This window comes from Streptomyces sp. NPDC047043 (assembly GCF_040644055.1).
GTDB lineage: Bacteria > Actinomycetota > Actinomycetes > Streptomycetales > Streptomycetaceae > Streptomyces.
The window spans coordinates 1-113,424 of sequence record NZ_JBEYVO010000037.1; the positions used below are offsets into that span (position 1 = coordinate 1).

Here is a 113,424-nt window from a genome sequence, read left to right on the forward strand (position 1 = left end):
GTGCTCGTGACCGTCGCGGGCGCGTAGCGGGTGTCGCCGGTGAACTTGGCGGTGAGCTTGGTGTCCCGGGTGAGGTAGAGGGTGGCGGAGAGGTTTCCGGAGGAGTCGACCGTGCCGGACTTGACCAGCTTGTTGGGCTTGTCGGAGCCGTACGGGTCGGCGTAGATCTCGACGGTGCGGTTCTTGTACGTCGTCCCCAGGTGCGCCGTGAACTTCACCGGGGTGTTGTACGCGTACACCTTGCCGTTGTTGGAGAGGGTCAGCGCCGTCGCGGTGCGGGTGACGTTCACCGTTGCCGTCGCGGTGGCGGCCGCGTGGTACTCGTCGCCCGCGTAGCCGACCGTGTACGTGACCTTGTCACCGGCCGGCGGGGTGTCGGCGAAGGAGTACGAGCCGTCGGCGCCGACCGTCGCCGTGCCGAGCGCCTTGCCCGAGGGGGACTCGGCGTCGGTGCGGCGGACGGAGACCGTCGTGCCGGACGGGAAGGCCGCGTCCGAGGTCAGCTTGCCCGTGACCGTGAGGGCCTTGGCGCGGGGCGCGGTGGACGGAGCCGTCGCCGTGAGCGTGGTGTCCGTCTTCGTCGGGTTGTCGAGGACCCGGAGGGAGTAGACGTTCGAGTCGTTGTACGACACCGCGAACAGCTTGCTGGTGTCCGGCGCCCAGGCCAGGCCCGAGGCCGCGAGGGTGTCGGCGCCGCTGCTGCCACCGGTGTTCGGGAAGTCGTACTGGCGGACAGGGGTGGAGATGCCCGGCTCGAAGATGTGGACGTCCGGGTCGTACCAGGAGAAGGTGCCCCCGGCGACCGCGCCGTTCGGGGCGATGTCGACCGCGTTCGGATAGGCGTTGGAGGTGTAGCTGCCGTCCTCGGACAGGTCGGAGAGCTTGAAGACCTGCTGCTTGTACGGGGCGCCGCTGGCCGTGACGACGTCCTTGCCGTCCGGGGTGACGGCGAGGTCGCTGAGGTCACTGCTGCTGCCCGGGTCCCAGGCGTACGCGGTACGGGTCGCCGAGCCCGAGGACACGTCGAAGACGGCGAATTCGTTCGGGCTCTGCCCGGAGGCGCCCGCGACGACGGTGTCCGGGGCGCCCGGCGAGGAGGCCAGGATCGGGGCGTCGTTCCAGGTCTTGGTGGTGTCCTGGTGGAGCGTCACGACCGGGTCGGTGCCGCTGAGGTCGAGCGAGCCGATGTTGCCGGTGCCGGATCCGCGGTAGCCGAACCAGAGCTTGCCGCCGGCCAGGGCCGGGTATTCGGGCTGGGTGCCGTCGCCCGTCGGGTAGCGATGGGACTCGGTGGCCGTCGCCGTGTCGACGGCGACGATCGCGTCGGCGTCCTCGACGGCCGCGTACAGGGTGCCGGAGTCTGCGGAGAGCTCGAGGCCGCGGACGCCGGGCAGCGAGTCGATCGTGCCGACGACGGTTCCGCTGTAGTCGGTTGCGACGATCTTTCCGCCGCTCGGGTCGCTGATGAAGACCCGCTGGTGGACGCCGTCGACGACGACGTCGCCGGTCGAGGTGACCGGCAGGACGGTGCTCGAGTCGGCCAGCGCGGGCGCGGCCGACGCGACCGCGAGCGCGGCCGAGCAGAACAGGACCGCGAGCGCCGTCGCGGCCGGAAGAGTGCGTGTGCGCACGGTGGTTTCGAACCCCCCGGAACGAAAAAGAGCCCCTGCTGAACTGGGGAAGTGAGCGGAGCGTAGGTCACGCGGGTGACAGCAGTTGCAAAGGAGGGTCAATGGTGATCAAAAAGTCCACCGCGATGATCAAGGCGATCGGAAAGCATTCCGCGCCGTTCGGCTCCGGTCCCTCCCCTCGTGGGGACCGGCGCCGAACGGCGCGGATCTCGCGGGCTCAGGCGATGTGTCCGACGCCGCCGTCCCGTGGCTCCTGCGGAAACCGGCCGAGAACGTTCGGCGTCCCGGGATGTCTCCCCGGGCGCTGAGCCGATGGCCTGCGCGGACAGCGCGTGACGGGCTCGCTACTGCGTCGTGATCCTGCCAGCTGCGCCTCCCGGTGGGGAGGTTCCGGTTCCGGTCCGGACGCTTAAGTCGCAGGTCAGCCGTATAAAGTGAGTTTTCCGGTCCGGATGTCCAAACGCGGGGGGAGTAAGGGGTGGAGGCCTTGAGTTCCGACTCAGGGGCACGTACTGCCTTCGCGGAACGGCTCGCACTGCTCTACAAGGAGGCCGGCAACCCTCCCCTCACGCGCGTGGCCGAGGCGGTCGTACAGCTTCAGCGCGTGGACGAGCGGGGGCGGGCCGTACGGGTGTCCGCGCAGCGGATCAGCGACTGGCGGCGGGCCAAGAACGTGCCCGCGCAGTTCGCCGCACTCGCCGCGGTGCTCCATGTCCTGATACCTCAGGCCCGGCGCGCGCGACCCACGCCCGTTTCGCCCGGTTTGTACGACATGGTGCAGTGGCAGCGGCTCTGGGAACGTGCCGTGGCCGATCCGGCCGGGGAGCGGGCCGCGGCGTCCGCGGAGGTGGAGGAGGGGGCCCCGGCCGAGGCGTCGGCCGTCCCCGGTGTGTGTCCGTACCGGGGACTGGCGTCCTATCGGCAGGAGGACGCCCGGTGGTTCTTCGGGCGGGAGCGGAGCACGAACGCGCTCGTCGATCAGCTGCGGGCGGCGGAGAAGACCGGCGGCCTGGTCATGCTCGTCGGCGCCTCGGGGGCCGGGAAGTCCTCGCTGCTGAACGCCGGTCTGGTGACCGCGCTGCGGGACGGCGCGCTCGGCGACGAGCACGGCCGGGCGGCGGCTGCAGGTGTCGTACAACTCGTGCCCGGCAGTGATCCGCTCGCGGAGCTGACGCGGCGGATCCCGGAGCTCGCACCCGTGGTGTCGGCGGCGGAGGAGGCCGGTACGCCGCGGTTCACGGCCGCGGTCCATGGCGCCGTCACGGCGTGGATGGGGCGCGAGGGGGGCGACGGTGACCGTCCGGTGGTCATCGTGGACCAGTTCGAGGAGGCCTTCACCCTCTGCCCCGACGAGGCGAGCCGGCGGACGTTCGTGCAGGTCCTGCATGCCGCGTGCACGCCCGCCGGGCCGGACGACCCGGCGCCCGTACTGGTGGTCCTCGGTATCCGTGCCGACTTCTACGACCAGTGCCTCAGGTATCCCGAGCTGGCCGACGCGCTGCAGCACCGGCACATGGTGCTCGGGCCGCTGACGACGGCGGAGCTGCGCGAGGCGGTGACCGGGCCGGCCAAGGCAGTGGGGCTGGAGCTCGAACCGGGGCTCGCGGAGCTGATCGTCCGGGAGGTGAGCGCCGACGGGCCCCGCGGGGCGCACGACGCGGGCGTGCTGCCGCTGCTGTCCCACGCCCTGCTCGCCACCTGGCAGCGGCGGAAGGCGGGGAGGCTGACGCTGGCCGGTTACCGGGCGGCGGGCGGAATCCAGGGCGCGGTGGCCGCGACGGCCGAGCGGGCCTGGTCCGGGCTCGATCCGGCGGCTCGTACGGCGGCGCGGCTGCTGCTTCTGCGGCTGGTCCGGCTCGGCGAGGACACCCAGGCCACCCGGCGGCGCGGGACGCGGCGGCAGCTGGCGGAGGAGTCGACGGACCCCGGCAAGACGGAGGAGTCGCTCGAGGCGCTGGTCCGCGCCCGGCTGGTGACGCTGGACGCGGAGACCGTGGAGATCACCCACGAGGCGCTGCTGCACGCCTGGCCGCGGCTGCGCGACTGGATCGACGAGGGCCGCAACGACCACCTGGTCCGCCAGCGTCTGGAGGAGGACGGCCGCGCCTGGGAGGGCTCCGACCGCGACTCCTCGCTGCTGTACCGGGGTTCGCGGCTGGAGCAGGCCCGCAACTGGGCGAAGTCCGCGGGCGACACCCTGCTGACCCGCAGCGCGGTGGAGTTCCTGGCGGCTTCGGTACGGCTGCGCAGGCGCACCCTCGTGATGCGGCGCGGTGGGGTGGCGGCACTGGTCGTGATGTCGATCCTGGCCGTGGGCGCGGCGGTGCTCGCCTGGCAGCAGCGCAACGACGCGGTGTTCGAGCAGGTGGTCGCCGAGGCCGACCGCGTGCAGTACACCGACCCCTCGCTCTCCGCCCAGCTGGACCTGGTGGCCCATGACCTGCGGCCGGACGACGCGGGCACCAACAACCGGCTGATCTCGATCGTGAACGCGCCGCTGGCCACACCGCTGCTCGGCCACACCGGTGCCGTGTACCTCACCTCGTTCAGCCCGGACGGCAAGGTCCTGGCCACCGCCAGCTACGACCGGACGGTCCGGCTGTGGGACGTCAGCGACCGCTCGCACCCGAAGCCGCTGGGCAAACCGCTCACCGGACACACCAGTTGGGTGAGCACCGCGGTCTTCAGCCCCGACGGTCGCACCCTCGCCAGCACCGGCGACGACGGCACCGTACGGCTGTGGGACGTACGCGATCCCGCGCACCCCAAGCCGCTCGGCACTCCCCTGACCGGCCACACCGGCACGATCTACCTGCTCGCCTTCAGCCCGGACGGACACACGCTGGCCTCCGCCGGCGAGGACCACACCGTACGGCTGTGGGACATGACCGATCCGGGCAGGCCGAAGGCGCTCGAGCCGCTGACCGGCCACAGCGCCGCCGTGCGTTCCGTGGCCTTCAGCCCTGACGGGCGCCTGCTGGCGGCCGGTGGCGACGACAACACGATCATGCTGTGGAACATGGCCGACCCGCACCACCCGAAGGCGATCGACCGGGTGCTGAAGGGCCACACGGACACGGTGCACTCCTTGGCCTTCAGCCCCGACGGGCACACCCTCGCCAGCGGCAGCGCCGACGACACCATCCGGCTGTGGGACGTCACCGACCCGGGCCGGGCCGCCCAGCTCGGCTCGCCGCTGACCGGCCACACCGGTCCCATCTGGTCGGTGGCCTTCAGCCCCAAGGGCGGCATGCTCGCGGCCGGCAGCGCCGACAGCACGGCGAGTCTGTGGAACGTCAGCGACCCGGCCTTCCCGTCGCAGGTCGGCGAGCCGCTCGCGGGCAGCAGCGGCGAGATGTACGCCATCGGTTTCAGCCCCGACGGCCGCACCCTGGCCACCGGCAGCGGCGACAGCAAGGTCCGGCTGTGGTCGGTGCCGACGTCGGACATGGTCGGCGCCTTCGGAGCATTCCGCCCGGACGGGCAGGTGCTCGCCATGGCCGCGCGCGACGGGCGGATCCGGCTGTGGAACGTGACGGTTCCCGGCCGGCCCGTGGCGATGGGCGAACCGTTCATGCCCGCGGACGGCGGCCAGCGCCAGCTGGCCTTCTCCCCCGACGGCCACACGCTCGCCGTGATGAACGGACGCCGGAAGCTGTACCTGTGGAACGTCACCGACCCGGCCCGGCCGGTCTCCTACGGGACGCCCCTCACCCTGCGGACCCGCTTCACGGGCTCCGACGCGCTGACCTTCAGCCCGGACGGACGCACGCTGGCGACCCCCTACGACGACCGCACCATCCAGCTGTGGAACGTCGCCGACCCGTCCCGTGCCGTCAAGTTCGGCGCACCGCTGACCGGCCACAAGGGCTATATCAACAGCCTCGTCTTCAGTCCGGACGGCCGTACCCTCGCCAGCGGCAGCGCGGACGCCACCATCCGGTTCTGGAACGTCGCCGACCCCCGCCGTGTCACCCCTGTCGGCGCACCGCTCAAGGGTCACGGCGGCCCCGTCAACGTCCTCGTCTACAGTCCGGACGGCCGCACGCTGGCCAGCGGCAGCGATGACGACACGGTCCGGCTGTGGAACGTCACCGACCCGCGCGACGCGACCGAGGAGGGCAAGCCCCTGACCGGTCACACCGAAGCGGTCGTCTCGCTCACCCTCAGCCAGGACGGCCGCACGCTGGCGAGCGGCGGCAACGACAACACCGTCCGCCTGTGGAACGTGGCCGACCCCTCCGAGGCCGCCCCGATCGGGCAGTCGATGAGCCCCAACGCCAAGACCGGCAACTTCCTTTCGTTCAGCCCCAGGAGCCACATGCTCGGGGTGTCGAGCGGCGCCGACACCGTCCGGCTCTGGAACCTCGACACCGACGACGCCATCCGGCACATCTGCTCGACCACGCAGGGCGTCCTGACGGCGGACAAGTGGCACGAGTACCTGCCGCGGCTCTCCTACGAGCCTCCGTGCGGCACGTAGCGGGCGGGTGACGGGCGTAGATCCGGTGATCCAGATCACAACTCGCCGTGATAGCCGAGCAGGCGACTCCCGCTGCACCTTTCGTCTTGTTAGTCTTGGCCATAGCCCGATCGCTGGTGCATCCCCCGTCGCTAGCGGTCGGGCCCTTGTATGTCCGGCTCAGACCGTCGGTGAGCCCGGGACTTCCCCCTGCACGATGGCGGCCCAGGCGCGAAGGGCGTCGGCGTGCTCCTGGATCAACGACATCCGGGCCCCCCATTCCTCCCCGGCCTGGTGATTCGGGTGCGTGGTGATCTGCCCGGGGTGCTTGCGGTACATGAGGCCGGTGTCGCCGATGAACCATCCGTCCGTCAGGGCGTCGAGTCCGAGCAGCAGGCCCGTGTCACCGGAGGCCGGCAGGGCCATCCACCCGCCGAGCAGCGCCAGCAGATGGCGCCGCACGCACAGCGTGGCGGGGTGAATCCGAGGCCGGCGGTGCTCGGCCCAGAATCCGTACGCGCTCCCGCGCGGGAGCCGGCCGGGCTCCGGATCGCCGTCGAAGGAGACGGTGCTGCCGTCGTCGAGGAGGTCGAGCACTCGGGACGTGGTCCAGCCCACCGCGGGGTGCTCCTCCAACGCGGCGATGTCGCGCGCGAGAGCCCCGGCGGTGAGCTGGTCGTCGGCGTCCAGGTTCTTCACGTAGACACCGGTCGACCGGGCGAACGCCAGGGTCCGCGCCACGTGCGGGCCGCCACGTCGGGACGCCGAGATCCGGATGCGCGGATCGTCCGCGGGAAGATGCGCGGAGCTTCGAACGTCGCTTCCGTCCTCCTGCACACACCACTCCCATGACCAGCCGTCAGGAAGGTCCTGGGAGCGAAGGGACGCGTACGCCTCCGAGAGGAACCGCGCACCCTCTCCGTGCACAGGCGTGACAACCGAGATGATCTCGTTCATACGGGCCAGCTTACGAAGCGATCGCGAACGACTTCCGCGGCCCGTGGACGCCGGGTGGCGCAGGCCCTAGCGGTCGCCGCCGGAGGTCGCGAGCCAGTGCGCGAGCCTGCGTACGGTGGTCTCGTCGAGCCGGTCGACGATTTCCCGTACGGCGGCCAGGTCGTCCGGCGCCAGGTCGTAGACGCCGGCCTTGGCCAGGCCGGACATGAGGACCTGGCGGCGGCGGCTGTCCATGCGTTCGGCGAGCCTGGTCGGCTCCTCGGGGGCGGTGGACGGTTGCTGCGCTGCCGGCGCCGGCGCGGGAGCCGAGACGTCGTAGCGCTGCCAGCTGTCGCCCTTCGGGCCCCAGAGGCTCACCGCGAGGCTCTCCCCGCGGGCCCGGACGGTGTGGGCCATCTCGCCGAGCGCGTACTGCACGGGGGCGCGGTGCGGGGACTCGGCGCACACCTGCCAGGCCGTCGAGTCGGGTCGGTGGAACATCGCGACCCAGCGTGGGGGGCCTGACGGTTGCGGGCTCTGGGGACGGGTCTCCACTGCGTTCACCCCTTCATGCACCTCTTCGGAAGCCGCTCGGCGGCACGGGGACCATAACTGACGACCCGTCAGTTATCCAGACCCGCACGCTTCTGTCCTCTTCACGGCCGACGTGGCACCCTGCCTCCGCCCGCGAGCCGAAAAGACCTCCAGCCGAGGAGACCTCCAGCCGAGGAGACAGAGATGAGCGCGCCCGAAGACGGCCATGGCGCTCGCGCCCGGAGCGCCTACGACCGCGCCCTCGCCGCATGCCGGTACGCCGGAGTGGACGCCGCCGCGGCCGAGCCGGTGCCGAAGAGCCCCACCGAGCGGGCGGCCAACGCCCTGCGGCTGACCGCCCGGTTGCTCGACGGGCTCGCGGCGGGCGCCCCCGACCCGGCCGCGGACGCCCGCTGCGCGCGCAATGCCGCGGCCGCGGCCGCGCTCGCCGCTCAGGTGGCCCGGTCGCACGACGGGAACGAGGCCGCCGCCCACGCACTGCGCGCCGCCCTCGCCGCCTCGCAGGCCGCCGCGACCGCGGCCGGCGGCACGGCGGCAGGACGTGACGCCGCCCTGAACTCCGCCGCCGACGACGCCGAGGAACGCGCGGTCGCCGCCGCCCGGGACGCGGGCTGGATCACTGGTTCCAGCTCTCGTCGTACGGGTCCTTCGGCGTCGGCACCGGTTTCGCCGACGTCACCTCGAGGTACGGGATCGGGCCGTTGTTGACGGGATCCTTGGTCTGCCTGGCGGTGTAGGTGCCGGTCACCTCCAGCCACTTGTCCGGCTCCAGGACCGGGGGGATCCTGCCCGTCAGGGCGATCTTCACCGGCTGGGCGTCGGCGGCGCAGCAGTTGAGGGCCATGCGGACCAGGTAGGGGGCACCAGTGCGGTCCAGGGCGACGAAGCCCGTGATCTTGATCTGGCGGCCGGTTATGGAGCGGCCGTGGTCGTAGACCGCGCGGCCCGCGTAGTCGACCACGCCGAGGCGGAGCGGCCCGGCGGCGGGCAGGGAGTTGTAGCCGTACGGCTGCTGCAGTGCCGTACCGGTGCGCATGGCGCTGTACGAGCCGAGGGCCGGCGGGGCGACCAGGATGAGGGCGAGGAGGGGGAGGACCAGGAGCCACGAGACGCGGGGCTCGCGGTGGACATGGCCGTCGCCGTGATCGTGGCCGTCGCCGTGGTCCTGGGTGTGCCCGTCGCTGCCCTTCCCCTTCCCTCCCCGCCACTCGTACCAGACCGTCGCCAGCGCCGCGGCGATCAGTACCGCGCCCGACAGCAGCAACAGCGGTTGCAGGCCTGCCTTGACGTAGCGCAGGTAGAGGTCGGTGAAGCCCGCGTGCAGCAGGGCCGCGCCGGTGAGGAACAGGACCGCCGCCTGTGCCTGGCGGTTCACAGGAGCACCGCCCCGGTCAGGACCGCGCCCGCGATGGCGAGGGCGAAGGTGGCGGGGGCGAAGCGCAGGGCGAAGCCGCGGCCGAAGGTGCCCGCCTGCATGGCGAAGAGCTTGAGGTCGATCATTGGGCCGACCACCAGGAACGCCAGCTTGGCCGTGAGCGAGAACTGGGTCAGCGAAGCCGCTACGAACGCGTCCGCCTCCGAGCAGATGGACAGCAGTACGGCGAGGATCGCGAGCGCGAGGATCGCGACGACCGGATTCTCGGCCGCCGTGCGCAGCCAGCTCGCCGGGGCCACCGCCTTCAGCGTCGCCGCGGCCATCGCGCCGATGACCAGGAAGCCGCCCGCGTGCATCACGTCGTGCCGGACCGAGCCCCAGAAGGCCGCGCCCTTGCTCTGGCCGTCGAAGTGCGGGCGCTCCGGCAGGCGCAACCAGTCGGTCCGGCCCAGGCGTTGCCACAGCCAGCCCATCACACAGGCCACGAGCAGACTGCCGACGAAACGGGCCAGGACCATTTCGGGGTTGCGGGGGAAGGCGACCGCGGTCGCCGTCAGCACGATCGGGTTGATGGCGGGGGCGGAGAGGAGGAAGGCGAGCGCCGCGGCCGGGGTCACGCCGCGGCGGACCAGCGCCCCGGCCACGGGTACGGACGCGCACTCGCAGCCCGGCAGCACCGCGCCCGCCATCCCCGCGACGGGGACCGCCAGCGCGGGCCGCTTCGGCAGGGCGCGGGCGAAGAACGACGCCGGTACGAACACGGCGATCGCCGCCGAGAGCAGCACGCCGAGGACGAGAAAGGGCAGCGCCTGGACCAGCACGGCCACGAACACCGTCATCCAGCTCTGCATCACCGGTGCGGAGAGTGCGCCGCGGATGGGTCCCTGCAGCAGCACCAGCAGGAGCAGCACCATGGTGAGGATCAGCGGGGACTTCGACTCGCGCTGTCCGCCGCCGGCCGTCTTCCCGTGCGGCTCCGGATGATGTTCCGCAGGCCGGTGGCCTGCCGGATCGTGGCCTACCGGCTCATCGCTGTCCGCCCCCGTGGGGGCTGCTTTGGTGATGGCCACGGGCGAGGTACCTCCGGTGGTGCGCTGCGGAAGGGCGCTGGTCTTCCTCCCCTTCAGTACGGCGGGGAGGCGGTGGATGTTCAGTGACCGTGCACGATCGTTGCTGGAACCACCCGTCTCGTTGAGGCAGTCTTTCCCCTCGTGGGGAGCGTTCCGAATCAAGGGCAGCCGAGTGGTGATACGTCCGCGCACATGGTGGTGTGCGGTGACGACGGCCTGGCGCACCGGCTGGCCGCCGAACTGCGGGGTGTCTACGGCGAGCAGGTCACCCTCGTCGTCCCGCCGTCCGAGCGCGGTGTCCTGCCGCCGGTGGTCGGGCGGGCCCGGGCCACGACCGCGGCCCTGATCGACCGGGTGAGCGCGGCCGTCAACCGGGGGAACGGCGCGGCCGCCGCCGAACCCGTCGGCAACGGCCATGTCGTGGAGGCCGCCGAGCCGGTCGAGTCCGTGCTCGCGGACGCGGGCGTGGAGCGGGCCGCCGCGCTGGCGCTGGTGTACGACGACGACGAGACCAACATCCGCGCCGCCCTCACCGCCCGCCGCCTCAACCCCCGGCTGCGGCTGGTCCTCAGGCTCTACAACCGGCGGCTCGGGCAGCACATCGAGGAACTCCTCGACCAGGCGGCCGCGTTGGCCGCGGGCGACGGGGACGGATCCGGCTTCGACGCCTCCACCACCGTGCTGTCCGACGCCGATACGGCCGCGCCCGCGCTGGCCGCCACCGCCGTCGCCGGCACCAGCAAGGTCGTACAGACCGACGGGCTGCTGCTGCGCGCGGTGGAGCGGACGCCGCGGCCCGGGCAGGTGGCCCGGCCCGGGCTGGCCACCTTGGCGTTGCTGTCCCCGGACGGTGCCGAGACCGGCGGGGAGCATGGGCCGGAGCTGCTGCCCGACGCGGCGGCGGTCCGGGCCGCGACCGGCCGCGGCAGCGTCGTACTGGAGCAGGTCTCGTACGCCGGGCCCGAACTGCCGCCCGCCCGCGGGGCCGTGGCGTTCGCGTCGCTGTTCTCGCGGCGGCTGCGGTGGTCGATGGCGGGCATGGTCGGATGCGTGGTCGCGCTCGCGGTGGCCTTGTGGCTGGTGACGGGGATGCATCCGCTGAGCGCGTTCTATCTGACGCTGCTCGATCTCTTCGCCATCGACGACCCCGCGATCGGCGCTTCCGTCGGGCGTCAGGTCCTTCAACTCCTCTCCGGTCTGGTCGGGTTGCTGCTGCTGCCGGTGCTGCTGGCCGCGGTGCTCGAGGCGCTCGGGACCTTCAGGACCGCGTCCGCACTGCGCAAGCCGCCACGGGGGCTGGGCGGTCATGTGGTCCTCCTCGGGCTCGGCAAGATCGGTACGCGGGTGCTGACGCGGCTGCGGGAACTGCACATCCCCGTGGTGTGCGTCGAGTCCGACCCCGACGCGCGCGGGCTGGCGACGGCGCGGCGGTTGCGGGTGCCGGTGGTGCTCGGGGACGTCACGCAGGAGGGTGTGCTGGAGGCCGCCAAGATCCACCGTGCGCATGCGCTGCTCGCGGTGACCAGCGCGGACACGACGAATCTCGAGGCCGCGCTGTACGCCCGAAGTGTGCGGCCGGATCTACGGGTTGTGCTGCGGCTGTACGACGACGACTTCGCGACCGCCGTGTACCGGACGCTGCGGGCCGCGCATCCGCGGGCGTCCACCCGGAGTCGGAGTGTTTCTCATCTGGCTGCTCCTGCGTTTGCCGGGGCGATGATGGGGCGGCAGATTCTGGGGGCGATTCCGGTGGAGCGGCGGGTGTTGCTGTTCGCCGCGGTGGATGTGGGCGGGCATGCACAGCTGGAGGGGAAGACGGTCGCGGAGGCGTTTCGGGCGGGGGCGTGGCGGGTGCTGGCCCTCGATACGGCGGCAGTCGGTGACCGCCGCCGCCAGGAAGAACCCGCGGCGGAGGAGGCGTACGAGGACGCACGGCGGTCGGGGCTGGTGTGGGATCTGCCGGACAACTACGTGCTGCGGGGGTCGGATCGGGTGGTGCTGGCGGCTACGCGGCGGGGGTTGGCGGAGTTGCTGGGGCGGCGGCCGCGGGAGCGGGCCGGGGCCTGAGAGGCACCCGGAGCTGGGGCGGTGGGTGGCTTTCGCGCCCGCGCCCGCGGGGTGCCGCCTGCGCCCACGCGCGCCGCCCCAGCGGCACGACTGCCCGCAGGCTAGGACAGTGTGCGACCTCCCAAGTGCCGCTCCGCGAAGTCCAGTTCGAGCCGTACCTGCTTGATCCGCTCGTCCACCACCAGCGAACCGTGCCCCGCGTCGTAGCGGTACACCTCGTGGGTGGCGCCCTTCGCCTCCAGCCGCTTGACGTAGTTCTCGATCTGGCGGATCGGGCAGCGGGGGTCGTTGACGCCGGCCGAGATGTAGACCGGGGCCTTGACCTCGTCGACGTAGGTCAAGGGGGACGAGGCCTCGAAGCGTTCGGGGACCTCCTCCGGGGTGCCGCCCAGCAGGGTGCGGTCCATGGCCTTCAGGGCTTCCATCTCGTCGTGGTACGCCGTGACGTAGTCGGCGACCGGGACCGCCGCGATGCCCAGCGCCCAGGCGTGCGGCTGGACGCCGAGGCCGAGGAGGGTGAGGTAGCCGCCCCAGGAACCGCCGGTGAGGATCAGGCGGTCGGGGTCTGCCAGGCCCGAGCTCACCGCCCAGGCGCGGACCGCCTCGATGTCCTCGAGCTCGATCAGGCCCACGCGGTGCTTCAGGGCGTCCGTCCAGGCGCGGCCGTAGCCCGTGGAACCGCGGTAGTTGACCCGCACCACCGCGTACCCGTGGTCGACCCAGGCCGCCGGGCCCGCCGCGAACGCGTCGCTGTCGTGCCAGGTCGGGCCGCCGTGGATGTCGAAGACCGTGGGCAGCGGGCCCGTCACGCCGGCCGGCTTCTGGACCAGGGCGTGGATGCGGCCGCCGGGGCCGTCCACCCAGACGTCCTCCACCGGCACCGAGCCCGGGGACTTCATGCCCGGCGGGTCGAGGACGACCTCGCCCGTCGTCGAGCGGACCGCCGACGGCTCGGCGGCCGAGGACCAGAGGTACTCCACGCTGCCGTCGGGGCGGGCGGTGGCGCCGGAGACCGAGCCGGGCGGGGTGAGCATCCGCTCCAGGGCGCCGCCCGCGAGGTCGTAACGGAACAGCTCGCTGCGGGCCTCGAAGCTGTGCACGATGAGCAGGCCCGTGCCGTCCGGATACCACTCGGCACCGACGTCGCCCGGCAGGTCCAGGGCCAGGTCGGTCTCCTCGCCCGTCGCCACATCCCACACCAGGGGCTCCCAGCGGCCGCGGCGCTGGTGGCCGATGAGCAGACGGGTGTCGCCGTCGACCGGCGCGAAGCCCAGGACCTCCAGGCCCAGCTCCTGCGTGCCGCCCTTGGTGTCGTCGAGCTCGGCGACCGCCGTGCCGTCGGGGCGCAGCACACGCAGCGCGGAGTGCATCGCGTCGCCGTGCTCCGTGTGCTCGATCGCGATCAGCGAGCCGTCGTGAGAGAGGTCGCCGACGCCCGCCGACTCGCGGTGGCGGTAGACCTCCGCGGGGTCCTCGCCGGTGCGCACGAGATGGATCGTCGTACCGTCCTCGTCCGTGGAACGCCCGACGATCGCCGTGCGGCCGTCGCGGCCGAGGGCCAGGCCTGCCGGGTAGGAGGCCTCCAGGCCCGGGGCGGCGAGCTCGTCCGGCCCGCCCTCGAAGGGCTGTCTGCGCCAGACGCCGAACTCGTCGCCGTCCTTGTCGTCGAACCACCAGATCCAGGCGCCGTCCGGGGAGAGCACACCGTCCGTCGTGCCGTTCGGCCGGTCCGTGACCTGGCGTTGCTCGTCCGTCGCCCGGTCCCAGGCGTACAGCTCGTAGGTGCCGGTGGCGTTCGACACGAACAGCGACCGGTCGGGGGCGTCCTCCGCCCAGTCGGGCAGCGAAACCCTCGGCGCCCTGAAGCGCTTCTCCCAGTCCGGCATCTGTTCGTCCCGCTCCGGCGCGGCGGGCCCGTTGCTCTCAGTCATGGCCCCATACTGCCTGCTCGCTGTGACAATGCGCCGACGGGATCCCCAGCCTGTGGACAACTTCTACCGGTCGCTTACCAATCCCCTCCTGAGCAGGACGGACGGCGTCGGCCCGGACCGATTGTCAGTGGCGGGGTGCAGACTCTTTCGACATGACCGATCTGCGCAAGACAGTCGAGAGGTTCTGGGCCGCAGCCGAGGCCCGGGACTGGGACGCATTCGCCGACACCCTGGCCGAGGATGTCGTCTACACGCTGCCGCAGACCCGCGAGCGGATCAGCGGCCGGGAGCGGTACGTGCAGTTCAACCGGGAGTATCCCGGTGACTGGCACCTGCGGATCGAGCGGATCGTCGCCGAGCCGGAACAGGTCGTCAGCTGGCTGCGGTTCACGGTCGGGCTGGAGGAGATGTACGGCATCTCCTTCTTCACGGCGGACGCGTCCGGCCGAATAGCCGCCGTCACCGACTTCTGGCCGGAGCCCTACGAGCCCCCGGCGGGCCGGGACCACCTGGCCGAGCGGTACTGAACCCCGCGGCCCGGCCCCGCGAAGCGGCCCCGTACCTTTGAAGGCGTGTACCGGTTTCTGCTGACGCCCCGATGGTGGGGGATCAACGTCTTCGTGCTGCTCGCCATCCCCTTCTGCATCTTCATGGGGTCCTGGCAGCTGAGCCGGTTCGAGGACCGCGTCCAGGACCACCGCGACGCGACCGAGCAGGTCACGACGGACCGGCACGAGGCGGCCCGGCCGCTGAAAGAGCTGCTGCCCGTGGACAAGGCCACCTCCGGCAGGCAGGCCACCGAGACCGGGCGGTACGGCAGGCAGCTGCTCGTTCCGGACCGCCGACTGGACGGCAAGCGCGGCTTCTACGTGCTGACGCTGCTGCGCACCGACGACGGCAAGGCGCTGCCCGTGGTGCGCGGCTGGCTGCCGGGTTCCGCGGACGCCTCGAAGGCGCCCGCCGTACCGAAGGGTGAGGTCACCGTCACGGGTGCCCTGCAGGCGTCCGAGACGCCGGGGGACAACGGGGTGAGCGCGCAGGGCGGGCTGCCGGACGGGCAGACCGCGGCGATCAGTTCGGCCTCGCTGGTGAACCTCGTGCCGTACGACGTGTACGACGCATGGGTCACGCTGGACAAGGCGGACGCCGGGATGACAGCCGTGCCGGCGACTGCGCCGGCGGACTCCGGGCTGGACCTGAAGGCGTTCCAGAACCTCGGCTACACCGGCGAGTGGTTCGTCTTCGCCGGGTTCGTGGTGTTCATGTGGTTCCGGCTGCTGCGGCGCGAGATCGAGTTCGCGCGGGATGCGGAGATGGGGTTGGTGGCGGAGGAGGCGAAGGTCACCGTCTGACGCCGGGGGCCGCAGCCCCCAGCAACGGCGGGGAAGTCACGCCCCGGCCAGCACCCCGGTGTAGATGACCGTCCCCGCGCACGCGTTGGACACCGACGCCGAACCCGACGCCGAGCCCGCCGCCGGCGTGTACGACACCGTGACGCTGCCGTCCGCCGTGCCGTCCTCCGTGAGCATCTGCGTCGTCACACCGCTGTCCGTGCCGCTGGACGTGGAGCCCGAGCTGCTGCCCGCGTCCGGCGTTGGCGTCGGGCTGGCGGTGGAACCGCCGTCCGTGGTGCCGCCCGAATTGCCGCCGGTGGTGGGACAGGTGTCCGACGGGACCCAGGCGAACTGGATCGCGTAGGTCGCGCCGGGCTGCAGGACGAGCGAGGCGACCTCGCTGGAGGGGTCGGGCAGGCTTGCCGCCGCGTCTCCGGCGGCATGGCGGGCGACGCCGATCTTCGAGGAGTCCGCGGCGCCCTGCGCGAGCGGGGTCACCGAGCCGGGAGCGTCGACGCTGCAGGCGGTGGTGGAGGTGTTGGCGACGACGAAGCTGCCGTAGACCGCACCGGAGGAGTCCGGGGAGCCGACCGTCGGGCTGGGCGCACCGAGCTGGGCGGCCGTGCACACCGGGGCCGTGGCGCTGGTGGTCGAGGGGTCGCCGCTCGAGCTGCCGCTCGTGCCCGTGCCGGTGCCCTTGCCCTTGCCGTCGCCCTTGGTGTCGCCCTTGCCCTTGTTCTCGACCTTGCCGGAGTTGCCGCCGGCAGTGCTCTCACCGCCGCCGGCGTTTTTTCCCTGGCTCGCCCCGCCCTGGGCCTGCGAGGCCTGACCGACGGCCGACGGGTTGACGTCGGAGCCGGTCGCGTTGGACACGTGCAGCAGGGCGGGGACGGCGGTGCCGATGAACAGCGCGGCGGCCGCCATGCCGACCATCGCCTGCCGCTTGCGGGCGCGCCGGGCGGGCACGGCCCGCCGCAGGTGGTCCAGCGTGCCGTTGCGCGGCTCGACCGTCTGCACCGCCTGGTGCAGCATCCTGCGCAGGGCCAGCTCGTCCGAGTCGAGCCCCTCGGGGTTCTGGTCGTCGGGGCCGTGGTTCACAGTTCCGTTCCCAGCGTGCGATTGCCTGTGGTCTTGCAGTCGTGTCGGCTCATGCCAAGCGAAGGGCTCATGTCTGTCATGGGAGTCACGTCCCTCACGGTCCCTGTTCATGCCGGCGCCTCCATCGCAATACGGAGGGCCGCGATGCCGCGGGAGCCGTACGCCTTGACCGAGCCCAGCGATATGCCGAGCGTCTCGGCGACCTGGGCCTCGGTCATGTCCGCGAAGTAGCGCAGCACCAGGACCTCGCGCTGGCGGCGCTGCAGCCCCTTCATCGCCTTGATGAGGGAGTCGCGCTCCAGCTGGTCGTACGCACCCTCTTCGGCGCTCGCCATGTCGGGCATCGGCTTCGACAGGAGCTTGAGGCCCAGGATGCGGCGGCGCAAGGCGGAGCGGGAAAGATTGACGACCGTCTGACGCAGATAGGCGAGCGTCTTCTCGGGGTCGCGGACGCGTTTGCGTGCGGAGTGCACGCGGATGAAGGCCTCCTGGACGACGTCCTCGCAGGAGGCGGTGTCGTCCAGCAGGAGGGCGGCGAGACCGAGCAGCGAGCGGTAGTGCGCGCGGTAGGTCTCGGTGAGGTGGTCGACGGTCGTCCCGGCCGCCGCGATGTCCTCGGCGCCGTCGCGCTGGTTCGGGATGCGGGTGGGCCGCGCTGCGGGCATGGGCGCGATCACCGGCATGCCGCCGGGCGTACCGGGCATGCGGGGTCGGAGGGACGGGCGGGGCGGCCGTAGGGCCGTGCCGCGCGTCGCCGCAGAGAAGTCGAGTACCTCAGCCACGCCAGTTGGACACGTTTCCCCCCGTCAGGGTTGTACGTGCCGGGCATCACTTTTGCGTCAGCCACTCCCCCATCGCATGCACCCCGTGCCGCAACCGGCTGTCTCGTGTCAGGCAGCACTACTGACCGTGCGTCAAACGCCCTCATGCCTACCCGCTCTTCCCCTATGTCCTGAATGATCGAGGTGTCCCCACACCTCATAGCGCATCCCCGCACCCCCGAAGGGCGTTCGCAAAGACGCTCCCCGCCCTTCGCGCGGTTGCGGAGAGCGGGGAGGAAAATCTTCGGATGCCTTGGGGGCCCGGGGCAAGTGGTACGGACCATTAGCCGGGCCACATGTCGCCCACAGATCCTACAAACCAACCGGCCCACGGCCAGGGGTTTTCCTGCAGTAACCCCTTACTTGTACATGTGTTGCACGCAACACGGCACGTCATGGGAGCGCGACCACCGTCACAGCCCGTCACCTGAACTCGGTCGCCACCAGCTCCGCGATCTGTGCGGTGTTGAGGGCCGCACCCTTGCGCAGGTTGTCGCCGCAAACGAAGAGTTCGAGCGCCGTGGGGTCGTCGAGCGCGCGCCGCACCCGGCCCACCCAGGTCGGGTCGGTGCCCACGACGTCGGCGGGCGTCGGGAACTCCCCGGCGGCCGGGTCGTCGAAGAGGACGACCCCGGGGGCGGTGGCGAGGATCTCGCGGGCCCCGTCGACGGTGACCTCGCCCTGGAAGCGGGCGTGGACGGTGAGGGAGTGCGTGGTGACCACCGGCACCCGTACGCAGGTCACGGCGACGGGCAGGTGGGGCAGGCCGAGGATCTTGCGGGACTCGTCCCGCACCTTCATCTCCTCCGAGGACCAGCCGTCCTCGCGCAGGGAGCCGGCCCACGGCACCACGTTCAGCGCGACCGGCTCCGGGAACGGCCCGGTGTTGTCGCCGACGGCCCGCCGTACGTCACCGGGGCTGGTCCCCAGTTCCGTACCGGCGACGAGGGACAGCTGCTGCCGCAGGGTGTCCACACCTGCGCGCCCGGCGCCGCTCACGGCCTGGTACGAGGAGACGACCAGCTCGCGCAGCCCGAACTCGGCGTGCAGCGCGCCCAGGGCCACGATCATGGACAGCGTCGTGCAGTTGGGGTTGGCGATGATCCCGCGCGGCCGGCGACGGGCGCAGTGCGGATTGACCTCCGGGACGACCAGCGGCACGTCCGGGTCCATCCGGAAGGCGCCCGAGTTGTCCACGACCACCGCGCCCTTGGCGGCGGCGACCGGCGCCCAGCGCTCGGACACCTCGTCGGGTACGTCGAACATGGCGACGTCGACCCCGTCGAAGGCCGCCTCCGTCAGGGCCACCACCTCGACCTCCTCGCCGCGCACGGCCAGCTTGCGGCCGGCCGAGCGCGGCGAGGCGATCAGACGGATCTCGCCCCAGATGTCCGCGTGCTGGGACAGGATCTGGAGCATGACCGTGCCGACGGCCCCGGTCGCTCCCACGACCGCGAGCGTCGGTCCAGCGCCTGCTGTCACCTTTCCGCCTGCCCCACGATGCCTGGCACGCACGCTCGCCGCGTTGCCGGAGTGCCCACGTGACTCCGCCACGCGGACACTCCGGCGCCTTGCGATCGCACGCACCAGACGCCGCGCGGCCCGCCCTCCGGGCGAACGACGGGAAGGTGACGGCAGGCGCTGGTCATCGCCCGGTGCCTCCGTAGACAACGGCCTCGTCGCTGTCGGAGTCGAGCCCGAAGGCGGAGTGGACCGCGCGCACGGCGTCCGGGACGTCGTCGCCACGCGTGACGACCGAGATGCGGATCTCGGAGGTCGAGATCAGCTCGATGTTCACGCCCGCGTCGGAGAGCGCCTCGAAGAAGGACGCCGTGACCCCGGGGTTGGTCTTCATGCCCGCGCCGACCAGGGAGATCTTGCCGATCTGGTCGTCGTAGCGCAGCGAGTCGAAGCCGATCGCGGTCTTCGCCTTCTCCAGGGCGTCGATGGCCTTGCGGCCCTCGGTCTTGGGGAGGGTGAAGGAGATGTCCGTCAGACCGGTCGACGCGGCCGACACGTTCTGCACGACCATGTCGATGTTGATCTCGGCATCGGCGATGCTGCGGAAGATGACGGCGGCCTCGCCCGGCTTGTCCGGCACGCCGACGACCGTGATCTTGGCCTCGGAGGTGTCATGCGCGACACCGGAGATGATGGCCTGCTCCACCTTCTGGTCCCCAATCGGCTCACTGCTGACCCAGGTGCCCTGCAGTCCGCTGAAGCTGGACCGGACGTGGATCGGGATGTTGTAGCGGCGGGCGTACTCCACACAGCGGTGGAGCAGCACCTTCGAGCCGGACGAGGCCAGCTCGAGCATGTCCTCGAAGGAGATCCAGTCGATCTTCTTCGCCTTCTTCACCACACGCGGGTCGGCGGTGAACACGCCGTCGACGTCGGTGTAGATCTCGCACACCTCGGCGTCGAGGGCGGCCGCCAGCGCCACCGCGGTGGTGTCGGACCCACCGCGACCGAGCGTGGTGATGTCCTTCTTGTCCTGGCTGACGCCCTGGAAGCCGGCGACGATGGCGATGTTGCCCTCGTCCAGCGCCGTACGGATACGACCGGGCGTCACGTCGATGATCCGGGCTTTGTTGTGGACCGAGTCGGTGATGACACCTGCCTGGCTGCCGGTGAAGCTCTGGGCCTCGTGGCCCAGGTTTTTGATCGCCATGGCCAGCAGTGCCATGGAGATACGCTCTCCGGCGGTCAGCAGCATGTCGAACTCACGCCCGGCCGGCATCGGAGACACCTGCTCGGCGAGATCGATCAGCTCGTCCGTCGTGTCGCCCATCGCGGAAACGACGACAACCACCTGGTTGCCGTTCTTCTTCGCTTCCACGATTCGCTTGGCGACGCGCTTGATGCCTTCGGCATCGGCTACGGAGGAGCCTCCGTACTTCTGCACGACAAGGCCCACTTGCGCTCCTCGCTCGTCCCGTATCTTTCCGCAGATACGCATCCGTACTGCGGTCGGCTCAGTTTATCGAGCGCCCGAAATCCACCCACGTGGAACCACATGGTGAGACCGGCCGCTCCAGCACGGACCCTGCCCCGGCCCGACGTGAACACTCCGCAAAGTGGGCCAGGTCACCCGTTGACGCTCTGAGTAGCCGCCCGATAACTTCGCGTCGTCGTCGCCACACCAGGAGCACACGGCTCCATCGGGACTAGCGACGCGAAGGATTCTCCTTCCTTGACGACTGCGACCGTTTCCGAGATCCAGCACGTCACACCCGCCGACCTCTTCGAGGTCCGGCCCTTCACTCCCCACTGCGAGGTCATCCTCACCGCCGCCGACCACGCCGTGATCGGCGTCTCCCCCGGCAACAGCTACTTCTCCGCGAGCCGGATACAGGACCTGGCCCGCTGGGGTCTCGCCCTCTTCGAGCGCGTGGACTTCGTCTACACGGACCTGCACGTGGCCGAGATGTACGAGGCGTCCGGCTATACGGCCGACGACGCGCGCCGCAAGGCGGTGAAGAACCTGCGCGGCGTGCGGGCCAAGGTGCTCGGCGCCGTCCGGGCCGCCGACCCCGGCGGCACCCGGCTCAGGGCGCACGCCATGTCGGACTTCCGCGACAACACGGCGTACCGCGAGATCCACGAGGACCTGCGCACCCGCCTGACCTCCGACGACGAGTTCCGCACGACCTGCGAACAGCTCGTCGAGGCCTTCCTCGCGACCAAGGACCGGCAGGTGACCGTCCGGCAGCGCGAGGTCTGCATGGAGTACGTCACCGCGGAGGCGCCCCTCTTCCTGGACACCCCCGCCATCCTGGGCGTCCCCTCCTCCCTCAACTGCTACCACCAGCTCCTGCCGATGGCCGGGCTGCTCTACTCGCCCGGCGCGGGGCTGCGCGCCTCCCGCAACCAGGGCCACGCCATCGTCACGCCTGCCGAGGGGGACACCGATGTCCGCTGACCTGCTCATCGACTTCCCGTTCTCCTGGCGCGGCGACCAACTCCCCGCCGAGGTCGAGGAGTTGCGGTCCACGACCCCCGTACGGCGCGTGCGCACCATCGCGGGCGACGAGGCGTGGCTGGTGTCGTCGTACGAACTGTGCAAGCAGGTCCTGGAGGACCCGCGGTTCAGCCTGAAGGACACCTCGGCCCCGGGTGTGCCCCGGCAGTACGCGCTGACGATCCCGCCCGAGGTCGTCAACAACATGGGGAACATCACCGGCGCCGGACTGCGCAAGGCCGTGCTCAGGGCGCTCAATCCGAAGAGCCCGGGGCTGGCGGAGTGGCTTCGGTCCTACGCCGGTGAGCTCGTCGACGGGCTGGTGCGCGAGGGCGCTCCCGTGGACCTGCGGGGCGGTTTCGCCGATCCGTACTCGTCCGGCATGCACTGCCGCATCCTCGGCATTCCGCAGGCGGACGCGCCGCGGCTGATGCGCAGCCTGGACATCGCGTTCATGAACTCGGCCTGCCCGGTCACCGGGGCCCGGCTCAACTGGGACCGCGACATCGCGTACATGACCGAGCGGCTGGACGACCCGTCGACCACGGGTCTGATGGCCGAGATCGCCGCCCTGCGCGACGATCCCGACTACGCCCATCTCACCGACGAGATGCTCGCGACGGTCGGCGTGACGATGTTCGGCGCGGGCGTCATCTCGACCTCCGGCTTCCTGACCATGGCGCTGGTGTCGCTGATCCAGCACCCGGAGCTGCAGGAGGAGCTGGTCGCGGACCCCGGGAAGATCCCCGCGGCCGTCGACGAGCTGCTCCGTATCAACCTCTCCATCGGCGACGGACTGCCGCGGCTCGCGACCGAGGACGTATTCCTCGGAGACGTGAAGGTCGCGGCCGGCGAGCTGGTGCTGGTCCTGGTCGAGGGCGCGAACTTCGACCCGGCCGCCTTCCCCGACCCGCACACCGTCGACCTGACCCGTGCCAACAGCACGGCCCACCTCTCCTTCGGCGGCGGCCGCCACTACTGCCCCGCCACCGCCCTCGGCCGCAGGCACGCCGAGATCGCCCTGGAGACCCTGCTCGAGCGGATGCCGCGGCTGCGGCTGGCGGTGCCGGTCGAGCAGCTGGTGTGGCGGACGGGATTCATGAAGCGGATTCCGGAGCGGCTGCCGGTGCTGTGGTGACCGTCTGAGCAGCGGACTCGGCGATCGGCCGCCGCCGATCACTTTCGGTCGTCCTTAAATTTCAAGCACTAGGGTTCGCCTGTGCGCGTACTTCTGGTGGAAGACGATGAGCCGGTCGCCGAGTCCCTGCGCCGTGGGCTGATCCGCTACGGCTTCGAGGTCGAGTGGGTCACGACGGGCGGCGCGGCGCTGAGCCACAAGGATCCGTACGACGTCGTACTCCTCGATCTCGGGCTGCCCGACACCGACGGCCTCGACGTGTGCAAGGCGCTGCGCGAGCGCGGTGACGTGCCGATCATCGTGATCAGCGCACGCAGCGACGAGACGGACCGGGTGGTGGGCCTGGAGCTCGGCGCGGACGACTACGTCTCCAAGCCGTTCGGGGTCCGGGAGGTCATCGCGCGGATACGAGCGGTGATGCGGCGCGTGCAGCCCCGTACGCCGGAGGAGGCCGCGGCAGGTCCTGACCGGTACGGGTCCCGGCTGACGATCGACCGCAAGGCGGCCCGGGTGCACGTGGACGGCGAGGAGGTCGCCCTCGCGCCCAAGGAGTACGACCTGTTGTCCTTCCTCACCGAGGAGCCGGGCGCGCTGATGTCCCGGGAGCAGATCATGGAAGCGGTCTGGGACGCGAACTGGTTCGGGCCGACCAAGACGCTCGATGTGCATGTGGCGGCGCTGCGGCGGAAGTTCATGGGGATCATCACCGTCGAGGCGGTGCGCGGGGTCGGCTTCCGGCTGGAGATCGTCAAGGACGCCGAGGCGTCATGAACCGCCAGCTCATCCGCAGTTACATCCTGCTCGTCGCCGTCGCCATCCTGCTGTTCACGGTGCCGGTGGCGTTCACGCTCACCAAGCAGCTGCGCGACGACACCGAGCTGTCGGTCAAGCGCGAGGCGACCACCATGGCGCTGCTGCTGGCCAGTAGCGACAAGTCCTCGTGCGGGGCGCTGACGAGGATGGCAGAGGCGTACGCCTTCGAGACCAAGGACAAGGTCCAGGTCACGACCACGGACCGGTGCGCGGCGGACGTGCCCCGTCCCGCGGGGGACGCGGCGCTGACGAAGGCCCTGGAGAAGGGCGAGCCGACCACCGACTGGGGCTCGGACTTCATCTGGGGCAGGGACCTGGTGATCACGGTGCCCGCCAAGCAGGGCGACCAGGTCGTGGGCGCCGTACGGATCGTGTACTCCACGTCCCATCTCACCCACAGGCTGTGGACGATCTGGGGCTTCCGGGCGGGGCTCGCGGTGGCGGTGCTCGGGGTGGCGGCGCTGATCGGCGCGGTTGCCGCCCGCCGGATCACCGCGCCGCTGCGCGAACTCAACGGCATGGCGAGCAAGTTCAGCGACGGCGACCTGACCGCGCGCTCCCCGGTGACGGGACCGCCGGAGACCCAGACGCTGGCCCGCACCCTCAACCAGGGCGCGGAACGCCTCGACACGCTGGTGGCGTCGCAGCGCATCTTCGTCGCCGACGCCTCGCACCAACTCCGCACCCCGCTGACGGCGTTGCGCCTGTCGCTGGACAACATCGCGGACGGCGTGGACGACGAGTTCGTACGGGAGGACGTGGAGCAGGCGACCGCGGAGGTCGTTCGGATGAGCCGCCTGGTCAACGGCCTGCTGGTGCTGGCGCGGGCGGAGGCGAAGGTGACGGCGGCGGAACCGCTGTCGCTGCCGGACATCGTGCAGGAACGTCTGTCGGTGTGGAGACCGGCCGCCGACGAGCGTGGAGTCACCATCACGCTCAGGGGGAGTGCCGACGGCCGGCCGTCTGTGCTGGCCAGCCCCGGTCATCTGGACCAGGTGCTGGACAACGTGCTTTCGAATGCCCTGGAGGTCTCGCCGGACTCGGGCACCATCACCGTCCGCGTCGAGACCGCGGGCGACGAGGTGGTCCTCTCCGTCCTGGACGAGGGCCCGGGCATGTCCGACGCGGAGAAGTCCCGCGCCTTCGACCGCTTCTGGCGCGGCCAGGGCCTGACCGGGCGCTCCGGCTCCGGCCTCGGTCTCGCCGTCGTCAAGCAGTTGGTGACCGACGACGGCGGAACCGTGGCCCTGCGGGACGCGCCCGGGGGCGGGCTGTGCGTCGTCATCACCCTTCGGGCATCTTCGAAGAGTGGTGGTTGACGATCTTCCACGTGCCGTCGATCTTCTCGTACGTGTACGAGTAGCGGGCCTCGACGGTGCTCTTCTGTCCGGTCCTGGGGTCGGTGAGCGTGAACTCGTAGAGACCGGTGTCGATGGCCGAGTTCCTGTCCAGGACGTCGACGATCGTCTCGATCTTCTTGCCCACCGGCTTGTTCTGCAGGAAGTGCTCGAAGTAGTCGACTATCTCCGCGTGATCGGTTCTGACCTTGTTGGAGACGGTGGGCAGCAGGACCGCGTTCTTGGCGTACAGGTCCGCGACCTTCTCCGGGTCACCCGTCTGCAGGGCCTTGTTCCAGGTGTCGAACAGCCCGGCGATCTGCCGCTCGGTGGGCTTGGCCGCGGGCCTGGGTCCGGCGGTGGCGGCGACGGTGCCGATGGTGCCGAGGGCCACGACGGCGGTGGCGGTGACGATGGCTGCGCGCTTGGCCAGGGAAGGACGGGTCATCACTGTCTCCGGTTCTTGTTCCTGCTGGGGAAGTGACTCCAGACTCGCTTTCCGCCGGTTAGCGCCCGTGCAGCCGTCGTACAGCGCAGATCCAACACACGCCCAATTCACGTGGAGTGACCACTTGGCCACAACGGACCTACTGCTCGCGGGCATCGTGCTGCTCGGCTCCTGCGTGCAGTGGCTGACCGGCATGGGGTTCGCGCTGGTCGCCGTACCCGCGCTGGTGCTGTTGCTGGGACCGGCCGAGGGGGTGGTCCTCGCCAACTGCGCCGCCGGGGCCATCAGCGTCGTGGGCCTGGCCGGCGGCTGGCGTCACATACGCCCGGCCGCGATGGTGCCGCTGTGCGTCGCGGCGGCGTGCACGGTACCGGCGGGGGCGTGGCTGACCCGCCAACTCCCGGAGCCCGCCCTGCTGTTGGTGATGGGCGGGCTGGTGACGGTCGCCGTGCTGCTGGTGCTGCGGGGCGCGCGGGTACCCGCGTTGCGCGGAACGAAGGGGGCGGTGGCCGCCGGCGCGGTGGGCGGCTTCATGAACTCGGCGGCGGGGGTGGGCGGGCCGCCGGTGTCCCTGTACGCGGTCAACGCGGGTTGGACGGTACGGGAGTTCGTGCCGAACGCGCAGTTCTACGGGGTGGTGGTGAACGCGTTCTCGGTGGCGGCGAACGGGGTGCCGGACCTGAGCGGCATCCGCTGGACATGGATCGTCGGCGCGATGACGGTGGGCGCGCTGATCGGCCGGGTCCTCGCCGAGCGAATACCGGAACACCGAGCCCGCCTGCTGGTGCTGTCGCTGGCGCTGACGGGCGGGGTCACGGCCGTGGGCAAGGGGCTTTGGGGGCTGTGACGCCTGGCTGCACGGGTGAACGACGCGACGGAACTGATCCGCGCACCGACCGGACGGTGCGGCAGTTCACGGACAAGGTCGCGCAAACCACCGCGGAACTCCAGCAGCAGCTCACCGCACAGGCCGGTCAGGGCCAGGCCGGGCAACAGCCGCAGCCGGAGCCCGAGCAGGTGATCCGCAGGGTTCTGTGGGTCGACGTGCCGTCCAACAATGCCGGCTACTTGACCGGCCCCATCCCCAGCGGTCCCCCGATCTCCTCCTGCATCACCTTGCCCGCCTCGAACTCCAGTGTCTCGTCGCCCATCGCCGGCTGGTCGGTGTCCAGGCCGTCCAGCTCCTCCAGCGGCTGGTTCAGGCGGACATGTGCGACCACGGACTGGAGCGCCCGCAGGGTCGCCGACGCCGTCGAGCCCCAGTTGGAGAAGTAGGAGAACTGCCACCACCACAGGGCCTCCGTGGTGCGGCCCGCGCGGTAGTGGGCCATGCCGTGGCGGAGGTCGGTGATGACGTCGGTCAGGTCGTCGGAGATCCGGGCCGGGACCGGGGCCTTGCGGGGCTCGTAGGGGTCGAAGACCTCGGAGTAGATGTCGACCGGGTCCAGCAGACGGGCCAGGTTCTCGCGGAGTTCGTCCACGTCGGCGTCCGGGCCCGTGTCGGGCTCGTAGCGCTCGTCGGGGACGATGTCCTCGTGCGCGCCGAGGCGGCCGCCGGCCAGCAGGAGCTGGGAGACCTCCAGGAGGAGGAAGGGGACGGCCGAGTCGGGTTCGTCGCCCTTCGCCACCTCCGTGACGGCCACCAGGAAGCTCTCCACCTGGTCGGCGATCTGGACCGCGAAGTCGTCCGGGTCCTGCGTCGTGGCATGCAGCGTGGCGTCAGACATCTAGGAGTCGTCTCCCCTCGAAGGCGCGGCCGAGAGTGACCTCGTCCGCGTATTCCAGGTCGCCACCCACCGGGAGGCCGCTGGCCAGGCGGGTGACCTTGAGGCCCATGGGCTTGATCATGCGGGCGAGGTAGGTGGCTGTGGCCTCGCCCTCCAGGTTCGGGTCCGTGGCCAGGATCAGCTCCGTGACCGTCCCGTCGGCCAACCGCGCGAGAAGTTCTCGTATACGCAGGTCGTCGGGGCCCACGCCCTCGATCGGGCTGATGGCCCCGCCCAGGACGTGGTAGCGGCCCCTGAACTCGCGGGTCCGCTCGATCGCCACCACGTCCTTCGGCTCCTCCACCACACAGATGACGGAGGGGTCGCGGCGGGCGTCGCGGCAGATGTTGCACAGCTCCTCCTGCGCGACGTTGCCGCACGTCGCGCAGAAGCGGACCTTCGCCTTGACCTCCATCAGGGCCTGCGCGAGCCGCCGTACGTCCGTCGGTTCCGCCTGCAGGATGTGGAAGGCGATCCGCTGGGCGCTCTTGGGACCGACGCCGGGCAGCCGCCCCAGCTCGTCGATGAGGTCCTGCACCACGCCTTCGTACACGGACTGCCGTCCTTCCCGGGGTTCCTTACACGTACGTACGGTAGTTGGCGGACGCCTCTCTTAGAAAGGCAGGTCCGGTTACCTAAAAGGGCAGGCCCGGGATGCCGCTGCCGCCGCCCAGGCCCTGGGCCAGCGGGCCGAGCTTCTGCTGCTGCAGGTTCTGGGCGTTCTCGTTGGCCGCCTGGACCGCCGCGACGATCAGGTCCGCGAGGGTCTCGGTGTCCTCGGGGTCGACCGCCTTCGGGTCGATCTTCAGCGCGCGCAGCTCGCCGGAGCCGGTGACGGTGGCCTTCACCAGGCCGCCGCCCGCCTGTCCGTCCACCTCGGTCTGCGCCAGTTCCTCCTGCGCCCGCTGCAGGTCCTGCTGCATCTTCTGGGCCTGCTGGAGCAGCTGCTGCATATTGGGCTGGCCACCACCGGGAATCACGATCAGCTCCTGGTTTCGTACGGCTTTGCGGGCGGGCCCTTCCCGCCTGGCACGAGCCTACGTGGTCGCGGCAGCCATCGCCCCAGCACTCTTTCGAGTGAGTTGTCGCCGAGTCCTATACCTGATCAAGACCCACTTCCGGGCGGAATAGAGGTGAAACCCGGGGCTTCGCCACCCATTGGGCGGTAGGAAGGGTCCGGCACATCGGCAGCGGGTGTCACGCAACGTGTTCGGTCGCGGGCAGAGTCGTGATCAGGGCCGTGGTCAGGGTCGTGATCAGTAGGGAGTGCGGGTGGGTCAGCCGGAGATGCAGCCCGAGGGTCCGCCCCAGGACGGGCGCGACGAGGGTTCGGCCGGGTTGCGGCCGGGCGATCTGGTCGGGCGGTCGTTCCCGCTCGGCGACTGGGGCGAGCCGGCGGAGCGGCTGCACGAGCTGTATCTGTGGGTGGAGCGAGGGGCGCTGGACACGGCCGCCTGGTATCTCGCGGACCGGGTGTGGAAGCGGCGCGGGGCGCGGGTGCTGCGCGGCGGAGCCGCGTTGGGGGCCGCAGCCGGGGCCGCGCTGCCGCTGTTGGACCTGACCGGTGTCGTCGGCGGGGTGGCCCCGTGGGGGTATCTGGCACTGCTGCTCGCGGTGGCGTGCATGGCGGTGGATCGGTTCTTCGGCGTGACGTCCGGCTGGATAAGGGACGTGGCCACCGCGCAGGCCGTGCAGCGGCGGCTGCAGGTGCTGCAGTTCGACTGGGCCTCGGAGAGTGTGCGGGAGGTACTGGGGCCGGCGGAGGGCACGGCGAGCGAGGCCACCGAGCGGTGCCTCGGGGTGCTGCGGAAGTTCTCGGAGGACGTGACGGAGCTGGTGCGTACGGAGACCGCCGACTGGATGGTGGAGTTCCGGACGGGGTCGGCGCCGATGGGGATCCAGTCGGCGGTGGCCGCGGGCGGCCGGCAGGAGAACGGCGGCCTCAACGGGCGCTTCCCACTGCATCCGGGGACGGGCGCCCGCCCGAACATGCCCCGGCAGCGGCCGCCCGAGCCGAGGTGAGGGCGACCACCGGTGACGGCGGCTAGGGCTCTTCTGATGGATCTCCGTGGGAGAAGGAGCGGCGTTCGATGCGTGCTCCCGGCACGCCGAGAGGGCGTGCCGGGCGTCGCGACGCCGCGCAGATCCATCAGAAGAGCCCTAGCTGAGAAACAGCAGCTCCAGGCCGACCACCGCGTCCACCACGGCGCACCACTCCGCGAAGCTCGGGGCCACGATGCCCCTCAGCCGTTCCAGCCGCACGTGGGCGAAGTCCCACACGCCGTGGAAGAACCAGCCCGCCGCCACCGCGTACCGGCCGATGTCCGGATCCACCACGAGCCCCGACACCGCGAGCGTCCCGAAGACGACTGCCCCCGCGGCCTGCATCCCGAGCACGGTCCGCCCGTGCGGGGCTCCGCGCACCGTGCCCCACAGCAGCACGGCCATCGCGACGGCGAGCAGCACACCGCCCGGCGAGACCGCGTCCTGCGCCTGCACGGCGAACAGCGCCACCACGCCCGCGCCGAGCACGGGCCAGGTCACCCGGGGACTCCCGGCCTGGTTGATGACGACGTACAGCAGCGGCAGCAGCGGCAGGGTCTCCGCATAACCGGTGACGGCGTCCTCGCTCCCGTCGGCCCCCGAGCCGCTCGCGATCAGGGCGCCGGTGAGCGCGAGGGCGAGGACGGTCGGCCAGCGGCGGGCCAGGGCCCGGGCGGTCAGGGTCCGGTGGCTCGTGCTCGGCGTGGTCACGCGGCTCTCATCGGGCATGGCGGGTCTCCGGGTCATATACGGGGGTGGGGTATCTCGACGCCCTTCAGCCTGCGCTCGCGGGGCCGGCCCCAGTAGTGCCGGATGCGCACGTCCCCGTATGACATCTGTCATTCGGGCCGGGCCGCCCGCGACAATGGCTGTGTGGAGGAGGGGGCGAGGGGCCGCGGGGCGGGGCTGGCGAGCTTTCGGCGCTACACCTGGTGGGCGGTGCCCGGCACCGTCGTGTGCGTGATGGTGGTGTCGTACGGGAGTTGGGCGCTGGACGCCGACGTGCCGGGCTGGGCCCGGGTGCCGGTCGTGCCGGCCGTTGTCGTCGCGGCCGTGGCGAGTGCCGTGCTGCTCGGCGGGCTGCTGCACGACGGGGATCCGGTACGTCTTCCGGTGGGGTGGCTGCTGGTCGCGGGGGCCGCCGCGGTCGTGCTCGCCGTGTTCCCGCTGGCCCGCCACAACTACGGGCTGTGGGCGGTCGCGCCCGCGGTGACCGTGGCGATCGGCGCGAGCTACGTTCCGGCGCGCGCGAGATGGGTACTGATCGGCGGAGCCGTCGTCCTCGCGCTCGTGCCCGGCGGGGCCGTCAGCCTGGCCGCCGGGGACGGGGAGTTGGCGTACGCCGCGGCGTTCCCGGCGGGGCTGGTCGCGTTCACCGTGTGGACGGTGCTCGGGCCCCTGTGGGCGTGGCACGTCGCGGGGCAGCTGGACCGGGCGCGGCAGCTGGAGGCGGAGCTCGCGGTCAAGGACGAGCGGCTGCGGTTCGCCTCCGACCTGCACGACATCCAGGGACATCATCTTCAAGTCATCGCGCTCAAGGCGGAGTTGGCTTCCCGACTCACCGAGGCCGACCCCGCCCGCGCCGCCGCCGAGATGCAGGAGGTACGGCAGCTGTGCGCGGACGCCCTGCGGGACACCCGGGCCGTGGTGCAGGGGATCCGCCGTACGACACTGGACGACGAGATCGCCAACGCGACCCGGGTGCTGGCCGCGGCCGGCATCGACGCCCGGATGGACCTCGAACCGGCCGCCGTGGCAGCCGAGTTGGACGAATCCGTGCGCGGGCTGCTGGGGCTGGTCATGCGCGAGGCCACCACCAACGTCCTGCGGCACAGCCACGCCCGCGTCGCCGAGGTCGACTACCGGCTCAGCTGCGGGCAGGCCCGGCTGCGGATCGGCAACGACGGTGCCGACATCCCGCCGGGCGCCGCGGACGGCACCGGACTGCGCGCGCTCGCCGAGCGACTGCGGGCGGCGGGCGGGGAGTTGACCTGGGAGCGGCGGGACGGCGACCGCTTCGAGGTGACGGCCGCACTGCCCGTACAGGGGGCGCCCAGGTGATCCGGCTGCTTCTCGCCGACGACGAGGACCTCCTGCGCGGCGCCCTCGCCGCGCTGCTCGGGCTGGAGGCGGACCTGACCGTGGTCGCCGAGGCCGCCACGACCACCGACGCCGTACGGCTCGCCCTCGAACACCGGCCGGACATCGCCGTACTCGACCTGGAGATGCCGCCCGCCGACGGTCTGCGTGCCGCCGAGGAGATCCGGGCCGCCGGGCTCCCCACGCGGAACGTCCTGGTGACCCGGCACGCCCGGCCCGCGGTGCTGCGCCGCGCGCTGGCCGCCGGGGTCCGCGGGTTCGTACCGAAGACCACGCCCGCCGCCCGGCTCGCGGAGATCATCCGCGACATCGCCGCCGGCCGTCGCTATGTCGATCCCGACATCGCCGCGTCCGCGCTGACCGAGGACGACTGCCCGCTCAGCGACCGCGAGCTGCAGGTCCTGCGTGCGGCCCGGACCGGGGCGTCGATCGCGGAGATCGCCGCCGAGGTGCATCTGGCGCAGGGCACGGTGCGCAACTATCTGTCCGCCGCGATGTCCAAGCTGGGGGCGACCACCCGGCATGCGGCCGCCCATCGCGCGTGGCAGCAGGGCTGGATCTGAGCAACTCCCCTGCTAGGACTGCGGGTTCGGGAAGGCGACCGGGCTGCGCAGGCCCTTCGTGTTCACCGCCCGCACGCCGAAGAAGACGTTGTCCTTCGACAGGTCCACCTCGTACGTCGTGACGTCCCCGGCCGGGATCACGTGCGTCCACTCCGGCGCCGTCGTCTCGCGCCAGACGATCTCGTAGCCCGCGAGATCCGGTTCCGTGCCCCGACTCCACACCAGCTGCGTGGAGTTGGTCAGGGCGGACGTCAGGATCTTGGCTCCCCGGGGTGTGCCCGGCGCCTGGGCCAGGGTCCACAGGGCCGCCGCGTCGACCCTGGCGACCCGCTCGACGAAGTCGAAGTCGCAGAACTCCGGCAGGTCGCCGTACTGCTTGCCGCTGTCGTCGACGCGTACGTCCTGGTGCTGGTGGGCGAAGTCCTCGGCGGGCTCGGTGAAGCGGGCGGCCGGGTAGCCGCGCTCCAGGAAGGGGATGTGGTCCCCGCCGCGGAGGTAGCGGTCGCGGCGGTGGATGACGCGGACGTGCATGCCGGTGGCGTCGTTGTCCGCCACGTCCCGTACGAAACGGGCGAGTTGGCGGGACGGGGAGTCGTTCTCGCCGCCGACCGCCTTGCGGGTCGCCGCCTGCTCCGGGGTCTCCGAGGACGGGACGCCCTCCGCGAACAGACGGATCGTGTGCGGGTCCTTCGTGCCGTCGTCCGCCGTGGAACTGCCGACGATGTCGTTGGTGAACATCGCCTGGACATCCGTGCCGGCCGCCTTCAACTGCTGGGCCAGATACGTCGATCCGTACAGCCCCTGCTCCTCCCCCGCCACCGCCGCGAACACGATCGTCGAGGCCGGCCGCCGCTTCGCCATCACCCGCGCCAGCTCCAGTACGACGGCCACGCCGGAGGCGTCGTCGTCCGCGCCCGGCGCGTCCGACGTGGCGTTCATGACGTCGGTGACCCGGGAGTCGTAGTGCCCGGAGACGACGTACACCCGCTCGGGCGTGACCGAGCCGCGCAGGGTCGCGAGCACGTTGGTGATCTTCGTGGCGGTGGGGATGCGGGACGCCGGTTCCTGGACGTACGACTGGAGTTCGGCCGTCATCCGGCCGCCGGAGGCGGCGGCGTACGAGCGCAGTTCGGCAAGGAGCCAGTCGCGGGCGGCGCCGATGCCGCGGTCCGGGTCGTCCTGCACGGAGAGGGTGTGGCGGGTACCGAAGGAGACGAGCCTGCGGACCGTCGCTTCGATGCGATCTGCGTCCAACTCCCTTAACAATGCACGCAGTTCACGGGACGGCGACTGCGCTGTGGCCGGTGGGCCGCCGCCCTGTCCGGCGGCCTGAGCGGTGCCACCCACCCCCAGTGCGGCCGCGCTCGCCGCCGTCGCGGTCAGGACCGTTCTCCTCGTGGGACGCATGAGTCCTCCTGTGGCTGCCGACGCCTCCCCTCATCGTCATGGACACGCCACCTCGCCACAAGAGGCGCTCTCACTCCCCCGCGCACAGCCCCGAGGCCGCCGTCGACGAGCACGGCAGATGACCGCCCGCCCGGATGACGTTCTCGCTGACGCCCTCGCCGAGGTAGGCCAGGAAGGCGGAGGCCAGGGAGCCGGAGGGGGCGCGGTCGTAGGTGTAGGCGAACTCCACTCCGCGGTACGGGTAGTCGCTCCGGCCGTACTCGATGTCCGCCACGGAGGGTGCCGCGCCGTCGAGGGGGACCGAGCGCAGGCCGCGGTGGCCGGAGGCGAGGGTGAGTTCGGAGTAGCCGATGGCGCCCGGGACCTCGGCCACCTTGTTCAGTACGTCGTCCGTGGAGTCGAGTTCGCAGCGCATGACGGGCGCGGAGATGTCGTCCTTGTGGACGCAGTCCAGCGAGGTGCTGGGCACCCGCTCCCAGCTCTCCAGGACCCGGCGCTGGAAGATCTGCCGGGTCCCGGAGTCGGCGTTGCGGCTGACCAGCACGATCGGGATGTCGGGGAGGGAGGCGTCGACCTGCTTCCAGCGGGTCGCCTCGCCGCGGTAGATGCGGCGTACGTCGTCCAGGGAGAGGCCCTTGGCGGGCAGTCGGATGCCGTCGTTGACGACCAGCGTGAACACGGACAGCGCGACGCGTTGGCCGAGCAGTCTGCTGGTGGCGCCGATCGCGGGGCCGTCCGAGAAGGCGATCACATTGCGGGCGTCCTTCTTCGACTCGGCGCCGAGGGAGGCGAGTTCGTTGACGCCGGCCGAGCTGCCGCGCGCGTCCACGGTGATGTCGGCCTCCGGGCACTTCTTCTCGTACTGCCTCGCCAGCTCCTCCACCACAGGCTTGAAGGCCGTGGAGCCGATGACCCGCAGGGCGCCCTTCTCGCAGCCGATCGGCGGCGGGTTGTCGTCGCGCAGCACGACGATCGCCGCGAGGGCGAGGACGCTGAGCGTGAGCGTGATGGTGATCAGACGGGCGGCGCGGCTGAACAGGGGCGGTTTCTCGTCGGGCGTCGCGCTGCGGTTGGGGTGCACCTCGCCCTCGCGGATGCCGCCGATCAGCTGTATCGGATCGCCCACCCGGCCGCCGGACAGCAGCACCAGCAGCTTGAAGTGGTCGCCGTGGTTGAGCGGGACGCGCGGGATGCGCAGGCTGTTGCCGTCGTAGCCGAAGCCGCGGGCGGCGGTGAAGTGGTCCATCAGATGGTCGGTGTCGTCCGGCTGGGTGACCGAGACGCCGCGGATGGTGCGGTCGGAGAACACCGCGGTCAGGCCGTGGACCTCGGGGCTGGTGTAGTCGTCGCGGTCGATGCCCTGGGAGCCGTCGTTCTCGACGCGGAGCAGGACGAGGGTGGCGTCCGACATGCCGGGGGCCTCGTCGAACAGCCCCATGCGCACGTTGGCTCTGCCCAGGCGTACGTTGTCGCCGATCGGGTTGTCCATCTGCACGCGGTAGCCGACGCGCTTGCGGCGCGGCACCCGGCGCTCGTACCAGACCATGATCCCGGACGCGATGATGCCCAGGACCGCGGTGCCGACGGCCACGACGTTCTCTGCGCTCAGCCACTGCATCGCCGCACCGTACGGGTGTTGCGTGTGCAACGGCCTTACGCCAGTGGGGACTTGGGGTTACTGCCTGGTGTACGTCAGCTTCTCGCCGTTGCTGGTGTTCGTGCGCTGGAGGCTGCCGTCGGACAGCAGGCTGATCTCGGTGGCGTCGCCGGGCTTGCAGTAGCCCGAGTCGCCGGACGTCACGGTGGACGGGCCGATGTCCAGCGCACCGTCGCTGCCCGGGGCCGAGGTCAGCTGGGCCTGGAACACGCAGTGGTAGCTGCCGTTGCTGGTTGGGCCGTCGGCGACGAGGGACATGACCGTGTCGCCCACCTCGCCCTGCTGGATGGTGAGTTCGCGGGTGTTCTCGCCGTCGGCGTTGGTGATCGTCGTCGTCCAGGTGCCGAGGTAGCCGGCCGGGATCGCACCGTCCGAAGGCTTCGGCGAGGTCGGGTCCGCGGACGTCGGGGACGGCTCCGGTGTGCTCGGTCCGGGCGTCGGGGACGCGCTCGCGCTCGGGGCCGGGCTGGGCTTGTCGTCGGCCTTGTCGTCGCCGCCGTTCATGAGGGCGTAGACCGAGCCGCCGGCGCCGAGCGCGACGATCAGGGCGACGGCGACCAGCGCGACCGTGGAGCGACCGCTTCTCCGGGGCGGCTCCTCCGGGGTGACCGGCGGCCCGCCGAAGGGCGGGGTCGGGCCGTTGTAGGACGGGCCGTAGGGCGGGGTGGAACCGAGGCCGCCGTAGGGGCCGGGTTGCTGGGGGTAGCCGTAGGCGCCGGGCTGTTGCGGGTAGCCGTAGGCGCCGGGCGGTTGCTGCGGGTGCTGCTGCGGATAGCCGTACGCGGGGTGGGCGGGCGCCGCGGCGGCCGGCGGCGGCGTCTGGGTGCCCTGGCCCGCGACCATCGTGGGGAGGTGGTCGAGCGGGCCCGTGCCCGGCTGTCCGGGTGGCGGCGGGCCGGCGGGCGGGGCCGGTGCCGGTGCGGAGTCGTCGGCGGCGGGGGCGTGCTCGGGCGAGGCCTCGGGGGCCGACTGCTGCGGCGTCTCCGGCTTCTCCAGGGAGGGACCGGGCGTGCCCTCCTCCGGGTCCTCCGCGTCCAGCAACTGCACGGCGTGGCGGCCGAGTTGGGCCACCAGGGCGCTCGGCAGCCAGGGGTCGCGCGAGCGGCCGCCGGACACCGTGTCCTCGGCGCCGGTGCGCTCCAGGATCCGGTCGAGCGTCGGCCGGGCCGCCGGGTCCTTCTTCAGACAGTCCCGTACGAGTTCGGCGATGCCCTCGGGCACGCCCTCCAGGTCGGGCTCCTCCTGGGCGATGCGGAACATCAGGGCGTGCACACCGCTGTTGGCGGTGCCGAAGGGGAGGCTGCCGGTGGCGGCGTAGGCCAGCACGGAGCCCAGGCAGAACACGTCGCACGCGGGTGTGATGCGGTCGCCGCGCACCTGCTCGGGCGCCATGAAACCCGGCGATCCGACGAGCGCGCCGGTCCGGGTGAGGCCCCCGTCGGTGACCGTCTCCAGTGCTCGTGCGATGCCGAAGTCGATGACGCGCGGGCCGTCGATGGTGACGAGCACGTTGGACGGCTTGAGGTCCCGGTGGATGATCCCGGCGGCGTGGATGTCCTGGAGCGCGTGCGCGAGACCGGCCGCGAGGATGCGTACGGATCTCTCCGGCAGCGCCCCGTGGTCGTGCCCGACGACCTGCTGCAGGCTCGGCCCGGCGACATATCCGGTGGCGACCCACGGCACGGCGGCCTCGGTGTCGGCGTCCAGCACGGGTGCCGTCCAGTACCCGCCGACCTGCCGGGCTGACTGCACTTCCTGCCGGAACCGCGCCCGGAACTCCTCCTGCGCGGCCAGCTCCTCCCGGACCAGCTTGACGGCGACGGTACGGCCGCGGTCCGACCGGGCGAGGTACACATGCCCCATGCCGCCGGCACCCAGCCGAGCCAGCAGCCGATAGGCCCCGATCCGCTGCGGATCCCCGGCCCCGAGCTTCTCCATCGCAGGCCCCCCGAAAAGTCCCCCGATACGCCCCTGTGCAACAGATCCACGATAGTGCGGGCGTACAGGGCGGTGGACGGAGCGGTGTCTACGGTTCCGTAACAGCCGGAGTCACCTGTTCCAGCACCTTGGACAGACGTTCCAGGACGTGTACGGCTTCGGCGAGTTCGTCCTGACCGAACTCCTCGGCGAGCCGGTCGGCGAACGCCGCGTGCCCGGGGTTGATCCGGGCGATCGCCGCACGGCCCTCCTCGGTCGGCGTGAGGAGCTTGGCGCGGCGGTGGGCGGGGTTGGGCCGGTACTCGGCGAGACCGCGCCCGACGAGCAGATCGGCGATGCGCTGCACGCTCTGCCGGGTGATGCCCATGGCGCGGGCGATCCCGGCGACGGACAGCGGCTCGCCGAGCACCGCCCCGAGCACCTGCCACCAGGCCGCGGTGAGCCCGGCGGGCTTCGCCAGCTCCTCGGCGACACCGAGGAACTGGCCGTTGAGCCGGAACACCCCGAGCGCGCTGCGGCTGAGCAGCTCCTGGCGCTCCCGGCTCACGACGCGGCGGCCTTCTGCAGCACGGCGTACGCCTCGGCGTCCGAGTCGTGGAACAGCCGGTACCAGGCGTCGAGCACCTCGCCCTCGTACACCCCGAGCAGCCGGAACACCTCCCGCGCGAACGCGACGGGCTCGGTGGGCCCGGCGGTGATCAGCTTCCCGTCGGTGACGGCGTCGGTGTCGACGTAGCGCTCGCCACCCCGGTATCCGGTCGCGGCCAGGTAGAAGGAGACGGCGCCGGTGTGGTCCCGGTCGTCGAGCAGGCCCTCGCGCGCGAGCCCGGCGGTGGCTCCGCAGATCGCGGCGACGGGCGTACCGGCATCGAGGAATTCCCGCGCCTTCCGGGCGAAGGGTGCGAGGTCGTCGCTCGTGTCCCACAGGTCGGCGCCCGGGAGGATCAGCAGGGAGCTGTCGCCGGGGCTCAGCTCTTCGAGTGCGAGGTCGGGCAGGACCTGCAGACCCCCGATGGACCGCACGGCCTCGCGGCCGGGTCCGACGGTCCGGATCTCGTACCCGGCACGGGCCAGATACGCGGTCGTGTGGCCGGTCTCCCAGTCGGCGAGGGTGTCGTAGACGGCGAGGTGCACGGGCTTGCGGGTGCTGCTCATGACTCCTCCAACCAAGATGACAGGATACTGTCTTTTCGACAGCATACTGTCGTACGAAGATGTCGACAACCTGTCGCGGAAACCCCCGGACCGCAGACATGACGCCGATGTCCTCCGGCCGCAGCGGACTCCTACGCTCGCCCGCATGACCCCTCAGCCAAATCCCGAGGTCGGCGCCGCCGTGAAGGCCGCGGACCGTGCGCATGTGTTTCACTCCTGGTCCGCGCAGGAGCTCATCGACCCGCTCGCCGTCGCCGGCGCGGAGGGGTCGTACTTCTGGGACTACGACGGCAAGCGGTACCTCGACTTCAGCAGCGGGCTCGTCTACACCAACATCGGCTACCAGCACCCGAAGGTCGTCGCCGCGATACAGGAGCAGGCCGCACACCTGACGACGTTCGCGCCCGCCTTCGCCGTCGAGGCCCGCTCCGAGGCGGCGCGGCTGATCGCCGAGCGGACGCCCGGCGACCTGGACAAGATCTTCTTCACCAACGGCGGCGCGGACGCCGTGGAGCACGCCGTGCGGATGGCGCGGCTGCACACCGGGCGGACGAAGGTGCTGTCCGCCTACCGCTCGTACCACGGCGGCACCCAGCAGGCGATCAACATCACCGGGGATCCGCGCCGTTGGGCCTCCGACGGCGCGGCCGCCGGTGTCGTGCACTTCTGGGCGCCGTTCCTGTACCGCTCCCGCTTCTACGCCGAGACCGAGGAGCAGGAGTGCGCGCGGGCGCTGGAGCACCTCGAGACGACGATCGCCTTCGAGGGGCCGGGCACCATCGCCGCGATCATCCTGGAGACCATTCCGGGGACCGCGGGGATCATGGTGCCGCCGCCGGGCTATCTCGCCGGGGTGCGTGAGATGTGCGACAAGTACGGCATCGTCTTCATCCTGGACGAGGTCATGGCCGGGTTCGGGCGCACCGGTGAGTGGTTCGCCGCCGACCTGTTCGGTGTCGTACCGGATCTGATGGTCTTCGCCAAGGGCGTGAACAGCGGATATGTGCCGCTCGGCGGTGTCGCGATCTCCGGTGCGATCGCGGAGACCTTCGCCAGGCGGCCCTACCCCGGCGGTCTGACGTACTCCGGGCATCCGCTGGCCTGTGCCGCCGCCGTGGCGACGATCAACGTCATGGCCGAGGAGGGCGTCGTGGAGAACGCGAGGAACCTGGGCGAGACCGTCGTCGGCCCGGCGCTGCGCGAGCTCGCCGAGCGGCACCCGAGCGTCGGAGAGGTGCGCGGTGTCGGCATGTTCTGGGCGCTGGACCTGGTGAAGGACAGGGAGACCCGCGAGCCGCTGGTGCCGTACAACGCGGCCGGTGAGGCGAACGCCCCGATGGCCGCCCTCGGTGCCGCCGCGAAGCAGCACGGCATCTGGCCCTTCGTGAACATGAACCGCACCCATGTCGTGCCGCCGTGCAACGTGAGCGAGGCCGAGCTGAAGGAAGGCCTCGCAGCGCTCGACGCAGCGCTCTCGGTCGCGGACGAGTACACCGGGTAACCGCTCAGGCACCGCATCGGCCGGCCACGGAAACGTGTGAGCTACGCGGGTAAACAGCGGGAAGTCGAACGCGTAAGGTGGCGTGCTCGTAGATAGGTACGTGCACGCCACCCGATCGCGACGAGGAGACGCCCGACCCATGCCCGGCAGCAGCGGCGGCAACGGCGCCGTGACGCGCAGCACCCTGCGGCAGCAGATCGCCGACGCGCTTCGTGACGAGGTGCTGGCGGGGCGGCTGCAACCGGGTCAGGAGTTCACGGTCAAGGAGATCGCCGAGCAGTACGGCGTCTCCGCCACGCCCGTGCGCGAGGCGCTCGTCGACCTGTCCGCGCAGGGGCTGCTCGACGCCGACCAGCACCGCGGCTTCCACGTCCACGAGTACTCCTTCGCCGACTACCGCGGCATCGTCGAGGCCCGCAGCCTGGTCACCGACGGCATGTTCCACGCCCTCGACAACGGCCACGACTGGATGGGGCGGGCCGACGAGGCCCGGGCGATCGCCGCCCTGTCGGGGGTGCGCCGGCGCGGCGAGGAGGCACGGCGGGCCGCGGCCGCCGGGGACCTCACCGTGCTGATCGGCTACGACCTGCGCTTCTGGCGCGAGCTCGGCGCCCTCTTCGGCAACCCCTACCTCGCCGACTTCCTGAACCGGCTGCGCGTGCAGTCCTGGGTGTGCGCGGTGCAGCATCTGCGCCGGCTGACGGAGCTGCGCGGGGCGCTGTGGTCCGGCCACACCGATCTGGTCGACGCCCTGGCGAAGCGCGACACCGCCACGGCCCGTTCGATCGTCACCGCGTACAACAAGCACGCACTGGCCCTCATCGAGCGCCTGGCCGACGGATGACCGCCGCCCCCGCCGGGGACGTCGACCTCTCGGTCGTCGTCCCCGCCTTCAACGAGGAACAACGGCTCGGCCCCACCCTCGACGCCGTCACCCGCTACCTGGAGGAGGACGAGGGCCGCTGGGGCCGCTGGGAGGTCGTGGTCGCCGACGACGGCTCCACCGACTCCACCCGTGACCTCGTCACAGCCCGCGAGGACCCCCGCGTCCGGCTCGTCACCGGCCCCCGCCGCGGCAAGGGCGGCGCCCTGCGCCTCGGTGTCGCCGCCTCCCGCGGCCGCCGGGTGCTGGTCACCGACGCCGATCTCGCGGCGCCGATCGAGGAGCTGGAGCAGCTCGACAAGGCGCTCAGCGAGGGGAACTCGGCGGCGATCGGCTCCCGCCGCGTGCCCGGCGCGACGATCGGGGAGCGTCAGCACCGGTTGCGCGAACTGCTGGGCCGCGCCGGGAACTTACTCATACGCCGCATGTTCCTGCCGGGCGTGCGCGACACCCAGTGCGGCTTCAAGCTCTTCGACGGCGACCAGGCGCGCGAGGCCTTCGCCGCCTCCCGGCTCGGCGGCTGGGGCATAGACGTCGAGGTGCTGCGGCACTTGCGGCGCGCCGACCGGCAGATCGCCGAGGTCCCCGTCCACTGGTCGCACCAGCCCGGCTCGAAGGTGGGGCCCCTCGACTACGTCCGCTTCCTCGCCGAACTCGCCCGGCTGCGCGTCCGCACCCTGCGCCCGGCCGACCTCCTGGTCACGCTGCTGTTCCTGCTGATGGCGATGGCCCTGTACTCGGGCCGCCTGTTCGACCCGGACCACCGCTATCTCCCCGACTCCCTCCAGGACCAGAACCAGTGGGAGTGGTTCTTCGGCGTCACGGCCCACAACCTCGCCCACCTCCACAACCCGTTCTTCTCCGATCTGCAGGGCTTCCCCGACGGCGTGAACCTCATGGCCAACACGGTCATGCTGGGCCTGACGGTCCCCTTCGCACCCCTGACCCTGCTCGCCGGACCCGCGGTCGCCCTCAGCACGGTCATGACGCTGGGCCTGGCCGCCACCGCGGGCGCCTGGTACCGGCTCATCGTGAAGCGTGTCGTACGGCAGCGGGCCGCGGCCTTCGTCGGCGCCTCGCTGGCCGCGTTCGCGCCGCCCATGGTCAGCCACGCCAACGCGCACCCGAACTTCGTGGTCCTGTTCATGATCCCGCTGATCATCGACCGCGCCCTGCGCCTGTGCTCGGGCACCCGCGTGGTCCGCGATGGGATCGTGCTCGGCCTGATGGCCGCGTACCAGATCTTCCTCGGCGAGGAACCCCTCCTCCTCGCGGCGATCGGCATGGTCCTGTTCGCGGGCGCCTACGCCGTCGTACGCAGGGATGTCGCGAGGGAGGCCTGGCGGCCCCTGCTGAAGGGCCTGCTGATCGCGGCCGCGGTCTGCCTCCCGATCATCGTCTACCCACTGGCCTGGCAGTTCGCCGGTCCGCAGAGCTACGGCCACATGCCGCACGGCGACAATTCGGCCAACAGCCCCCTCGCCCTGCTCTCCTTCGCCGAGCGCTCCCTGGTCGCGGGCAACGCCGAGCGGGCGGGCGCCCTCTCCCCCAACCCGACCGAGCAGAACGCCTTCTACGGCTGGCCGCTGGTCCTGCTCGCCTTCGCGATCGTCGTACGGCTGTGGGAGAGCGCCCTGGTCAAGGCGCTGGCGTTCACCGCGGCCGGCGCGGCGGTGCTCTCGCTCGGCCCGACGTTCCGCATCCCCGGGACGGAGAAGGAGTACCCCGGCCCCTGGGCGCTGCTCGCCGACAAGCCGCTCTTCGAGTCGGTCATCGAGGGCCGGGTCGCGATGGTCTGCGCCCCCGCCCTCGGCATGCTCCTCGCGCTCGCGCTGGAACGGCTGTTGGCCACGCCCGGCCGGGGCACGCAGTACGTCGGCCTGCTGGGCGTCAGCCTCGCCCTGCTCCCGCTGGTCCCCGCCCCGCTGAAGACGGTGGAGCGCCCGCAGACGCCGGCCTTCTTCACCGACGGCTCCTGGAAGCCGTACGTCCGCAGCGGCGAGTCGCTCGTCACGGTGCCGCTGCCCGACGCCGGCGACGCATCGCCCCTGCACTGGCAGATCGAGGCGGATTTCGGCTTCAAACTGCCGGGCGGCTACTTCAACGGCCCCTGGGCCGACGGGCGCACCGGTATCTACGGCGCCACTCCCCGCTACACCTCGGGCATGCTGAGTGACATTCGCGACACGGGTGCGGTCCCGGTGCTCGGCAAGGAGTGGCGGGCGCAGGCGCAGCGGGACTTCGCGTACTGGAGGGCGGGAGCGCTGGTCGTGGCCCCGCAACCGCATGCGGACGCCCTGCGCAAGGCCGTTACCGAACTGGTGGGCCGTCCCGGTAAGTGGGTGGACGGCGTGTGGGTATGGGACCTGCACCAGAGCAGCTGACCCGAACGGGACGGGTCCGCGGCGAGCCGCACCGACTACCCTGCCTTGACCGTGTTTCTTGCTGTCCGAGGAGCCTTCTTTGGCCTGTGACCTGTGGCTGGTACCGCTCGTCGACGTGTTGTGCCACACCCCCGACAATCCGTTCGCCGAGGAACTCGCGCAGTACAACACCGTGCTCGCCGATGCCGGGCTGCCGCCGGTGCCGGTGTACCAGTACATGCCGGGCCTGTCCGGCGAGGTCGCCCCGGTGGCCGGCTTCGACTACGACGCGCTGCACTTCCTGCGCCGCGTGTATCTGCTCCAGGTGTGCGGGCTGCCGGTGACGCCGGTCGACGAACTGGGCGGTGACTACGAGCAGTTGCTGGAGATGTTCGAGGCCACGGCCCAGCAGTCGCACCTCGTCTGGCACTACGACCACGCCGGCGCGTACGTGCCCGTGGACTTCGCCCAGCCGCTGTCGAACGAAGAGCTCCTCGCGGGCGGCGGCCCGCTGGGCTCCGCCCAGGCCCTGCTGCGCGAACTGGAGTACGTCGCCCCGTCGATCGGCATCGATCCGGCCAACCCGCCGGCGGCACCCGAACCGCCGCGCTCCCCGACCCAGTTGGAGGAACCGGCGGTCCCGGCGCCGTACGATCCCAGCCCCTTCGCCCGTGAGCGGCACGTGTGGCTCGGCCTGCACGCGGCGGCGACGCGGAGTCTGGCGCAGGGGTCGATGATCGTCTTCAGCTGAGGGTCAGCCGCCGACCGCGGCGAGGCCCTTCTTCAGGTCGTCGAGGTTCATGACCGGGGTGTACGTGATCTCGGCACCCATGTCGAGGAAGAACGGCTCGGCTATCACCGGCATCTGGGAGCTGTCCTGCATGTCGAAGACCAGGTATGCGGTGCGCTTGCCGTGGTCGGTGGTGAAGTAGGCCGCCTCGGGCTTGATCTGTTCCAACGACTCCTGGACGAGTTTTCCCAGGGTGCCGTTCCGGATGGCCTCGTTCGCCTTCTCCGTGTCCATGGACGCCTTGAGCAGTACGCGCATCGCACTCACCTTCTCCTGATCGACGCGCACAAGTGCACAACACCACGGTATGCCCGGTATGCATTGATTGCCCTGTTGTGGGGTCCCGCCTACTCTCCCGGGAGCAGAGCCGGTGCCTCCGCGCGTGCGACGCGCGGGAGAGCGGGTGCGCGCAGTCTGACGTCATCGGATTCGACGAGAGGGGACGGCGATGATCCTGGTGACGGGCGCGACGGGGCATGTGGGCGGCGAGCTGGTACGGCAGTTGGCGGCCGCCGGGCACCCGGTGCGCGCGATGACGCGGCGGCCCGCCGAGGCCCGGCTGCCGGAGGGCGTGCAGGCGGTGTACGGCGACGCGGACGACCCGGAGAGCCTGGCGGCGGCGTTCGCGGGCACCGAGGCCGCCTTCCTGATGTCGGCGCAGGGCGTCGGCACGGCTCCCGGGCCGACCCACGACCTCGCCCTGGCCCGGGCGGCCGCGAAGGCGGGCTTGCGGCGCGTGGCGAAGCTGTCGGTCCTGGACGGCGGCGCGGGCACGGACGTGATCGCCCGCTGGCACGCGGAGGCGGAGGCGGCGGTGAGGGACGGGGGCTTCGCATGGACGCTGCTGCGCCCCGGCCGCTTCATGTCCAACGCCCTGCAGTGGGCGGGCCGGCTTCGCGCCGGTGACGAGGTGTCGATCCCCTTCGCGGACCGCCCTGCGGCGAGCATCGACCCGGCGGACGTGGCGGAGATCGCGGCCCTGGCCCTCACCACCGGCGAACACGGGGGCGCGACCTACGAGTTGAGCGGCCCCCAGTCCCTGACCCCGACGGAGGAACTGTCGATCCTGGGCAGCACCCTGGGCCGCGACCTCCACGCCCGCCCGGTCCCCGACGAGGCGGCCCGCACCGGCATGGAGCGCTACGGCTTCCCCCCGGAGGTCATCGACGCGATCATGCACCGCACCCTGGAGAGCGACCGGGGCGCGGAGGTCCTCCCGACCGTGGAGAAGGTGCTGGGGCGCCGGCCGCGGACGTTCGCGGAGTGGGCCGGCGCCCATGTGGCGGCGTTCGGGGGCTGACCTAGAAGACCGCCGTCCCGTCCTGCGTCAGCTTCCAGTTCGTCGCCGCGAACGTCGACGGGTCGATGGTGCCCTTCGCCGTGGCGTAGGCGATCATCAGGTCGCGGACCTGGTTGGTGGAGCTGTACGCGGTCTCCGCGTCGGCGATGTGCGGGTAGCCGCTGCCGCCGTTGGCACGGTAGTTGTTGACCGCGACGACGAAGACTTGGTCGTCCGGGACCGCCGCGCCGTTGTAGGTCAGGTTCTTGATGCGCGAGCCCTCGGCCGCCGCGATGTCGATGTCGTACGAGACTCCGGCCGCGGTGTCGTACATGTAGTCCCAGAAGCTGTTGGCGTTGGTGAGGGTCGAGGTGTCGACCTTCGTGCCGGACGGCACCTGGTGGTAGTACTTCGCCGCGAACTCCAGATAGTCCTTGAGCTGGGCGCCGGTGAGCTTCTTGCCGTACAGCGTGTTCTCGTAGATGTAGAGGCCCGCGACGTCGCGGATGGTCACGTCGCCCTTCGGGATGTGGGCGGTGCGACTGAAGCACGCGGCCACCGAGATCAGCGGGAGCGCGGCGTCCGAGGTCGACAGGCCCGACTTCACCGCCTCCATCTGGACCTGGTGGATGAAGTCGATGGCGGGCACGTCCTTCCAGCAGGCCTCCGCCGTCGACATGTCCTCGGTACACGTGCCGATCGCCGTGTTGACGTACTTCACGACCAAGTCGTGGTCGGCCTCGAGGAGTTCGGTGATCCTCGCGTCCTCCGCGACAGTGTTGCTGTTGAGCGTGGTCGCCGTCTTGCTGGTGACCTTCCAGCAGCCGTGGTGGAGTTCGAGCTCGAAGTCGAAGACGGAGAGGCGGTAGCCGTAGCAGTAGGGCTCGGACAGCAGGACGTCCTCGCCGGTCTCCTCGTTCTTCACCGTGTACGTCGGAACGTCGACGTGCGTGTGGCCGACGAGGATCGCGTCGATGCCGGGGACCTGCTCGGCGACCAGGTTCGAGGCGTTCTCCACGTACGGGAGTTCGTCGCCCCACGAGGTCGAGCCGTCCAGACCGGAGTGGTCGGTGAGGAAGACGACGTCACAGCCGAGCGCACGCAGCCTCGGCACGTACTTCTTCGCCTGCTCGACCAGGCCCGGGAAGACCATCTTGCCGCTGACGTTGTCCTTGTCCCACAGGGCGACGCCCGGGTTGGTCAGGCCGAGGATGCCGACCTTGATGTCCGGGGCGCCGGGCACCTTGATGCACTTGACGGTGTAGGGCGGGAAGGCGGGCCTGAGCGTCTTGGCGTCCAGGGCGTTGGCGCCCAGCAGCGGGAAGTGGCACTGCCGCTCGAAGGCGCGCAGGACGTCGATGCCGTAGTTGAACTCGTGGTTGCCGAGCGCGGCGGCGTCGTAGCGCATCTCGTTCATGGCGACGGCCATGGGGTGCTTCGGTCCGGGCTTGCCGTCCTTGCCAGTGATGGGGTCGACGTTCGCGTAGTAGTACGCGAGAGACGTGCCCTGGATGATGTCGCCCGCGTCGACGAGCAGCACCCGCTCCTCGCCCTTCTGGGCGCGCAGCTGCTTGACGAGGGTGGCGATGCGCGCGATGCCGTACGTGTTGCCCTTGCTGTCCGAGTACGCCTTGTTGGCGTAGTAGTCCCAGTTGAAGACGTGGCTGTGCAGGTCGGTGGTGCCCAGGATGGAGAACGACCAGGTCTTGGGGGCCTTTGCGGGCGTACGGTCGGCGGCCTGCGCGGTACCGGCACCGACCGCTGCCGCGGCGGCGACGGCGGCACCGGTGACGGCCGACTTCTGCACGAACTCCCGGCGGTTCATCGGACTGACGGGCATACGGGACTCCTGGTACTGGAGAGGAGCGGAGAGGGAGGCGGGACGGCGGCTACCCGCGTAGATAGTTGCGCCCCACCGCTTCCGCACGGAACCAGGAGCAAGCCATGGGCCGGTCAAGGAAATCCATGACCGGCCCAACAGCTTGAGAACAAACGGGACTTACAGGAACGAGTTGATCTCGATCGTCTCGTCCCGGCCGGGACCGACACCGATCGCGGAGATCGGTGCGCCCGACATCTCCTCGAGCGCCTTCACGTAGTTCTGGGCGTTCTTGGGGAGGTCGGAGAAGGACTTCGCCTTGGTGATGTCCTCGGACCAGCCCGGCAGGGTCTCGTAGACCGGCTTCGCGTGGTGGAAGTCGCTCTGCGAGTACGGAAGTTCCTCGACGCGCTTGCCGTCGATCTCGTAGGCCGCACAGACCGGGATCTGCTCCCAGCCGGTGAGGACGTCGAGCTTGGTGAGGAAGAAGTCGGTCAGACCGTTGACGCGGGTCGCGTAGCGGGCGATCACGGCGTCGAACCAGCCGCAGCGGCGGTCACGGCCGGTGGTCACGCCCCGCTCGCCGCCGATGCGGCGCAGCGCCTCGCCGTCCTCGTCGAACAGCTCGGTCGGGAAGGGGCCGGAGCCGACCCGGGTCGTGTAGGCCTTGAGGATGCCGATGACCCGGCTGATCTTGGTCGGGCCGACGCCGGCACCGGTGCACGCGCCGCCCGCGGTGGGGTTGGAGGACGTGACGAAGGGATACGTCCCGTGGTCGATGTCCAGCAGCGTGCCCTGGCCGCCCTCGAAGAGGACCACCTTGTCCTCGTCGAGCGCCTGGTTGAGCACCAGGACGGTGTCGGCGACATACGGCGCGAGCTTGTCGGCGTAGCCCAGCAGCTCCTCGACCACCTGGTCGATGGCGATCGCGCGGCGGTTGTAGAGCTTGGTGAGGACCTGGTTCTTGATGTCGAGGGCCGCCTCGACCTTCTGGGTCAGGATCGACTCGTCGTAGAGGTCCTGGACCCGGATGCCGACGCGGTTGATCTTGTCCGCGTAGGTCGGCCCGATACCGCGGCCGGTCGTCCCGATCTTCCGCTTCCCGAGGAAGCGTTCCGTCACCTTGTCCACCGTCACGTTGTACGGCGTGATGATGTGAGCGTTACCGCTGATCAGGAGCTTGGACGTGTCGACGCCACGCTCGTTCAGCCCGTTCAGCTCGGAGAACAGGACCGACGGGTCGACGACGACACCGTTGCCGATGACCGGGGTGCACCCCGGGGACAGGATTCCGGAAGGGAGCAGGTGAAGGGCGTACTTCTGATCGCCCACGACTACCGTGTGGCCGGCGTTGTTGCCGCCCTGGTAGCGCACCACGTAGTCGACGGATCCGCCTAGCAGGTCCGTCGCCTTTCCCTTGCCTTCGTCACCCCACTGAGCACCGAGCAGCACAAGTGCGGGCACGCGCGTACACCCCTTCCGGGCGGGGCATGTCCAAGGTCAGGGGCGTACGCGTAAGGTTCACCGCCGCGTGCACCGCGGCCGTCGTTGGCCGCAAACCGTCGGACCGGATGCCCCGGAATAGACGAAGCCCCTGGCGCAATAGCGCAAGGGGCTCTTGCACAAAGATGCTACCCGAGGAAGTGAGGCAGGACCGAGGTGGCGACTTCCGCGACTTCCGACCAGCTGCTGGTGGTCATCGATCCGGTGGCCCGAAGGACGGACGGGGAGTCGGTACGCATCGCAAAAGACGTGCTCAGCGCGGGTGCGCAGGCGAAGGTCTGCCTGCCGGAGGGTCCGGAGGAGTTCGCCCGGGCACTGGCGAGACGGGGCTCGCGGCGGCCGGTGGTGGTCGGCGACGACCGCGCTCTGGTCCGTGCGGTGTCCCTCCTGCACCGGCAGCGCGAGCTGGCCGGATGTGCACTGTCGGTGGTGCCGGTGGGCAGTGTCCTGGCGGTGGCGCGATCCCTGGGGGTACCCACGGGGGCGGTGGCGGCGGCGCGGGCGGTCCTCGACGGGGTGGAGCGGCGCCTCGATCTGCTGGTGGACGACAGCGACGGAGTGGTGCTCGGCACGCTCCACATCCCGCCGGTGACTCCGCAGGCGCAGACGCCGGATCCGGCGCTGGAGGTGGGACGCCCCTGGCTCCGTACGGCGCAGTCCCTCGTACGGACCCTGGTGCCGGCCCGGGAGGCCCAGGGCCCCGCACCCCGCCCCGCGCGGCTGCGGGTGGAGGTCGACGGCGTGACGCTGGTGGACCTGGACCAGCCGGTGGAGGCGGTGTCGGTGACACCGGGTGACTGCGGGCTGGCCGCGGTGGAGGTACGGCCGATGTCGGTGGGCGCAGAGGCCTCGCCCCTACGGGCGGAGGGGCGCACCGTCAGCGTCTCCGGGGCGGATTTCCGGTACCGGGCGGATGCGGGGGTGTGGGGGCCGGTGCGGAGGCGGACCTGGACGGTCTGGGAGGGGGCCTGGGGGCTTACGGTGCCGGGTTCTTCTTAGCGGGGCCTTCGGGGGCCCGGAAGCCGGTGGTGTCAAGCGTGCAGTCGAAGGGCTTGGGGATGTGGAGTGCCTCGCCGAACGGCTGGGTGCAGTGTGACTCGTAGCCCGCGACCGAAGGTGTCCAGAACACGGTCGACTGCTGCTCCTGCATGTCGAGGAGCAGGTAGATCGGCACGCCGGCCCTCCCATAGACCGCAACCTTGTCGGTCAAGTCGTCGGTGCGAATCGCCCGAGAGGTCAGTTCGGCGACGAACACCAGGGCTTCGCCGTCCAGGTGATTGCTCACCGTCTCGAACGCCTGCTGGTGTGCTGCGTGGATATCCGGCCCGTACGCACTCTCGTCGCCGGGGAAGACGTACAGGAACGGGCCGATGCTGAGGCGATGGTCCTGAGGAAGGCAGGGCTTCAGCTGGTCGCAGACCTGCTCGTCGGTCGCTCAGTCATCAACGTCATGATGCGCCCTCCCGCGGATGCAGACCAGCCGCAACTCAGCGTAGCTGATCGCTCACGCGCTCCTGATCGGATTCATCTTTCAGCGCCACCCCCGTGACCCCCAACTCCCGCCCCCTCCCCACCAACCCCGCCAACTTCCCCGCCGCCACCTCGTACGCCATCCCCAACGGCGGCCTGATGTTGCTCAGGCAGTTCCTGTCGGCGTCCGTCGTCACGCCCGGCACCGGCCGGTACGTGAGGTACGCGCCCAGGGAGTCCGCCGCCGACATGCCGGGCCGTTCCCCGACCAGGACGACCACCATCGCCGCACCCATCGTGTGCGCGATGTCGTCGCCGAGCGCCACTCGGGCCTGTTCGGCGAGCACCACCGGCGCGATGTTCCAGCCCGCAAGCCGCGCCGCCGTCTCCCGCACCATCGCCGCCGCATGCTCGTGCACCGCCCGGCTGGACAGCCCGTCGGCGACCACGAATACCAAGTCCCAGTCCCCGGTGGGGAGATGGGCGCGGTCCATGGGGTTCAGGCGGCGGCCCAGATCGGGGCGCTGCAGGTACGCCAACCGGTCGGGCGCCGCGCTGCGGACCCGCACCGTCGCCATCCCGGTCAGCCCCGCCGCCACCACGTCCGGCTCGAACGGCGAGTGCACCGCGTCCCGCGCCGCCGCGTGGGCGGACTGGAGTTCCAGCCGGTGCCGGGTCGGGAGGGCCGAGCCCGCGCGGCCGAGCCCGATACGGGCCTGGGTGTGCCGGCGCATCGCGGCCCACAGGGCCAAGTCGGCCGTAGTGTCGATGACTTGACTGCCCGTCATGCCGCCAGTTCCCTTCCGATCGCCGTCAGGGGATGCGCCCCTGACACGTCCCTGATCGCACCCCGTTCGTCCAGCAGCCCGATCGACGCGAGCCATGCCTCGAACTCCGGTGCCGGGCGCAGCCCGAGCACCTCGCGCAGGTACAACGCGTCGTGGTACGAGGCGGATTGGTAGTTGAGCATGATGTCGTCGCCGCCCGGCGTGCAGATCACGAAGGACGCGCCCGCAACGCCGAGCATGGTCAGCATGGTCGCCACGTCGTCGTCATCGGCGTCCGCGTGGTTCGTGTAGCAGATGTCCAGGCCCATCGGCAGGCCGAGCAACTTGCCGCAGAAGTGGTCCTCGAGCGCGGCCCGCAGGATCTGGCGGCCGTCGTAGAGGTACTCCGGGCCGATGAAGCCCACCACCGTGTTCACCAGCAGCGGGTCGTAGCGGCGCGCCACCGCGTACGCCCGCGCCTCCACCGTCTGCTGGTCCACCCCGTGGTGCGCGTCCGCCGAGAGCGCGCTGCCCTGGCCGGTCTCGAAGTACATGACGTTCCGGCCGACCGTCCCCCGGTCCAGTGCCCGCGCCGCCTCGTACGCCTCGTCCAGCCGCCCCAGCGTCACGCCGAAGGAGGCGTTCGCGGCCTGCGTGCCCGCGATGGACTGGAAGACCAGGTCGACGGGGGCGCCGCGCTCCATCAGGTCCACGCTCGTCGTGACATGGCAGAGGACGCAGGACTGGGTGGGGATGGAGTAGCGGTCGATCACCCCGTCCAGCAGTTCCAGCAGGTCCCGTACCGCCTTCGGGCTGTCCGTCGCCGGGTTGATGCCGATCACCGCGTCGCCGGAGCCCAGCAACAACCCGTCGAGCAGGGCCGCCGCGACTCCCGCCGGGTCGTCCGTCGGATGGTTGGGCTGCAGGCGCGTGGCCAGGCGGCCCGGGAGGCCGATCGTCGAGCGGAAGGCGGTGACCACCTGCACCTTGCGGGCGACGGCCACCAGATCGGCGTTGCCCATCAGCTTCGAGACCGCCGCGACCATCTCCGGCGTCAGCCCGGGCGCCACCGCCGCCAGCGACCCGGTGTCCGCCGACAGCAGCCACTCCCGCAGCTCCCCGACCGTCATCCCGGCCAGCGGTGCAAAGGCCGCCGCGTCGTGCGTGTCGAGGATCAGCCGGGTCACGTCGTCGGTCTCGTACGGGATCACCGGCTCGGTCAGGAAGGTCGCGAGCGGCACCTCCGCCAGCGCCCAGCGCGCCGCGACGCGCTCCTGGGAGCTGCCGGCGGCGAGGCCCGCCAGCCGGTCGCCGGAGCGTTCGGGGCTCGCCGCGGCCAGCAGGCGCGCGAGGGAGTCGAAGCGGAAGCGTTCGCCGCCGAGGGTGGACGTGTAGACGGTCATGGCGGCGAACGTACGAGCCGTGTGTTGCCGACAGATTGCGTCAGATTTCTAAAGGTCTGGTTGACAAACATTTAACGCCCCGAGACCCTTGCTCGACTCATTCGGCCTACAGAGTTCCGGTTCAGCACACCAGCCGATCACCAGGAGAGGGGCCAGCCCGATGGCAGTGGACGAGGGAGTCGCCCCGGCGACCGACACAGGCGGCGAAGGCACGGTTCACCGGCTGAAGCCCAACGCCGTGGGCCTGCTCGGCGTGGTCTTCATGGCCGTCGCGACCGCCGCGCCGATCACCGCGATGACGGGCAACGTGCCCTTCATGGTCTCAGCCGGCAACGGCATCGGCGCCCCCGCGAGCTATCTCGTCGCAATGGTCGTCCTGGCAATCTTTTCCGTCGGCTTCACCTCGATGGCGAAGCACATCACGTCGACGGGCGCCTTCTACGGCTTCATCTCCTACGGCCTCGGACGCACCGCGGGCCTGGCCTCGGGCCTCCTCGCGACGTTCGCGTACGCCGTCTTCGAACCGGCACTGATCGGCATCTTCTCGGTCTTCGCCAACACAACCCTGAAGGACCAGACGGGACTTGACGTCCCATGGTGGGCCTTCGCGATCCTGATGCTCGCCGTCAACGCGATGGGCACCTGGTTCGGCGTCAGCGTCGCCGAGAAGCTCCTCGTCGTCCTGCTCGCCACGGAGGTCACCGTCCTCGCCGCGATGGCGATCTCGGTCGCCCTGCACGGCGGCGGCCCGCACGGCTTCACCTTCGGCCCGGTCAACCCGGTCAACGCCTTCAAGGGGACCAGCGCAGGCCTCGGTCTCTTCTTCGCCTTCTGGTCGTGGGTCGGCTTCGAGTCGACGGCGATGTACGGCGAGGAGTCCCGCGACCCGAAGAAGATCATCCCCAAGGCGACGATGATCTCGGTCCTCGGCGTCGGTGTCTTCTACGTCTTCGTCTCCTGGATGGCCATCATCGGCAACGGCGAGGCGGAGGCCGTCAAGGCCGCCTCCTCCGCGAACCCGCTCGCGCTCTTCTTCAACCCGACCGAGCGCTACGTCGGCCACTGGGCCGTCGACGTCATGCAGTGGCTGATGATCACCGGCTCGCTCGCCTGCGGCATGGCCTTCCACAACTGCGCCGCCCGCTACATGTACGCGCTGGGCCGCGAGGGCGTCCTGCCGTCCCTGAAGAACACGGTCGGCCGCACCCACCACAGGCACGGCTCCCCGCACATCGCGGGCCTGGTCCAGACGGTGGTCTCCGCGGTCCTGATCGGCGCGTTCTGGGTCGCGGGCAAGGACCCGTACAACGCCCTCTACGTGCTGCTCGCGATCCTCGGCACGATGGCGATCCTGATCGTGCAGGCGGTGTGCTCGTTCGCCGTGCTGGTCTACTTCCGCAAGAACCACCCCGAGAGCCGGCACTGGTTCAAGACCTTCGCCGCCCCGCTCATCGGCGGCATCGCGATGCTCGCCGTGGTCGTCCTGCTGGTGTCCAACATGGGCGTCGCGGCCGGCACCGAGTCCGGCTCACTGCTCCTGAAGGCGACCCCGTGGCTGGTGGCCCTGGTCGCGGCACTGGGCATCGGCTACGCCCAGTACCTGAAGCGACGCTCGCCCGAGCGGTACCTGCTGCTGGGCCGGACGGTGCTGGAGGAGACCAAGGAGCGGTAACTCCCGACCCCGACTCCTAGTTGCCGAACAGCTCCCGGCGGTGCACCCGCCACCGCTCCATCATGGCCGCGACCTCGCCCTCGACGAACTCGAAGAAGGCGAGCGTCTCGGCCATGCGGCGTCCTGCGGGGGTGTCGGCGCCGAGGCTGCTGACGCCTTCCCGCAGGGCGACCTCCCAGCGCTTGATGATGGCCTCGCGGTTGGTGAGGGCCTCGTACCACTGGTCGCCGTGCACCCGGTAGCGCTCGCGGCGCGAGCCGGGCTCCCGCTCCCGCGAGACCATGTGCGTCATGGTCAGGTAGCGCACCGCCCCGGACACCGCAGCCGGGCTGATCTGCAGCTGCTCTCCCAGCTCGGCCGAGGTCATCGAGGCCTCGTCGGAGGAGAGGAGCGCCGCGAAGACACGGGCGGGCATGCGCTGCATCCCGGCCTCGACGAGCTGCGCCGCGAAACTCTCCACGAACTTCGAGACCGCCTCCGGGTCACGCCCCGCCTCATCAGCCATGGTCACCACCCTATCCGGGCTTTATACGCTTCCTTAACTTCACAAATTTCTGAAAGAAGCGTACGTTCTGAACCATGACGAAGGCAATCAGCGTCTCCGGGCTCCACAAGTCGTTCGGGAAGACGCATGCGCTCGACGGCCTCGACCTGGACGTGGAGACCGGCGAGGTGCACGGCTTCCTCGGCCCGAACGGCGCCGGCAAGTCCACCACCATCCGCGTCCTGCTCGGCCTGCTGCGCGCGGACTCCGGCGCCGCGCAGGTGCTGGGCCGCGACCCGTGGCAGGACGCGGTGGAGGTGCACCGCCGGATCGCGTACGTCCCCGGCGACGTGACCCTGTGGCGCAACCTCTCCGGCGGCGAGGTCATCGACCTCTACGGCCGCCTCCGCGGAGGCCTGGACGCGCGGCGCCGCGCCGACCTGATCGAACGCTTCGAGCTGGAGCCCACCAAGAAGGGCCGCACGTACTCCAAGGGCAACCGCCAGAAGGTCGCCCTGGTCGCCGCGTTCGCCTCGGACGTGGACCTGCTGATCCTGGACGAGCCGACGTCGGGCCTGGACCCGCTGATGGAGGAGGTCTTCCAGCGCTGCGTGGAGGAGGAGCGGGACCGGGGCCGGACGATCCTGCTGTCCTCGCACATCCTCAGCGAGGTCGAGGAGCTCTGCGACCGCGTGAGCATCATCCGCAAGGGCCGCACGGTCGAGTCCGGCTCGCTGGCCGACCTGCGCCACCTGACGCGGACGAGCGTGACCGCCGAACTGGCGGGCCCGCCCAACGGGTTGGCGCACCTGCCCGGCGTCCACGACCTCGACGTACAGGGAAAGCGGGTCAGGCTGCAGGTCGACACGGACAAACTCGACGCCGTGCTGCGGCAGTTGAGCGAGTCGGGCGTGCGGTCGCTGACCTCGACGCCGCCGACGCTGGAGGAGCTGTTCCTGCGGCACTACCAGGACGAGGTGTCACGATGACGAGCCTCGCCGTACGCATGACCGGCGGTTCCCGCCAACTCGCGGGCACCGCGACCCTGTTGCGCTTCGCCCTGCGCCGCGACCGGGTGATGATCCCGGTCTGGGTCGGCGTGAACGCGCTCATGGTCCTCTCCATGCCGAACACCCTGAAGAACCTCTACGGCACCCCTGCCGAACGCACGGACCTGATCCACCAGGTGGCGACCAACGCCTCCTTCCGCGCGCTGATCGGCCCCGTCTACGACACCTCGATCGGCGCGCTGACGGCTTGGCGCGTCGGCGTCTACGCGGGCCTGCTCGCCGCCGCGATGAGCCTGATGATCGTCGTACGGCACACCCGGGACGAGGAGGAGAGCGGGCGCCAGGAACTGGTGGCGTCCGGGATGGTGGGCCGCCGGGCCTCACTGACAGCGGCGCTGCTGGCTGCAGCGGTCGCAAATGCCGTACTGGCACTGCTGGTTGCGGCCGGCCTGGCCGGCCATGGCGCCACCGGGGCCCTGACCTTCGGGCTCGGACTCGCGGCGGTCGGCATGGTCTTCGCCACGATGGCGGCGATCGTCGCGCAGCTGACGGAGAGCGCGAGGCTGGCGCGCGGTCTGACGGCGGGGGTCCTGGGCGCGGCGTTCGTTCTGCGCGCGGCCGGCGACTCCGCGACGGACGACGGCTCGTCCGTCCTGACCTGGCTGTCGCCGCTGGGCTGGCTGGAGAACCTGCGCCCGTACGCCGACGAACGCTGGTGGGTGCTGGTGCTGTTCGCGGCGGCGGTGCTGCTCCAGGCCGCGGTGGCCTACGAGTTGGCGGGCCGCCGGGACATCGGCATGAGCTTCCTGCCCACCCGCCCCGGACCGGCCGCCGGACGGCTCGGCACGGCGGGCGCGCTGGCGTGGCGGCTGCAGCGGGGCAGCGTGTTCGGCTGGAGCCTCGCCTTCTTCGTCGTCGGAGTCGTCTACGGCGGACTCACGGACGGCGTGACCGACCTGGTCGGCGACAACGAGAACGCCCGGAAGATCTTCGAGCGGATGGGCGGCCAGAGCGGCCTCACGGACGCGTTTCTGGCCTCGATGGTCGGGATGATGGGCCTGATCGCAGCGCTGTACGTCGTCGGTTCGGTGCTGCGCCTGAACGGCGAGGAGACCTCGGGCCGCGCGGAACCGTTGCTGGCGAACGCGGTGGGACGACTGCGGTGGGCCGCCGGACACCTGACGATCGCCTTCGGCGGCTCGGCCCTGATCATGCTGCTGGCGGGGGCGGGCTTCACCGTCGGCTACGGCAAGGAGATCGGACCGATCCTGGGGGCGTGCCTGGTGCAGGTCGCCGCGGTGTGGGTGATCGGCGGGGTGACGGTGCTGCTGTACGGGGTGCTGCCGCGGGGGGCGGTGGCGGCGTGGGGAGTCGCCGGGGCGGTGCTGCTGATCGGCTGGGTCGGTCCCGCACTGGACGTACCGCAACCGGTGCTGGACCTGTCCCCCTTCGGCCATCTGCCGAAGCTGCCGGGCGGGGGGATGGAGTGGGCGCCGGTGCTGATCCTGCTGGGGCTGGCGGTGGTTCTGGTGGCCGGCGGGCTGGCCGGACTGCGGCGGCGGGACATGACGACCTGAACGGCGGGAACCCCAAGGCGGCCTGCGCACGTCACTCCCGGACATGGGGCAACGTACGGAGGCCGCCGCGGGGTGTGTGACCGCGGCGCTCGGCGCGGGCGCGGGACTCGCGGTGTGGTCCGTCGACGTCAGGGACCGGCTGTGGCGTTTCGAGGCGGCCCCCGACTGGAGCGTCCTCTACGCCGAACTGCCGCTGGCGATCCTCGGCGGAACCGCCGCCGCGCTGGGTGTCTGGGCTCTGCTCCGACGTCTCAGACCGCGACGCTGAGCCCCTCCAACCCGCGGATCACGAAGTTCGGCTTCCGCGCCGGTTCCTGGGCGAGGCTCAGGGCCGGGGCCTTCTCGAGCAGGGCGGTCATGGAGGCCGCCAGCTCGATACGGGCCAACGGCGCCCCGATGCAGTAGTGGATACCGGCGCTGAAGGAGATGTGCGGGTTCTCCTTGCGGGTGAGGTCCAGCTTCTCGGGCTCGGAGAAGACGTCCGGGTCATGGTTGGCGGAACCGAAGAGCATGGCGATCTCCGCGCCCTGCGGAATGGTCGTCCCGTCGATCTCGATGTCGTCCAGCACCCACCGCTCGAAGAGCTGGAGCGGGGTGTCGTAGCGCATGAGCTCTTCGACGGCGGAGGGCACGAGGGAGTGGTCGGCGCGCAGGGCGGCCAGCTGCTCCGGATTGCGGAACAGGGCGTACCAGCCGTTGACGGTGGCGTTGACGGTCGCCTCGTGGCCGGCGTTGAGGAGCAGGACCGCCGTGGAGATCATCTCCTGCTCGGTGAGCCGGTCGCCCTCGTCGTGGGCGGCGATGAGCCCCGAGATGAGATCCTCGCCGGGCTCCTTTCGCCGCTCGGCGATCAGCTCCCGCAGGTACTCCGAGAACTCGACGGAGGCCTGGACGGCCTTGCGCGCGGTGTCCTCGGACGGGTTCAGCTCGTACATCCCGCAGATGTCGGCCGACCAGGGCCGCAGCGGGGCGCGGTCGCCCTCCGGGATCCCCAGCATCTCGGCGATGACGGCGACGGGGAGCGGCTCGGCGACATCACCGAGCAGGTCGCCGCCACCCGCCTCGACCAGCCGGTCCACGAGCTCGCCGGCCAGCTTGGTCACATACGGCTTGAGCTGCTCCACCGTGCGCGGCGTGAACGCCTTCGAGACCAGCCGGCGGATCCGGGTGTGGTCCGGTGGCTCCAGGTCGAGCATGCCGTGGTCGTTGAGGTCGTGGAACGGCTCGTGCGCGGCGGGCGGCGCGGTCCGTCCGAAGTCCTCGTGCGTGAACCGGTGCAGATACGTCCGCCCGAGCCGCCGCTCCCTGAGCAGCGCCGAGACGTCCGCGTGGCGCGGGACGAGCCACTGGTTCGTGGCCTCGAAGTGGTGCACCCGGCCTTTGGCACGCAGCTCGGCGTAGGCGGGGTACGGGTCGGCGAGGAACTCGGGGTCCCAGGGGTCGAAGGCTGCCATGCGGGGACGCTAACCCGGGGTCTGCCCCTCTGACCAGGGGTGTTCCTTCAGGACCAGGAACGCCAGCCGCGGCAAGTACGTGTGCGAACTGGCCGCGGCGTGACGGCGAGGCGGTCAGACGGACCAGGCGAACGGCGCGGAGTGCCCGTTGTGACCCGCCAGGTCGAGGTCGAGACCGAACGCCCGTATGCGGGCGACATTGGACTTCGCGATCGTCACGACCGAATTGGGCGTGAGGGTCATGCCATGCAGGGTCGCGCCTTCACTCGCGCCGTCCAGGAAGAAGTCCTCGACCTCGATGTCGACCGAGTCCCCGATGGTGACGCGGTGGGTCCGGTCCGTTGAGTCGAACGTGATCGGAGCGGTTTCCACGCCGGCGATCTCGCCCACCAGAGGAGTGAGCAGCTCCGGCGGCCCACCCATCGCTCCGCTGAACACCCCCTGCAGCTTCTCGGCCTGCTCGGCCGAGGCCGCCTCGTCGAGGAACAGTCCGACACGCCAGCCGCCCAGGGACATCTGCCCCGGCGCGTCCGCCAGCAGCGCGACGGTGAGCCCACCGACGTCGACACCCTCGATGTCCCCCCGGTCGACGTGGAACACCAGCGTCACCTGACACCGCTCGGTGTCCGCCGGCATCGCCAAGGCCGAGACGGTGCACGGACACACCACGTCACACGGACATGCTTCGAAATACCGGCCTTCCAGACTCCATCCCATCGCCCGCTCCGCTTCACTACTAGTCGGTTCTCAGACGGGATCCGTTCTCCGGATATACCCCCAGCATATGTCTGGACCAAGCGACTCGACAGCTCGGGCTGCAGCATGAGTCACGCACGAGCGGGCCATAGGAACTCCCTATAGCTCGTACTGATATTTCGTCTTTGCCTCTCGCTCTTTTCCATACATACCGTGAAACAGCTCGACGACGCATTCACCAGCTTTTCTCCGTCGAGCGGCAAATTACGCGATCGAGAGGACCGGTGGCATGACCACGATCGAGAACGGATCGGGAACGCGAGAACTCGCGGGAAAGCGAGCCCTGGTCACGGGTGGTACGCGCGGAATAGGAGCAGCCGTCGTACGCCGGCTCCTGGACGCGGGCGCCGAGGTGCTCACCACCGCCAGGTCGGCGGCGGGCACGGTGCCGGAGGGCGCTGCCTTCGTGACGGCAGACGTGCGGACCCGGGATGGAGCGCAGGCGCTCGCCGCGGCCGCGCAGGAGGTGCTCGGCGGGGTGGACGTCCTGGTCCACAACGCGGGTGGTGCGGGACCGCACGCGGATGCCGTGGCCATCCCCGACGAGGAGTGGCAGAACGCGCTGGACCTGAACTTCCTGGCGTCGGTGCGGCTGGACTCGCTGCTGGCACCGGGGATGCGGGAACGGCGTTCGGGGGTGATCCTGCATGTCTCCTCGGCCGCGGTCCCCGCCGCACTGCCGCCGTTCCTGCACTACACGGCGGCGAAGGCGGCACTGGAGAACTACAGCCGCGGGCTGGCCTCGCAGCTGGCCCCGTCCGGAATCCGGGTCAACACCGTGACTCCGGGCAGAACCGCCACCCCCGGCGGCGAGGCGACGCGGAAGCAGTGGGCGCTCCTGGACGCGGGGCCGGGCCAGGACAACACCACGCCCCCGCTGGGGCGCGACGGCCAACCCGACGACATCGCCCACGCGGTGCTGTTCCTCGTGTCCGACCGGGCGAGCTGGCTGACCGGTAGCAATCTCGTCGTGGACGGCGGCGAATTCACCAGGGGCTGACCCGGACAGAATTCCGAAACGCCACGTTCGACACAATGAATTCAGTGGCGCCCGCCTCTTTCTCGGCCGGTCAGGACACCGGCGAGAAGAAGGCTGATTTGTGCCACGTCTCCTGACGCAGGAATTCGAGCAGGGCCCTCTCCGCCGGGCCCGCGCCATTCCGGAGCGCGGCGACGACGGGCTGGGACACGACCGGGAACACCGGGCGCGCGAGGTGCTCGTACCCCTGGGGCACCGCCGAGGCCGGCACGAGCGTCACTCCCAGCCCGCCGGCGGCCCAGCGCACGGCCGTCGCCGTCTGGGACACGCGGGCGATCGTGGTCGGGGCCAGTTCGTTGTCCCGCAGCACGTCGCGCAGCACGCAGTCGAGCGTGCTGTCGCGGTCGAACCTCACCCACGGCTCACCCGCCAGCTCGCGCAGCTCGACCCGGTCCGCGGCAAGCCGCGGGTGCCCGACGCCCATCACCACGACGAACTCCTCGTCGCCGAGGTGATGGGCGTCGGCAGGGCCCCCGCACGGCTCGGCCACCAGGGCGAGGTCCAGCACGCCCCGGCGCCCCAGCCGCTCCAGTTCGGCGGGGTTCGGCTCCTCGAAGACGGTGACCTCCAGCCGCGGGAAGCGGCGGCGCAACGCACCCAGCGCGCCCGGCAGCTGTCGCGTGCCCAGGCCCATCTGCACCGCGACCAGCAGCTCGCCCACCAGTTCGTCGGCACCGGCCCGCGCCGTCGCCCTCGCCCGCCGCGCGGCCGTCACCGCGGCCTCCGCCTCCCGCAGGAACGCGCGACCGACCACGGTGGGCACCAGTCCGGTCGGCGTGCGGTCGAACAGTGTCACGCCGAGTTCCCGCTCCAGGCTGCGGATCTGCTGGGACACCGACGGTTGAGCGACGTGCAGCAGCTCCGCCGCCGCCGTCACCGAGCCCTCCTCGGCAACGGCCAGGGCGTACTCGAACTGACGAAGGCTCATCGGCTTCCGTCCCCTCCCCGGGGGTGGACCGCGGCCCAGCCCGTTGTCATGGTCGTCGTATTAGTAAGAGATCGTGTTCTCCCGATATTTCGTCCCGGGACATGCGCGGACAGCGACCTAGCCCGGCGTCACCAGCCGCGCCTCGTACGCGAACACCGCCGCCTGCGTCCGGTCCCTCAGGCCCAGCTTCACCAGGATTCGGCTCACATGGGTCTTGATCGTCGACTCCGCGACCACCAGCCGCTCGGCTATCTCCGCGTTCGACAGGCCCTGGGCGATGAGGACCAGGACCTCCGTCTCGCGGTCGGTCAGGTCGCCGTAGGCCGCCATGGCGGCCTGCATGGGGCGCGGGGTTCCCGAGAGTTTGGAGAACTCCGTGATCAGTCGCTTCGTCACCGTGGGGGCCAGGAGTGCCTCGCCGGAGGCCACCACCCTTACGCCGTCGGCCAGTTGGCGGGCGGAGGCGTCCTTGAGGAGGAAGCCGGACGCTCCTGCGCGCAGTGCCTGGTAGACGTACTCGTCGAGGTCGAAGGTCGTCAGGACGAGGACCTTCGACGTGCTGTCGGCGGCCACGATCTCGCGGGTCGCCTCGATGCCGTTCAGCTCCGGCATGCGGATGTCCATCAGGACCACGTCGGGGGCGAGTTCACGGACGCGGTCCACCGCCTCGCGGCCGTTGACCGCCTCGCCGACCACCTCGATGTCCGGCATCGCGTTCAACAGGACCGAGAAGCCCTCGCGCACCATCATCTGGTCGTCCGCGATCAGGACGCGGATCGTCATGCCTCTCCTTCGGTTCCGGCGGCCACCGGCAGGAACACCGTCACCTCGTAGCCGCCCTCGTCCGTCCGGCCCGCCGTCATCTCGCCGTTCAGCATCGAGACGCGCTCCCGCATGCCTGTGATGCCGTGACCGGCGCCGGGTGAGGGCTTCAGCAGTGAGGGGTTCGGTGGCGGGTCGTTGACTATGCGCACGCCCAGGCCGCCGAGCACATAGCCGATCTCCACGCGGGCGCTCGCGCCCGGCGCGTGGCGCAGGCTGTTGCTCAGCGCCTCCTGAACCATGCGGTACGCCGACAGCTCGACGCCCTGCGGGAGTTCACGTATCGCTCCGGTCACCGTCTTGTCGACGCTCAGGCCCGCCTCCCGCACATTGGCGAGCAGGGCGTCCAGGTCGGCGAGGGTCGGCTGCGGGGCGTCCGGGGCCTCGTAGTCCTCGGCGCGAACCACGCCCAGCACACGGCGCAGCTCGGCGAGCGCCGCGACCGCGTTCTCCCGGATCGTCGCGAACGCCTTCTCCAGTTCCGGCGGCGGGTTCTCCACCCGGTAGGGCGCGGCCTCCGCCTGGATGGCGACGACCGACATGTGGTGCGCGACCACGTCGTGCAGCTCACGGGCGATCGTCGTGCGCTCCTCCAGCAGGGTGCGGCGCGAACGCTCGTGCGCGGTCACCGACTGCTGGGCGGTCACCTCCTGGCGGGCCTCGCGGCGTATGTGCCAGACGCTGACGGCGAGGAGGACCAGGGCGGAGAAGGACAGCAGCTGGGCGGTGTTGGCGTCGAAGCCGGAGTGTGGCCCCCAGCTGAAGAACGTGGTGACCACCACGCCGTAGACCCCGGTGAGCGCCCACATCCACGCCGCCGTGCGCGGCCGGGTCCGTATCGCCACGATTGTGAGCACGAACAGGTGGCAGGCGAAGGCACCGGGCAGCCACGGCCACTCGCTGTCCCAGCTGGAGCCGATCACCGCGACGACCGGGGTCGCGGCCATCGACGCCCAGAACGCGCCGACCGGCCGGACCATCGTCAGCAGGACCGGGATCAGGGCCAGCAGCCCGAGGACGAAGTTGTCGCCGGCGCCGAGCATGGCGCTGTTCGCGGCGATGAGCATGGCAAGAACGCCGAACGCGGTGATCACGGCGTGCGGAGTCCAGGTCGCGTACTCCCGCATCCGGCCGCGCAGACGGCGGACGAGCGGAGCGTGGACGCTCGCGCGCGGCAGCGGACGGTACGCGAAGGCCTCGTGGAACAGGTCCTGACGCATTCCGCGCAGGGCGTCCATGGCCGCCCGGAACTCCGGGCTGCTCGGCTTGTACGGCTCGTACGCGCCCTCCGGCTGCTCCGGCGGGCCCTTGGGCGTCTGGGTCGTCTCGGTCACATCAGAACCGTAGGCGGAGGCGGGGGTCGCGGTCGTCACCAGTGAGAAGGGTTCTCCGGGCTCCCTCTCAGGTACTACGGGTACGGCCACGAGGCCCCCGGAGACGACCGCCGGTCAGTATCCCGACGGCCGTACCAGCCCCGACTCGTATGCGAACACCGCCGCCTGCGTCCGGTCCCTCAGGCCCAGCTTCACCAGGATGCGGCCCACATGGGTCTTCACGGTCTGCTCCGCCACGACCAGCCGCTCGGCGATCTCCGCGTTCGACAGACCCTGCGCGATCAGGGCGAGGACCTCCGTCTCGCGCTCGGTCAGGTCGCCGACGCGTGTCTTGAGCGGGGCGCGGGGCTTGCCGTCCAGGCGGGAGAACTCGGCGATCAGCCGCCGGGTGATGCCCGGTGCGAGCAGCGCGTCGCCGGCCGCGACCACCCGGACCGCCTCGGCGAGCTTGTCCGCGGACGCGTCCTTGAGCATGAACCCGGAGGCGCCGGCGCGCAGCGCCTCGTACACGTACTCGTCGAGGTCGAAGGTGGTGAGCACCAGCACCTTTATGTCGGGACGCTCGGTGGTGATTCGACGGGTGGCCTCGATGCCGCCGAGCTCGGGCATGCGGATGTCCATCAGGACGACGTCCGGGACGAGTTCGGCGACCTTGGCCACTGCGTCCAGGCCGTCCACCGCCTGCCCGATGACGTCGATGTCGGGCTGGGTGTTGAGCAGCACGGTGAAGCCCTGCCGGACCATCTGCTGGTCGTCGGCGATGATGACGCGAATGGGGCTGCTCGTCATGCGGTGTCGTCCTTCGGGTCGGTGACGGGGTCCGGGGCGTCGGGGAGGTCCGGGCCGTCGGCGCGCGGGGCGACCGGCAGGAACGCGGAGACCTGGTAGCCGCCGTCCGGCTGGGAGTGTGCGGACAGATCGCCGCCGAGCATCGCGGCCCGCTCCCGCATGCCCAGCAGACCGTGCCCCGCGCCCGGCGAGGACGGCGCCTCGTGCAGCGGCCGCGAGTTGACGACCTCCACACGCAGTCCGAAGGGGACGTAGGCGACTTCGACGCTCGCGCTCGCGCCGGGTGCGTGGCGCAGTACGTTGCTCAGCGCCTCCTGCACGATCCGGTACGCCGACAGCTCCACGCCGGACGGCATGGGGCGCCGCTCTCCGACGGTCCGCGTGGTCACGGTCAGGCCGGCCGCCCGGGTGTTCTCGACGAGCGCGTCGAGCCGGTCCAGGGTGGGCTGCGGACTGTGCACGTCGCTGCCGGCGCCGTCGAGCATGTCCGTGCCGGGATCCTCCGAGCGCAGGACGCCCAGCACGCGGCGCAGCTCGGTCAGTGCCTCCAGCGCATTGCTCCGTATGCCCTCGAGGTTCTCCTTGAGCTCCTCGGGCGGGTCCTTGACCAGGTGGGGGGCGACCTGGGCCTGGATGGAGATGACGGACATGTGGTGGGCGACCACGTCGTGCAGCTCGCGGGCGATGCGGTTGCGCTCCTCCAGCAGGGTGCGCCGCGCCCGCTCCTCGGCGGTGAGAGTGGTCTGCCGGCCCAGTTCCGCGCGCGCCTCGCGGCGGCCGCGCAGCGCAATGCCGAGCACGACGACGACCGTGGACAGGGCGATGGTGACGACGCCGGTGTGCTGATAGTGCGCCGCGCCCCACACGTCCTCGAGGACGAAGGTGAGCAGTGCGGTCAGGACCAGCACCTCGACGGACACCCGGGTGCGGACCCGCAGTGCGAGCAGCAGCAGTACGAGCAGGTGGGCGATGATCCCGGCCGCGGTCCAGGGCCAGGTGAACTCGGTCCCCCCGTCCATGCCCAGCTTGCCGTGCACCGCGAGGGCGCCCAGCAGGCCGGCCCCCGTCGACAGCCACCACGCCGGGATCGGCCGCCACATCGCGAGGACCACGGCACCGCCCTGCGCGAGTGCGATCAGGAAGCCGTTCACGCCCAGATGCCCTGTGTCCTGGAGCTGCGCCGTGCCGCCGAGCACGATGCCGAACGCCGCCAGGCACAGCACGCCGTGCGGCAGCCACCGCAGCCACTTGGACGGGGGCAGCGGGTTCGCATCGGTGTCGGCCAGGTCGTCGCGCACCACCCGCAGCCCGCGCACCACCCGCTGCATCCCCGTTCCCGTCACGCGCACCACCCTAGACATGACGCCTCTCCAGCGCCGCCGCCCCGGACGACGGGCGGTGGGCGCGGACGACCCGTGACCGCCGGCGGCCCGTCCGTCCCGCGGGGCGGGCGTGCTCGTAGGTCCGAAAGGCGGCCCAGCAGACGGTGAGGGCCAGGGCGAAGACCGGGAGCCACATCAGGCGGGACGCCACCCAGCCGAGGCCGTCGGGGGAGGTGTGCAGGCCGGGGAGGCGGCCCGCGAGGAGGCCGGTGGCCGTGGTCGCCATCATCGCCGTCTGGTGCCAGAGGAAGATCGTCATCGCGGAGAGGTTGACGAAGGCCACCACCGCCCAGGCCAGGGGGCGCCGCATCGTACGGCGCAGCCGGTCGCGCAGGAGCAGCGCGAGGCCGCACTGGGCCAGGCCGAAGGCGACCGCGGCCAGGGTCGGCGGGTTGAGGTTCGATATCGCCGAGCCCGGGATGCCGACCATCGATGCCGGGTAGTGCGCCCAGATCACCAGCGCGGCCGTCGCCGCGGTGCCGCCGATGAGCAGGATCCAGCCCGCGCGCGGGCGGTCCAGCTCGCCGCGGGTCCAGGCCGCGCCGAGGGTGTACGGCACCAGCCAGCCCGCCGCCAGGTTCACCCAGCCGAGGCTCTGCGGAGCGCCGAGTCCGAAGCGGAGCAGGTCCACATGGAGGACGACGGCCAGCGGCCAGAGGGGGTTGAGCCGGGTGAGCAGCGGGGTCGCCGCCGTGAGGGCCGCGAAGACGAGAAGGAACCAGAGGGGTGACAGGGCCAGCTTGACGAGCGTGCGGACCGTGTCGAGGTCGGCTCCCGAGAGGAGCAGGGACGTCGCGGTCACGGTCCACAGGACCAGTACGGCCGCCACCGGCTTGAACAGCCGCGACAGACGGGCGACCAGCCATCGGACGTACGGCGTCCCCCTGGCGCGGGCCGAGCTGTAACTCCGGGTCGCCACATGGCCGCCCACCAGGAAGAACACGGCGAGGGTCTGGAAGGCCCAGGAGATGGGGGCCAGCCATGGCATGTGCTGGAGGGGGCTGGTGGTGTGCAGGGTGCCGCCGTCCGCCACCAGGGCCGTGACCAGCCAGTGGCCGAGGACCACGCCGAGGATCGCGAAGGCGCGCAGGGCGTCCACGGCCCGGTCCCGGTCCCCGGGGGTGGCCGTGTCGATCCGTTCGGCGCTCTGCCGTATACCGTCCCACGCGCGGCGCACGCTCAACTCACGCACGGGTCACCTCCTTCGACTCGCCGAGCACGATCCGGGCGAGGTTGGCCAGGGAGACCGAGCCCGGCCTGAAGTAGTCGCTGTGGCCGCCGGAGCCCGCCGCGAAGACATGGGCGCCGAAGGCCGGGGACACGGGGTCGGTGCCGAAGCCGACGGTGGTGCCGAACAGGTCGGTGCTGACGTGCGGGACCTCGGCGATCCAGTCGTCACCGCCGCGCGCCGCCCAGACGCGGGCCCGTGTGTGCAGGGCCGCCGCCGAGTCCGCGCCCGTGCCGGGGCTGCCGACGAGGGCGATGTCGGCGACGTCCAGACCGGCGGCCGCGCGGCCGCACACCACCGAGCCGTAGGAGTGGCAGAGCAGGGAGATGCGTGCCTCGGCCCCGGCTGTTCCGCGCAGTTCGGCGATGAACTCGCGCAGGTGCGGGGCCGCCTGCTCGGCACGGCCCGTCGTGAGGACCGTGGCGCTGATCGTGGCCGGCGTCCGGTAGCCCAGCCAGGCCACGACCGCGGTGCGGGTGCCCTTGGGGGCCTCCCTCGTCAGGCGGTCGTGCAGGGCGACGGCGCCCGCGCGGAAGCGGTCGTAGGTGTCGAGGGAGGTGTCGGAGCCCGGGACGAGAACCGCGATGCGGTCTGCGTGGGCGAGGTCGCCGAAGACCTCCGTCGCCCGGCCGGGGCCGCGGCCGTCGAAGGAGAGGAAGTGACGGGTCGGGGTGGCCATGGAGCGGTCGGCGGCGGCGCGTTTGTCGTCGCCGTGGGTGGCGGCCATGCGGGACGCCGCCGCGGCGTTGGCGCGGTTGGCTGCGTAGGCGCTGTCGAGGGTGGTTGCCGTGAGGGGGGCGAGAGTTGCGGGGGGCGGGGCGGGGATCTCGGGGCGGGTTGCCGCGGAGAGCGGCAGGACCACGGCGGCGGTGATGAGCGATGCGAGGGTGGCTCGGCGCCATCTGCCGGCTCGGCGGCGCCCGGTCCCATGCCCTGCGGTTGCCCGCGGCGCGACTTGATCCTGCGCCGCCTCCCGAGCTGCAAGCGCCCCCGTCTCGAGCCCCATGGTCGTCTCCCCTCCCAGTTCGCCCGGCCATCGGGCTTGTCTGGATGGGAAGTTACGGAGACGGGCTCGTCGTCCGCGTCACGCCAGGGAGCTGTCCTGGCACGTAGCTCTCAGGTACTACGGGTATGAAGGGGACGGCTCACCAGGCCAGCTGCGCGATCTCCTCCGCCACCACCGCGCACGCGTCCGCCGCCGGGTCGATCAGCGGGAAGTGACCGACGTCCTCCAGGAGCGTGAGGCCCACCACCTCGCCGGCCTTCGCCGCCGCGTCCGCGTAGGACTCGGCGACCGCCTGCGGGACGTCGAGGTCCGTGCGGCCCTGGACCAGCGTGGTCGCGATGCCGGTGGGCAGCAACAGCGACGGGTCCGCGTGCGGGCGCCGCTCGGTGAACTTCTCGTCCCCGCCCAGGAGTTGGCGCGCGGCCCCGCCGCAGACGTCCAGCTTGTCGGCGACCTCGAAGTCGGCGATCGGGGCGAGGGCGACGACACCGCGCAGGGGCGCGGGACGGTCCGTGCGCCACGGGGAACCGGCGGGCAGCACATGCCGTGCCGCCGCCCACAGCGCGAGGTGGCCGCCCGCCGAGTGGCCGGTGACCACCATGCGCCGCGGGTCGGCCTGCGGAAGGGCGTCCCGCAGGAGCGCAGGCAGGGCGTCCAGCGCGGCTACGACGTCGTCGAAGGTCTCCGGCCACCGCCCCGCGACCGGACCACCGGTCCCGCCCTGGGCGGGGATCACACCGCCCCGCCGGTACTCCACGCTGGCCACGGCGAAGCCCCGCCGGGCCAGGAAGTCGGCGAACGGGGAGATGTGCCGCCGGTCGTAAGGCGCCCGCCAGGCACCGCCGTGCAGCACCACGACCAGCGGGGCGAGGGTGCCGGCGGGCAGCTCGTGGCGCGGGGCGTAGAAGTCGATCAGCTGGTCGGGGTGGTCGCCGTACGCGACGGTGGAGTCGGGGTCGACCGGCGGGTGCGAGAACGCCGACTCCTCCTCGGCGGCGGCCCGGGCTGCGGCGTCGTCCGGCATGCTCCAACCTCTCAGCGGGGATGGGGGTACCTCCCAGGCTTTCGGCACTGGGGGCGGATTTCGGGCCGAGCGGACCAGCTGCGACATCGGCCGTTGGCGGGGACGGTACCAGGCCGGTGACGTGCGCGGACACGGGGATGTCACGCTCGGTGAGGACAAAACGGTTCTGTGACGCGCGAGGGCCGGGCGGCACCACGACCGCCCGGCCCGCACCCGTATGCCAAAAGCACGCAAGCTACCCGCCCAGCGTCTCCCCCAGCACCCGGGCCGCCCGCTCCACATCCCCGAAGCCGACGTACAGCGGTGTGAACCCGAACCGCAGCACGTCCGGGTGCCGGAAGTCCCCGACCACGCCCTGCTCGATCAGCCGCTTCATCACGTCACCGGCGTCCGCACAGCGCAGCGCCACCTGGCTGCCGCGCTCCTGGTGGGCCACCGGAGTCAGCGACTCCACCCGCCCCGCCGGGACGTACTCCTCCACGCACTTCAGGAAGAGGTCCGTCAGCGCGAGCGACTTGGCGCGCACCGCCTCGACCGACACGCCCTCCCAGACCTCCAGCGCCGCCTCCAGGGCGAGCATGGAGAGGATGTCCGGGGTGCCGACGCGGCCGCGGAGCGCGCCCGCGGCCGGTTCGTAGCCGGGGCGCATGCCGAAGGGCTCCACGTGGGAGTTCCAGCCGGGCAGCGGGGAGTCGAAGCGTTCCTGCAGGTCACGGCGTACATAGAGGTACGCCGGTGAACCCGGGCCACCGTTCAGGTACTTGTAGGTGCAGCCGACCGCCAGGTCCACGCCGTGCTCGTCGAGGCCGACCGGCAGCGCGCCCGCGCTGTGGCACAGGTCCCAGACGGCGACCGCGCCCGCCGCGTGCAATTCCGCCGTGAGACCGGGCAGGTCGTGCAGTCGGCCGGTGCGGTAGTCGACGTGGTTCAGCAGGACGGCGGCCGTACGGTCGGACAGCACGCCCGGCACGTCCCCCGGAACCACGGGACGCAGCGTGCACCCCGTCATCCGGGCGGCCGACTCCGCGATGTACCCGTCCGTGGGAAAGGTCGTCGCGTCGACGACGATCTCGTCCCGGCCCGCTCCCGCCATCCGCACGGCGGCGACAAGTGCCTTGAAGACATTGACGCTTGTCGAGTCGCCGACGACGATCTGCCCGGCCGCCGCCCCGACCAGCGGTGCGATACGGTCGCCGATCCGCTCCGGCGCCGTCCACCAGCCGCTCTCGTCCCAGGACCGTATGCGCAGCTCGCCCCACTGGCGCCGTACGACGTCGTCGACCCGTCCCGGGACCGCCGAAGGCAGCGCGCCGAGCGAGTTCCCGTCCAGGTAGACCACCTCGTCCAGCACGAACTGCTTGCGCAGCCCGGCCAGTTCGTCGGCGGCATCCAACTCCCCTGCCCGCACCGTGAGTTCAGACATGGGACCGCGCCGTCCACAGCTCGGGGAAGACGTTCTTCTGCGCGCGCTTCTCCAGCCAGGCCACCCCGGCCGAGCCGCCCGTGCCGGGCTTGGCGCCCATGGCGCGGCGGGTGGCGACCAGGTGGTCGTTGCGCCATCGCCACACCAGCTCGGCCACGTCGGTCAACGCCTCGCCGAGCCTGGCGAGTTCGGCGTTCTCGTCGCCCGCGTAGACCGCGGTCCAGGCGGCCTCGACGGCCTCGTTCGGCTCGTAGCGCCGCGAGACGTCGCGCCGCAGGACGGACCCCGGGATCGCGCACCCGCGCCGCGCCATCAGCCGCAGCACCTCGTCGTACAGGCTCGGCTCGGCGAGCGCCTTCTCCAGTTCGGCGTGGACCCGGGGCGCGCCGCGGTGCGGAACCAGCATCGACGCGGACTTCTCGCCGAGCAGGAACTCCATCCGGCGGTACATCGCCGACTGGAAGCCGGAGCCCTCGCCGAGGGCCGAGCGGTAGGAGTTGAACTGGGCCGGGGTCAGCTGGCCGAGCGGCTTCCAGGAGGCGTTCAGCGCCTCCAGCTCCCGCACGGAGCGCTTCAGCGCGGCGACGGCGGTCGGGACGTCGTCCGAGCGGAGCGCGTGGGCCGCGGTCTCCCATTCGTGGACGATGACGGTGAACCACAGCTCCATAACCTGGGTCGTGACCAGGAAGACCATCTCTCCGGGGTCCTCGGAGAGGGTGTGCTGGAGGTGGGTGAGGACGTCGGCCTTGACGTAGTCCTCGTACGGGGTCGTTCCCTGGAAGTCGAGATGCGGGGTCTCGGGCTCCTGAGCCTCTGCGGGCTGGGCCAAGTGGGACATCGCGGTCTCCTGCAATGTGCTCCGGGTAGCGGTCCGCCCCTGCCGTTATCGACACGGGGGCCCCGGTCCCCACCGGGCATCCTCCACAATCGTGCCCCGAAACCGCAAGGTCCGCCCGGTCACACCGGGCGGACCTGCACCGATACGCGTCGGCTAGCCGAGGGTCTGGGCCGCCGTCGGCGAGGAGTCCTTCAGGAACTGGCTGCAGCGCTCGTACTCCTCCTGCTCGCCGATCGAACCCGCGGCGCGGGCGAGGGCGTGCAGGGCGCGCAGGAAGCCGCGGTTCGGCTCGTGCTCCCAGGGGACCGGGCCGTGGCCCTTCCAGCCGTTGCGGCGCAGGGAGTCCAGGCCGCGGTGGTAGCCCGTACGGGCGTAGGCGTACGACTCCACGACGCTGCCCCGCTCGAACGCCTCGTCGGCCAGCTGGGCCCAGGCCAGCGAGGACGTCGGGTACTTGGCGGCGACATCCGCCGGCGCGGTGCCGTTCGCCAGCAGCTCGCGCGGCTCGGGGTCGTCGGGGAGGTGGGTCGGGGGCGGGCCCCCGAGAAGGTTTTCGTGAATGGCCATGCTTTCAGTTTGCGTCATGCGCATTCGTGAGTGCGGAGCAGCGGCCCCTAAGCGATACGGCCCCGCGCCCGCTCCCCCTCCAGCGGCGGAGCCGCGACCCCTCCGTGCGTACGGCACTCCGGGCGCCGGCACCCGGGCGGCAGTGGCCGTACCGTCGCGAAGGCGACCGCCGAGCCCACCACCAGCGCTCCGGCGCAGATGAGCATCGCCCGGTGGAAGGCGTCGTCGAAGGCGGTCGGGGAGCGGTAGGCCTCCGGGCCCATGCCCGCGAGCAGCGGCAGTGCGGCCACCGCGATCAGGCCGGCCGCGCGGGCCGCCGCGTTGTTGATACCGCTGGCCAGGCCCGCCCGCGCGGTGTCCACGGAGGCGAGGACGGTGGCGGTCAGGGGTGCCACCAGGGTGACCAGGCCGACGCCGAGGACCAGCACGGCGGGCAGTACGTCGGTCACGTACGAGGCGCCCGGCCCGACCCGCAGCATCAGCAGCATTCCGGCCGCGGCCACCAGCGGGCCGACGGTGAGCGGGATGCGCGGGCCGATGCGGTCGGCGAGGGCGCCCGAGCGGGCCGAGAACAGCAGCATCATGAGGGTCGTCGGCAGCAGCGCCGTACCGGCGGCGAGGGCCGACCAGCCGACGGCGACCTGGAGCTGGACGGCGGCCAGGAAGAAGAAGCCGCCGAGGGCCGCGTACACGCACAGGGTGACCAGGTTGACCGCCGTGAACTGCCGGGACGCGAAGATGTCGAGCGGCATCATCGGGTCCGGGCGGCGCTTCTCTACGTAGACGAAGGCCACGCCCGCGGCGAGCCCTGCGAGCGCCGTGAACACGACGGCCGGGGAACCCGAGCGGGCCTCGATCAGCGCGTACGTCACCAGGGCGAGCGCAAGGGCGCCCAGCACCGCGCCGAGGACGTCGAAGCGGCCGTGGCTGCGGCCGTCGGCGGATTCGGGGACGTGCCGTACGGCGATGGGCGCGCACAGCAGCGCCAGCGGGACGTTGAGCAGGAACACCCAGCGCCAGCCGGGGCCGTCCACCAGCCAGCCGCCCAGGAACGGGCCGACCGCCGCCCCGATCCCGCCGAAGCCGGACCACAGGCCGACGGCTCTGCCCCGGTCGTCGGGATGGAAGGACGCCTGGATCAGCGCGAGCGAGCCGGGGGTGAGGAGCGCCCCTCCGACGCCCTGCAGTGCGCGGGCCGCGATGAGCACACCGGCATTGGGCGCCAGACCGCACAGCAGGGAGGCCGACGCGAACCACACCACCCCGATCACGAAGATCTTGCGGCGGCCGTAGTGGTCGCCCAGGGAGCCGCCCAGCAGGATCAGCCCGGCCAGCGTCAGCATGTACGCGTTGACCGTCCACTGCAGCGCGGCCAGGTCGGCGTCCAGGTCGCGGCCGATGCGCGGGAGGGCGACGTTGACGACGGTCGAGTCCAGCATCGCCATGCTGGAGCCGAGGACGGTGGTCAGCAGGATCCACTTGCCCTGCGGGGAGGCGATCCGGACGTCGGGCATGACCACAGGTATACAGCGAGCCCGGCGCCAAGGGCAGGCACCGGGCTCACGTGAGATCCCGCGAGGGATTACTTGATCTTGTTGCCCGCCGAGCGCAGGTTCTGCGTGGCCTCGACGACACGGGCCGCCATGGACGCCTCGGCCAGCTTGCCCCAGGTGCGCGGGTCGTAGGTCTTCTTGGAGCCGACCTCGCCGTCGACCTTCAGGACGCCGTCGTAGTTGCGGAACATGTGGTCCGCGACCGGACGGGTGAAGGCGTACTGGGTGTCCGTGTCGATGTTCATCTTCACGACGCCGTTCTCCAGCGCGGTGCGGATCTCCTCCTCGGTGGAGCCGGAGCCGCCGTGGAAGACGAAGTCGAACGGGGACTGCTTGCCGAACTTGGCGGCGACGCCCTCGTTCAGCTCCTTCAGCAACTCGGGACGGAGCACGACGTTGCCCGGCTTGTACACGCCGTGCACGTTGCCGAAGGACGCGGCGAGCAGGTAGCGGCCCTTCTCACCGAGGCCCAGGGCCTCGGCCGTACGGATCGCGTCCTCGACCGTGGTGTAGAGGGAGTCGTTGATCTCGTGCGAGACGCCGTCCTCCTCGCCACCGGTCGGGGTGATCTCCACCTCGAGGATGATGTTGGCGCGACGGGCCTGCTCGAGCAGCTCCTGGGCGATGGAGAGGTTGTCGGCCAGGGTCTCGGCGGAGCCGTCCCACATGTGCGACTGGAAGAGCGGGTTGCCGCCCGCCTTCACGCGCTCCTCGGAGATCGCCAGCAGCGGACGTACGTACCCGTCGAGCTTGTCCTTCGGGCAGTGGTCCGTGTGCAGCGCGACGTTGACCGGGTACTTCTCGGCGACGATGTGCGCGAACTCGGCGAGCGCGACCGAGCCGGTCACCATCTCCTTGCTGAACTGGCCGCCCAGGAACTCGGCACCACCGGTCGAGATCTGGACGATGCCGTCGCTCTCCGCCTCCGCGAAACCGCGCAGGGCCGCGTGCAGGGTCTGGGTCGAGGTCACGTTGATGGCCGGATAGGCGAACTTGCCTGCCTTCGCCCGGTCCAGCATCTCGTTGTAGACCTCGGGAGTTGCGATGGGCATCTGTCCGCTCCTTGGTATGTGCGGGTTGACGATCTACTACTACGGCCCTGACCTAGACCTTGGGGGTGACGTCATCGTCGGGCCACATCTTTCCAGACTTGGCCGGATGCTTTGCCCGCCCTGTCCGGCTTGTGGACAACTCAGTCGACACCCAGGTCGTCCTTGGAGTAGGCGAAGAGGTACGGCACTCCGGCGCCCTCCTGGATCTTCTCGGCGGCACCGGTCTCGCGGTCGACGATCGTGGCGACGGCGACGACCTCCGCTCCCGCCTCGCGCACCGCCTCGACGGCGGTCAGCGGGGAGCCGCCGGTGGTGGAGGTGTCCTCGACGACCAGGACCCGGCGGCCCGCGATGTCCGGCCCCTCGACCCGGCGCTGCAGGCCGTGCGCCTTCGCTGCCTTCCGTACGACGAACGCGTCGACGCGCTTTCCGCGCGCTGCGGCCGCGTGCAGGATGGCGCCCGCGACCGGGTCGGCGCCCATGGTCAGGCCGCCCACCGCGTCGTAGTCGAGGTCGGCGGTCAGGTCGAGGAGCACCTGCCCGACCAGCGGGGCGGCCTCGCCGTCGAGGGTGATGCGGCGCAGGTCGACGTAGTAGTCGGCCTCCAGACCCGAGGAGAGGGTCACCTTGCCGTGCACCACGGCCTTGTCCTTGATCTGCTGCAGCAGCTCGCCACGTACGTCCGTCATGCCTGTCAGCTTAAAGGCGGTGCCAAGTCCAGACGGTCGTGGCCTCCAGCGGCTCCAGCGGGGTGACCTGGCGGGGCAGGGTGTTCAGGCCGTCGGGCGGGCCGGTCTGCGGTTCCACGCAGACGGCGGCCTCCTGCTCGTCGTAGACGACGACCCACTCCTCGCGGCTGGCCACCTTCAGCTCCAGCTGCCCGGGCCAGGTGAGCGTGACGTCGACGCCGCCGGGCATGCCGAAGCAGTCGTCCCAGGGGCCGGGGCGCGGGTCGAGGCGGTTGCCGGTGGGGAGGTGGTCAGCGCCTCGCTCCTCCTGCCAGGCGGGGGTGAAGTCCAGGCGGACGTCCTCGCCGACTGTTCCGTCCTCGCCCGCGAGGGTTCGGTTGAACCAGGGGTGCCAGCCGATCTGGGCCGGGAAGGAGGAGTCGATCGTCTCCACGGCCATCGTCAGGGTCAGGGAGTCCGGGGTGAGGACGAACTGCTGCGTGACGCGGCCGGCGTAGGGCCAGGGCTCCACCAGGTCGTACGTGATGACGGCCTCGTCGGTGTTCACGCGCGCGGTGCGCCAGGCGCCGTCGCGGACGGTGCCGTGGATGGCGTGCGGCGGGGAGTTGAGCGGCATCTGGTGGACGGTCGCGCCGTCCCGGAAGCGGCCGTCCCGGATCCGCCCGCACCAGGGGACCATCGGGAAGCACCCGAACCGCTCGCCCTGGCGGAGCAGTTCGATACCACCGACGCGCAGTCCTCCGACCCGGCCGCCGTTGCCCGGCTGCACGGTCACCTCCGCGTCGCCCGCGGTCAGCGTGATGTCTTCGTTACTCACGGGACGACCCTACTGGGGCGATCAAGACCCCGGTGCACCACGCTCAGCGGCGCCTGCGCAGCACCCGGCTCACCACGATCGCCGACGCCAGGACGAGTGCCGCCGCCGGGGCCGCCCAGCGCAGGGGCGAGCCCGGCGCGATCGTCTGCGGGGCGGGCACGGGGGCGTAGCGGCCGCGCGGCGGGGCGTGGTCGACCTCCTCCGCGCTGCGTCCGATCATCGTGCGCCGGGCGTGCGCCGCTTCGGCTGGGGGTTCGGGGGCCTCGGTGAAGTCGTCGGAGGCGGGGGTGGGGGCGGAGGTCGCGGCTGCTTCTGCCGGTTCCTCGTGCTCCTCCTCGGCCTGCGGGTCGAGGGACGGCGGGGGAACCTCGGTGTCGAAGACGGAGGTGTGCTCGGCGGGCTCGGGCGCGGGGGCCGGTGCGTCGTCGGCGTCCGGGGTCGTGTCGAAGTCGCTGGTCGCCTTGGGCTCGAACTCCTGGGTGACCAGGGGCTCGGGGGACTCCGCCTCCTCCGCCGGCTCCTCGCCCGACTGTGTGCCCAGGCTCTCCGCGAAACGGTTCAGCAGCCGGGCCACGGCGGAGGCGACCTGCTCGGCCGGGAGTTCGGTGACGCGGCCGTCCGCGGAGGCGGTGCCCTCGAAGGACAGCGTGGAGCCGCCGTCGGCGTCGGTGACGCGGAGGGTGAGGGCGAGCTTGACCGAGCCGGTGCCGCGGGTCTCGGTGGCGTCGCCCTCGGCGGCGTAGGAGCCGTCGTCCTGCGCGGTGACGCGTACGGTGCCGCGGTAGGTGACGGAGTGGCTGCCGACGCGCACTTTCAGCCGCCCGGTGACGGGCTCGGCGCCGGCGTCCTGCTGGAGCCCGGGAACCGCCCGGGCCACCTGCGCGGGATCGGCGAGGGTCTCCCTCAGCCGCTGGGCCGGAACCGGAACGAACACCTCATGCTCCATGGCACGCGAGCCTACCCAGGTGGCCGGGTCCTGCACCCCCGTTGGTCGAAAGTGACCGCGCGTCGGCACCGGGTCAAGGGGCACCCCCTGGCGTCACCAGCCCCGTCTCATAGGCGACCACCACCACCTGCGCCCGGCTCGCCAGGCCCAGCTCTGTCATCGTGCGGTCGTCAGCGCCGCCGCGATCAGGCCGTCGGCGGCGAGTGGGTGGATCCGCATCGCCGCAGCGTAACGCCGGTGTGCGGACGGGGGCGTCTACGTCCGGCAGTACCGCGGAAGTTGCAGGAACCGTCCGGTTACCGCACGGGTTGGGTAAGGGATCCAACCGTTGCGGGATTCGGTGCCGGGTGGGGCGCCCGTACGTTCTCGGTGCGGGCCGAAACCGGGGGGTGCGTACGGTGGTCCGTCCCGGCTCCGGGGGGCGGGACGGGCCGCTGTGCGGGTTCGTCGCGGTCAGTAGCGGGGGTGCACCAGCGTCGACGCCGGCAGCCCGTCGATGCGGGCCAGCGCGGCCGCGTTCCCGTCCGCCGTCAGGGCCGGCTGGGTGAGGGTGCGCAGGGGCGGCTCGCGCGGATCGAGGCGCAGGCGGGGGCGGGTGTCCGCGCAGGCCAGGACGAAGCCCCAGTCGCGGGGGGTGCGGGCCCCGTCCGTCATGCGGTCGGGGCCCGCGGTGAAGCCGGAGTCGCGGCCGCCGACGCGGTAGGGGGCGGTGTGCAGACCGGCGGCGCGCAGGGTCGCGTCGACCGTCCAGAACACGCGCGGACGGTCGGCGAACGGGCCGGCGTGCACCACCAGACGGCCGCCGGGGGCGAGCACGCGGCGGGCGAGGCCGTAGAACTCCTGGGAGTACAGCTTGGTGCTGGCGGTGATGCCCGGGTCGGGCAGGTCCGAGACCACCACGTCGTACGCCGCCGTGGGCGCCGTGCGCAGCCAGCGGAAGGCGTCGTCCGTCGTCACGCGCACGCGTGGGTCGTCGTAGACATGGCCGTTGAGCTTCGAGAGGGCGGGGTCCCGGCGGGCCAACCGCACGACGCCGGCGTCGAGTTCGACGATGTCGACCTGTCGCACGCCCTCGTGGCGCAGCACCTCGCGGGCGGCCAGCCCGTCGCCGCCGCCGAGGATGAGCACGCGCGCGTGCGGGCCGTTCATCGCGGGGTGGACCAGGGCTTCGTGGTAGAGGTGTTCGTCGCGGCCGCTGACGCGCAGCCGGCCGTCGAGGAAGAGGTCGAGGGGGCGGCCGTCGGTGCCGCCGGTGAGGACGACCTCCTGGCTGCCGGTCTGCTGTGCCACGCGTACGTCGCGGCCGTAGACGGCGTGCCGGGCGGCCCGTTCGAAGTCGTCGACCAGGACGGCGGCGGAGGCGAGGACACCCAGCACGGTGACGTTGGCGATCAGCAGCAGCCAGCGGGCGCGGCGAGTGAGGTCGCGGCGGAACAGGCCGAGGACGAGGGCGCCGCCCGCGATCGCGTTGACGGCGCCGGTGATCAGGGCGCCCGTCAACTGGCCCAGCAGGGGCAGGAGAAGGAAGGGGAAGGCGAGGCCGCCGACCAGCGCGCCCACGTAGTCCGCGGCGAAGAGGTCGGCCACGGCGCCGCCCGCGTCCTGCCGCCGGATGCGCTGGATCAGCTCCATCAGCAGGGGCACTTCGGCGCCGATCAGCAGGCCGATGGTGAGCGAGAAGGCGACCAGCAGCCAGCGCGGGCCGCACGCCCACAGGCCGCCCCAGTCGCCGGTCCACGCGAACACGGCGTACAGGGCCATCGCACTGCAGCCGCCGACGAGCGCGAGCGTCGCCTCGATCGCGCCGAAGCCGGCCGCGGCACGCCAGCGCAGCCGCTTGGCGGCGAGCGAGCCGATGCCCATCGCGAACACCATCACGGACAGCACGACCGAGGCCTGGGTGACCGAGTCGCCGATCAAGTACGAGGCCAGGGCGACGAGTTCGAGTTCGTACACGAGTCCGCATGCGGCGCAGACGAAGACGCATGCGAGGACGAGGAAGCGTCCGGTGCTCGGCCGCACCGGCAGCCGCGGCGGGCCCGGCCACGGGGGCGGGCTGCCGGGTGGTGCTGGCGCGTGCGGTTCGATCACGACTGCGACGTTACGTCACAGCAGAGTCACGCTTCGTCACCCACACGTGTGGAACTGTGTTTGGGATCGGCACGGGGCGTTTGCGGGGCGTTCGAAGGCCATCAAACGCCGGAGGGGCTGAGTTTGCCCGAACTCACGGGCACCCGCACACCCACCCGCGTCCGCGTCGCCACCAACTGCCCGTCCTGCGGGTACGCGTGCCAGGTCCGCCAGTGGACCTGGCCCTCGTACCACTGGGCAAGCAGCGCGGTGAAGGCGTGCGGGCTGCCGGGGAAGACGCCGGCGAGGCCGTTCGGATGGTCGGAGACCAGGGCCAGCAACTCCTGGGCGCGGCCCGCGAAGGAGCCCGGTGAGAGGACCTCGACCCGCGCCGCGAACTCGTACTCCCAGTTCCCGACCCGCTTGGCCACGCCCAGCGGCAGCGGTGTGCTGCTGCCCGCAATGCATGCCACCGTCTCCGAACAACTGCCCCGCTCCTCCTCCAGGAGCACCTGGTGGGATGCGCCGAGGAGTCTCAACTGCAGCTTGGCCCCGGCCAGTTCGAGGTCGAGTGTGGCCAGTGCGGGAAGCGGCTCGCGCCCCAGGGCCCAGGCGAGGTCGGCCGCACGCGTGTCGCTGTAAGAGGTGTTCAGGGTCGTGAGCATGGGTCGGCTCCGCTAGCAAGCAATGAAAGGGAGTGTGGGGGTCCGGCACACCCGGGCGACAGTGGGGGGATCGGCCCGGTCAGCCCAGTCGGGAGGTCAGGAAGGTGTCGCAGGACGCCGTCCGAGGGGCTGGGTTGGTGATTTAGAGGGAATCATGAACTGTGGCGCCGCCACAGCGTTTTTACCCAAGTTCGTGCGGTTTCCATCCCTCAGAGGGCTCCACAGCTCAACTGTTCAACCACGGCGTACGCCACGGCGGCCACGGCGCACGCCGGTACGTGCGAGCGCCCGCCGGGGCGTGGGCTCCGGCGGGCGCTCGACGGGAGTGACGGGAGTGGTTGCGGTTCCCCCGCGGTGAGTTCGGCTGCCCCGTGTCAGCTGCCTCCGCCACCGCATCCGCCGCCGCCACCGCAGGAGGACCCGCCGCCGCAGGACGAGTGGCCGCCGCCGCAGGAGTGGTGTCCCCCGTGGTGCCCGCCCGACGAGCCGCCGTCTCCCCCGCCGGCCCACCAGCTGCTGCTCCCGCCACTGCCCGAGCCGCCGCGGCTTCCCCCGCCGTACGACTTCGACCCGCCCCTGCTCACTGCCGAAATGGCGATCGCCACGAACGCGATCACGACCGCCGCCACGATGAAGCCGGTGAACATGGCGTCACCGTCCTTTCGAGATTCCCTCGAAGCAGCCCCCCGTGGGCGCCCCGGTCCTTGCGTGAACGGGGGATGCCCGGCCGTCTCACCGGCCAAAGCAGAGTTGAGGAACTCCAGAGCTTCGGCGCAGGATGACCGGCATGACCTCCAGCAACCGCCCCTTCCTCAACCGCCGGCTCGCCGAGTTCGGGACGACGATCTTCGCCGAGATGTCGGCCCTGGCCGTGCAGACGGGTTCGATCAACCTGGGCCAGGGCTTTCCCGACACGGACGGCCCCGAGGAGGTGCGGGAGGCGGCGGTTCGGGCGCTGCGGGACGGCCGCGGCAACCAGTACCCGCCGGGCCCCGGCATCCCCGAGCTGCGCACCGCGATCGCCGCGCACCAGGAGCGGCGGTACGGGCTCTCGTTCGACCCCGACACCGAGGTGCTGGTCACCGCAGGCGCCACAGAGGCCATCGCCGCGTCCCTGCTGGCCCTGGTGGAGCCCGGTGACGAGGTCATCGCCTTCGAGCCGTACTACGACTCGTACGCGGCCTGCATCGCGATGGCGGGCGGCAAGCGGGTCCCGGTGACCCTGCGCCCGCACGAGGGCAGCTTCCGTCTCGACCTCGACGAGCTGCGCTCGGCCGTCACCGACCGCACCCGCTTGCTTCTCATCAACACCCCCCACAACCCCACCGGCACGGTCCTCACCCGCGAGGAGCTGACGGCCGTCGCCGAGCTGGCGGTGGAGCGCGACCTGCTCGTCGTCACGGACGAGGTCTACGAGCACCTGGTCTTCGACGATGCCGAGCACCTCCCCCTGGCCACCTTCCCGGGCATGCGGGAGCGGACGGTCACCATCGGCTCGGCCGGCAAGACCTTCTCGTTCACCGGCTGGAAGGTGGGCTGGGTGACGGCGTCCCCGGGCCTGGTCTCGGCGGTCCGCTCGGCGAAGCAGTTCCTGACGTATGTGTCGTCGGGCCCGTTCCAGTACGCGGTCGCGGAGGCCCTGTCCCTCCCCGACACGTACTTCACGGCCTTCCGCGAGGACATGCGCGCCAAGCGGGACCTGCTGGCGACGGGCCTCGCGGACGCGGGCTTCGAGGTCTTCAACACGGCCGGCACGTACTTCATCACCACCGACATCCGCCCCCTCGGCGCCGAGCTGTCCAAGGACGGCGACGGCTTCGCCTTCTGCCGGGCCCTCCCGGAGCGCGCCGGCGTGGTCGCCATCCCGAACGCCGTGTTCTACGACCACCGGGACGCGGGGGCGCCTTTCGTGCGGTTCGCGTTCTGCAAGCAGACGGGGGTGCTGGAGGAGGCGGCCAAGCGGCTGAAGGCCTTGGCGGGCTGATCCGGCGGGCTGTTTTCGGGCGCGCGTCACGTCGCCACGCCGGACGGAGCAAATCCGTACCCGCCCGGATGCGCAACACTCGCGCTCGTCCGGTTCACCCTGCAATGTGCCGGTGTGACCCACGCCAGTACCCTCGCACCAGCCTCCGTCACCGGACCCCGCCCCGGCGCCGGTACCGAGGAGCGCGCTCAGCCGTCGGCGGTGGCGGCCATGGGTGGGGCCCTCGGGCTGTTCGTCCTCGCCCGGCTGCTCGGCGGTGTCGTGGTGGCCCTGCTCTCCTGGGAGGCCGGACGGAACCCGTTCGCGCTGCTCGGGCGCTCCTGGGACTCGCTGTGGTACCTGGGCATCGCCGCGCACGGATACGGGCACACGCAGCGCTTCCGGCTCGACGTCGTCCACAGTGACCTGGCGTTCTTCCCGCTCTACCCGGCGCTCGTACGGGGCGTGACGACCCTGACTCCGCTGGCCGGGGGCACCGCCGGGCTGGTCGTGTCGTGGCTCGCGGCCGCGGCCGCCGCCTGCGGGGTCTACGCCGTCGGCGCCCGGCTGCACGGGCGGGCCGTGGGCACCGCGCTGGTGCTGCTGTGGGGTCTGCTGCCGCACTCGGTCGTGCTGTCCATGGCGTACACCGAACCGGTGCTCACCGCCTTCGCCGCCTGGTCGCTGTACGCCGTGCTCACCCGGCGCTGGGTCTGGGCGGGCGGGCTGGCGCTGGCGGCGGGGCTGGCCCGGCCCAACGGGTTCGCGGTCGCGGCGGCGGTGCTCGCGGCGGCGGCGTACGAGGTCGTGAGGCGGCGCGGAAAAGTTACCCACAGGCTGTGGACGGGCGCGGCGCTCGCGCCGGTCGGGTGGGTGGCGTACGTCCTATGGGTGGGGCGACGGAAGGGGGATCTGCTCGGCGGGTACTTCGAGGTGCAGCGGCTCTGGGGGTCGCGATTCGACTTCGGGCGGGGGTCGCTGCAGTTCGTGCACCGCCTGCTGCTGCACGGGGACCGGTTCGTGTTCCCCATGACGATGGTGATCGTCGCGGCCGCCGTGCTGCTCTTCGCCCTCCTGCTCGCCGACCGCGCCCCGCTCCCCCTCGTCGTCTACGGCGGTGTGCTGCTGCTGATCGCGCTGGGCGGGTCCGGGTTCTTCGAGTCCAAGCCCCGGTTCCTGCTGCCGGCCTTCCCGCTGCTGCTGCCGCTCGCCCGGGCCCTGGTCCGCACGGCGAGAGCCCGGCCGCGGCACGCGACCGTGGTGGTCGGTGCCCTGGCCGGGCTCTCGTTCTGCTACGGGGCGTATCTGGTCGTGATCGCCAATACGCCGCTGTAGGGCCTTGTGCGGCGGAGCGAGGACTACTCCTCGTCGTCCTCGGGCTTCTCCGCCTCGTTGACCTCCTGCTCGAGGCCGAGCTGCTCGACGAGCCACTTGTCGAACTCGATGGCGGCGCGCACCCAGCTGACCGTGGAGGACACGAAGTGCTCCAGGGCGACGCCGGTGCCGATCAGCATCTGCGCCTCGCCGATCAGGCGGACGGTGCCGTCGTCATGGGTGTGGCTGTAGACCTTGGGCCACAGGGTCCGCCGGTTCCAGTCGTCGATGGACTCCAGCAGCAGCGGCTTCTCGTCGATCTTGTGGGGCCGGTCGTAGAACGTCCGCACCGAGAAGACCTGCTGGTCACCCTCACCACGGAACATGAAGTACGTACGGAACTGCTCCCACGGCGCCGCGAGGTCACCCTCGTCGTCGACGACGTACTTGAGCTCCATCTGGTCGAGGAGCTGCTTCACGAGGTCCTGATCCGGGACGACGGGGCCCGCCGGTCCTTGGGGCTGCGGCTCGGGCTGGCCCCCGAAGTTCGGAATCGAGGACGGGTCGATGCTCACCGTGATTTTCCCTTCGTACGGATTCAGTCATCCTCCCTCATCCGGGGAGGGGGGTGGCAAGCCCCGACGGCCCTGTCAGCCACGGGCTGACACGATCCGGTCACCTGCGACGCAGGCCCGCCACCCACCAGGGTGACGGGCCTGCCGCGGTACCGCTCGTCTACAGCGTCTTGCCGGTCGCCGGGCCCACGATCAGGCCCTCGCCGAAGGCGTCCACACGGACCGTGTCGCCGTCCTTGACCTCGCCCGCCAGGATCTCCTTGGCGAGGCGGTCGCCGATGGCGGTCTGGACGAGGCGGCGCAGGGGGCGGGCGCCGTAGGCCGGGTCGTTGCCCTCGTCGGCGAGCCAGGCCAGGGCCTCGTCGGTGATCTCCAGGGTGAGGCGGCGCTCGGCGAGGCGCTTCGCGAGCCGGTCGATCTGGAGGCGGGCGATGCGGCCCAGCTCGTCCTTCGACAGGGCGGAGAAGACGACGAGGTCGTCGAGGCGGTTGAGGAACTCCGGCTTGAAGGACGTCCGGACGACCTCCAGGACCTGCTCCTTCTTCTCCTCCTCGCCGGTCAGCGGGTCGACCAGGAACTGGCTGCCCAGGTTGGACGTCAGCACCAGGATCGTGTTGCGGAAGTCGACCGTACGCCCCTGGCCGTCCGTCAGCCGCCCGTCGTCCAGCACCTGCAGGAGCACATCGAAGACCTCGGGATGGGCCTTCTCCACCTCGTCCAGCAGGATCACGCTGTACGGGCGCCTGCGCACCGCCTCCGTGAGCTGGCCGCCCTCCTCGTAGCCGACATAGCCGGGAGGGGCGCCGACCAGGCGGGCGACGCTGTGCTTCTCGCCGTACTCCGACATGTCGATGCGGACCATCGCCCGCTCGTCGTCGAAGAGGAAGTCGGCGAGCGCCTTGGCGAGTTCGGTCTTGCCGACGCCCGTCGGGCCGAGGAAGAGGAAGGAACCGGTCGGGCGGTCGGGGTCCGCGATGCCGGCGCGGGTGCGCCGCACCGCGTCCGACACCGCCTGCACGGCCTCCCGCTGGCCGATCAGGCGCTTGCCCAACTCGTCCTCCATGCGCAGGAGTTTCTGCGTCTCGCCCTCCAGGAGGCGGCCGGCGGGGATGCCGGTCCAGGCGGCGACGACGTCCGCGATGTCGTCGGAGCCGACCTCGTCCTTGACCATGGTGTCCTTGGCGGCCTCCTCCTCGGCCTCCGAGGCGGCCTCCAAGTCCCTTTCCAGGGTGGGGATCTCGCCGTACAGGAGCTTGGAGGCGGTGTCGAAGTCGCCGTCGCGCTGGGCCCGTTCGGCCGTCCCGCGCAACTCGTCGAGCTTCTCCTTGAGTTCGCCGACCCGGTTGAGGGACTGCTTCTCCTTCTCCCAGCGGGCGGTCAGGCCCCGCAGCTCCTCCTCCTTGTCGGCGAGGTCGCGCCTCAGCCGCTCCAGGCGCTCGCGGGAGGCCGGGTCGGTCTCCTTCTCCAGCGCGAGCTCCTCCATCTTCAACCGGTCGACGGCGCGCTGGAGTTCGTCGATCTCGACGGGGGACGAGTCGATCTCCATACGCAGGCGGGAGGCCGCCTCGTCGACGAGGTCGATCGCCTTGTCGGGCAGGAAGCGGGAGGTGATGTAGCGGTCGGAGAGGGTGGCGGAGGCGACCAGTGCGCTGTCGGCGATCTGGACCTTGTGATGGGCCTCGTAGCGGCCCTTGAGCCCGCGCAGGATCGCGATGGTGTCCTCGACCGTCGGCTCGGCGACCAGCACCTGCTGGAAGCGGCGCTCCAGGGCCGGGTCCTTCTCGATCCGCTCGCGGTACTCGTCCAGCGTCGTCGCGCCGACCATGCGCAGCTCGCCGCGCGCGAGCATCGGCTTCAGCATGTTGCCGGCGTCCATCGCGGAGTCGCCGCCGGCTCCCGCGCCGACGACGGTGTGCAGCTCGTCGATGAACGTGATGATCTGGCCGTCGGAGTCCTTGATCTCGGCCAGGACGGTCTTGAGGCGCTCCTCGAACTCACCGCGGTACTTCGCACCCGCGACCATCGCACCGAGGTCGAGGGCGACCAGCCGCTTGTCCTTGAGGGACTCGGGGACGTCCCCCTTCACGATCCTCTGCGCAAGCCCCTCGACGACGGCGGTCTTGCCGACGCCGGGCTCGCCGATGAGGACCGGGTTGTTCTTCGTACGGCGCGACAGCACCTGCACGACACGGCGGATCTCCTGGTCCCGGCCGATGACCGGGTCGAGCCGGCCCTCGCGCGCCGCGGCCGTGAAGTCCGTGCCGAACTTCTCCAGGGCCTTGTACTGGCCCTCCGGGTCGGGTGTGGTCACCCGGCGTCCTCCCCTCGCCTTCTGGAAGGCCTCCTGCAGCTTTTTCGCACCGGCCCCCTGCCCGGACAGTACGTCAGCGGCGGGGCCGCCCTTCGCGGCGATGCCGATGAGCAGGTGCTCGGTGGAGAGGTAGTCGTCGCCGAGGTCACGGGCGCGCTCCTGCGCGTCGGCGATGACGGCGAGCAGTTCACGGTTGGGCTGCGGCGGCGCGACGGTGGAACCGGTCACGCTGGGCAGACCGGCGAGCACCTTCTCGGCACCCGCGCGCACGGCGGCCTGGTCGGCGTCCACGGCCGCGAGAAGGTCGACGATGTTCTCGTTGTCCTGGCCCTGGAGCAGCGCCAGCAGCAGATGGGCGGGGGTGAGGTCGGGGTGCCCTTCGGTCACCGCACGATTGCTCGCCGCGTTGATCGCGTCCCGGCTCCGGTTGGTCAGCTCGGCGTCCACGTTCGCTGTCTCCTCCTTGCGTCAGCCGTCTCCCGTGTCTGACTCAGTCAGCGTACACAAAGTTGAGTCTATTCCACTCAAGGCTCAGGGCGGGAGGCCCGAACGGCTAGGTTCCGTGGCCATGGCGACCCATTCGAAGGACCCCGGCGCACCCAGTGCCCCTTATCTCGGCTTCTGGCGGGAGCGGCACCTGTGCACGCTGACCACTCCACGGCCGGACGGCAGCCCGCATGTCGTACCCGTCGGGGTCACATACGATCCCGAGGCCCGGCTTGCTCGGGTGATCGCGAGCAGGACGAGCAGGAAGGTGGCCAACGTGCTGGCCGCCGGGCCCGAGGGGGCACGGGTCGCGGTGTGCCAGGTGGACGGGCGGCGCTGGGCGACGCTGGAGGGCCGGGCCGTCGTACGGTCCGAGCCGGAGCGGGTCGCGGAGGCCGAGCGGCGCTATGCCGAGCGCTACGAGCGGACGCCGTCGCCGAACCCGTCCCGCGTGGTGATCGAGATCGACCTCACGCGTGCCATGGGCAACATCTGACCGTTCGCCCGACTGTTTTCGGCCACGAGTCGGTACGGCGCGAGACGGTCGATAGCGGGAAATGTCCGCCAAAACTGCAGCGGCGTCACCGTGTTCAGGTCACGGTGACGCCGCTGCGGGGGGAAGCACCTGAGCGATCTGTTACGACGGGGGAATCGCGTCAGGCACTGCGGGGGGTGGCTGAAATGGTCCGAACATCGGGGGTTTCCGGTTCCACCAGCCGGTGGTCTCGTTGGTCGAGGTTGACGAAGATCATCCCGTACCGGATGGCACATCGCACGGGCTGCGGCGCCCCCCGAGGCCGCCGCAGACACCGGTACGCGCGCACGTCCTCGTCCTCGTCGCGCGTGACGACGACCGGCTCACCGAAGACGGTCACCATCAACGAGTCACCGGAGTGGGGGATCGCGGTGACCAGATCGATGAAGTGCCAGCCGGAGCGATAGGCCGTGGCCATTTCGCGCCGGAAGGAGCGGTCGTCGGGCGGCGTGGTCATGCTTCAGCGCCCGCCGGAGTCGACCAGCCGACGTCCGTGGGGTTGTCGCCGGCGACGACCACCCAGCCGACGTCGCCGGTGCCGGCCGCGGTGACCGACCAGCCGACATCCTGGGCGCTGACGTGCTCGGTCTTGGTCGGGCTCACCCAGCCGACGTCGAGAGGACCAGCCGCACCGCTGGCCAGCGCGACTACGAAGGCAGTGGCAAGCACCGAGCGAAGCATTCTCTTTTTCATGGTCGGCTTCGTCCTCACTTGATGGCTTCCTCTCCCCCGTGAAACAAGACGATGGCTCATTCAGGCACGTCAATGCCACACAAGAGATGCATCATGTTCCTGCACGTTCAGGACCCTGGGGGGTGGAGATTTGCCATCAAAGAGCACAAAGCCGACACATCCTCACGACATCACAGACCTGTGTGCCGACGGTGCGCGTCTCTACGCCAGTGCTCTCAGTTCCGGACGTATCTCCCGGAACGAGGTCGAGAACGCGCCCTGTCTGCTGGAGTTCGCCCTGCTCCACCCCGATCCGGACGACGCCGACTGGCTGCGCCCGGTTCCTCCGTCCGTCGTACTCGCGCAGCAACTGCAGCCCCTGGAACGGGAGATCCAGGACCGGCGGCGGGCCACCCTCGACCTGGCGGACGCCTTCCAGCCGTTCCTGGACATCAGTGCCCAGAAACCGGCTACCACGCACGCGATCACCGTGCTGGAGGGCATCGACCGCATCCACGCGGCGCTCGACGTGGCGATCGCCGAGGCCCGCACCGAGGTCCTGACGGTGCAGCCCGGAGGCAGCCGGCCCGAGCACATCCTCAGCCAGGCGCTCAAGCGCAGCAAGCCGCTGATCGAGCGGGGCATCTCCATGCGCACGCTCTACCAGCACACCGTGCGGCACAGCCAGAGCACTTATGCGTACATGGACCAGATGGCGGGCGCCAAGGTCGAGATCCGCACGCTCGAGGAGCTCATCGAGCGGCTCATCATCTGCGACAGCTCGGTCGCCTTCATCCCCGCCCAGGACGACCGGACGGTCGCCCTGGAGCTGCGCCACCCCGGCCTCGTGCAGTACCTGATCAAGGTCTTCGAACAGCTCTGGCAGCGGGCCACCCCGCTGATGGACGAGGTTCCCTACGAGTCCACCCCCGAGGGCATCACCGGCGTCCAGCGCTCGATAGCCAAGCTGCTCATCGAGGGCCACGTCGACGAGGCGATCGCCCGCCGGCTGGGCATGAACGTCCGCACCTGCCGGGCGCACATCGCCAAGCTGGCGGCCGCCCTGGGCAGCGGCAGCCGGGCCCAACTCGGCTTCCTCATAGCCCAGTCCGGCATCCTGGACCGCGACTGAGACCCGGGGCGGCACGGTGAGCGGACCGGCGCACCCCGGGCACGGCGTGGAGGACCTCTGCGAGGCCGGGGCCCTGCTGTACGAGCGCGCGGTGCGGGAGGGCCGTGTCCGGGCCGCAGACGCCGAACCGGCGCCCTGTCTGGTGGACTTCGGGCTGCTGCATCCGACGGTCGAGGACCTCGACTGGCTGGAGCCCGTCGCACCGGCCGTTGCGCTGCGCCGCCTGCTGCGGGTCTCCGAGGACCGCATCGCGGACGAGCGGCGCCGCGGTGAGCGGCTGGCCGAGGCGTTCGAGCCGCTGCTGCGGATCGGTGACCGCCGCGCGGACGGCACGGACACGCCGACGCTCAGAATCCTCAGCGGCCTCGAGCGCATCAACATAGCCCTCGACCAGGCCCTGACCGAGGCCTCCGGCGAACTCCTCGCCATCCAGCCGCACACCACCCACACCAGGATCTCCCCGGAGCGCCGGGCGGCCGCCCTCGCCCGCGACCAGGTGCTCCTGGACCGCGGCGGCCGTATCCGCACCCTGTACCAGCACACGCTGCGGCACGCGCCCTCGGTGCTCGCCCGCTACGAGCAGCTGGAGGGGGACGTCGAGGCGCGCACCCTGGACGAGGTGACGGACCGACTGCTCGTCATCGACCGGGCCGTGGCGTTCGTACCGGCGAGCGCCGACCTCTCGCTCGCCCTCGAGGTCCGCCATCCGGCGCTGCTGTCGTTCTTCGTCACCACCTTCGACCGGCTGTGGCGGCTGGCGGTGCCGATGTATCCCGAGGCCGTCCAGCGCCCGTCCCTCGGCGGTGTGACGCCCCGCCAGCGGGCCATAGCCGCCCTGCTCGTCGAGGGGCACACCGATGCCGTCATCGCCGACCGGCTCGGCATGAACGTGCGCACCGCCCGCGTCCACATCGCCAAACTGGCGGCGACGCTGGGCAGCGAGAGCCGGGCTCAGCTCGGCTTTCTCATCGGACGCTCGGGGATCCTTGATCAGGCAGACTGAGGTAGGAGGCGGCGTCGCGCGGCCCGTCCAGCCCCACCTGCGCGATCCTGACGCCGAGTTGGGTGCGGCTGGCAGCGCCGAGGGTCTCGGAGAGGCGCGCGATGTGGGCACGGCAGGTGCGGACGCTTATGCCGAGCCGCTCCGCGATCACCGCGTCCTGGTGGCCCTCCGCCAGCAGCGCCGCGATGGACTGCTCGCGGTGGGAGATGCCCTCGATGCCGGTGTCGGGCAGCGGGGCGGTCAGCGGGATCGCCAGGCGCCAGAGCCGTTCGAAGACCGTGACCAGGTACTCGACCAGGGCCGGGTGGCGCAGCTCCAGGGCGAGGGTGCGGTCCGCGTTCGCGGGGATGAAGGCCACCTTGCGGTCGAAGAGGATCAGCCGGTCGATCACCTCGTCGAGGGTGCGCGCCTCGACCGAACCGCCCATCAGTTCCAGGTAGTTGAGCAGGCCCTGGCCGTGCCGGGCCACGTGCGTGTACAGGTCGCGCATGCGCACGCCCCGGCCGCGCAGCGCGAGCGCCCGGTGCAGGCCCTCGGTCAGCTCGTGCTCGGGCCGGATGCCGCCGGGCTGGACCGTGAGGACCTCCGTGGTGCACGCCTCGGTCGCCTCGTCCATCGCGGCCTGGATGCGCGAGAGCCCGTCCAGGACCCGGATCGCGGAGCCCTCCGCGGTGCCCGCCGGGTGCACCGCCGGGCCGAGTCCGGCGTACCACTCGAAGGCGGCCACCGCCGAGCCCATGCGCCGCTGGCTCGCGCTGACCTCGTCGTACACCCCGCGCAGCAGCCGGGTCATGACCTCCTGCGGGGAGGTCGGCACCAGCCAGTCCATGTCGTCGGGGTCCGGGTGCAGCAGGGCGAGCTCGAGCAGACAGGGCACCTGCTCGGCATCACAGCGCGCCACACGGCCCCGCCGTACGGCCCGGGAATACACGCGATCCCCGGCCTCGCACAGTCGGTCAGCACCATGTGGATGCTCGTCCGTCCCGTGCCCGGCCATCGCCCATCCCACCCCCGGTTTCGCCGTCTTCCGCAGCGCAACTATGCGCGGACCGGACCGGCTCCGCAACACGGCTCCGTACGAACCGGACGCCGAAAACAACCCGTATGCCCAATTTTGTACGGGCCTCCGCCCGTCGGGTTGCAACAAGCTGACGGTGGTGCCCGGGTGACGCGTGCAAGCTGCCGGAAATGCCGCAGTGATCGTCGTGTTACGTATCGCCTCTAACGTCCCCTCATGGCGGACATATTTGACGCATACGCGTTGGCCGATGCGTGGGACGAGATGTTTGAACGGCCGGGTGAGGTCAGGACCGCCTATGAGCCGGTGCTGGCGGCGCTGCAGCCGATCGAGCCGAGTGAACTCAGGTTCCGGGCGGACCAGATGGCCCGCGCCTTCACGGACCGTGGTGTGACCTACGCCTTCGCGGGCGAGGAGCGGCCCTGGCCGCTGGATCTGGTGCCGCGGATCCTCGACGCCGTCGAGTGGGATCTCATACAACGCGGGGTGAGCCAGAGAGTCAGGGCCCTGGAGGCCTACCTCGCCGACGCCTACGGGCACTGCCGCGCCTTCGAGGACGGCGTGGTGCCCTGGCGGCTGCTGCTGAACTCCCCGCACTTCCACCGGGCGGCCCACGGGGTCGAGCCACCGGGCGGGGTGCGCATCCACGTCGCCGGCATCGACCTGGTGCGGGACGAGGCCGGGGACTTCCGGGTGCTCGAGGACAACGTGCGGGTGCCGAGCGGGGTGTCGTACGTCATCGAGAACCGGCGTGCGATGACCCGGATCTTCCCGTCGCTCTTCGCCGAACAGCACGTGCTGCCCGTCGACGCCTACTGCCACCGGCTCCTCGCCGCCCTGCGCGCCGCCGCCCCCGACGGGGTGCAGGATCCGCGGGTCGTCGTGCTCACCCCGGGCCCCAACAACGCCGCCTACTTCGAACACGCCCTGCTCGCCCGGCTGATGGGCGTGCAGCTGGTCGAGGGGCACGATCTGGTCTGCCGGAACAACCGGGTATGGATGCGCACGACTCGGGGCGAGGTGCCCGTCCATGTCGTATACCGGCGCCTGGACGACGACTTCCTCGACCCGCTGCACTTCCGCCCCGACTCGGTGATCGGCTGCCCCGGCATCATGGGCGCCGCCATGGCAGGAAACGTCACACTCGCGAACGCCGTGGGCAACGGGATCGCCGACGACAAGCTGCTCTACACCTACGTCCCGGACCTGATCCGCTACTACCTCTCCGAGGAACCGATTCTGCCGAACGTGGAGTCCTTCCGGCCCGAGGAACCGGGCCAGTTGGAGGCCGTCCTCGACCAGATCGACCAGCTGGTCATCAAGCCGGTCGACGGCGCCGGCGGCCAGGGCATCGTCATCGGCCCCAAGGCCGACAAGGACACCCTCGAACGCACTCGCAAAGCAGTGATCGCCGACCCGCGCGGCTTCATCGCCCAGCGGCCCGTCGCCCTGTCGACCTCCCCCACCCTCGCGGGCGAGCGGATGGCCCCGCGCCACATCGACCTCAGACCCTTCGCCGTGAACGACGGCAACGATGTCTGGGTGCTTCCCGGCGGGCTGACCCGAGTCGCCCTCCAGGAGGGCAACCTGATCGTCAACTCCAGCCAGGGCGGCGGCTCCAAGGACACCTGGGTGCTCGCGGAGGGCCCGGCCGAGCAGCCGGAGCCCCGGCCTGCCGCCGCGATCCCCGCCGTCGCCCCGCGCCGGCTGGGACCCGACGGCACCCGTGACGTCGTGCAGGAAGGGGCACAGCAGCAGTGAACGACGTGATCCTCTCCCGGATAGCCGAGGCCCTGACCTGGACCGGGCGCTATGTCGAACGGGCCGACGCCACGGGCCGCATCCTCGACGCCTATCTGCACCGCATGCTGGAGGACCCCTGGCGCGACGAGGACGCGGCCTGCCGGTCGTTGTACGCGATCCTCGGCATGGACGCGGACGGCGAGCGCGTGGACATGCAACAGGTCCTGGACCAGCTGGCCTTCGACGCCCGTTCGACGGGGTCCATCGAGGGCGCGCTCGGGGCGGCACGGCTGAATGCCCGTAGCGCCCGCGAGGCCGTCTCCTCGGAGATGTGGGAGTGCCTCAACTCGACGTGGCACGCGCTCGCCGACCAGCGCATGGCGGCGCGGCGGACGGGCCCGTACGCCTACCTGGAACTGGTCCGGCGACGGGCGGCCCTCTTCTTCGGTCTGGCCGACTCGACCATGAGCCGCGACGACAGCTGGCGGTTCGTGGTGCTGGGCCGGAGCCTGGAGCGGGTGGACATGACCGTACGGCTGCTGTCGGTCCGTGTGCTGGACGCGGCGCACGCGCCCGACTGGCCGACCCTGCTGAGCGCTTCGGGCGCCGACGAGGCGTATGCACGCGTGTGGGGCGGTTTCGGCGACACCCCGCGGGTGGCCGAATTCCTGCTCCTGGACCGGGACTTCCCGCGCTCCGCGCTGCACGCGCTGACCACGGCGGAGGAGTGCCTGACGGCGCTCGGCCGCCCCCGCCAGGACCCGGCGCGCCGCCCGATCGGCCGGCTGCGCACCCGGCTCGAATACCTGGACACCCACACCCTCGAAGAGCAACTGCCGGTCCTGCTACGGGATCTGCAGCAGGCCTGCATGGCGTCCGCCGACGCGGTGGCTGAGCGGTTCTTCCCGTACCAGGGGCCCGTCGAGTGGGCCCAGGAAGGAGCCTGACATGGCTCGTCGCCTCCGCATCAAGCACACCACCCGGGTCTCCTACGCCCAGCCCGCGGCCTCCTCGCACAACGAGGTCCGCATGACGCCGCTGACGATTCCCGGCCAGACCACCCTGGACTCCCGCGTCACCGTGAACCCCACGACGCCCACCTGGTCGTACTGGGACTACTGGGGCACCCAGGTCACCGGCTTCGACCTGATGGACCCGCACGGCAAGCTCACCATCACGGCCTCCAGCCTGGTCGAGACGTCCCCGGCGGAACCGCTCCCGGCCGCGCCCGCGTGGGACGAGCTGGCCGAACGGATCGCGAGCTCCCGCCTGTTGGAGTTCGCGAACCCGACGGGCCGTACGACGGTCCCGCCGAAGCTGGTCAAGAAGGCGCGGAAGGCATCTGCCGGACTCGACCCGCACGAGACGGCGGTCGCGGTCTCCGCCCTGGTCGCCGACCGGGTGTCCTACCTCCCCGGCGCCACCAGCGTGAACACCTCCCCCGCGGAGGCCTGGGAGCAGGGCGCAGGCGTCTGCCAGGACATCACACACCTCACCGTCGCCCTGCTGCGGGGCGTGGGGCTGCCGGCGCGGTACGTCTCCGGCTACCTCCACCCGGAGCGCGAGGCGGAACTGCACCGGCCCGTCGCGGGGCAGAGCCACGCCTGGATCGAGTACTGGGCGGGCGACTGGTGCGGCTACGACCCCACCAACCGCACCCGCGCCGACGAGTCCCACGTCGTGGTGGCCCGCGGCCGCGACTACGACGACGTCACCCCGCACAAGGGCATCTACCGGGGCGTGCCCGGCGGACCGCCACAGGTGTCGGTGGAGTTCACCCGGGTCGCGTGATCCGCCGGCGGAGGGCCGGGGCGCTGTCGCCCCGGCCCTCTCAACCGCTGCCTGCCGAGGACTACTTGAGACCGATCGCCGCGCACTCCGACGCGTACTTCGAGGTGCAGATCTGCGAGATCTTGTAGATGCCGTCCGCCACGACCGTCGCCTTGATGTTCTTCTTCGTCAGGGCCGTCACGGTGACCAGCTGCGCGGGGATGTCCTTGTTGGTGGGGCTGTCGACGGTGTCCTGGGTGAGGGCGTCGAACTGGATGTCGTGGCCCTGCACCTTGGCGACCGCCATCTGCGCGGCGGCCTGGGCCTCCTGCGGGTACGACTTGTAGACGCTCATGTACTGCTCGCCGGCGACGATCCGCTGCACGGCCGGCAGCTCCGCGTCCTGCCCGGTGATCGGCGGCAGCTTGGTGACCCCGGCGTTCTGCAGGGCCGTGACGATGCCGCCCGCCATGCCGTCGTTGGCGGAGTAGACGGCGGCGATGTTGCCCTTGCCGATCGCGTCGATCGCCGACTTCATGTTGGCCTGGGCGTTCTTCGGGTCCCAGTCCTTGGTGTCGTAGGACTTGGCGATCGTCACCTTGCCGTTGAGCTCGGACATCGCGCCCGCCTTGAACTGCTTGGCGTTCGGGTCGGTGGGCGAGCCGTTCATCATGACGATCTTGTCGGAGGTGTCGGCCTCGCTGCCCAGCGCGTCGAGCAGGGTGCGGCCCTGGACCTCGCCGACGAGTTCGTTGTCGAAGGAGATGTACGCGTCGATCGGGCCCTCGGCGAGGCGGTCGTAGGCGATGACCGGGATGCCCGCGTCCTTGGCCTTCGTCACCTCGCTCGCGATGGCGTGCGAGTCGACGGCGTCCAGCAGGATGATGTCGACCTTGTCGTCGATCATCTGCTGCATCTGGCGCGCCTGCTTGCCCGCGTCCTGGTCGGCGTTGGCGTAGTCGACCTTGCCCTGCTTCTTGGTGAGGGAGGCGACCTGCTCCTTGATGATGGGGTAGTCGAAGTCCTCGTACCGCGTGTTGGCCGTCTCCGGCAGCAGCAGCCCGATGGTGACGTCGTTGCCCTTCGTCGGGCTCGCCGAACTGCTGTCCCCCGACACGTTGAGTACACCGCACGAGGTGAGAGACAGGGTCATCGTGGACACTGCCACGGCTATGGCGGTACGACGCGTGGGACGCATGGAGCTCACTTCTGCTGCCTTCCGGACGCGGGCGCAGCTTTGCGACCCGGGTGACTGAAAAGCCAACGCGGAGCGGCCCCGAGGCGTCAAGCGGAATCACTTAACGAGTGCGCAACGCCACGCTCCGCCGATCTTGTGAAGGGATGGCAAAACCGCCTCCAAACACCCTTTACGGACTGCCCACTCAATGGCAGGCAAGGAGAAGGCAAAGATCCGTACAACCAACCCGATACCTCGCGAGTCGTGATCACGGCAGCTCCATCAGCCGTTCCGATCCTGACCAGAGGACCGAATGAACCCAGCCAGACGCACGTCGACGGTCGCCGCCGCCGTCGTGCTGACCACCGCGGGCACCCTGCTCACCGCCGTCGCGGCGCCCGCCTCCGCCGCGACGACCTGCACCTCGCCGGTGTACAAGCGGCAGTTCTACGCCAACACGTCCTTCTCCGGCACCGCGAAGAAGACGGACTGCGACAGCGCGATCGACCAGAACTGGGGCACGGGCGCCCCGGCTTCGGGCCTTCCGAAGGACAACTTCGGCGTCCGGTGGACCGTCACCCGGGACTTCGGTTCCGGCGGGCCCTTCTCGCTTCCGGTCTCCACGCAGGACGGCATCCGCGTCTACCTCGACGGCGTGCGCAAGGTCGACATCTGGAAGAACGTCTCCACGAACCAGAACAAGTCCGTTGACGTCACCATCCCCTCCGGCAAGCACACCCTGCGCGTCGACTACGTCAACTGGACGGGCACCGCCAACGTCTCCTTCGCCTACCTGCCGCGCCTGTCGGCCACCGCCGACAAGGTCAAGCCCCTTGTACCGACCGGGACTTCGGTGTCGTACGACTCCGTGACGGGCAAGGCGAAGCCGACCTGGTCCAAGAACAAGGAGATGGACCTCGCCGGCTACCGCGTCTACCGGCGTCTCAAGGGCACGTCCTTCGACAGCAAGCCCCTCGCGACGACCACGTCGACGTCGTACACCGACACCACCCTGCCGGTGACGGGCGAGACGTACTACTACGAGATCCGTGCCTACGACAGGGTCGGCAACGAGTCGGCCGGTACGGCGGACCAGGGCGTGACCACCGTCGACCGGGTGGCGCCGGGCGTGCCCACCATCGTGAAGGCGACGGGCGAGGTGACCCCGACCGGCGGCACGGGCGGGCTGGAGGTCGGCTGGAACGCGGTCGAGGGCGCGGTGTCGTACCGCGTCTACCGGGCGGCGTCCAGGAGCGGCACCTACACCGGGCTCGGCAGCACGGACAAGCTCTCCTACCTGGACACCTCGGCCGCCGAGAGCGTCGTGTACTACTACCAGGTCTCGGCCGTCGACGCCGCGGGCAACGAGTCCGCCCGGTCCGAGCCCCAGTACGGCAAGATCTGGGACAACGACCCGCCGGCCCTCGTCACCGGCCTGGACGTCACCCCGACCGAGTACGGCTTCGAGCTGAAGTGGGACAAGAGCGCCGCCACCGACCTGAAGTACTACACGGTCTACTGGGGCGAGCTCCTCGACGGCGAGGACGGCGAACAGGTCTGCTACGGCACCGCGTCGGACTACGTCTCGCCCACCCGCACCACCTTCACGTACAGCACCCTCCCGGACGGCGACGAGGTCTGCTTCTTCATGGACGCCGTGGACGACGAGGGCAACTCCGCCATCAAGTGGAGCGACGAGCGCGTCACCGCCGTCTCCGTCACCGAGCTCGACATGACCCCGAGCGTGGCGACGCCCGAGGACGCACCGGTCCGGCTGACGGCGAGCACCGGGGAGACGGGCGTCGCGCTGTCCTGGAACACGGTGACCGACGCCACCGGCTACCAGGTCTACCGCTGGAACCCGGACACCAAGGCGTACGAGAAGCTGGCGGCCACGACGGACACCTCCTACGAGGACACCGGCGCCGCCAAGGGCACCACCCACTACTACTGGGTGACCGCCCGGTACGCAGACGGCACCGAGTCGGCACCCGGCGGCGACTACGCGGTCCTGGCACCCTGAGCGGCCGCACCATGCGAAAGGGGCCCGGAAGTTCAGCTTCCGGGCCCCTTCTCACATCTGCGGGTCAGTCGGTCTGCCGCCCCTTCGGCCGCCAGACCACCAGCGCACTGGTCTGCTGCACCTCCTGATAAGGCACCAGATCCCGGCGGTACGACGCATGCACCGCCGCCTCGCGCTGCTGCATCGCCGCCGCCGCGCCCTCGACCGCCGCCTGGAGTTCGGCGACGCGCTGCTGGAGCGCGGCGACCTGGTTCTCCAGTTCGATGATCCGCTTGATGCCGGCCAGGTTGATGCCCTCGTCCTGCGACAACTGCTGCACCGTGCGCAGCAGTTCGATGTCACGGGCCGAGTAGCGGCGGCCGCGGCCGGGCGTGCGGTCCGGGGAGACCAGGCCGAGGCGGTCGTACTGGCGCAGGGTCTGCGGGTGCAGGCCGGAGAGCTGGGCCGCCACCGAGATGACGTAGACCGGGGTTTCCTCGGTCAGTTCGTACGGGTTGCGTCGACGGCCGTCCATCTCCCTCATGCTCCCTTCGCGGCCTGGAACAGCTCCGCCCGCGGGTCCTCGCCCGCGGTCGCCTCGCGATACGCCTCCAGTGCGTCACGAGCCTTCCCCGTCACGTCCTTCGGGACACTCACCTCGACGGTGACCAGGAGGTCCCCGCGGGTGCCGTCCTTGCGGACCGCGCCCTTGCCGCGGGCGCGCATGGTGCGGCCGTTGGGCGTGCCCGGCGGCAGCTTCAGGGTGACCGGCGGTCCGCCCAGGGTGGGCACCCTGACCTCGCCGCCCAGCGCCGCCTCCGCGAACGTGACCGGCACCGTCACCGTGAGGTTGTCGCCCTTGCGTCCGAACACCGGGTGCGCGGACACATGCACCGTGACGTACAGGTCGCCCGCCGGACCGCCCCGTTCGCCCGGTGCGCCCTTGCCGCGCAGGCGGATGCGCTGCCCGTCCGAGACGCCCGCGGGGATACGGACCTGCATCGTCCGGGAGGACTTCGCACGCCCCGAGCCCTTGCAGACCTCGCAGGGGTTCTCCGCGATCAGGCCGCGGCCCTTGCAGTCCGGGCAGGGGTCCGTGAGCGAGAAGCCGCCGCCCGAACCCCGCGCCACCTGGCCGGTGCCGACGCACGTCGGGCACACCCTGGGGTTGCCGTTCGCGTCGCCGGTGCCGGAGCAGGCCTTGCACGGTGCCTGCGAGGACATGCGCAGCGGGACCGTCGCCCCCTCGATCGCCTCGGTGAAGCTGAGGCTGACCTCGGTGTCGATGTCCTGGCCGCGCCTGGGCTGCACGCGCGTGGTGCCCGAGCTGCCCCGGTTGAACAGGCCCCCGAAGACGTCACCGAGTCCGCCGCCGAAGCTCCCCCCGGAACCCCCGCCGCCCTGGGCGCCGCCTCCGAAGAGGTCGCCCAGGTCGAAGTTGAAGGAGCCGCCGCCTGCGCCCGGACCCGGGCGGAAGCCGCCGTTGCCGAAGAGGGCGCGGGCCTCGTCGTACTCCTTGCGCTTCTTGGGGTCGCCGAGGATGTCGTTGGCCTCGGAGATCTCCTTGAAGCGCTCCTCGGCCTTGGCGTTGCCCTTGTTGGCGTCCGGGTGGTACTCGCGGGCGAGCTTCCGGTACGCCTTCTTGATCTCGGCCTCGGTGGCGTCCTTGGGGACGCCGAGGACCTTGTAGTAGTCCTTCTCGATGAAGTCCTTGGTGCTCATCCTCGACGCCCCTCCTTTCTCATCGGTTCAAGCTCAGCCCTCGTCCGGGCCACCGCTCTCCTTGTCGTCGGCCGCCTCGGTCGCTTCTTCGGCCTTGACGGTCTGGGCGCCGGGCTGGGGTTCGGCGACCGCCACCCGCGCGGGGCGGATGGTGCGCTCGCCGATGCGATACCCGGGCTGCAGAATCGCCACGCACGTCGTCTCGGTGACGTCCGGCGCGTAGCTGTGCATCAGGGCCTCGTGGATCGTCGGGTCGAAGGGCTCGCCCTCCTTGCCGAACTGCTGCAGACCCATCTTCGCCGCGACGGTCTCCAGCGACTCCCCGACGGACTTGAATCCGCCGACGAACTCGCCGTGCTCCCGCGCGCGGCCGATGTCGTCGAGCACGGGCAGGAGCTCGGTGAGGAGGTTCGCGATGGCGATCTCCTTGACCGTGATCCGGTCCCGCTCCACGCGGCGGCGGTAGTTCTGGAACTCGGCCTGCAGCCGCTGGAGGTCCGCGGTGCGCTCCTCGAGCGCCTTGCGCACCTGGTCCAGCTGGGCCGTCAGGCCTGCGATCTGCGCTGATGCGTCCCCGGCCGGGGCCGCCCCCTCCCCCGAAGAGGGGGAGGCGGCCTGCGGCTCGGCGTCATCGGGGGTGGCGCCGGAGGGGACGTCGGGCTTCTCCTCGAAGCCCGGGGTCTCCTCCGTCACGCGGCACCGTCCTTGCGCTCGTCGTCCACGATCTCGGCGTCGACGACGTCGTCGTCGGCCTTCGGGGCCTCGGCGCCGGCGGACTCGCCGCCCGCGGCCTGCGCGGACTGGGCGTCGGCGTACATGGCCTGGCCGACCTTCTGGGAGACGGCCGCGACCTTCTCCGTGGCGGTGCGGATCTCGGCGGTGTCCTCGCCCTTGAGCGCGGTCTTCAGCTCCTCGACGGCGGCCTCGACCTCGGTCTTGACCTCGCCGGGGACCTTGTCCTCGTTGTCCTTGAGGAACTTCTCCGTCTGGTAGACGAGCTGCTCGCCCTGGTTGCGGCTCTCGGCGGCCTCGCGGCGGCGGTGGTCCTCCTCCGCGTACTGCTCGGCCTCCTGGCGCATGCGGTCGACCTCGTCCTTCGGCAGCGAGGAGCCGCCGGTGACGGTCATCTTCTGCTCCTTGCCCGTGCCCAGGTCCTTCGCGGTCACGTGCATGATGCCGTTGGCGTCGATGTCGAAGGACACCTCGATCTGCGGGACGCCGCGGGGCGCCGGGGGCAGACCGGTCAGCTCGAACATCCCGAGCTTCTTGTTGTACGCCGCGATCTCGCGCTCGCCCTGGTAGACCTGGATCTGCACGGACGGCTGGTTGTCCTCGGCCGTCGTGAAGATCTCGGAGCGCTTCGTCGGGATCGTGGTGTTGCGCTCGATGAGCTTGGTCATGATGCCGCCCTTGGTCTCGATACCGAGGGACAGCGGGGTCACGTCGAGGAGCAGGACGTCCTTGACCTCACCCTTGAGGACACCGGCCTGGAGCGAGGCGCCGATGGCGACGACCTCGTCCGGGTTCACACCCTTGTTGGCCTCCTTGCCGCCGGTGAGCTCCTTGACGATCTCGGCGACGGCGGGCATACGGGTGGAGCCACCGACCAGGACGACGTGGTCGATCTCGTTGATCGAGATGCCGGCGTCCTTGATGACGTTGTGGAACGGCGTCTTGCAGCGCTCCAGCAGGTCGGCCGTCAGCTGCTGGAACTGAGCCCGGGTGAGCTTCTCGTCCAGGTGCAGCGGGCCCTCGGCGGAGGCGGTGATGTAGGGCAGGTTGATCGAGGTCTCGGTCGAGGACGACAGCTCGATCTTGGCCTTCTCGGCAGCCTCACGGAGGCGCTGGAGGGCCATCTTGTCCTTGCTCAGGTCCACGCCGTGACCGGACTGGAACTGCTTGACCAGGTAGTCGACGACGCGCTGGTCCCAGTCGTCACCACCGAGGTGGTTGTCACCGTTGGTGGCCTTCACCTCGACGACGCCGTCACCGATCTCCAGGAGGGACACGTCGAAGGTGCCGCCACCGAGGTCGAAGACGAGGATCGTCTGGTCGTCCTTGTCGAGGCCGTACGCGAGCGCGGCCGCGGTGGGCTCGTTGACGATGCGCAGGACGTTCAGACCGGCGATCTCGCCGGCCTCCTTCGTCGCCTGGCGCTCGGAGTCGTTGAAGTAGGCCGGGACGGTGATGACCGCGTCCGTGACCTTCTCGCCCAGGTAGGACTCGGCGTCGCGCTTCAGCTTCTGCAGGATGAAGGCGCTCATCTGCTGCGGGTTGAACTGCTTCCCGTCGAGCTCGATCTTCCAGTCCGTGCCCATGTGGCGCTTCACGGAGCGGATGGTCCGGTCCACGTTCGTGACCGCCTGGCGCTTGGCGACCTCGCCGACCAGCACCTCACCGTTCTTCGCGAAGGCGACGACGGACGGCGTGGTCCTGGCACCCTCGGCGTTGGTGATGACGGTGGGCTCGCCGCCCTCCAGAACGCTGACGACGGAGTTAGTCGTGCCCAGGTCGATGCCGACCGCACGTGCCATGGTGAATTCCTCCAGCTGACTTGAGTGGAACGGACTCAAGTGTGCACGACGCCCGGCAATGGGTCAACAGACCTGAGTCGCGGGGACTCAACTCTTATCCGTTCCTTACACGCAACTGGCCTCTGACCTGCGTTGATGTCTGCGTGGCCGGCGGCCGCCGGAGCCCGTAGACAGGGATCCGCAGCAGTATGAGTACGACGACGAGGGCCCCCGCCCCGACCCAGTACACCCCGGACTCCGCGGTCCACCCCATGTGCACGAGCACCCCGACGAGCACCCCCGCAAACGCCCCGATGCCGAGCAGCACGGTCGCCCCCTGCGGGGTGAGCCCCAACCGCCGCAGCCGGTGCCCGAGATGGTCCGGCCCGCCGCGCAGCAGCCCCCGCCCGGCCAGCCGCCGCGACAGGACGACGAGAAGCACGTCGGCGCTCGCCACGGCGGTGAGCGCGAACAGCACACCGGCGCTGGGGGCGAGCCCGTACCCGGCCCGCGTGTACACGGCGGAGGCGGCGAGCAGAAACCCGGTGAACAGCGACCCGCACGCGCCGAGCCCCACGCGCGCGGGCGGCCAGTTGTGCATGAGGAACCCGGTCAGCGCGGCGGCCAGCACGCTCAGCAGCACCGCGAGCCCGTCCATCACCTCGGCCGCCGCACAGGCACCGACCCCGAAGGCGGTGACCACGCCGACGGTCCCCGCGAGCCCGTCGGCGTGGTCGAGCGCCTTGAACCCGACGGTGACGAAGACGATCCAGCAGACGGCCAGCAGTCCGGCGGGCAGTCCGGTCTCGTCGTACGGCACGACGTACGCCGCCGCAATGGTCGTACCGATGACGACGACCCGCGTCTTGATCCGCCGCACATCCGCGATCAGCCCGATCGCGGCCACGCCACCGCCCGCGACGAGCAGTTCCCCGACCCCGGACCCGAGGGGCGCGACGCCGGTCCGGTCGACGGTCACCGCGACCGCACAGGTGGCGAGCACCACCGCGACACCCCCGAACAGCGGCACCGGCCGCTGCCGCCGCCGGTCGGCGATACCGAGGCGCAGGGCGGGGACCCGGAGCAGCGCGGTGAGCACGGCGGCGAGCAGCAGGGCGGTGGTGGCGGCGGCGATCCCGTAGAGCACGGATCTAAGTTAGGCGCGAATGTACCAATTTGGTACGAATAACACGTTCAGATCTTAAGGCAACCCTCAGCGATCCAGATCACTGCACGCCTGGCTACAGTGCGATGGAAGATGGGGGTAGTCTCAGACGGACTGCATAAGTTACCGCTTAGTAATGTCGAGGCCCGTCCTCGAAAGAAACCCCTCGCAGGCCCGAGGAGCCCCCAATGCAACTCGCCGCGATCATCGTGTCGCTGGTCCTGACCGTGGTCGGCGTTGCCCTGCTCGCACGCGCCATCGGCCAGTTCGTCCGGTACTTCAAGCTGGGCCAGCCCGTGCCCGCCGGGAGCCGGACAGACAACCCCTACTCGCGCAGCGTGACGCTGGTTCGGGAGTTCCTCGGCCACACGCGGATGAACCGCTGGGGGATCGTGGGCTTCGCCCACTGGTTCGTGGCGGTCGGCTTCCTGACGCTGCCGCCGACCCTGGCGCAGGCCTTCGGCCAGCTCTTCCAGGCCGACTGGACGCTGCCGATCGTCGGCGACTGGCTGCCGCTGGAGATGTACACCGAGTTCATCGGTGTGATGACGGTGCTCGGCATCGTCGTACTCATCGCGATCCGTCTGTCGAACCTGCCCTCGCGCCCCGGCCGCAAGTCCCGCTTCGCGGGCTCCAAGGCGGGTCAGGCGTACTTCGTCGAGTACGTCATCCTCACCATCGGCCTCGCGATCTACGTGCTGCGCGGCCTGGAGGGTGCGATCCACCACGTGGACGGCTACGAGGCCTCGTACTTCGCCTCGTACCCGCTGGTGGTGGCCTTCAAGGGCCTGAGCGTGACCGCGCTGCAGAACCTGATCTACCTGGTCGCGATGATCAAGATCAGCACCTCGTTCATCTGGATGATCGTGGTCTCGCTGAACACCAACATGGGTGTGGCCTGGCACCGCTTCCTGGGCTTCCCGAACATCTGGTTCAAGCGTGAGTCCGACGGCGGTACGGCCCTGGGCGCTCTGCAGCCCATGACGTCGGGCGGCAAGCCGATCGACTTCACCGACCCCGGTGACGACGACGTGTTCGGTGTCTCCCAGGTCGAGCAGTTCTCCTGGAAGGGCCTGCTGGACTTCTCCACCTGCACCGAGTGCGGCCGCTGCCAGTCGCAGTGCCCGGCCTGGAACACCGGCAAGCCGCTCTCCCCCAAGCTGCTGATCATGTCGCTGCGCGACCACGCGCACGCCAAGGCGCCGTACCTGCTCGCGGGTGGCGGCAAGTCCATGGAGGGTGAGGAGAAGGCCTCCGAGGAGCAGCTGGGGGACGTCCCGGCCGCGGCTCTCGCGGAGGCCGAGCGGCCGCTGATCGGCACCGCCGAGGAGAACGGCGTCATCGACCCGGACGTGCTGTGGTCCTGCACCACCTGCGGCGCCTGCGTCGAGCAGTGCCCGGTCGACATCGAGCACATCGACCACATCGTCGACATGCGCCGCTACCAGGTGATGATCGAGTCCGCATTCCCGTCCGAGGCGGGCACGATGCTCAAGAACCTGGAGAAGAAGGGCAACCCCTGGGGCCTGGCCAAGAAGCAGCGCCTGGAGTGGCTCAAGGAGGTCGAGTTCGAGGTCCCGGTCGTCGGCCAGGACATCGAGGACCTCACCGAGGTCGAGTACCTCTACTGGGTCGGCTGCGCCGGCTCCCTGGAGGACCGCGCCAAGAAGACCACCAAGGCCTTCGCCGAGCTGCTGCACATCGCGGGCGTCAAGTTCGCGATCATGGGCGGCGACGAGAAGTGCACCGGCGACTCCGCCCGCCGCCTGGGCAACGAGCCCCTCTTCCAGGAGCTCGGCATGGAGAACGTCATGGCGCTGAACATGGCGTTCGGCGAGGAGCTGGACGACGACGGCAAGGTCGTGCCGGAGTCCGCGAAGCCGAAGTCGGCGAAGAAGATCGTCGCCACCTGCCCGCACTGCCTCAACACCATCGGCAACGAGTACCCGCAGCTCGGCGGCGACTACGAGGTCATCCACCACACCCAGCTGCTGCAGCACCTGGTGGACGAGGGCAAGCTGGTCCCGGTCACCCCGGTCGAGGGCATCATCACCTACCACGACCCGTGCTACCTGGGCCGCCACAACAAGATCTACACGCCGCCGCGCGAGATCATCGCGGGCGTCCCGGGCCTGCGCAACGAGGAGATGCACCGCCACAAGGAGCGCGGCTTCTGCTGCGGCGCCGGCGGCGCGCGGATGTGGATGGAGGAGCGGATCGGCAAGCGCATCAACAACGAGCGCGTCGACGAGGCTCTTTCGCTCAACCCGGACATCGTCTCCACCGCCTGCCCGTTCTGCCTGGTCATGCTGACCGACTCGGTCAACGGCAAGAAGAACGACGGCAAGGCGAAGGAGTCCATCCAGGTGGTGGACGTCGCCCAGCTCCTGCTGGAGTCGGTGAAGACCCCGGTCGACCCGGCCGGCGAGGAGGAGACGGAGAGCGCCCCGGAGCCGGAGCCGGTGAAGTAGCTTCTACGCCCGTCCCGACGCCCCCAGGTCCCACGCGGACCTGGGGGCGTCGGCGTTCAGAACACCGGCTGTCCGACCCCCAGCAGATTCCCCTCACTGTCCCGGAACCAGGCTCCGCGCTCGCCCCGTGCACCCTTGCTCGGGTAGTTGCCCTCGATCTCGGCGATCCCGCCCTCCGTACGGAAGCCGGGCGCGTCGACCTCCTCGAACGCGACGCCGTGGGCCTTGAGTTGAGCCACCACGGCCTCGATGTCGTCGACCTCGAAGGCCATCTGCGTGAAGGTGCCGGGAGAGGCTCCCGTCGACCGGAACACCACGAAGTCCACTCCCCCGCAGCGGTACTGCAGCCCGCCGGGCCGTTCGTCGACGGGATCGAGACCGAGCGTCTCGGAGTAGAACCGCCGCGCCCGCTCCAGATCCTGAGCAGGCAACCGGGTCGCGACGCGCCCCCGGGCCAGAATGTTCCTTCCGTCCGTGTTCATACCTCCACTATCGGCCCCACCTGCCCGCTCCGGTCGGTCATCGTCATCATGGCCGGATCGCACCTCATGCGTCCGTACGCCCCGATGTCGTGCGGTGTGACATTGCGCAAGTGCACAGGGTCCTCCTTGCCGCCGGACTGTCGCCCCATCTCGAACGCGTGCATCATTGCCCAGGCGTTGTCGACGGTGCTGACGAGGTGAGCGGTGCGCGTGCGAAGAGGTGGGATCTGTACGGCGGCCCTCTGCAGCACCCTGCTCCTCGCCGCCTGCGGCCCCGGCACCGACGCGAAGGCAGCTCACCACACCCCCGTACGGATCGCCGACGCCCCGGCCCGGCTCCCGATACCCCGTGGCAAGGGCAGCAGCACCGCCGAGGACTTCAACGGCGACGGCCACCGCGACCTCGTGCTCGACGCCCTCGTGAAGGCGCAGAGGCACACCGACGACGCGGGCATCGGTGTCGTCTACGGCAGCGCGCACGGACTCACCCCGGGCGCCCGGCAGTTGCTCAGCCCCGCCAAGTACGCCGCACGTACCAAGGGCCAACTCCCCGCCGTCTTCGACGCGGAGGCAAGCTGCGACCTCGACGGGGACGGCTTCACCGACCTGATCGTCTCCACCGACCCGCCCTACGACGGCCAGGGCCGGCCCCCGGTCCCCCTCCAGATCCTGTTCGGCTCGCCCGCCGGACTCACCCACGCGGTCACCCTCACCGTCCCCGCCGCCGCCCGCTTCGGCAACGACTGGCCCGACCAGCCGGTCTGCGGCGACTTCGACGGGGACGGGGGAGAGGACCTGGTCCTGCATGCCTCCGGCGGCCGACTGAGCTATCTGCGCGGCCCGTTCAGCCGCAAGGGCCGCCCTCGCGCGGCCGGCGCTCCGATCCCCTCCACCGGCGAGTTCCCGGCCGGGTCCGCCGCCGACGTGAACCGCGACGGCTACGACGACCTCGTGGTCCGTACGACCCAGGGCACGAGCAAGGCGTCCGTCGTCCTCGGCGGCCCGACCGGCCCCACCCGCACCGGCGTTGTCCTCCCCGAGGGCATCGACATCGCCCTCGGCCGCTTCGGGAAGGGCCGCACCCTCGACGCGGCGGTCGGCGCGATGGGCGAAACGTCCCTGCGCTACGACCTCCCCACCCCGACCCGCGCCACGCTCCCCTCTCCCGGCTCGATGCTCGACGCCGCCGACTTCGACGGCGACGGGCTGAGCGAACTCGTCTCCAGCGGCTCGCAGTTGCGTGTGTTCCGGGGTCGTACGACAGGTCTGTCGAAGGCGGGAATGGTCACCGTCGAGCCACCGGCCCGCGGCACCACCCGGGTGCTGACGGCGGGCGACTTCGACGGGGACGGGCGGGCCGACCTCGCGGTGCGGACGTACCGGGGAGAGACGAAGGACACCGTCGCCGTCTATGCAGGGGCGAAGAAGGGGCTGGTCGCGGACGAGCCCGCCGTCACCTTCTCGACGTCGGAGTTCCTGGTCGGCTGACCGTCACAGGCGAATCGGAACGATTCAAAAATTTACCGAACTCACGTACAACCCTTACGCCCCGGAACAGGTCTCCTGATCGCCGACCGGCCCGTGAAACCGAGGACAACTCCCGGTGAACGCGGGTCGGCACGCACCCCATCGACTGTGGATGCCCGCCAGGCATCCCCCGCATGCCGCAGGAGAAACCCGCATGCACAAGCCTCTGCGACTCGCCCTCGCGACGGCCGCCGCCGCCGCTCTGACGGGCGGTCTGCTCACCTTCACGGCCGGGACGGCCACGGCCGCGGACTCCACGCACGTCCCGCAGGCCGACTTCAACGGCGACGGAATCGGCGACGTGGCCTTCTCGGCCTCCGGTGCCTATGTGAACGGCAAGAAGAACGCCGGCCAGGTGGTCGTCCTCTACGGCACGGCCACCGGCGTCTCCTCCGCCAAGCGCTCCACCGTCAGCCAGAACACCACCGGCAACCCCGGCACCGCCGAGACCGGCGACGTCTTCGGCGCGGAGACCGCGTACGCCGACTTCAACGGCGACGGCTACGACGACCTCGCGGTCGGCTCCCCCGGCGAGGACGTCGGCAGCGACACCGACGGCGGCGGCCTCGCCATTCTGTGGGGCTCCGCCTCCGGCATCACCGGCAAGGGCGTCGGCATCGCCGACCCTGCCCCCTCCAGCCACGACTACTGGGGCAAGAACCTCGCCGCCGGCGACTTCGACGGCGACGGCAAGGCCGACCTGGCCGTCGGCAGCTCCGCCTCCACCATCTACGTCTACAAGGGCGGCTTCACCACGTCCGGCACGGCCGGCGGCCGCTACACGATCAAGCCCCCCATCCAGAGCGGCGGCGACGCCAACGGCCCGCTGAACCTGACCGCGGGCGACGTCAACGGCGACAAGCGCACCGACCTGGTCGTCGACGGCTTCGAGACGAACACCGACTACGGCTGGAACCGCAACTACTACATCCCCGGCACCGCGAGCGGCCTGAGCGTCGCCTCCGCCCAGGCGCTCAAGCCCGGTGTGATCACCGCGATCGGCGACATCGACGACGACGGCTACGGCGACATCGTCAGCGGCGCCTACTGGAACGCCACCACGGGCGACGGCACCTCGATCCCCGACTCCGCCAAGGGCGGCAAGGTCTGGGTCACCTACGGCTCCGCCGGCGGCCCCAGCGGGTCCACCGGCATCACCCAGGACACCGGCAACGTCCCCGGCACCTCCGAGAACAACGACTGGTTCGGCTCCGAGCTGGACCTCGGCGACATCAACGGCGACGGCTTCCTCGACCTCGCGATCGGCGTCTCCGGCGAGAACATCGGCAGCGCCACCGACACCGGCGCGGTCACCGTCCTCTACGGCACGGCGAGCGGCCTGGACACCACCACCGGCGCCCAGTCCTTCGCCCAGTCCACCGCGGGCGTACCGGGCAACGACGAGGACGGCGACGAGTTCGGCCTCGACGTCAAGCTCGACGACGTCAACGGCGACGGCCGCGCCGACCTGACCGTCGGCTCCGCCGAGAACGCGGGCAACGGTGCGGTGACCTACCTGCCCTCCAACGGCACCGCGATCACCACCACCGGCTCCCGCACCGTCTCCCCGAGCACCTCGGGCGTCTCCACGACGGGAACGCCGTACTTCGGCGCCAACTTCGCCGACTGACCGCCCCGTTACCGGAGCCGGGCCCTCACCCTCGGGCCCGGCTCCTCCTCCCTCTTCTCTCCGATCCCTTCTCCCCGGAGCCCCCGCCTTGCGCAAGCGCACCCTCCTGCTGGCCGCGACGCTCACCACCGGCCTGCTCACCGCCCTGCCCGCCGCCACCGCCTCCGCCGCGCCCTCCGGTCTGTCCGGCGACTTCAACGGCGACGGCTACCGCGACGTCGCGATCAGCGCCTCGACCGCCACCGTCGGCTCGGTGCGGTACGCCGGCGCCGTCGTCGTCCTGTACGGCTCGTCCTCCGGCGTCTCGGCCGCGAGGAAGACCGTGATCACCCAGAACTCCACCGGCGTCCCCGGCACCGCCGAGGAGGGCGACAACTTCGGCGGCAGCCTGGCAGCCGGCGACCTGGACGGCGACGGTTACTCGGACCTCGTCGTCGGCGCTCCCAGCGAGAGCATCGGCGACCGCGACAGCGTCGGTGCCGCCACGGTTCTGTGGGGCTCCAAGTCCGGCCTCTCCGGCGGCTCTTCCCTGCCCTCCCCCTCCGGCCTCACCGAGTGGGGCGGCTACTCCTCCGGCATCGCGACCGGCGACTTCAACGGCGACGGCAAGACGGACGTCACCGTCACCGGCCAGACCAAGACCGGCCTGTACCGGGGCCCGTTCGCCCGCACCGGCAAACCCGCCGGCCTGACCGACGTGTACGAGGTCGGCACCACGTACGAGGTGATCGCGGGCGACCTGGACGGCGACGGCGCGGCCGAGCGCGTGTATCCGTACACGGTCAGCGGCGACCACGGCGGCGTCATCGAGTACCTGAGCTACGACCCCGAGGGTTACGACTCCCACCCCGAGTCGGACTACGTCGGCACCGAACTGACGGCCGCCGACGGCCACCAGGGCGTGATCGGCGACATCAACGGCGACGGCTACGGCGACCTCGTCCTCGGCGACCACGAGGACCCGCGCAGCGACAAGACGACCGGCCACAAGGGCGGCCAGATCAGCGTCTGGTACGGCGGCCCGAACGGCCCCGATCCGGCACAGGCGCCGACCGTCATCAACCAGGACACGGCGGGCGTGCCCGGCGCGGGCGAGACCGACGACCGATTCGGCTTCTCACTGGCCGTCGGCGACATCAACGGAGACAAGTACGCCGACGTCGCGGTGGGCGCCTTCGACGAGGACAACGGCTCGGCCAAGGACTCGGGTTCGGTGACCGTCCTGTTCGGCTCCGCCACCGGCCTGACGGGCTCGGGCGCCAAGTCGTACACGCAGAACACCACGGGTGTCCCCGGCAGCAGCGAGACGAACGACGAGTTCGGCATGTCGGTCCGCCTGGTCGACCTCGACAAGAACGGCAAGGCCGATCTGGTCGTCGGCTCCGGATACGAGAACAACTACGGCGCGGTCACCGTCCTGCGCGGCACCGCCTCCGGCCTGACCACCACGGGCGCCAAGTCCTTCACGGCCCGCGACGTCTCCCTCAAGGGCGACGCCTCCTTCGGCTGGGTGATCGCCCAGTGACCTACCGCCGGCTGGCCGTCCTGCTCGCGGCATCCCTCACCCCGCTCGCCCTGGCCTCCCCCGCCGCGCAGGCGGCGACGCCCGCGAAGCCGTACGACTTCAACGGCGACGGCCGGACGGACCTCGCCATCGGCGCGCCCGCCGCCACGGTCGCCGGCAAGGCGAAGGCGGGCGCCGTGTCGGTCGTGTACGGCAGCGCGTCCGGCCTCAAGAGCTCGACGCACACGCTGATCACGCAGAACACCTCCGGCATCCCCGGCACCGCCGAGACCGACGACGCCTTCGGCTCCTCCCTCGCCTCCACCGACCTGGACCGGGACGGCTATGCCGACCTCGTCGTCGGCGCCCCCGGCGAGGACGTGAACGGCGACACCAACGACGGCACGATCGTCATCGTCTGGGGCGCCAAGTCCGGCCTGTCCGGCGCCCGTACGCTCGTCAACCACAACGACCGGGACAACGACCGCTACGGCAAGGCGGTGGCCGCGGGCGACTTCACCGGCGACGGGATGCCCGAGGTCGCCACGGGCTCGACCGGCACCTTCGGCCTCAACTTCGTCTCCGGCCCCTTCACCAGGACCGGCGCCTTCAACGGCGGCAACGGCGGCTCCTTCTCGTACCTCTCCCGCCCGTACTCGGAGTCGTACGGCATCGAGTACCTCTCCACCGGCGACGTCACCGGCCGCGGCTTCGACGGCCTGGTCGCGCACGGGCGCGAGCAGGGCACCGACGACGCGGTCACCACCCTGGTGGACGGCAGCATCGGCAACTTCAACGACTGGCTGGTGACCATGCCCAGCGGCTATGTCTCCTCGGTCGGCGACATCGACGGCGACGGCTACGCGGACGTCGCGGTCGGCAACCACCGCGAGACCTCCGCCGACCCGGCGGGCGCCAAGGGCGGCAGGGTCACCATCCGCTACGGCGGCCCGGACGGCGCCGACACCTCCCGCGCGCCGTTCACCGTCACCCAGGACACGGTGGGGGTGCCCGGCACTTCCGAGACCGGCGACGCCTTCGGCTCCGGCGTCTCGCTCGCCGACGTCAACGGAGACGGCTACGCCGACCTCGCGATCGGCGCGCCCGGCGAGGACTCCGGCACGGGCGCGGTCACCCTCCTGTACGGATCGGCCTCCGGCCTGAAGACCACCGGCGGCAAGACCTTCACGCAGAACACCGCGGGCGTGCCCGGCAGTTCGGAGAAGGGCGACCGGTTCGGCGCCCGCGTCCTGCTGACCGGGGCCAACGGCCTCACGATCGCGGCGCCGGGCGAGAACTCCGGCGACGGCGCGGTCTGGTCCCTGCCCGGCGCGACGACGGGCGCCGCGACGAGCTTCGGCCCGTCGGCCACCGGAGTCTCCACCGCGGGCAGCCCCAACTACGGCTCGGTCCTGGCCGGCTGACCCCTCCTCGCCTCCAGACACCCCGAAGGAACCCATGCGCAAGCGCACTCTGCTGGTGGCAGCGACCCTGACCACCGGCCTGCTCACCGCCCTGCCCGCCGCCACCGCCTCCGCCGCGCCCTCGGGCCTGTCCGGCGACTTCAACGGCGACGGCTACCGCGACGTCGCCATCGCCGCGCCGATAGCGAAGGTCTCCGGCAAGTCCGGCGCGGGCTACGTCGCCGTCGTCTACGGCACCGCGAGCGGCCTCGACATCACCAAGCGCCAGATCATCAGCCAGGCCACCGACGGCATCCCCGGCACCCCGGAGTCGTCCGACAACTTCGGCGACCGCCTGACCACCGGGGACATGGACGGCGACGGCTACACGGACATCGTGGTCGGCGTGCACGGCGAGAAGATCGGCTCGACCGACTCCTACGGCGTGCTGACCGTGCTGTGGGGCGGCGCGAGCGGCATCAAGTCCGGTACGGACATCTCCTCTCCGCTGCCGCAGTACCGCAACGAGCTGGGCTGGGCCCTGGCCGCCGGCGACTTCGACGGCGACGGCCACACCGACCTGGCCGCCGGCAACAACTCCACGCCGTCCCTGAACATCTTCCGCGGCCCCATCTCCCGTACCGGAAAGGCGACTTCACTCGTCGGCGTCGACACGATCGACCAGACGACGATCTATGCCGACAAGCTGGTCGCGGGCGAGGTCAACGGCGACGGGAGGACGGACCTCCTCGTCATGGGCCAGGAGGAGACCAGCACCGGCGACTACCGCACCCGCAGCGTCCTCTACACCGGCGACGCGACGAGCACCGTCAAGGTGGGCAAGAAGCTCGCGGGCGGCTACGACGCCGTCATCGCCGACGTCGACAAGGACGGCCACGGCGACATCGTCACCGGCAACTTCATGGAGAAGTCGACCACCGAGCCGAACGGCGGCCTCGGCGGCGCGGTGACGGTGACGTACGGCGCCTCCGGCGGCCTGTCCACCCGCACCCCGGTCCGCATCACGCAGGACACGGCGGGCGTTCCCGGTACGGCCGAGAAGGGCGACGCCTTCGGCTGGGCGCTGTCGGCAGGCGACACCAACGGCGACGGCTACGCGGACATCGCGATCGGCACCCCCGAGGAGGCGCTGGGCGCCAAGAAGGACGCGGGCACGGTCGTCGTCCTGCGCGGCTCGGCGAGCGGCCTGACGGGCACCGGCGCCAAGTCCTTCTCCCAGGACACGGCGGGCGTCCCCGGCAGCGCGGAGTCGTACGACTACTTCGCCGACTCGGTCTTCCTGACGGACAGCAACAACGACGGCCGCGCGGAACTCCTCGCGGGCGCCCGCGGCGAGAACGGCGGCGCGGGTGCGGTCTGGCTGCTGAAGTCCACGTCCTCGGGCATCACGGCCACCGGCGCCAAGTCGTTCTCGAGCACGACGCTGGGCGGCCCTTCGGGCCTCGCCTACTTCGGCAACGTATTCGCAGGCTGACACCCTAGGGGCCGCCGTGGCGTCCCCCTAGGGGATGTCACAGGTCGGCCGCAAAGCCGGGCCCGAACCGCCGGGCCCGGCACGTCACTCTCCGGGACCAGGTACGTTCGAAGGCGTGGCTGGATTCAGGATCGGACGGGGCGGCCGGAACAACGGCGCTCCGCAAACGCGACCGCAACACCCCCCGCACGGGCAGCAGGCGCCGCAGGGACAGTCGTACGGCTACCCGCAGGCGCCGCAGCAGCCGTACCCGTACCAGGGGCAGCAGCCGTACGGCGGCGGATACGGCGGCCAGGACGAGCCGGAGTACTTCGGCGACGGCGGCGGATACGCACCGCAGGGCAACCCGGACCCGTACGCGGCCAACAACCCGGGCCACACCCAGGCGTTCTCGGTCGGCGAGGACCCGTACAACCAGGGCGGCACCTACCGCGCCGGCTCGGCCCCGGCGGGCCCGGTCGGGCCGCGCCTCCACTGGAAGGACCTGCTGAGGGGCATCATCCTGTCCCCCACCCAGACCTTCCTGCAGATGCGCGACTACACGATGTGGGGCCCGGCCCTCATCGTGACGTTCCTCTACGGCCTGCTCGCGGTCTTCGGCTTCGACGGCGCCCGCTCGGACGCGATCAGCGCCACCCTCGCCAACGCCGTCCCGATCGTCCTGACGACCGCCGTGGCGATGGTGCTGTCCTCCTTCATCCTGGGCGTGGTCACCCACACCCTGGCCCGCCAGCTCGGCGGCGACGGCGCCTGGCAGCCCACGGTCGGCCTCTCGATGCTGATCATGTCGCTGACGGACGCCCCCCGCCTGGTCTTCGCCATGTTCTTCGGCGGCGACGCGACGTTCGTCCAGGCCCTGGGCTGGGCGACCTGGGTGGCGGCCGGCGCCCTGCTGACGATGATGGTCTCCCGCTCCCACGACCTCCCGTGGCCGAAGGCCCTGGGCGCCTCGGCGATCCAGCTGATCGCCCTGCTGTCGATCGTGAAACTGGGCACGTTCTAGCCGCCTTGCGCAGTACGACGAGACGGGCCCCCGGCACATTGGCCGGGGGCCCTTACTCATGGCACCGCATGGCGTCACGTGGCACCACATGGCAGGCATCACCCGACGCCGGACGGGGCCATCCGGAGCCAATCGGTGCCACTTGGCGCGATCGGCATCCGCGAGGGCACCGCCGCCTGGCTAGACGTCAACTCCAACCGCGGGCAGGTGCGCAACCGGCTCAGCGCGTCCGAGGCCCCGGAGCAGACCGAGGACACCGTCATGGTCCGCGCACGGACCAACTGGGGCAACATCGACGT

Annotated in this window: 101 protein-coding genes (1 of these 101 only partly in view); 41 read left to right on the forward strand and 60 right to left on the reverse strand. The window is 70.9% G+C overall.

The genetic code is table 11. The annotated features are described in order from the left end of the window. A partial coding sequence (locus tag ABZ880_RS43375) for an Ig-like domain repeat protein (protein WP_361275529.1) occupies window positions 1-1,631 on the reverse strand: 1,631 nt, incomplete at its 3' end. A gap of 478 nt (window positions 1,632-2,109) precedes the next feature. Here ABZ880_RS43375 and ABZ880_RS43380 point away from each other — a divergent pair. Next, window positions 2,110-6,114 (forward strand): AAA family ATPase, encoded by a 4,005-nt coding sequence (locus ABZ880_RS43380; RefSeq protein ID WP_361275531.1) that lies wholly within the window; start codon window positions 2,110-2,112, stop codon window positions 6,112-6,114. A gap of 159 nt (window positions 6,115-6,273) precedes the next feature. Here the strand turns inward: ABZ880_RS43380 and ABZ880_RS43385 are convergent, their stop codons facing one another. Beyond that, window positions 6,274-7,050, reverse strand: coding sequence for a glycosyltransferase (locus ABZ880_RS43385; protein WP_361275534.1), 777 nt, complete (start codon window positions 7,048-7,050; stop codon window positions 6,274-6,276). Window positions 7,051-7,116: 66 nt separating this feature from the next. After that, window positions 7,117-7,530 (reverse strand): hypothetical protein, encoded by a 414-nt coding sequence (locus tag ABZ880_RS43390; protein ID WP_361275536.1) that lies wholly within the window; start codon window positions 7,528-7,530, stop codon window positions 7,117-7,119. A 237-nt stretch (window positions 7,531-7,767) separates the two neighbouring features. Between ABZ880_RS43390 and ABZ880_RS43395 the strand changes: the two genes are divergently transcribed. After that, window positions 7,768-8,292: a hypothetical protein gene (locus ABZ880_RS43395; RefSeq protein ID WP_361275539.1), complete on the forward strand. Its 525-nt coding sequence runs from the start codon at window positions 7,768-7,770 to the stop codon at window positions 8,290-8,292. Here the strand turns inward: ABZ880_RS43395 and ABZ880_RS43400 are convergent. Beyond that, a complete protein-coding gene (locus ABZ880_RS43400; protein ID WP_361275542.1) occupies window positions 8,201-8,959 on the reverse strand; it encodes a TIGR03943 family protein in 759 nt (252 codons plus the stop codon). The two genes, ABZ880_RS43395 and ABZ880_RS43400, sit on opposite strands and share 92 nt — an antisense overlap. Then, window positions 8,956-9,885 carry a permease gene (locus ABZ880_RS43405; RefSeq protein ID WP_361275781.1) on the reverse strand — a complete coding sequence of 310 codons (930 nt, stop codon included), beginning with the start codon at window positions 9,883-9,885 and terminating at the stop codon, window positions 8,956-8,958. The genes ABZ880_RS43400 and ABZ880_RS43405 overlap by 4 nt, the downstream gene beginning before the upstream one ends. Window positions 9,886-10,221: 336 nt before the next feature. Here ABZ880_RS43405 and ABZ880_RS43410 point away from each other — a divergent pair, with 336 nt between their 5' ends. Then, on the forward strand, window positions 10,222-12,096 hold the full coding sequence (locus ABZ880_RS43410) for an NAD-binding protein (RefSeq protein WP_361275544.1): 1,875 nt from the start codon (window positions 10,222-10,224) through the stop codon (window positions 12,094-12,096). Between the two features lie 101 nt (window positions 12,097-12,197). On the opposite strand, the gene ABZ880_RS43415 is transcribed toward ABZ880_RS43410, so the two are convergent. After that, on the reverse strand, window positions 12,198-14,027 hold the full coding sequence (locus ABZ880_RS43415; RefSeq protein WP_361275547.1) for a prolyl oligopeptidase family serine peptidase: 1,830 nt from the start codon (window positions 14,025-14,027) through the stop codon (window positions 12,198-12,200). Between the two features lie 152 nt (window positions 14,028-14,179). Between ABZ880_RS43415 and ABZ880_RS43420 the strand changes: the two genes are divergently transcribed. Both ABZ880_RS43420 and ABZ880_RS43425 read left to right on the forward strand, forming a co-directional pair. Further along, entirely contained in the window at window positions 14,180-14,554 is a 375-nt protein-coding gene (locus tag ABZ880_RS43420; protein WP_361275550.1) for a nuclear transport factor 2 family protein, read from the forward strand. A gap of 45 nt (window positions 14,555-14,599) precedes the next feature. Then, entirely contained in the window at window positions 14,600-15,379 is a 780-nt protein-coding gene (locus ABZ880_RS43425; RefSeq protein ID WP_361275553.1) for an SURF1 family protein, read from the forward strand. A 36-nt stretch (window positions 15,380-15,415) separates the two neighbouring features. Here the strand turns inward: ABZ880_RS43425 and ABZ880_RS43430 are convergent, their stop codons facing one another. The 4 genes from ABZ880_RS43430 to ABZ880_RS43445 all read right to left on the reverse strand — a co-directional run bounded on the left by ABZ880_RS43430 (window position 15,416) and on the right by ABZ880_RS43445 (window position 20,197). After that, the gene (locus ABZ880_RS43430; RefSeq protein WP_361275556.1) at window positions 15,416-16,459 is read right to left on the reverse strand and encodes a hypothetical protein; all 1,044 of its coding nucleotides are present in this window, start codon (window positions 16,457-16,459) and stop codon (window positions 15,416-15,418) included. Window positions 16,460-16,566: 107 nt separating this feature from the next. Then, complete coding sequence (locus ABZ880_RS43435) at window positions 16,567-17,142, reverse strand: SigE family RNA polymerase sigma factor (RefSeq protein WP_361275783.1); 576 nt, start codon at window positions 17,140-17,142, stop codon at window positions 16,567-16,569. 561 nt (window positions 17,143-17,703) lie between these two features. After that, window positions 17,704-18,762 (reverse strand): aspartate-semialdehyde dehydrogenase, encoded by a 1,059-nt coding sequence (locus ABZ880_RS43440; RefSeq protein WP_361275559.1) that lies wholly within the window; start codon window positions 18,760-18,762, stop codon window positions 17,704-17,706. A gap of 163 nt (window positions 18,763-18,925) precedes the next feature. Continuing rightward, a complete protein-coding gene (locus tag ABZ880_RS43445; protein WP_361275562.1) occupies window positions 18,926-20,197 on the reverse strand; it encodes an aspartate kinase in 1,272 nt (423 codons plus the stop codon). Window positions 20,198-20,473: 276 nt separating this feature from the next. Here ABZ880_RS43445 and ABZ880_RS43450 point away from each other — a divergent pair, with 276 nt between their 5' ends. From ABZ880_RS43450 to ABZ880_RS43465, 4 genes are all read left to right on the forward strand, one after another. Beyond that, a complete protein-coding gene (locus ABZ880_RS43450; RefSeq protein ID WP_361275564.1) occupies window positions 20,474-21,202 on the forward strand; it encodes a tRNA-dependent cyclodipeptide synthase in 729 nt (242 codons plus the stop codon). Beyond that, the gene (locus tag ABZ880_RS43455; RefSeq protein WP_361275567.1) at window positions 21,192-22,379 is read left to right on the forward strand and encodes a cytochrome P450; all 1,188 of its coding nucleotides are present in this window, start codon (window positions 21,192-21,194) and stop codon (window positions 22,377-22,379) included. The genes ABZ880_RS43450 and ABZ880_RS43455 overlap by 11 nt, the downstream gene beginning before the upstream one ends. Before the next feature lie 81 nt (window positions 22,380-22,460). Further along, on the forward strand, window positions 22,461-23,150 hold the full coding sequence (locus ABZ880_RS43460; RefSeq protein ID WP_361275570.1) for a response regulator transcription factor: 690 nt from the start codon (window positions 22,461-22,463) through the stop codon (window positions 23,148-23,150). Further along, the gene (locus tag ABZ880_RS43465; protein WP_361275572.1) at window positions 23,147-24,511 is read left to right on the forward strand and encodes a HAMP domain-containing sensor histidine kinase; all 1,365 of its coding nucleotides are present in this window, start codon (window positions 23,147-23,149) and stop codon (window positions 24,509-24,511) included. The genes ABZ880_RS43460 and ABZ880_RS43465 overlap by 4 nt, the downstream gene beginning before the upstream one ends. Here the strand turns inward: ABZ880_RS43465 and ABZ880_RS43470 are convergent. After that, window positions 24,477-24,977 carry an SgcJ/EcaC family oxidoreductase gene (locus ABZ880_RS43470; protein WP_361275575.1) on the reverse strand — a complete coding sequence of 167 codons (501 nt, stop codon included), beginning with the start codon at window positions 24,975-24,977 and terminating at the stop codon, window positions 24,477-24,479. The two genes, ABZ880_RS43465 and ABZ880_RS43470, sit on opposite strands and share 35 nt — an antisense overlap. 124 nt (window positions 24,978-25,101) lie before the next feature. Here ABZ880_RS43470 and ABZ880_RS43475 point away from each other — a divergent pair, with 124 nt between their 5' ends. Further along, window positions 25,102-25,824 (forward strand): sulfite exporter TauE/SafE family protein, encoded by a 723-nt coding sequence (locus ABZ880_RS43475; RefSeq protein WP_361275577.1) that lies wholly within the window; start codon window positions 25,102-25,104, stop codon window positions 25,822-25,824. A 217-nt stretch (window positions 25,825-26,041) separates the two neighbouring features. Here ABZ880_RS43475 and ABZ880_RS43480 read toward each other — a convergent pair whose 3' ends face one another. The 3 genes from ABZ880_RS43480 to ABZ880_RS43490 form a co-directional block, all read right to left on the reverse strand. Continuing rightward, window positions 26,042-26,704: a DUF5063 domain-containing protein gene (locus tag ABZ880_RS43480; protein WP_361275580.1), complete on the reverse strand. Its 663-nt coding sequence runs from the start codon at window positions 26,702-26,704 to the stop codon at window positions 26,042-26,044. Beyond that, entirely contained in the window at window positions 26,697-27,296 is a 600-nt protein-coding gene (recR, locus tag ABZ880_RS43485) for a recombination mediator RecR (protein ID WP_361275583.1), read from the reverse strand. Before recR ends, ABZ880_RS43480 begins: the two co-directional genes overlap by 8 nt. An 82-nt stretch (window positions 27,297-27,378) precedes the next feature. Continuing rightward, window positions 27,379-27,723 (reverse strand): YbaB/EbfC family nucleoid-associated protein, encoded by a 345-nt coding sequence (locus ABZ880_RS43490; protein WP_030942250.1) that lies wholly within the window; start codon window positions 27,721-27,723, stop codon window positions 27,379-27,381. Window positions 27,724-28,015: 292 nt separating this feature from the next. On the opposite strand from ABZ880_RS43490, the gene ABZ880_RS43495 reads away from it, so the two are divergent. Further along, the gene (locus ABZ880_RS43495) at window positions 28,016-28,765 is read left to right on the forward strand and encodes an SLATT domain-containing protein (protein ID WP_361275587.1); all 750 of its coding nucleotides are present in this window, start codon (window positions 28,016-28,018) and stop codon (window positions 28,763-28,765) included. 138 nt (window positions 28,766-28,903) lie between these two features. On the opposite strand, the gene ABZ880_RS43500 is transcribed toward ABZ880_RS43495, so the two are convergent. Continuing rightward, window positions 28,904-29,515 (reverse strand): hypothetical protein, encoded by a 612-nt coding sequence (locus tag ABZ880_RS43500; RefSeq protein ID WP_361275589.1) that lies wholly within the window; start codon window positions 29,513-29,515, stop codon window positions 28,904-28,906. Between the two features lie 144 nt (window positions 29,516-29,659). On the opposite strand from ABZ880_RS43500, the gene ABZ880_RS43505 reads away from it, so the two are divergent. Together ABZ880_RS43505 and ABZ880_RS43510 are read left to right on the forward strand one after the other, a co-directional pair. Further along, window positions 29,660-30,847, forward strand: a complete 1,188-nt coding sequence (locus ABZ880_RS43505) for a histidine kinase (protein ID WP_361275591.1) — start codon at window positions 29,660-29,662, stop codon at window positions 30,845-30,847. Then, window positions 30,844-31,449, forward strand: coding sequence for a response regulator transcription factor (locus tag ABZ880_RS43510; RefSeq protein WP_361275594.1), 606 nt, complete (start codon window positions 30,844-30,846; stop codon window positions 31,447-31,449). Before ABZ880_RS43505 ends, ABZ880_RS43510 begins: the two co-directional genes overlap by 4 nt. Window positions 31,450-31,461: 12 nt before the next feature. On the opposite strand, the gene ABZ880_RS43515 is transcribed toward ABZ880_RS43510, so the two are convergent. From ABZ880_RS43515 to ABZ880_RS43535, 5 genes are all read right to left on the reverse strand, one after another. Next, entirely contained in the window at window positions 31,462-32,856 is a 1,395-nt protein-coding gene (locus ABZ880_RS43515) for a M20/M25/M40 family metallo-hydrolase (RefSeq protein WP_361275596.1), read from the reverse strand. Window positions 32,857-32,926: 70 nt separating this feature from the next. After that, entirely contained in the window at window positions 32,927-34,474 is a 1,548-nt protein-coding gene (locus ABZ880_RS43520; RefSeq protein ID WP_361275598.1) for a substrate-binding domain-containing protein, read from the reverse strand. 57 nt (window positions 34,475-34,531) lie between these two features. Then, the gene (locus tag ABZ880_RS43525) at window positions 34,532-36,451 is read right to left on the reverse strand and encodes a serine/threonine-protein kinase (RefSeq protein ID WP_361275600.1); all 1,920 of its coding nucleotides are present in this window, start codon (window positions 36,449-36,451) and stop codon (window positions 34,532-34,534) included. An 88-nt stretch (window positions 36,452-36,539) separates the two neighbouring features. Next, window positions 36,540-36,998 (reverse strand): MarR family transcriptional regulator, encoded by a 459-nt coding sequence (locus ABZ880_RS43530; protein ID WP_361275602.1) that lies wholly within the window; start codon window positions 36,996-36,998, stop codon window positions 36,540-36,542. Beyond that, window positions 36,995-37,606, reverse strand: coding sequence for a type 1 glutamine amidotransferase family protein (locus ABZ880_RS43535; protein WP_361275604.1), 612 nt, complete (start codon window positions 37,604-37,606; stop codon window positions 36,995-36,997). The genes ABZ880_RS43530 and ABZ880_RS43535 overlap by 4 nt, the downstream gene beginning before the upstream one ends. Window positions 37,607-37,751: 145 nt before the next feature. Here ABZ880_RS43535 and ABZ880_RS43540 point away from each other — a divergent pair, with 145 nt between their 5' ends. The 4 genes from ABZ880_RS43540 to ABZ880_RS43555 all read left to right on the forward strand — a co-directional run bounded on the left by ABZ880_RS43540 (window position 37,752) and on the right by ABZ880_RS43555 (window position 43,104). Next, window positions 37,752-39,107, forward strand: coding sequence for an aspartate aminotransferase family protein (locus ABZ880_RS43540; protein ID WP_361275606.1), 1,356 nt, complete (start codon window positions 37,752-37,754; stop codon window positions 39,105-39,107). A 139-nt stretch (window positions 39,108-39,246) separates the two neighbouring features. After that, complete coding sequence (locus ABZ880_RS43545) at window positions 39,247-39,951, forward strand: GntR family transcriptional regulator (protein WP_361275608.1); 705 nt, start codon at window positions 39,247-39,249, stop codon at window positions 39,949-39,951. Then, the gene (locus ABZ880_RS43550; RefSeq protein WP_361275610.1) at window positions 39,948-42,374 is read left to right on the forward strand and encodes a dolichyl-phosphate beta-glucosyltransferase; all 2,427 of its coding nucleotides are present in this window, start codon (window positions 39,948-39,950) and stop codon (window positions 42,372-42,374) included. The genes ABZ880_RS43545 and ABZ880_RS43550 overlap by 4 nt, the downstream gene beginning before the upstream one ends. Before the next feature lie 79 nt (window positions 42,375-42,453). Continuing rightward, window positions 42,454-43,104 (forward strand): hypothetical protein, encoded by a 651-nt coding sequence (locus ABZ880_RS43555; RefSeq protein WP_361275612.1) that lies wholly within the window; start codon window positions 42,454-42,456, stop codon window positions 43,102-43,104. Between the two features lie 3 nt (window positions 43,105-43,107). On the opposite strand, the gene ABZ880_RS43560 is transcribed toward ABZ880_RS43555, so the two are convergent. Then, entirely contained in the window at window positions 43,108-43,401 is a 294-nt protein-coding gene (locus tag ABZ880_RS43560; protein ID WP_361275614.1) for a hypothetical protein, read from the reverse strand. 190 nt (window positions 43,402-43,591) lie between these two features. On the opposite strand from ABZ880_RS43560, the gene ABZ880_RS43565 reads away from it, so the two are divergent. Then, a complete protein-coding gene (locus ABZ880_RS43565) occupies window positions 43,592-44,443 on the forward strand; it encodes an NAD(P)H-binding protein (RefSeq protein ID WP_361275615.1) in 852 nt (283 codons plus the stop codon). Between the two features lies 1 nt (window position 44,444). Here ABZ880_RS43565 and ABZ880_RS43570 read toward each other — a convergent pair whose 3' ends face one another. Continuing rightward, entirely contained in the window at window positions 44,445-46,262 is a 1,818-nt protein-coding gene (locus ABZ880_RS43570) for a 5'-nucleotidase C-terminal domain-containing protein (RefSeq protein ID WP_361275618.1), read from the reverse strand. 159 nt (window positions 46,263-46,421) lie between these two features. Then, window positions 46,422-47,705 (reverse strand): adenylosuccinate synthase, encoded by a 1,284-nt coding sequence (locus ABZ880_RS43575; protein WP_361275620.1) that lies wholly within the window; start codon window positions 47,703-47,705, stop codon window positions 46,422-46,424. Window positions 47,706-47,900: 195 nt separating this feature from the next. Between ABZ880_RS43575 and ABZ880_RS43580 the strand changes: the two genes are divergently transcribed. Next, window positions 47,901-48,743: a diacylglycerol kinase family protein gene (locus ABZ880_RS43580; RefSeq protein WP_361275623.1), complete on the forward strand. Its 843-nt coding sequence runs from the start codon at window positions 47,901-47,903 to the stop codon at window positions 48,741-48,743. On the opposite strand, the gene ABZ880_RS43585 is transcribed toward ABZ880_RS43580, so the two are convergent. The 3 genes from ABZ880_RS43585 to ABZ880_RS43595 all read right to left on the reverse strand — a co-directional run bounded on the left by ABZ880_RS43585 (window position 48,721) and on the right by ABZ880_RS43595 (window position 51,384). Continuing rightward, a complete protein-coding gene (locus tag ABZ880_RS43585; RefSeq protein ID WP_361275785.1) occupies window positions 48,721-49,152 on the reverse strand; it encodes a Uma2 family endonuclease in 432 nt (143 codons plus the stop codon). The genes ABZ880_RS43580 and ABZ880_RS43585 overlap by 23 nt on opposite strands. 79 nt (window positions 49,153-49,231) lie before the next feature. After that, window positions 49,232-50,002 (reverse strand): ethanolamine ammonia-lyase subunit EutC, encoded by a 771-nt coding sequence (gene eutC, locus ABZ880_RS43590; protein WP_361275626.1) that lies wholly within the window; start codon window positions 50,000-50,002, stop codon window positions 49,232-49,234. Next, complete coding sequence (locus tag ABZ880_RS43595; protein WP_361275628.1) at window positions 49,999-51,384, reverse strand: ethanolamine ammonia-lyase subunit EutB; 1,386 nt, start codon at window positions 51,382-51,384, stop codon at window positions 49,999-50,001. Before ABZ880_RS43595 ends, eutC begins: the two co-directional genes overlap by 4 nt. Window positions 51,385-51,544: 160 nt before the next feature. Between ABZ880_RS43595 and ABZ880_RS43600 the strand changes: the two genes are divergently transcribed. After that, window positions 51,545-53,056: an APC family permease gene (locus ABZ880_RS43600; RefSeq protein ID WP_361275631.1), complete on the forward strand. Its 1,512-nt coding sequence runs from the start codon at window positions 51,545-51,547 to the stop codon at window positions 53,054-53,056. A 16-nt stretch (window positions 53,057-53,072) separates the two neighbouring features. On the opposite strand, the gene ABZ880_RS43605 is transcribed toward ABZ880_RS43600, so the two are convergent. Then, window positions 53,073-53,561, reverse strand: a complete 489-nt coding sequence (locus ABZ880_RS43605; RefSeq protein WP_361275634.1) for a MarR family transcriptional regulator — start codon at window positions 53,559-53,561, stop codon at window positions 53,073-53,075. A gap of 74 nt (window positions 53,562-53,635) precedes the next feature. On the opposite strand from ABZ880_RS43605, the gene ABZ880_RS43610 reads away from it, so the two are divergent. The 3 genes from ABZ880_RS43610 to ABZ880_RS43620 are packed head-to-tail and all read left to right on the forward strand — an operon-like array spanning window position 53,636 to window position 56,395. Further along, entirely contained in the window at window positions 53,636-54,529 is an 894-nt protein-coding gene (locus ABZ880_RS43610; RefSeq protein WP_361275637.1) for an ABC transporter ATP-binding protein, read from the forward strand. Beyond that, on the forward strand, window positions 54,526-56,127 hold the full coding sequence (locus ABZ880_RS43615; RefSeq protein ID WP_361275640.1) for an ABC transporter permease: 1,602 nt from the start codon (window positions 54,526-54,528) through the stop codon (window positions 56,125-56,127). The genes ABZ880_RS43610 and ABZ880_RS43615 overlap by 4 nt, the downstream gene beginning before the upstream one ends. Window positions 56,128-56,170: 43 nt before the next feature. Beyond that, window positions 56,171-56,395 (forward strand): hypothetical protein, encoded by a 225-nt coding sequence (locus ABZ880_RS43620; RefSeq protein WP_361275643.1) that lies wholly within the window; start codon window positions 56,171-56,173, stop codon window positions 56,393-56,395. Here ABZ880_RS43620 and ABZ880_RS43625 read toward each other — a convergent pair. Together ABZ880_RS43625 and ABZ880_RS43630 are read right to left on the reverse strand one after the other, a co-directional pair. Next, window positions 56,379-57,581 (reverse strand): cytochrome P450, encoded by a 1,203-nt coding sequence (locus tag ABZ880_RS43625; protein WP_361275647.1) that lies wholly within the window; start codon window positions 57,579-57,581, stop codon window positions 56,379-56,381. The two genes, ABZ880_RS43620 and ABZ880_RS43625, sit on opposite strands and share 17 nt — an antisense overlap. 114 nt (window positions 57,582-57,695) lie before the next feature. Next, window positions 57,696-58,298, reverse strand: coding sequence for a DUF1326 domain-containing protein (locus ABZ880_RS43630; RefSeq protein WP_361275650.1), 603 nt, complete (start codon window positions 58,296-58,298; stop codon window positions 57,696-57,698). A 268-nt stretch (window positions 58,299-58,566) separates the two neighbouring features. On the opposite strand from ABZ880_RS43630, the gene ABZ880_RS43635 reads away from it, so the two are divergent. After that, the gene (locus ABZ880_RS43635) at window positions 58,567-59,337 is read left to right on the forward strand and encodes an oxidoreductase (protein ID WP_361275653.1); all 771 of its coding nucleotides are present in this window, start codon (window positions 58,567-58,569) and stop codon (window positions 59,335-59,337) included. A gap of 70 nt (window positions 59,338-59,407) precedes the next feature. Here the strand turns inward: ABZ880_RS43635 and ABZ880_RS43640 are convergent, their stop codons facing one another. From ABZ880_RS43640 to ABZ880_RS43730, 19 genes are all read right to left on the reverse strand, one after another. Continuing rightward, on the reverse strand, window positions 59,408-60,304 hold the full coding sequence (locus ABZ880_RS43640) for a LysR family transcriptional regulator (protein WP_361275656.1): 897 nt from the start codon (window positions 60,302-60,304) through the stop codon (window positions 59,408-59,410). Window positions 60,305-60,421: 117 nt separating this feature from the next. Then, complete coding sequence (locus ABZ880_RS43645; RefSeq protein ID WP_361275659.1) at window positions 60,422-61,087, reverse strand: response regulator transcription factor; 666 nt, start codon at window positions 61,085-61,087, stop codon at window positions 60,422-60,424. Beyond that, window positions 61,084-62,460, reverse strand: coding sequence for a histidine kinase (locus ABZ880_RS43650; protein WP_361275662.1), 1,377 nt, complete (start codon window positions 62,458-62,460; stop codon window positions 61,084-61,086). The genes ABZ880_RS43645 and ABZ880_RS43650 overlap by 4 nt, the downstream gene beginning before the upstream one ends. Before the next feature lie 114 nt (window positions 62,461-62,574). Beyond that, the gene (locus tag ABZ880_RS43655; protein WP_361275665.1) at window positions 62,575-63,249 is read right to left on the reverse strand and encodes a response regulator transcription factor; all 675 of its coding nucleotides are present in this window, start codon (window positions 63,247-63,249) and stop codon (window positions 62,575-62,577) included. Then, window positions 63,246-64,610 (reverse strand): sensor histidine kinase, encoded by a 1,365-nt coding sequence (locus ABZ880_RS43660; protein WP_361275667.1) that lies wholly within the window; start codon window positions 64,608-64,610, stop codon window positions 63,246-63,248. The genes ABZ880_RS43655 and ABZ880_RS43660 overlap by 4 nt, the downstream gene beginning before the upstream one ends. After that, window positions 64,603-65,823: an acyltransferase gene (locus ABZ880_RS43665; RefSeq protein ID WP_361275670.1), complete on the reverse strand. Its 1,221-nt coding sequence runs from the start codon at window positions 65,821-65,823 to the stop codon at window positions 64,603-64,605. Before ABZ880_RS43665 ends, ABZ880_RS43660 begins: the two co-directional genes overlap by 8 nt. After that, on the reverse strand, window positions 65,816-66,865 hold the full coding sequence (locus ABZ880_RS43670) for an alpha/beta hydrolase (RefSeq protein ID WP_361275673.1): 1,050 nt from the start codon (window positions 66,863-66,865) through the stop codon (window positions 65,816-65,818). The genes ABZ880_RS43665 and ABZ880_RS43670 overlap by 8 nt, the downstream gene beginning before the upstream one ends. 139 nt (window positions 66,866-67,004) lie before the next feature. Further along, window positions 67,005-67,889, reverse strand: coding sequence for an alpha/beta hydrolase (locus tag ABZ880_RS43675; RefSeq protein WP_361275676.1), 885 nt, complete (start codon window positions 67,887-67,889; stop codon window positions 67,005-67,007). 235 nt (window positions 67,890-68,124) lie between these two features. Next, the gene (gene kynU / locus ABZ880_RS43680; protein ID WP_361275679.1) at window positions 68,125-69,312 is read right to left on the reverse strand and encodes a kynureninase; all 1,188 of its coding nucleotides are present in this window, start codon (window positions 69,310-69,312) and stop codon (window positions 68,125-68,127) included. Next, entirely contained in the window at window positions 69,305-70,150 is an 846-nt protein-coding gene (locus ABZ880_RS43685; protein WP_361275682.1) for a tryptophan 2,3-dioxygenase family protein, read from the reverse strand. The genes kynU and ABZ880_RS43685 overlap by 8 nt, the downstream gene beginning before the upstream one ends. Before the next feature lie 153 nt (window positions 70,151-70,303). After that, complete coding sequence (locus ABZ880_RS43690) at window positions 70,304-70,717, reverse strand: DUF3151 domain-containing protein (protein WP_361275684.1); 414 nt, start codon at window positions 70,715-70,717, stop codon at window positions 70,304-70,306. 47 nt (window positions 70,718-70,764) lie between these two features. Continuing rightward, on the reverse strand, window positions 70,765-72,231 hold the full coding sequence (locus ABZ880_RS43695; RefSeq protein ID WP_361275687.1) for an MFS transporter: 1,467 nt from the start codon (window positions 72,229-72,231) through the stop codon (window positions 70,765-70,767). A 68-nt stretch (window positions 72,232-72,299) separates the two neighbouring features. Next, a complete protein-coding gene (gene fbaA / locus ABZ880_RS43700) occupies window positions 72,300-73,322 on the reverse strand; it encodes a class II fructose-bisphosphate aldolase (protein WP_361275690.1) in 1,023 nt (340 codons plus the stop codon). A gap of 140 nt (window positions 73,323-73,462) precedes the next feature. Continuing rightward, on the reverse strand, window positions 73,463-74,011 hold the full coding sequence (pyrE, locus tag ABZ880_RS43705) for an orotate phosphoribosyltransferase (RefSeq protein WP_361275692.1): 549 nt from the start codon (window positions 74,009-74,011) through the stop codon (window positions 73,463-73,465). Window positions 74,012-74,021: 10 nt separating this feature from the next. Continuing rightward, window positions 74,022-74,828 (reverse strand): aldose 1-epimerase, encoded by an 807-nt coding sequence (locus ABZ880_RS43710; protein WP_361275695.1) that lies wholly within the window; start codon window positions 74,826-74,828, stop codon window positions 74,022-74,024. Between the two features lie 43 nt (window positions 74,829-74,871). Next, window positions 74,872-75,774, reverse strand: a complete 903-nt coding sequence (locus ABZ880_RS43715; RefSeq protein WP_361275698.1) for an SRPBCC domain-containing protein — start codon at window positions 75,772-75,774, stop codon at window positions 74,872-74,874. 453 nt (window positions 75,775-76,227) lie between these two features. Further along, window positions 76,228-77,865 carry a polyamine aminopropyltransferase gene (locus ABZ880_RS43720; RefSeq protein ID WP_361275702.1) on the reverse strand — a complete coding sequence of 546 codons (1,638 nt, stop codon included), beginning with the start codon at window positions 77,863-77,865 and terminating at the stop codon, window positions 76,228-76,230. Between the two features lie 101 nt (window positions 77,866-77,966). Further along, complete coding sequence (locus ABZ880_RS43725) at window positions 77,967-78,509, reverse strand: DUF2617 family protein (protein WP_361275705.1); 543 nt, start codon at window positions 78,507-78,509, stop codon at window positions 77,967-77,969. 374 nt (window positions 78,510-78,883) lie between these two features. After that, window positions 78,884-79,156, reverse strand: coding sequence for a hypothetical protein (locus ABZ880_RS43730; RefSeq protein ID WP_361275707.1), 273 nt, complete (start codon window positions 79,154-79,156; stop codon window positions 78,884-78,886). Between the two features lie 131 nt (window positions 79,157-79,287). On the opposite strand from ABZ880_RS43730, the gene ABZ880_RS43735 reads away from it, so the two are divergent. Beyond that, window positions 79,288-80,493, forward strand: a complete 1,206-nt coding sequence (locus ABZ880_RS43735; protein ID WP_361275710.1) for a pyridoxal phosphate-dependent aminotransferase — start codon at window positions 79,288-79,290, stop codon at window positions 80,491-80,493. A gap of 210 nt (window positions 80,494-80,703) precedes the next feature. Further along, window positions 80,704-81,807 (forward strand): hypothetical protein, encoded by a 1,104-nt coding sequence (locus tag ABZ880_RS43740; protein ID WP_361275788.1) that lies wholly within the window; start codon window positions 80,704-80,706, stop codon window positions 81,805-81,807. A gap of 23 nt (window positions 81,808-81,830) precedes the next feature. Here ABZ880_RS43740 and ABZ880_RS43745 read toward each other — a convergent pair whose 3' ends face one another. Together ABZ880_RS43745 and clpB are read right to left on the reverse strand one after the other, a co-directional pair. Then, complete coding sequence (locus ABZ880_RS43745; RefSeq protein WP_361275713.1) at window positions 81,831-82,361, reverse strand: YbjN domain-containing protein; 531 nt, start codon at window positions 82,359-82,361, stop codon at window positions 81,831-81,833. A 160-nt stretch (window positions 82,362-82,521) separates the two neighbouring features. Continuing rightward, a complete protein-coding gene (gene clpB, locus ABZ880_RS43750; RefSeq protein ID WP_361275715.1) occupies window positions 82,522-85,119 on the reverse strand; it encodes an ATP-dependent chaperone ClpB in 2,598 nt (865 codons plus the stop codon). A gap of 121 nt (window positions 85,120-85,240) precedes the next feature. Here clpB and ABZ880_RS43755 point away from each other — a divergent pair, with 121 nt between their 5' ends. Beyond that, window positions 85,241-85,654 carry a TIGR03618 family F420-dependent PPOX class oxidoreductase gene (locus tag ABZ880_RS43755; RefSeq protein ID WP_361275717.1) on the forward strand — a complete coding sequence of 138 codons (414 nt, stop codon included), beginning with the start codon at window positions 85,241-85,243 and terminating at the stop codon, window positions 85,652-85,654. 160 nt (window positions 85,655-85,814) lie between these two features. Here ABZ880_RS43755 and ABZ880_RS43760 read toward each other — a convergent pair whose 3' ends face one another. Beyond that, entirely contained in the window at window positions 85,815-86,150 is a 336-nt protein-coding gene (locus ABZ880_RS43760) for a hypothetical protein (RefSeq protein ID WP_016437222.1), read from the reverse strand. Further along, window positions 86,147-86,362, reverse strand: coding sequence for a hypothetical protein (locus tag ABZ880_RS43765; protein WP_361275720.1), 216 nt, complete (start codon window positions 86,360-86,362; stop codon window positions 86,147-86,149). The genes ABZ880_RS43760 and ABZ880_RS43765 overlap by 4 nt, the downstream gene beginning before the upstream one ends. Before the next feature lie 154 nt (window positions 86,363-86,516). On the opposite strand from ABZ880_RS43765, the gene ABZ880_RS43770 reads away from it, so the two are divergent. Beyond that, on the forward strand, window positions 86,517-87,497 hold the full coding sequence (locus ABZ880_RS43770; protein ID WP_361275723.1) for a helix-turn-helix transcriptional regulator: 981 nt from the start codon (window positions 86,517-86,519) through the stop codon (window positions 87,495-87,497). 16 nt (window positions 87,498-87,513) lie between these two features. Further along, on the forward strand, window positions 87,514-88,500 hold the full coding sequence (locus tag ABZ880_RS43775) for a helix-turn-helix transcriptional regulator (protein WP_361275726.1): 987 nt from the start codon (window positions 87,514-87,516) through the stop codon (window positions 88,498-88,500). Here the strand turns inward: ABZ880_RS43775 and ABZ880_RS43780 are convergent. Further along, a complete protein-coding gene (locus tag ABZ880_RS43780) occupies window positions 88,463-89,497 on the reverse strand; it encodes a LuxR C-terminal-related transcriptional regulator (protein ID WP_361275728.1) in 1,035 nt (344 codons plus the stop codon). The two genes, ABZ880_RS43775 and ABZ880_RS43780, sit on opposite strands and share 38 nt — an antisense overlap. A gap of 237 nt (window positions 89,498-89,734) precedes the next feature. Between ABZ880_RS43780 and ABZ880_RS43785 the strand changes: the two genes are divergently transcribed. Genes ABZ880_RS43785 through ABZ880_RS43795 form a run of 3 tightly spaced genes read left to right on the forward strand, consistent with a single transcriptional unit; the run spans window position 89,735 to window position 93,052 of the window. Then, the gene (locus tag ABZ880_RS43785) at window positions 89,735-91,279 is read left to right on the forward strand and encodes a circularly permuted type 2 ATP-grasp protein (protein ID WP_361275730.1); all 1,545 of its coding nucleotides are present in this window, start codon (window positions 89,735-89,737) and stop codon (window positions 91,277-91,279) included. Beyond that, window positions 91,276-92,208 carry an alpha-E domain-containing protein gene (locus tag ABZ880_RS43790; protein WP_361275733.1) on the forward strand — a complete coding sequence of 311 codons (933 nt, stop codon included), beginning with the start codon at window positions 91,276-91,278 and terminating at the stop codon, window positions 92,206-92,208. Before ABZ880_RS43785 ends, ABZ880_RS43790 begins: the two co-directional genes overlap by 4 nt. A gap of 1 nt (window position 92,209) precedes the next feature. After that, complete coding sequence (locus ABZ880_RS43795) at window positions 92,210-93,052, forward strand: transglutaminase family protein (RefSeq protein WP_361275735.1); 843 nt, start codon at window positions 92,210-92,212, stop codon at window positions 93,050-93,052. 61 nt (window positions 93,053-93,113) lie between these two features. Here ABZ880_RS43795 and ABZ880_RS43800 read toward each other — a convergent pair whose 3' ends face one another. Next, the gene (locus ABZ880_RS43800) at window positions 93,114-94,229 is read right to left on the reverse strand and encodes a substrate-binding domain-containing protein (protein WP_361275738.1); all 1,116 of its coding nucleotides are present in this window, start codon (window positions 94,227-94,229) and stop codon (window positions 93,114-93,116) included. A 292-nt stretch (window positions 94,230-94,521) separates the two neighbouring features. Here ABZ880_RS43800 and ABZ880_RS43805 point away from each other — a divergent pair, with 292 nt between their 5' ends. Beyond that, entirely contained in the window at window positions 94,522-96,231 is a 1,710-nt protein-coding gene (locus ABZ880_RS43805) for a PA14 domain-containing protein (RefSeq protein WP_361275740.1), read from the forward strand. A 64-nt stretch (window positions 96,232-96,295) separates the two neighbouring features. Here ABZ880_RS43805 and ABZ880_RS43810 read toward each other — a convergent pair whose 3' ends face one another. The 5 genes from ABZ880_RS43810 to ABZ880_RS43830 all read right to left on the reverse strand — a co-directional run bounded on the left by ABZ880_RS43810 (window position 96,296) and on the right by ABZ880_RS43830 (window position 101,592). After that, window positions 96,296-96,745 carry a helix-turn-helix transcriptional regulator gene (locus ABZ880_RS43810; RefSeq protein ID WP_361275742.1) on the reverse strand — a complete coding sequence of 150 codons (450 nt, stop codon included), beginning with the start codon at window positions 96,743-96,745 and terminating at the stop codon, window positions 96,296-96,298. Window positions 96,746-96,750: 5 nt separating this feature from the next. Then, window positions 96,751-97,932 carry a molecular chaperone DnaJ gene (dnaJ, locus tag ABZ880_RS43815; RefSeq protein WP_361275745.1) on the reverse strand — a complete coding sequence of 394 codons (1,182 nt, stop codon included), beginning with the start codon at window positions 97,930-97,932 and terminating at the stop codon, window positions 96,751-96,753. 33 nt (window positions 97,933-97,965) lie between these two features. Then, window positions 97,966-98,625 carry a nucleotide exchange factor GrpE gene (grpE, locus tag ABZ880_RS43820; protein WP_361275747.1) on the reverse strand — a complete coding sequence of 220 codons (660 nt, stop codon included), beginning with the start codon at window positions 98,623-98,625 and terminating at the stop codon, window positions 97,966-97,968. Beyond that, on the reverse strand, window positions 98,622-100,466 hold the full coding sequence (gene dnaK, locus ABZ880_RS43825) for a molecular chaperone DnaK (protein WP_361275748.1): 1,845 nt from the start codon (window positions 100,464-100,466) through the stop codon (window positions 98,622-98,624). Before dnaK ends, grpE begins: the two co-directional genes overlap by 4 nt. Window positions 100,467-100,560: 94 nt before the next feature. Then, window positions 100,561-101,592 (reverse strand): MraY family glycosyltransferase, encoded by a 1,032-nt coding sequence (locus ABZ880_RS43830; protein ID WP_361275751.1) that lies wholly within the window; start codon window positions 101,590-101,592, stop codon window positions 100,561-100,563. 206 nt (window positions 101,593-101,798) lie between these two features. Between ABZ880_RS43830 and ABZ880_RS43835 the strand changes: the two genes are divergently transcribed. Further along, the gene (locus ABZ880_RS43835) at window positions 101,799-104,081 is read left to right on the forward strand and encodes a heterodisulfide reductase-related iron-sulfur binding cluster (RefSeq protein ID WP_361275753.1); all 2,283 of its coding nucleotides are present in this window, start codon (window positions 101,799-101,801) and stop codon (window positions 104,079-104,081) included. A 56-nt stretch (window positions 104,082-104,137) separates the two neighbouring features. Here the strand turns inward: ABZ880_RS43835 and ABZ880_RS43840 are convergent, their stop codons facing one another. Beyond that, the gene (locus ABZ880_RS43840) at window positions 104,138-104,563 is read right to left on the reverse strand and encodes a VOC family protein (protein WP_361275756.1); all 426 of its coding nucleotides are present in this window, start codon (window positions 104,561-104,563) and stop codon (window positions 104,138-104,140) included. Window positions 104,564-104,767: 204 nt separating this feature from the next. On the opposite strand from ABZ880_RS43840, the gene ABZ880_RS43845 reads away from it, so the two are divergent. From ABZ880_RS43845 to ABZ880_RS43875, 7 genes are all read left to right on the forward strand, one after another. Further along, window positions 104,768-106,051, forward strand: a complete 1,284-nt coding sequence (locus tag ABZ880_RS43845) for a VCBS repeat-containing protein (protein WP_361275758.1) — start codon at window positions 104,768-104,770, stop codon at window positions 106,049-106,051. Between the two features lie 193 nt (window positions 106,052-106,244). After that, the gene (locus ABZ880_RS43850; protein WP_361275761.1) at window positions 106,245-107,720 is read left to right on the forward strand and encodes an FG-GAP and VCBS repeat-containing protein; all 1,476 of its coding nucleotides are present in this window, start codon (window positions 106,245-106,247) and stop codon (window positions 107,718-107,720) included. Window positions 107,721-107,808: 88 nt separating this feature from the next. Further along, a complete protein-coding gene (locus ABZ880_RS43855; protein ID WP_361275764.1) occupies window positions 107,809-109,245 on the forward strand; it encodes an FG-GAP-like repeat-containing protein in 1,437 nt (478 codons plus the stop codon). Continuing rightward, a complete protein-coding gene (locus ABZ880_RS43860) occupies window positions 109,242-110,648 on the forward strand; it encodes a hypothetical protein (protein WP_361275766.1) in 1,407 nt (468 codons plus the stop codon). The genes ABZ880_RS43855 and ABZ880_RS43860 overlap by 4 nt, the downstream gene beginning before the upstream one ends. Window positions 110,649-110,682: 34 nt before the next feature. Continuing rightward, complete coding sequence (locus ABZ880_RS43865) at window positions 110,683-112,122, forward strand: FG-GAP-like repeat-containing protein (protein WP_361275768.1); 1,440 nt, start codon at window positions 110,683-110,685, stop codon at window positions 112,120-112,122. Window positions 112,123-112,156: 34 nt separating this feature from the next. After that, entirely contained in the window at window positions 112,157-113,125 is a 969-nt protein-coding gene (locus ABZ880_RS43870; protein WP_361275771.1) for a Yip1 family protein, read from the forward strand. A 135-nt stretch (window positions 113,126-113,260) separates the two neighbouring features. After that, window positions 113,261-113,424, forward strand: the 5' portion of a protein-coding gene (locus ABZ880_RS43875) for a hypothetical protein (RefSeq protein WP_361275791.1). The gene runs 19 nt beyond the window's last position; only the first 164 of its 183 coding nucleotides appear in the window; its start codon is at window positions 113,261-113,263; its stop codon lies off the right edge, out of view.

What these genes read in the sequence shown, in the direction of transcription:
- ABZ880_RS43385 (WP_361275534.1), bottom strand. Translation starts at nt 7,050, where the DNA reads ATGAACGAGATCATCTCGGTTGTCACGCCTGTGCACGGAGAGGGTGCG.
- ABZ880_RS43390 (WP_361275536.1), bottom strand. Translation starts at nt 7,530, where the DNA reads ATGTTCCACCGACCCGACTCGACGGCCTGGCAGGTGTGCGCCGAGTCC.
- ABZ880_RS43395 (WP_361275539.1), top strand. Translation starts at nt 7,768, where the DNA reads ATGAGCGCGCCCGAAGACGGCCATGGCGCTCGCGCCCGGAGCGCCTAC.
- ABZ880_RS43410 (WP_361275544.1), top strand. Translation starts at nt 10,222, where the DNA reads ATGGTGGTGTGCGGTGACGACGGCCTGGCGCACCGGCTGGCCGCCGAA.
- ABZ880_RS43415 (WP_361275547.1), bottom strand. Translation starts at nt 14,027, where the DNA reads ATGACTGAGAGCAACGGGCCCGCCGCGCCGGAGCGGGACGAACAGATG.
- ABZ880_RS43420 (WP_361275550.1), top strand. Translation starts at nt 14,180, where the DNA reads ATGACCGATCTGCGCAAGACAGTCGAGAGGTTCTGGGCCGCAGCCGAG.
- ABZ880_RS43435 (WP_361275783.1), bottom strand. Translation starts at nt 17,142, where the DNA reads ATGCCGGTGATCGCGCCCATGCCCGCAGCGCGGCCCACCCGCATCCCG.
- ABZ880_RS43455 (WP_361275567.1), top strand. Translation starts at nt 21,192, where the DNA reads ATGTCCGCTGACCTGCTCATCGACTTCCCGTTCTCCTGGCGCGGCGAC.
- ABZ880_RS43465 (WP_361275572.1), top strand. Translation starts at nt 23,147, where the DNA reads ATGAACCGCCAGCTCATCCGCAGTTACATCCTGCTCGTCGCCGTCGCC.
- ABZ880_RS43470 (WP_361275575.1), bottom strand. Translation starts at nt 24,977, where the DNA reads ATGACCCGTCCTTCCCTGGCCAAGCGCGCAGCCATCGTCACCGCCACC.
- ABZ880_RS43480 (WP_361275580.1), bottom strand. Translation starts at nt 26,704, where the DNA reads ATGTCTGACGCCACGCTGCATGCCACGACGCAGGACCCGGACGACTTC.
- ABZ880_RS43500 (WP_361275589.1), bottom strand. Translation starts at nt 29,515, where the DNA reads ATGCCCGATGAGAGCCGCGTGACCACGCCGAGCACGAGCCACCGGACC.
- ABZ880_RS43515 (WP_361275596.1), bottom strand. Translation starts at nt 32,856, where the DNA reads ATGCGTCCCACGAGGAGAACGGTCCTGACCGCGACGGCGGCGAGCGCG.
- ABZ880_RS43520 (WP_361275598.1), bottom strand. Translation starts at nt 34,474, where the DNA reads ATGCAGTGGCTGAGCGCAGAGAACGTCGTGGCCGTCGGCACCGCGGTC.
- ABZ880_RS43525 (WP_361275600.1), bottom strand. Translation starts at nt 36,451, where the DNA reads ATGGAGAAGCTCGGGGCCGGGGATCCGCAGCGGATCGGGGCCTATCGG.
- ABZ880_RS43535 (WP_361275604.1), bottom strand. Translation starts at nt 37,606, where the DNA reads ATGAGCAGCACCCGCAAGCCCGTGCACCTCGCCGTCTACGACACCCTC.
- ABZ880_RS43540 (WP_361275606.1), top strand. Translation starts at nt 37,752, where the DNA reads ATGACCCCTCAGCCAAATCCCGAGGTCGGCGCCGCCGTGAAGGCCGCG.
- ABZ880_RS43545 (WP_361275608.1), top strand. Translation starts at nt 39,247, where the DNA reads ATGCCCGGCAGCAGCGGCGGCAACGGCGCCGTGACGCGCAGCACCCTG.
- ABZ880_RS43550 (WP_361275610.1), top strand. Translation starts at nt 39,948, where the DNA reads ATGACCGCCGCCCCCGCCGGGGACGTCGACCTCTCGGTCGTCGTCCCC.
- ABZ880_RS43560 (WP_361275614.1), bottom strand. Translation starts at nt 43,401, where the DNA reads ATGCGCGTACTGCTCAAGGCGTCCATGGACACGGAGAAGGCGAACGAG.
- ABZ880_RS43565 (WP_361275615.1), top strand. Translation starts at nt 43,592, where the DNA reads ATGATCCTGGTGACGGGCGCGACGGGGCATGTGGGCGGCGAGCTGGTA.
- ABZ880_RS43570 (WP_361275618.1), bottom strand. Translation starts at nt 46,262, where the DNA reads ATGCCCGTCAGTCCGATGAACCGCCGGGAGTTCGTGCAGAAGTCGGCC.
- eutC (WP_361275626.1), bottom strand. Translation starts at nt 50,002, where the DNA reads ATGACGGGCAGTCAAGTCATCGACACTACGGCCGACTTGGCCCTGTGG.
- ABZ880_RS43595 (WP_361275628.1), bottom strand. Translation starts at nt 51,384, where the DNA reads ATGACCGTCTACACGTCCACCCTCGGCGGCGAACGCTTCCGCTTCGAC.
- ABZ880_RS43600 (WP_361275631.1), top strand. Translation starts at nt 51,545, where the DNA reads ATGGCAGTGGACGAGGGAGTCGCCCCGGCGACCGACACAGGCGGCGAA.
- ABZ880_RS43605 (WP_361275634.1), bottom strand. Translation starts at nt 53,561, where the DNA reads ATGGCTGATGAGGCGGGGCGTGACCCGGAGGCGGTCTCGAAGTTCGTG.
- ABZ880_RS43610 (WP_361275637.1), top strand. Translation starts at nt 53,636, where the DNA reads ATGACGAAGGCAATCAGCGTCTCCGGGCTCCACAAGTCGTTCGGGAAG.
- ABZ880_RS43615 (WP_361275640.1), top strand. Translation starts at nt 54,526, where the DNA reads ATGACGAGCCTCGCCGTACGCATGACCGGCGGTTCCCGCCAACTCGCG.
- ABZ880_RS43620 (WP_361275643.1), top strand. Translation starts at nt 56,171, where the DNA reads ATGGGGCAACGTACGGAGGCCGCCGCGGGGTGTGTGACCGCGGCGCTC.
- ABZ880_RS43625 (WP_361275647.1), bottom strand. Translation starts at nt 57,581, where the DNA reads ATGGCAGCCTTCGACCCCTGGGACCCCGAGTTCCTCGCCGACCCGTAC.
- ABZ880_RS43630 (WP_361275650.1), bottom strand. Translation starts at nt 58,298, where the DNA reads ATGGGATGGAGTCTGGAAGGCCGGTATTTCGAAGCATGTCCGTGTGAC.
- ABZ880_RS43635 (WP_361275653.1), top strand. Translation starts at nt 58,567, where the DNA reads ATGACCACGATCGAGAACGGATCGGGAACGCGAGAACTCGCGGGAAAG.
- ABZ880_RS43640 (WP_361275656.1), bottom strand. Translation starts at nt 60,304, where the DNA reads ATGAGCCTTCGTCAGTTCGAGTACGCCCTGGCCGTTGCCGAGGAGGGC.
- ABZ880_RS43645 (WP_361275659.1), bottom strand. Translation starts at nt 61,087, where the DNA reads ATGACGATCCGCGTCCTGATCGCGGACGACCAGATGATGGTGCGCGAG.
- ABZ880_RS43655 (WP_361275665.1), bottom strand. Translation starts at nt 63,249, where the DNA reads ATGACGAGCAGCCCCATTCGCGTCATCATCGCCGACGACCAGCAGATG.
- ABZ880_RS43660 (WP_361275667.1), bottom strand. Translation starts at nt 64,610, where the DNA reads ATGTCTAGGGTGGTGCGCGTGACGGGAACGGGGATGCAGCGGGTGGTG.
- ABZ880_RS43670 (WP_361275673.1), bottom strand. Translation starts at nt 66,865, where the DNA reads ATGGGGCTCGAGACGGGGGCGCTTGCAGCTCGGGAGGCGGCGCAGGAT.
- ABZ880_RS43675 (WP_361275676.1), bottom strand. Translation starts at nt 67,889, where the DNA reads ATGCCGGACGACGCCGCAGCCCGGGCCGCCGCCGAGGAGGAGTCGGCG.
- kynU (WP_361275679.1), bottom strand. Translation starts at nt 69,312, where the DNA reads ATGTCTGAACTCACGGTGCGGGCAGGGGAGTTGGATGCCGCCGACGAA.
- ABZ880_RS43685 (WP_361275682.1), bottom strand. Translation starts at nt 70,150, where the DNA reads ATGTCCCACTTGGCCCAGCCCGCAGAGGCTCAGGAGCCCGAGACCCCG.
- ABZ880_RS43690 (WP_361275684.1), bottom strand. Translation starts at nt 70,717, where the DNA reads ATGGCCATTCACGAAAACCTTCTCGGGGGCCCGCCCCCGACCCACCTC.
- ABZ880_RS43695 (WP_361275687.1), bottom strand. Translation starts at nt 72,231, where the DNA reads ATGCCCGACGTCCGGATCGCCTCCCCGCAGGGCAAGTGGATCCTGCTG.
- fbaA (WP_361275690.1), bottom strand. Translation starts at nt 73,322, where the DNA reads ATGCCCATCGCAACTCCCGAGGTCTACAACGAGATGCTGGACCGGGCG.
- pyrE (WP_361275692.1), bottom strand. Translation starts at nt 74,011, where the DNA reads ATGACGGACGTACGTGGCGAGCTGCTGCAGCAGATCAAGGACAAGGCC.
- ABZ880_RS43715 (WP_361275698.1), bottom strand. Translation starts at nt 75,774, where the DNA reads ATGGAGCATGAGGTGTTCGTTCCGGTTCCGGCCCAGCGGCTGAGGGAG.
- ABZ880_RS43725 (WP_361275705.1), bottom strand. Translation starts at nt 78,509, where the DNA reads ATGCTCACGACCCTGAACACCTCTTACAGCGACACGCGTGCGGCCGAC.
- ABZ880_RS43730 (WP_361275707.1), bottom strand. Translation starts at nt 79,156, where the DNA reads ATGTTCACCGGCTTCATCGTGGCGGCGGTCGTGATCGCGTTCGTGGCG.
- ABZ880_RS43735 (WP_361275710.1), top strand. Translation starts at nt 79,288, where the DNA reads ATGACCGGCATGACCTCCAGCAACCGCCCCTTCCTCAACCGCCGGCTC.
- ABZ880_RS43740 (WP_361275788.1), top strand. Translation starts at nt 80,704, where the DNA reads ATGGGTGGGGCCCTCGGGCTGTTCGTCCTCGCCCGGCTGCTCGGCGGT.
- ABZ880_RS43755 (WP_361275717.1), top strand. Translation starts at nt 85,241, where the DNA reads ATGGCGACCCATTCGAAGGACCCCGGCGCACCCAGTGCCCCTTATCTC.
- ABZ880_RS43760 (WP_016437222.1), bottom strand. Translation starts at nt 86,150, where the DNA reads ATGACCACGCCGCCCGACGACCGCTCCTTCCGGCGCGAAATGGCCACG.
- ABZ880_RS43780 (WP_361275728.1), bottom strand. Translation starts at nt 89,497, where the DNA reads ATGGCCGGGCACGGGACGGACGAGCATCCACATGGTGCTGACCGACTG.
- ABZ880_RS43785 (WP_361275730.1), top strand. Translation starts at nt 89,735, where the DNA reads ATGGCGGACATATTTGACGCATACGCGTTGGCCGATGCGTGGGACGAG.
- ABZ880_RS43795 (WP_361275735.1), top strand. Translation starts at nt 92,210, where the DNA reads ATGGCTCGTCGCCTCCGCATCAAGCACACCACCCGGGTCTCCTACGCC.
- ABZ880_RS43800 (WP_361275738.1), bottom strand. Translation starts at nt 94,229, where the DNA reads ATGCGTCCCACGCGTCGTACCGCCATAGCCGTGGCAGTGTCCACGATG.
- ABZ880_RS43805 (WP_361275740.1), top strand. Translation starts at nt 94,522, where the DNA reads ATGAACCCAGCCAGACGCACGTCGACGGTCGCCGCCGCCGTCGTGCTG.
- ABZ880_RS43810 (WP_361275742.1), bottom strand. Translation starts at nt 96,745, where the DNA reads ATGGACGGCCGTCGACGCAACCCGTACGAACTGACCGAGGAAACCCCG.
- dnaJ (WP_361275745.1), bottom strand. Translation starts at nt 97,932, where the DNA reads ATGAGCACCAAGGACTTCATCGAGAAGGACTACTACAAGGTCCTCGGC.
- dnaK (WP_361275748.1), bottom strand. Translation starts at nt 100,466, where the DNA reads ATGGCACGTGCGGTCGGCATCGACCTGGGCACGACTAACTCCGTCGTC.
- ABZ880_RS43835 (WP_361275753.1), top strand. Translation starts at nt 101,799, where the DNA reads ATGCAACTCGCCGCGATCATCGTGTCGCTGGTCCTGACCGTGGTCGGC.
- ABZ880_RS43840 (WP_361275756.1), bottom strand. Translation starts at nt 104,563, where the DNA reads ATGAACACGGACGGAAGGAACATTCTGGCCCGGGGGCGCGTCGCGACC.
- ABZ880_RS43850 (WP_361275761.1), top strand. Translation starts at nt 106,245, where the DNA reads ATGCACAAGCCTCTGCGACTCGCCCTCGCGACGGCCGCCGCCGCCGCT.
- ABZ880_RS43865 (WP_361275768.1), top strand. Translation starts at nt 110,683, where the DNA reads ATGCGCAAGCGCACTCTGCTGGTGGCAGCGACCCTGACCACCGGCCTG.
- ABZ880_RS43870 (WP_361275771.1), top strand. Translation starts at nt 112,157, where the DNA reads ATGTCACAGGTCGGCCGCAAAGCCGGGCCCGAACCGCCGGGCCCGGCA.